The 115,343-nt window shown below is 70.2% G+C and carries 97 protein-coding genes and 3 pseudogenes (2 of these 100 running past the window's edge); 41 read left to right on the forward strand and 59 right to left on the reverse strand.

The window, feature by feature from the left end; translation table 11 throughout:
• The 3 genes in view from EIY87_RS35845 to EIY87_RS35855 are tightly spaced (each overlapping or abutting the next) and all read right to left on the reverse strand, a layout consistent with a single transcriptional unit that may run on beyond the window.
• A protein-coding gene (locus EIY87_RS35845) for a maleate cis-trans isomerase family protein (RefSeq protein ID WP_125314391.1) crosses the window boundary here: on the reverse strand, nucleotides 1–627 show its 5' portion. It extends 123 nt beyond the left edge of the window; only the first 627 of its 750 coding nucleotides appear in the window; it begins with the start codon at nucleotides 625–627; its stop codon lies off the left edge, out of view.
• On the reverse strand, nucleotides 624–2,276 hold the full coding sequence (locus EIY87_RS35850; RefSeq protein WP_125314392.1) for a (2,3-dihydroxybenzoyl)adenylate synthase: 1,653 nt from the start codon (nucleotides 2,274–2,276) through the stop codon (nucleotides 624–626). The genes EIY87_RS35845 and EIY87_RS35850 overlap by 4 nt, the downstream gene beginning before the upstream one ends.
• Nucleotides 2,273–3,748 (reverse strand): FAD-dependent monooxygenase, encoded by a 1,476-nt coding sequence (locus tag EIY87_RS35855; protein ID WP_125314393.1) that lies wholly within the window; start codon nucleotides 3,746–3,748, stop codon nucleotides 2,273–2,275. Before EIY87_RS35855 ends, EIY87_RS35850 begins: the two co-directional genes overlap by 4 nt.
• Nucleotides 3,749–3,898: 150 nt before the next feature.
• On the opposite strand from EIY87_RS35855, the gene EIY87_RS35860 reads away from it, so the two are divergent.
• The 3 genes from EIY87_RS35860 (at nucleotide 3,899) to EIY87_RS35870 (ending at nucleotide 9,092) form a co-directional block, all read left to right on the forward strand.
• Nucleotides 3,899–6,049, forward strand: a complete 2,151-nt coding sequence (locus EIY87_RS35860) for a hydantoinase/oxoprolinase family protein (RefSeq protein ID WP_125314394.1) — start codon at nucleotides 3,899–3,901, stop codon at nucleotides 6,047–6,049.
• Nucleotides 6,046–8,352 (forward strand): hydantoinase B/oxoprolinase family protein, encoded by a 2,307-nt coding sequence (locus tag EIY87_RS35865; RefSeq protein ID WP_125314395.1) that lies wholly within the window; start codon nucleotides 6,046–6,048, stop codon nucleotides 8,350–8,352. The genes EIY87_RS35860 and EIY87_RS35865 overlap by 4 nt, the downstream gene beginning before the upstream one ends.
• 329 nt (nucleotides 8,353–8,681) lie before the next feature.
• Nucleotides 8,682–9,092: a hypothetical protein gene (locus EIY87_RS35870; protein ID WP_125314396.1), complete on the forward strand. Its 411-nt coding sequence runs from the start codon at nucleotides 8,682–8,684 to the stop codon at nucleotides 9,090–9,092.
• A gap of 33 nt (nucleotides 9,093–9,125) precedes the next feature.
• Here EIY87_RS35870 and EIY87_RS35875 read toward each other — a convergent pair whose 3' ends face one another.
• Nucleotides 9,126–10,373, reverse strand: coding sequence for a helix-turn-helix domain-containing protein (locus tag EIY87_RS35875; protein WP_125314397.1), 1,248 nt, complete (start codon nucleotides 10,371–10,373; stop codon nucleotides 9,126–9,128).
• A gap of 5 nt (nucleotides 10,374–10,378) precedes the next feature.
• On the reverse strand, nucleotides 10,379–10,795 hold the full coding sequence (locus EIY87_RS35880; RefSeq protein ID WP_191984393.1) for an NUDIX hydrolase: 417 nt from the start codon (nucleotides 10,793–10,795) through the stop codon (nucleotides 10,379–10,381).
• A 162-nt stretch (nucleotides 10,796–10,957) separates the two neighbouring features.
• Between EIY87_RS35880 and EIY87_RS35885 the strand changes: the two genes are divergently transcribed.
• The 6 genes from EIY87_RS35885 to EIY87_RS35905 all read left to right on the forward strand — a co-directional run bounded on the left by EIY87_RS35885 (nucleotide 10,958) and on the right by EIY87_RS35905 (nucleotide 15,108).
• Entirely contained in the window at nucleotides 10,958–11,716 is a 759-nt protein-coding gene (locus EIY87_RS35885; RefSeq protein ID WP_125314400.1) for a TauD/TfdA family dioxygenase, read from the forward strand.
• Complete coding sequence (locus tag EIY87_RS35890) at nucleotides 11,713–12,015, forward strand: hypothetical protein (protein WP_125314402.1); 303 nt, start codon at nucleotides 11,713–11,715, stop codon at nucleotides 12,013–12,015. Before EIY87_RS35885 ends, EIY87_RS35890 begins: the two co-directional genes overlap by 4 nt.
• 10 nt (nucleotides 12,016–12,025) lie before the next feature.
• Nucleotides 12,026–13,129: a radical SAM protein gene (locus EIY87_RS35895; RefSeq protein WP_125314404.1), complete on the forward strand. Its 1,104-nt coding sequence runs from the start codon at nucleotides 12,026–12,028 to the stop codon at nucleotides 13,127–13,129.
• An 18-nt stretch (nucleotides 13,130–13,147) separates the two neighbouring features.
• Nucleotides 13,148–13,318, forward strand: a complete 171-nt coding sequence (locus EIY87_RS47870; protein ID WP_158641430.1) for a hypothetical protein — start codon at nucleotides 13,148–13,150, stop codon at nucleotides 13,316–13,318.
• A 78-nt stretch (nucleotides 13,319–13,396) separates the two neighbouring features.
• Nucleotides 13,397–14,266, forward strand: a complete 870-nt coding sequence (locus EIY87_RS35900; RefSeq protein WP_125314406.1) for a GNAT family N-acetyltransferase — start codon at nucleotides 13,397–13,399, stop codon at nucleotides 14,264–14,266.
• 44 nt (nucleotides 14,267–14,310) lie between these two features.
• Complete coding sequence (locus EIY87_RS35905; RefSeq protein ID WP_125314407.1) at nucleotides 14,311–15,108, forward strand: protein kinase family protein; 798 nt, start codon at nucleotides 14,311–14,313, stop codon at nucleotides 15,106–15,108.
• 484 nt (nucleotides 15,109–15,592) lie between these two features.
• Here EIY87_RS35905 and EIY87_RS35910 read toward each other — a convergent pair whose 3' ends face one another.
• From EIY87_RS35910 to EIY87_RS35925, 5 genes and pseudogenes are all read right to left on the reverse strand, one after another.
• Entirely contained in the window at nucleotides 15,593–18,040 is a 2,448-nt protein-coding gene (locus tag EIY87_RS35910; RefSeq protein WP_125314408.1) for a serine/threonine-protein kinase, read from the reverse strand.
• A gap of 194 nt (nucleotides 18,041–18,234) precedes the next feature.
• A complete protein-coding gene (locus EIY87_RS35915; protein ID WP_125314410.1) occupies nucleotides 18,235–18,597 on the reverse strand; it encodes a hypothetical protein in 363 nt (120 codons plus the stop codon).
• A gap of 105 nt (nucleotides 18,598–18,702) precedes the next feature.
• Nucleotides 18,703–18,883, reverse strand: a pseudogene (locus EIY87_RS49180) (DNA-binding response regulator); the annotation flags it as partial.
• Between the two features lie 280 nt (nucleotides 18,884–19,163).
• Complete coding sequence (locus EIY87_RS35920) at nucleotides 19,164–19,448, reverse strand: hypothetical protein (protein ID WP_125314411.1); 285 nt, start codon at nucleotides 19,446–19,448, stop codon at nucleotides 19,164–19,166.
• A 40-nt stretch (nucleotides 19,449–19,488) separates the two neighbouring features.
• Complete coding sequence (locus tag EIY87_RS35925) at nucleotides 19,489–20,349, reverse strand: N-6 DNA methylase (protein WP_125314413.1); 861 nt, start codon at nucleotides 20,347–20,349, stop codon at nucleotides 19,489–19,491.
• Nucleotides 20,350–20,442: 93 nt separating this feature from the next.
• Between EIY87_RS35925 and EIY87_RS35930 the strand changes: the two genes are divergently transcribed.
• Nucleotides 20,443–20,736 carry a hypothetical protein gene (locus EIY87_RS35930; protein WP_125314414.1) on the forward strand — a complete coding sequence of 98 codons (294 nt, stop codon included), beginning with the start codon at nucleotides 20,443–20,445 and terminating at the stop codon, nucleotides 20,734–20,736.
• Here EIY87_RS35930 and EIY87_RS35935 read toward each other — a convergent pair.
• The 11 genes from EIY87_RS35935 to EIY87_RS35985 are packed head-to-tail and all read right to left on the reverse strand — an operon-like array spanning nucleotide 20,707 to nucleotide 31,695.
• A complete protein-coding gene (locus tag EIY87_RS35935; RefSeq protein ID WP_125314416.1) occupies nucleotides 20,707–21,150 on the reverse strand; it encodes a hypothetical protein in 444 nt (147 codons plus the stop codon). The genes EIY87_RS35930 and EIY87_RS35935 overlap by 30 nt on opposite strands.
• On the reverse strand, nucleotides 21,147–21,380 hold the full coding sequence (locus EIY87_RS35940; protein WP_125314417.1) for a hypothetical protein: 234 nt from the start codon (nucleotides 21,378–21,380) through the stop codon (nucleotides 21,147–21,149). The genes EIY87_RS35935 and EIY87_RS35940 overlap by 4 nt, the downstream gene beginning before the upstream one ends.
• A gap of 55 nt (nucleotides 21,381–21,435) precedes the next feature.
• Complete coding sequence (locus EIY87_RS35945; RefSeq protein WP_125314418.1) at nucleotides 21,436–21,741, reverse strand: hypothetical protein; 306 nt, start codon at nucleotides 21,739–21,741, stop codon at nucleotides 21,436–21,438.
• 48 nt (nucleotides 21,742–21,789) lie between these two features.
• Nucleotides 21,790–22,236, reverse strand: coding sequence for a hypothetical protein (locus EIY87_RS35950; protein WP_125314420.1), 447 nt, complete (start codon nucleotides 22,234–22,236; stop codon nucleotides 21,790–21,792).
• Nucleotides 22,233–24,164 carry a hypothetical protein gene (locus EIY87_RS35955; RefSeq protein WP_125314421.1) on the reverse strand — a complete coding sequence of 644 codons (1,932 nt, stop codon included), beginning with the start codon at nucleotides 24,162–24,164 and terminating at the stop codon, nucleotides 22,233–22,235. Before EIY87_RS35955 ends, EIY87_RS35950 begins: the two co-directional genes overlap by 4 nt.
• Complete coding sequence (locus EIY87_RS35960; protein WP_191984394.1) at nucleotides 24,164–26,530, reverse strand: hypothetical protein; 2,367 nt, start codon at nucleotides 26,528–26,530, stop codon at nucleotides 24,164–24,166. The genes EIY87_RS35955 and EIY87_RS35960 overlap by 1 nt, the downstream gene beginning before the upstream one ends.
• Before the next feature lie 12 nt (nucleotides 26,531–26,542).
• Nucleotides 26,543–26,848, reverse strand: coding sequence for a hypothetical protein (locus tag EIY87_RS35965; RefSeq protein ID WP_225440254.1), 306 nt, complete (start codon nucleotides 26,846–26,848; stop codon nucleotides 26,543–26,545).
• Nucleotides 26,848–27,939: a DUF4417 domain-containing protein gene (locus EIY87_RS35970; protein ID WP_125314425.1), complete on the reverse strand. Its 1,092-nt coding sequence runs from the start codon at nucleotides 27,937–27,939 to the stop codon at nucleotides 26,848–26,850. Before EIY87_RS35970 ends, EIY87_RS35965 begins: the two co-directional genes overlap by 1 nt.
• Nucleotides 27,936–29,039 (reverse strand): ParB N-terminal domain-containing protein, encoded by a 1,104-nt coding sequence (locus EIY87_RS35975; RefSeq protein ID WP_125314426.1) that lies wholly within the window; start codon nucleotides 29,037–29,039, stop codon nucleotides 27,936–27,938. The genes EIY87_RS35970 and EIY87_RS35975 overlap by 4 nt, the downstream gene beginning before the upstream one ends.
• Nucleotides 29,036–29,890: a replication-relaxation family protein gene (locus tag EIY87_RS35980; protein WP_225440255.1), complete on the reverse strand. Its 855-nt coding sequence runs from the start codon at nucleotides 29,888–29,890 to the stop codon at nucleotides 29,036–29,038. Before EIY87_RS35980 ends, EIY87_RS35975 begins: the two co-directional genes overlap by 4 nt.
• A 5-nt stretch (nucleotides 29,891–29,895) precedes the next feature.
• Nucleotides 29,896–31,695, reverse strand: a complete 1,800-nt coding sequence (locus tag EIY87_RS35985; RefSeq protein ID WP_225440256.1) for a type IV secretory system conjugative DNA transfer family protein — start codon at nucleotides 31,693–31,695, stop codon at nucleotides 29,896–29,898.
• A gap of 532 nt (nucleotides 31,696–32,227) precedes the next feature.
• Between EIY87_RS35985 and EIY87_RS35990 the strand changes: the two genes are divergently transcribed.
• Complete coding sequence (locus EIY87_RS35990; RefSeq protein ID WP_125314985.1) at nucleotides 32,228–32,623, forward strand: histone-like nucleoid-structuring protein Lsr2; 396 nt, start codon at nucleotides 32,228–32,230, stop codon at nucleotides 32,621–32,623.
• Between the two features lie 838 nt (nucleotides 32,624–33,461).
• On the forward strand, nucleotides 33,462–33,860 hold the full coding sequence (locus EIY87_RS36000; protein ID WP_125314432.1) for a hypothetical protein: 399 nt from the start codon (nucleotides 33,462–33,464) through the stop codon (nucleotides 33,858–33,860).
• A 9-nt stretch (nucleotides 33,861–33,869) separates the two neighbouring features.
• Here EIY87_RS36000 and EIY87_RS36005 read toward each other — a convergent pair whose 3' ends face one another.
• The 7 genes from EIY87_RS36005 to EIY87_RS36035 form a co-directional block, all read right to left on the reverse strand.
• Nucleotides 33,870–34,883, reverse strand: a complete 1,014-nt coding sequence (locus EIY87_RS36005) for a C40 family peptidase (RefSeq protein ID WP_125314434.1) — start codon at nucleotides 34,881–34,883, stop codon at nucleotides 33,870–33,872.
• Complete coding sequence (locus tag EIY87_RS36010) at nucleotides 34,880–36,910, reverse strand: hypothetical protein (protein ID WP_125314436.1); 2,031 nt, start codon at nucleotides 36,908–36,910, stop codon at nucleotides 34,880–34,882. Before EIY87_RS36010 ends, EIY87_RS36005 begins: the two co-directional genes overlap by 4 nt.
• Before the next feature lie 51 nt (nucleotides 36,911–36,961).
• On the reverse strand, nucleotides 36,962–39,529 hold the full coding sequence (locus tag EIY87_RS36015) for an ATP-binding protein (protein ID WP_225440257.1): 2,568 nt from the start codon (nucleotides 39,527–39,529) through the stop codon (nucleotides 36,962–36,964).
• A gap of 11 nt (nucleotides 39,530–39,540) precedes the next feature.
• Nucleotides 39,541–39,996 carry a hypothetical protein gene (locus EIY87_RS36020; RefSeq protein ID WP_225440258.1) on the reverse strand — a complete coding sequence of 152 codons (456 nt, stop codon included), beginning with the start codon at nucleotides 39,994–39,996 and terminating at the stop codon, nucleotides 39,541–39,543.
• Nucleotides 39,993–40,232 (reverse strand): hypothetical protein, encoded by a 240-nt coding sequence (locus EIY87_RS36025; protein ID WP_086676642.1) that lies wholly within the window; start codon nucleotides 40,230–40,232, stop codon nucleotides 39,993–39,995. Before EIY87_RS36025 ends, EIY87_RS36020 begins: the two co-directional genes overlap by 4 nt.
• Nucleotides 40,233–40,247: 15 nt before the next feature.
• Nucleotides 40,248–41,138, reverse strand: a complete 891-nt coding sequence (locus EIY87_RS36030) for a conjugal transfer protein (RefSeq protein WP_125314439.1) — start codon at nucleotides 41,136–41,138, stop codon at nucleotides 40,248–40,250.
• Nucleotides 41,139–41,252: 114 nt separating this feature from the next.
• The gene (locus tag EIY87_RS36035) at nucleotides 41,253–42,116 is read right to left on the reverse strand and encodes a sigma-70 family RNA polymerase sigma factor (protein WP_125314441.1); all 864 of its coding nucleotides are present in this window, start codon (nucleotides 42,114–42,116) and stop codon (nucleotides 41,253–41,255) included.
• A 216-nt stretch (nucleotides 42,117–42,332) separates the two neighbouring features.
• Here EIY87_RS36035 and EIY87_RS36040 point away from each other — a divergent pair, with 216 nt between their 5' ends.
• Nucleotides 42,333–44,090, forward strand: a complete 1,758-nt coding sequence (locus tag EIY87_RS36040) for a DUF4209 domain-containing protein (RefSeq protein WP_158641431.1) — start codon at nucleotides 42,333–42,335, stop codon at nucleotides 44,088–44,090.
• A gap of 439 nt (nucleotides 44,091–44,529) precedes the next feature.
• On the opposite strand, the gene EIY87_RS36045 is transcribed toward EIY87_RS36040, so the two are convergent.
• Nucleotides 44,530–44,856 carry a hypothetical protein gene (locus EIY87_RS36045; RefSeq protein WP_125314445.1) on the reverse strand — a complete coding sequence of 109 codons (327 nt, stop codon included), beginning with the start codon at nucleotides 44,854–44,856 and terminating at the stop codon, nucleotides 44,530–44,532.
• Between EIY87_RS36045 and EIY87_RS36050 the strand changes: the two genes are divergently transcribed.
• Nucleotides 44,855–45,259 (forward strand): MarR family winged helix-turn-helix transcriptional regulator, encoded by a 405-nt coding sequence (locus EIY87_RS36050; protein ID WP_191984395.1) that lies wholly within the window; start codon nucleotides 44,855–44,857, stop codon nucleotides 45,257–45,259. The genes EIY87_RS36045 and EIY87_RS36050 overlap by 2 nt on opposite strands.
• On the opposite strand, the gene EIY87_RS36055 is transcribed toward EIY87_RS36050, so the two are convergent.
• Genes EIY87_RS36055 through EIY87_RS36070 form a run of 4 tightly spaced genes read right to left on the reverse strand, consistent with a single transcriptional unit; the run spans nucleotide 45,224 to nucleotide 49,073 of the window.
• The gene (locus tag EIY87_RS36055; RefSeq protein ID WP_225440259.1) at nucleotides 45,224–45,847 is read right to left on the reverse strand and encodes a M15 family peptidase; all 624 of its coding nucleotides are present in this window, start codon (nucleotides 45,845–45,847) and stop codon (nucleotides 45,224–45,226) included. The genes EIY87_RS36050 and EIY87_RS36055 overlap by 36 nt on opposite strands.
• A gap of 17 nt (nucleotides 45,848–45,864) precedes the next feature.
• On the reverse strand, nucleotides 45,865–48,105 hold the full coding sequence (locus tag EIY87_RS36060; protein WP_125314448.1) for a glycoside hydrolase domain-containing protein: 2,241 nt from the start codon (nucleotides 48,103–48,105) through the stop codon (nucleotides 45,865–45,867).
• A gap of 2 nt (nucleotides 48,106–48,107) precedes the next feature.
• Nucleotides 48,108–48,629, reverse strand: a complete 522-nt coding sequence (locus tag EIY87_RS36065) for a peptidase inhibitor family I36 protein (RefSeq protein WP_125314450.1) — start codon at nucleotides 48,627–48,629, stop codon at nucleotides 48,108–48,110.
• A gap of 51 nt (nucleotides 48,630–48,680) precedes the next feature.
• Entirely contained in the window at nucleotides 48,681–49,073 is a 393-nt protein-coding gene (locus tag EIY87_RS36070) for a hypothetical protein (RefSeq protein WP_125314452.1), read from the reverse strand.
• Between the two features lie 187 nt (nucleotides 49,074–49,260).
• Here EIY87_RS36070 and EIY87_RS36075 point away from each other — a divergent pair, with 187 nt between their 5' ends.
• Nucleotides 49,261–52,131, forward strand: a complete 2,871-nt coding sequence (locus EIY87_RS36075; RefSeq protein WP_125314454.1) for an AfsR/SARP family transcriptional regulator — start codon at nucleotides 49,261–49,263, stop codon at nucleotides 52,129–52,131.
• A gap of 498 nt (nucleotides 52,132–52,629) precedes the next feature.
• Here EIY87_RS36075 and EIY87_RS36080 read toward each other — a convergent pair whose 3' ends face one another.
• Both EIY87_RS36080 and EIY87_RS36085 read right to left on the reverse strand, forming a co-directional pair.
• On the reverse strand, nucleotides 52,630–53,103 hold the full coding sequence (locus tag EIY87_RS36080; protein ID WP_125314456.1) for a hypothetical protein: 474 nt from the start codon (nucleotides 53,101–53,103) through the stop codon (nucleotides 52,630–52,632).
• Between the two features lie 16 nt (nucleotides 53,104–53,119).
• A complete protein-coding gene (locus EIY87_RS36085; protein ID WP_125314458.1) occupies nucleotides 53,120–53,620 on the reverse strand; it encodes a hypothetical protein in 501 nt (166 codons plus the stop codon).
• A 128-nt stretch (nucleotides 53,621–53,748) separates the two neighbouring features.
• Between EIY87_RS36085 and EIY87_RS36090 the strand changes: the two genes are divergently transcribed.
• Nucleotides 53,749–56,673, forward strand: coding sequence for an AfsR/SARP family transcriptional regulator (locus EIY87_RS36090; RefSeq protein ID WP_125314459.1), 2,925 nt, complete (start codon nucleotides 53,749–53,751; stop codon nucleotides 56,671–56,673).
• 92 nt (nucleotides 56,674–56,765) lie between these two features.
• The gene (locus EIY87_RS36095) at nucleotides 56,766–57,119 is read left to right on the forward strand and encodes an STAS domain-containing protein (protein WP_225440260.1); all 354 of its coding nucleotides are present in this window, start codon (nucleotides 56,766–56,768) and stop codon (nucleotides 57,117–57,119) included.
• 11 nt (nucleotides 57,120–57,130) lie between these two features.
• Here EIY87_RS36095 and EIY87_RS36100 read toward each other — a convergent pair whose 3' ends face one another.
• Nucleotides 57,131–57,619 carry a hypothetical protein gene (locus EIY87_RS36100; protein ID WP_125314461.1) on the reverse strand — a complete coding sequence of 163 codons (489 nt, stop codon included), beginning with the start codon at nucleotides 57,617–57,619 and terminating at the stop codon, nucleotides 57,131–57,133.
• A 954-nt stretch (nucleotides 57,620–58,573) separates the two neighbouring features.
• Here EIY87_RS36100 and EIY87_RS36105 point away from each other — a divergent pair.
• Together EIY87_RS36105 and EIY87_RS36110 are read left to right on the forward strand one after the other, a co-directional pair.
• Nucleotides 58,574–60,346: a hypothetical protein gene (locus tag EIY87_RS36105; RefSeq protein WP_125314463.1), complete on the forward strand. Its 1,773-nt coding sequence runs from the start codon at nucleotides 58,574–58,576 to the stop codon at nucleotides 60,344–60,346.
• A 10-nt stretch (nucleotides 60,347–60,356) separates the two neighbouring features.
• Nucleotides 60,357–60,725, forward strand: a complete 369-nt coding sequence (locus EIY87_RS36110; protein WP_125314464.1) for a hypothetical protein — start codon at nucleotides 60,357–60,359, stop codon at nucleotides 60,723–60,725.
• A gap of 410 nt (nucleotides 60,726–61,135) precedes the next feature.
• Here EIY87_RS36110 and EIY87_RS36115 read toward each other — a convergent pair whose 3' ends face one another.
• Complete coding sequence (locus EIY87_RS36115) at nucleotides 61,136–61,681, reverse strand: STAS-like domain-containing protein (RefSeq protein WP_158641432.1); 546 nt, start codon at nucleotides 61,679–61,681, stop codon at nucleotides 61,136–61,138.
• A gap of 73 nt (nucleotides 61,682–61,754) precedes the next feature.
• Nucleotides 61,755–62,594 carry a hypothetical protein gene (locus tag EIY87_RS47875; RefSeq protein WP_158641433.1) on the reverse strand — a complete coding sequence of 280 codons (840 nt, stop codon included), beginning with the start codon at nucleotides 62,592–62,594 and terminating at the stop codon, nucleotides 61,755–61,757.
• 340 nt (nucleotides 62,595–62,934) lie between these two features.
• Here EIY87_RS47875 and EIY87_RS36120 point away from each other — a divergent pair, with 340 nt between their 5' ends.
• The 5 genes from EIY87_RS36120 to EIY87_RS48655 all read left to right on the forward strand — a co-directional run bounded on the left by EIY87_RS36120 (nucleotide 62,935) and on the right by EIY87_RS48655 (nucleotide 68,604).
• Entirely contained in the window at nucleotides 62,935–63,966 is a 1,032-nt protein-coding gene (locus tag EIY87_RS36120) for a nucleotidyltransferase domain-containing protein (RefSeq protein WP_125314466.1), read from the forward strand.
• Nucleotides 63,963–65,510, forward strand: coding sequence for a ThiF family adenylyltransferase (locus EIY87_RS36125; protein WP_125314467.1), 1,548 nt, complete (start codon nucleotides 63,963–63,965; stop codon nucleotides 65,508–65,510). The genes EIY87_RS36120 and EIY87_RS36125 overlap by 4 nt, the downstream gene beginning before the upstream one ends.
• Nucleotides 65,507–65,974: a Mov34/MPN/PAD-1 family protein gene (locus EIY87_RS36130; RefSeq protein ID WP_125314468.1), complete on the forward strand. Its 468-nt coding sequence runs from the start codon at nucleotides 65,507–65,509 to the stop codon at nucleotides 65,972–65,974. The genes EIY87_RS36125 and EIY87_RS36130 overlap by 4 nt, the downstream gene beginning before the upstream one ends.
• A gap of 192 nt (nucleotides 65,975–66,166) precedes the next feature.
• Nucleotides 66,167–67,396, forward strand: coding sequence for an SAVED domain-containing protein (locus tag EIY87_RS36135; RefSeq protein WP_125314469.1), 1,230 nt, complete (start codon nucleotides 66,167–66,169; stop codon nucleotides 67,394–67,396).
• Nucleotides 67,397–67,812: 416 nt separating this feature from the next.
• On the forward strand, nucleotides 67,813–68,604 hold the full coding sequence (locus EIY87_RS48655; protein WP_225440261.1) for a hypothetical protein: 792 nt from the start codon (nucleotides 67,813–67,815) through the stop codon (nucleotides 68,602–68,604).
• Between the two features lie 225 nt (nucleotides 68,605–68,829).
• Here EIY87_RS48655 and EIY87_RS36150 read toward each other — a convergent pair whose 3' ends face one another.
• The 12 genes and pseudogenes from EIY87_RS36150 to dnaK all read right to left on the reverse strand — a co-directional run bounded on the left by EIY87_RS36150 (nucleotide 68,830) and on the right by dnaK (nucleotide 82,868).
• The gene (locus tag EIY87_RS36150; RefSeq protein WP_158641434.1) at nucleotides 68,830–71,460 is read right to left on the reverse strand and encodes a DEAD/DEAH box helicase; all 2,631 of its coding nucleotides are present in this window, start codon (nucleotides 71,458–71,460) and stop codon (nucleotides 68,830–68,832) included.
• Nucleotides 71,461–71,907: 447 nt separating this feature from the next.
• A complete protein-coding gene (locus EIY87_RS48660) occupies nucleotides 71,908–72,189 on the reverse strand; it encodes a DUF2637 domain-containing protein (RefSeq protein WP_225440262.1) in 282 nt (93 codons plus the stop codon).
• Between the two features lie 238 nt (nucleotides 72,190–72,427).
• On the reverse strand, nucleotides 72,428–73,177 hold the full coding sequence (locus tag EIY87_RS36160) for a DUF2637 domain-containing protein (protein ID WP_225440263.1): 750 nt from the start codon (nucleotides 73,175–73,177) through the stop codon (nucleotides 72,428–72,430).
• Between the two features lie 329 nt (nucleotides 73,178–73,506).
• Entirely contained in the window at nucleotides 73,507–73,719 is a 213-nt protein-coding gene (locus EIY87_RS36165; RefSeq protein ID WP_125314472.1) for a hypothetical protein, read from the reverse strand.
• A 246-nt stretch (nucleotides 73,720–73,965) separates the two neighbouring features.
• A pseudogene (locus EIY87_RS49355) lies at nucleotides 73,966–75,123 on the reverse strand (glucose-6-phosphate dehydrogenase); the annotation flags it as partial.
• A gap of 13 nt (nucleotides 75,124–75,136) precedes the next feature.
• On the reverse strand, nucleotides 75,137–75,472 hold the full coding sequence (locus EIY87_RS36175; RefSeq protein ID WP_125314473.1) for a hypothetical protein: 336 nt from the start codon (nucleotides 75,470–75,472) through the stop codon (nucleotides 75,137–75,139).
• A 30-nt stretch (nucleotides 75,473–75,502) separates the two neighbouring features.
• Nucleotides 75,503–76,693, reverse strand: coding sequence for a PucR family transcriptional regulator (locus EIY87_RS36180; RefSeq protein WP_225440264.1), 1,191 nt, complete (start codon nucleotides 76,691–76,693; stop codon nucleotides 75,503–75,505).
• Entirely contained in the window at nucleotides 76,672–79,293 is a 2,622-nt protein-coding gene (gene clpB, locus EIY87_RS36185; protein ID WP_125314474.1) for an ATP-dependent chaperone ClpB, read from the reverse strand. Before clpB ends, EIY87_RS36180 begins: the two co-directional genes overlap by 22 nt.
• Before the next feature lie 2 nt (nucleotides 79,294–79,295).
• Nucleotides 79,296–79,610 carry a chaperone modulator CbpM gene (locus tag EIY87_RS36190; RefSeq protein WP_125314475.1) on the reverse strand — a complete coding sequence of 105 codons (315 nt, stop codon included), beginning with the start codon at nucleotides 79,608–79,610 and terminating at the stop codon, nucleotides 79,296–79,298.
• Nucleotides 79,607–80,527: a DnaJ C-terminal domain-containing protein gene (locus EIY87_RS36195; protein WP_125314476.1), complete on the reverse strand. Its 921-nt coding sequence runs from the start codon at nucleotides 80,525–80,527 to the stop codon at nucleotides 79,607–79,609. Before EIY87_RS36195 ends, EIY87_RS36190 begins: the two co-directional genes overlap by 4 nt.
• Entirely contained in the window at nucleotides 80,527–81,003 is a 477-nt protein-coding gene (locus EIY87_RS36200) for a nucleotide exchange factor GrpE (protein ID WP_125314477.1), read from the reverse strand. Before EIY87_RS36200 ends, EIY87_RS36195 begins: the two co-directional genes overlap by 1 nt.
• A complete protein-coding gene (gene dnaK, locus EIY87_RS36205; RefSeq protein ID WP_125314478.1) occupies nucleotides 81,000–82,868 on the reverse strand; it encodes a molecular chaperone DnaK in 1,869 nt (622 codons plus the stop codon). The genes EIY87_RS36200 and dnaK overlap by 4 nt, the downstream gene beginning before the upstream one ends.
• A 196-nt stretch (nucleotides 82,869–83,064) precedes the next feature.
• Here dnaK and EIY87_RS36210 point away from each other — a divergent pair, with 196 nt between their 5' ends.
• The gene (locus EIY87_RS36210) at nucleotides 83,065–85,326 is read left to right on the forward strand and encodes an FdhF/YdeP family oxidoreductase (RefSeq protein WP_225440265.1); all 2,262 of its coding nucleotides are present in this window, start codon (nucleotides 83,065–83,067) and stop codon (nucleotides 85,324–85,326) included.
• A 4-nt stretch (nucleotides 85,327–85,330) separates the two neighbouring features.
• Here EIY87_RS36210 and EIY87_RS36215 read toward each other — a convergent pair whose 3' ends face one another.
• Nucleotides 85,331–86,344, reverse strand: coding sequence for an FUSC family protein (locus EIY87_RS36215; RefSeq protein ID WP_125314479.1), 1,014 nt, complete (start codon nucleotides 86,342–86,344; stop codon nucleotides 85,331–85,333).
• 161 nt (nucleotides 86,345–86,505) lie between these two features.
• Here EIY87_RS36215 and EIY87_RS48665 point away from each other — a divergent pair.
• The 6 genes and pseudogenes from EIY87_RS48665 to EIY87_RS36245 all read left to right on the forward strand — a co-directional run.
• Nucleotides 86,506–87,264, forward strand: a pseudogene (locus tag EIY87_RS48665) (YhjD/YihY/BrkB family envelope integrity protein); the annotation flags it as partial.
• 126 nt (nucleotides 87,265–87,390) lie between these two features.
• Complete coding sequence (locus EIY87_RS48670; RefSeq protein WP_225440326.1) at nucleotides 87,391–87,939, forward strand: DUF1345 domain-containing protein; 549 nt, start codon at nucleotides 87,391–87,393, stop codon at nucleotides 87,937–87,939.
• 108 nt (nucleotides 87,940–88,047) lie between these two features.
• Nucleotides 88,048–89,061 carry a cation diffusion facilitator family transporter gene (locus EIY87_RS36230; RefSeq protein WP_125314482.1) on the forward strand — a complete coding sequence of 338 codons (1,014 nt, stop codon included), beginning with the start codon at nucleotides 88,048–88,050 and terminating at the stop codon, nucleotides 89,059–89,061.
• A gap of 53 nt (nucleotides 89,062–89,114) precedes the next feature.
• Entirely contained in the window at nucleotides 89,115–90,314 is a 1,200-nt protein-coding gene (locus EIY87_RS36235) for a PucR family transcriptional regulator (protein ID WP_191984396.1), read from the forward strand.
• 136 nt (nucleotides 90,315–90,450) lie between these two features.
• Nucleotides 90,451–91,449: a Dyp-type peroxidase gene (locus tag EIY87_RS36240; protein WP_225440266.1), complete on the forward strand. Its 999-nt coding sequence runs from the start codon at nucleotides 90,451–90,453 to the stop codon at nucleotides 91,447–91,449.
• Nucleotides 91,446–92,258, forward strand: a complete 813-nt coding sequence (locus tag EIY87_RS36245) for a family 1 encapsulin nanocompartment shell protein (protein ID WP_125314483.1) — start codon at nucleotides 91,446–91,448, stop codon at nucleotides 92,256–92,258. The genes EIY87_RS36240 and EIY87_RS36245 overlap by 4 nt, the downstream gene beginning before the upstream one ends.
• Here the strand turns inward: EIY87_RS36245 and EIY87_RS36250 are convergent.
• From EIY87_RS36250 to EIY87_RS36275, 6 genes are all read right to left on the reverse strand, one after another.
• On the reverse strand, nucleotides 92,251–92,949 hold the full coding sequence (locus tag EIY87_RS36250) for a type 1 glutamine amidotransferase domain-containing protein (RefSeq protein WP_125314484.1): 699 nt from the start codon (nucleotides 92,947–92,949) through the stop codon (nucleotides 92,251–92,253). The genes EIY87_RS36245 and EIY87_RS36250 overlap by 8 nt on opposite strands.
• 46 nt (nucleotides 92,950–92,995) lie before the next feature.
• Nucleotides 92,996–93,586, reverse strand: coding sequence for a TetR/AcrR family transcriptional regulator (locus EIY87_RS36255; protein ID WP_125314485.1), 591 nt, complete (start codon nucleotides 93,584–93,586; stop codon nucleotides 92,996–92,998).
• Between the two features lie 51 nt (nucleotides 93,587–93,637).
• Nucleotides 93,638–94,558, reverse strand: a complete 921-nt coding sequence (locus EIY87_RS36260) for an NAD-dependent epimerase/dehydratase family protein (RefSeq protein WP_125314486.1) — start codon at nucleotides 94,556–94,558, stop codon at nucleotides 93,638–93,640.
• An 8-nt stretch (nucleotides 94,559–94,566) separates the two neighbouring features.
• The gene (locus EIY87_RS36265; RefSeq protein ID WP_125314487.1) at nucleotides 94,567–95,484 is read right to left on the reverse strand and encodes an acetoacetate decarboxylase family protein; all 918 of its coding nucleotides are present in this window, start codon (nucleotides 95,482–95,484) and stop codon (nucleotides 94,567–94,569) included.
• Nucleotides 95,484–96,110: a class I SAM-dependent methyltransferase gene (locus tag EIY87_RS36270; protein ID WP_318531914.1), complete on the reverse strand. Its 627-nt coding sequence runs from the start codon at nucleotides 96,108–96,110 to the stop codon at nucleotides 95,484–95,486. The genes EIY87_RS36265 and EIY87_RS36270 overlap by 1 nt, the downstream gene beginning before the upstream one ends.
• A gap of 125 nt (nucleotides 96,111–96,235) precedes the next feature.
• Nucleotides 96,236–96,694 (reverse strand): nitroreductase family deazaflavin-dependent oxidoreductase, encoded by a 459-nt coding sequence (locus EIY87_RS36275; protein WP_225440267.1) that lies wholly within the window; start codon nucleotides 96,692–96,694, stop codon nucleotides 96,236–96,238.
• Between the two features lie 107 nt (nucleotides 96,695–96,801).
• Between EIY87_RS36275 and EIY87_RS36280 the strand changes: the two genes are divergently transcribed.
• A complete protein-coding gene (locus EIY87_RS36280; protein ID WP_125314488.1) occupies nucleotides 96,802–97,296 on the forward strand; it encodes a MarR family winged helix-turn-helix transcriptional regulator in 495 nt (164 codons plus the stop codon).
• Between the two features lie 117 nt (nucleotides 97,297–97,413).
• Here the strand turns inward: EIY87_RS36280 and EIY87_RS36285 are convergent, their stop codons facing one another.
• Nucleotides 97,414–101,292, reverse strand: coding sequence for a glycoside hydrolase family 2 TIM barrel-domain containing protein (locus EIY87_RS36285; RefSeq protein WP_125314489.1), 3,879 nt, complete (start codon nucleotides 101,290–101,292; stop codon nucleotides 97,414–97,416).
• A 300-nt stretch (nucleotides 101,293–101,592) separates the two neighbouring features.
• On the opposite strand from EIY87_RS36285, the gene EIY87_RS36290 reads away from it, so the two are divergent.
• Genes EIY87_RS36290 through EIY87_RS36325 form a run of 8 tightly spaced genes read left to right on the forward strand, consistent with a single transcriptional unit; the run spans nucleotide 101,593 to nucleotide 114,197 of the window.
• Nucleotides 101,593–102,066, forward strand: a complete 474-nt coding sequence (locus EIY87_RS36290; RefSeq protein ID WP_125314490.1) for a hypothetical protein — start codon at nucleotides 101,593–101,595, stop codon at nucleotides 102,064–102,066.
• 9 nt (nucleotides 102,067–102,075) lie between these two features.
• Nucleotides 102,076–103,965: an Hsp70 family protein gene (locus tag EIY87_RS36295; protein WP_125314491.1), complete on the forward strand. Its 1,890-nt coding sequence runs from the start codon at nucleotides 102,076–102,078 to the stop codon at nucleotides 103,963–103,965.
• Nucleotides 103,946–105,457, forward strand: coding sequence for a hypothetical protein (locus tag EIY87_RS36300; RefSeq protein WP_125314492.1), 1,512 nt, complete (start codon nucleotides 103,946–103,948; stop codon nucleotides 105,455–105,457). Before EIY87_RS36295 ends, EIY87_RS36300 begins: the two co-directional genes overlap by 20 nt.
• Nucleotides 105,454–107,058, forward strand: a complete 1,605-nt coding sequence (locus EIY87_RS36305) for a hypothetical protein (protein ID WP_125314493.1) — start codon at nucleotides 105,454–105,456, stop codon at nucleotides 107,056–107,058. The genes EIY87_RS36300 and EIY87_RS36305 overlap by 4 nt, the downstream gene beginning before the upstream one ends.
• Complete coding sequence (locus EIY87_RS36310; RefSeq protein ID WP_125314494.1) at nucleotides 107,033–107,278, forward strand: hypothetical protein; 246 nt, start codon at nucleotides 107,033–107,035, stop codon at nucleotides 107,276–107,278. The genes EIY87_RS36305 and EIY87_RS36310 overlap by 26 nt, the downstream gene beginning before the upstream one ends.
• Before the next feature lie 30 nt (nucleotides 107,279–107,308).
• Complete coding sequence (locus tag EIY87_RS36315) at nucleotides 107,309–108,955, forward strand: tetratricopeptide repeat protein (protein WP_125314495.1); 1,647 nt, start codon at nucleotides 107,309–107,311, stop codon at nucleotides 108,953–108,955.
• A gap of 11 nt (nucleotides 108,956–108,966) precedes the next feature.
• Nucleotides 108,967–110,685: a toll/interleukin-1 receptor domain-containing protein gene (locus EIY87_RS36320; protein WP_125314496.1), complete on the forward strand. Its 1,719-nt coding sequence runs from the start codon at nucleotides 108,967–108,969 to the stop codon at nucleotides 110,683–110,685.
• The gene (locus EIY87_RS36325) at nucleotides 110,682–114,197 is read left to right on the forward strand and encodes a hypothetical protein (RefSeq protein ID WP_125314497.1); all 3,516 of its coding nucleotides are present in this window, start codon (nucleotides 110,682–110,684) and stop codon (nucleotides 114,195–114,197) included. Before EIY87_RS36320 ends, EIY87_RS36325 begins: the two co-directional genes overlap by 4 nt.
• 51 nt (nucleotides 114,198–114,248) lie before the next feature.
• Here EIY87_RS36325 and EIY87_RS36330 read toward each other — a convergent pair whose 3' ends face one another.
• Nucleotides 114,249–115,106 carry a LysR family transcriptional regulator gene (locus EIY87_RS36330; RefSeq protein ID WP_125314498.1) on the reverse strand — a complete coding sequence of 286 codons (858 nt, stop codon included), beginning with the start codon at nucleotides 115,104–115,106 and terminating at the stop codon, nucleotides 114,249–114,251.
• 91 nt (nucleotides 115,107–115,197) lie between these two features.
• Between EIY87_RS36330 and EIY87_RS36335 the strand changes: the two genes are divergently transcribed.
• Nucleotides 115,198–115,343, forward strand: the 5' end (the start) of a protein-coding gene (locus EIY87_RS36335) for an SDR family oxidoreductase (protein WP_125314499.1). 598 nt of this gene lie beyond the right edge of the window; 146 of the gene's 744 nt are visible here — the first part of the coding sequence; its start codon is at nucleotides 115,198–115,200; its stop codon lies beyond the right edge, outside the window.

Consider the following 115,343-nt stretch of genomic DNA (forward strand, 5'->3'; position numbering starts at 1 on the left):
GAACTCGGTCTCGGCGGGCTCGATCAGGCTCAGCGACGGCATCTGCACGCAGGCGGAGATGACCAGGGCGTCGGCTTGGGAGAGGTCCAGGCCCCGGGCGGCGGCCAGTACGCGGTCGCCCGGGATGCAGCCGACCTCGGTGTTGTCCCCGACCTCCAGGGCGGCCCAGTCGACGACGTCAAACCCCTCCGCGCGCAGGTAGGCGACCACCTCTTCGGCCAGCGGCCGCAGGTAGGGCGTGACCAGGGCGATGCGCCGGGCGCCGAGCGCGCGCAACCCTTCGACGAGCGCCCCGGCGCTGGAGAGCACGGCCGGGTGCGCCGGGCGGGCGGCCAGCTGCCCGGTGATGGCCTTCTCGGTGCGTTCGTGTTCACCCGGGCCCTGCGCCATCACCGCGACGAGGCACGCGTAGAGCAGCGCGTCGACGCCGGCGTCGGCCAGTTCGTCGACACAGCGTTCGCGTTGCGCGTTCATCGCGCGCAGCTCCTCGGGTGACACGTTGTGCATGCGCATCCGGCTGGAGTGGAAGGAAAACGCTTCGGTGTGCCGCGCGAGCAGCGCGGGGATCTCCGTCTCCACGGTGACGTTCGAGCTGGGGACGACGAGGCCGATCCGGTGCGGGGTCACGGGGTTTCTCCTTGTTCGGTGGCGAGCTTCGCGGCGATCTCCGCCTGCAGGCGCTTCTTGTCCAGCTTCCCGACGAGAGTGCGGGGGATTTCGGCGACGACTTCGACGCGTTCGGGCCACTTGAACTTCGCCACCCCCAGCTCGGCGAAGTGCCGCCGGACCTCGGGCAGGTCGAGCGGACCACCGGTGACGAACGCGCAGGTGCGCTCGCCCAGCCGTGGGTCGGGCATGGCCACCACGGCCGCCCCGGTGACCCGCGGATGGCGCAGCAGGAGCAGTTCGACCTCTTCAGCGTTGACCTTCTCGCCGCCGCGGTTGATGACGTCCTTGATCCGGCCTTCGATGACCACGTACCGCCGGTCTTCGATGACTCGCACCGAAGCGAGGTCTCCGGTGCGGTAGAAGCCGTCGGTGGTGAACGCGCGCGCGTTGTGCTCGGCGGCGTCGAAGTAGCCGCGCAAGGTGTAGGGGCCGCGGCAGCACAGCTCCCCGACTTCGCCGTCCGGGACTTCTTCCTCGGTGCCCGGTTCCAGAACGCGGAATTCGTCCAGTTCGGACAGTGGCGTGCCGACGGTCGTGGCGCGTGCGAGCCGCGGCGCGCCGGGCCGGGTGGTGAGGAACAGGCCTTCGCCCATGCCGAACAGCTGCGCCGACCACAGCCCGCGCCGCTCGAGGTCGTCGAACAACGCGGGCGGCACCTTGGAGCCGGACAGCACGACCTGCGTCAGCGCGGCGGCCGCCGCGGCGAACCCGGGGTGACGGATGGCCTGGAAGTGGCCGTGGCCGAGCAGCACGTGCGTGGCCGCTTCGCGAGCGAGCAACGGCAGGGACTCGTCCAGGTCGGCGGTGCCGAGCACCAGGCACGCCCCGACGCTGTGGGCGCCGTGCAGCGCGCAGACGATCCCGGCGTTGTGCACGATCGGGATGAGGTGGGCGACCCGCGTCGCGGCGTCCCAGCCCCACGATTCCGCGTAGGCGAGGGCGTTGTACCAGTATTCGGCGTGCAGCCGCGGGATCACCTTCGGCGCGCCGGTGGTGCCACCGGAGAGCTGGAACACCGCGACGTCGTCCGGGTCGATCCCAGCCTGGATCTCCTCGACGGTCTTGCGCGCGGCGCCGGCGTCGAGGTCCTGGCCGAGAGCGTCGACAGAGATCCCGCGCGGGTCGTCACCGAGGACCAGCACGTGCCGCACCGTGGGGTGCTCGCGCGCCTCCTCGACGGCGAAGCCGACGAGGTCGAACCCGCGCAAGCCGGCCTCCACCAGGTGCACGGCGGCCCCGGTCCGGCGGCCCACCTCGCCGATCTCGTGCCCACGGTGCGCTGCGAGGGTGCAGACGGGTACCAGGCCCGCCTTCAGCACGCCGTACCAGGCAAGGACCGTGCCGAGCCGGTTGGTGACCTGGAAGAGCACGGGATCGCCGGGCGCGAGGCCGAGTCCGGCCAGCCCCGCGGCCAGCAGGTCGGTGCGCTCGTCGAGTTCGCGGAAGGTGAGCCGGCCGTCGAGCGCGACGACGGCGTCGCGGCCCGGATGGGCCAGGGCGATCTCGTGCAGCTGCTCGGCGATCGTGCGGGTGCCCCAGAGCCCGCCGTCCCGGTACGCGCGCACGACGTCGGCCGGATAGGCGACGACCTTGCCACCCCAGCTCATGCGGTCTCCTCGATCAGGTCGGCACGGGCGCTGACCAGGCCGGCGGCCAGGTCCTCCCGCAGGGCCGCGGGGCCCGCCACCAGGATGACTCCGCCAGCTTCGAGCCGGACGCGCTCGGCGAGGTCCAGCCGGGTGAGCACGGCGCCGCGGTCACCCGGCCCCGTGAACCTGAACCCGGGGGCGCCTTGCTCACGGGCCTCCCGAGCCCGGGCGACCACCGCGTCGCCGGTTTCGTCCCAGGGGTCGGTGACGACGTCGTCGATCGTGACGAGGTCTTCGGGTGGCGCGGCCGGCTGGTCGAGGACCCAGTCGACGAGCCCATCGGCGGGTGGCGGCGTCCCGGCGTACTGGGTGAGGGCGGCGCTGACCACGTCCGGGCTGGTGGCGGCGAACCGTTCCAGGGGGACGTTCCCGGCGCGGGTCATGTAGGCGACCATCAGCCGCTCGACCGGCAAGTGCATGCGAGACGGGAAGGATTCCCACCACAACCGGCTGCGGCGGGCCAGCTCCTGCAGCCGTTCGACGGCGGGACGGCGGGCCGCCTCGTAGGCGGCGAAGGCGCTCGGGCGGTCGCCGGTGGCCCGCAGCGCTTCGACCAGGCCGATCGCGTCTTCCATGGCCAGCTTCGTGCCGGAGCCGATGGAGAAGTGCGCGGTGTGCGCGGCGTCGCCGAGCAGCACCGTCTTCCCCGCCGACCACCGTTCACAGTGGACGGTCCGGAACCGCGACCAGCGCGTGCGGTTGCCGATCAGCCGGTGACCCCGCAGTTGCTCGGCGAACGCGTCCGCCAGGTACTGCAGGGACACTTCGTCCGAGTCCGTGTCGCCGGGTGTGACGTCGAAACCGGCGCGGCGCCAGGTGTCCTCGTCGGTCTCGATGAGGAAGGTGCTGTGCCCGGTGCCGTACGGGTAGGCATGTGTCACGAAGACACCGTGCTCCGTGCGCACCGGCGCGAACACGGCGTCGTCCAGCGCGAATTCGGCTCCGCACCAGAGGTACAGGCCCCGTCCTGGCTCGATCCGCGCTCCGAACGGGCCCTGCTCGCGGGTGGCGCTGCCGACGCCGTCGGCGGCGACGACGAGGTCGGCGTCGAGCTCGGCGGCCGACCGCCGGGCGCCGAAGTTCAGGATCACTCCGGCCTTCTCGGCGTGGCGCTGCAGGATCGCGAGCAGCTCGGTGCGGGCGACCCCGATCAGCCGGTCGTTGCGGACCCGGGCCACGTGCCCGCCGACCCGCAGGGTCATGTCGTGGCGGCGGCCCGCGGCGACCAGGTCCCGCAGGGTGTCGGGGTCGGCCGCCGCCAGCTTGCGCTGGGTTCCCGCGGCCAGCCCGACCCCGAACCCGAAGGTGGTGTTCGGCTCGCCCTGCTCGTGCACGGCGACCTCGCAGGACGGAAACGCGAGCTTGAACAGACGCGCGGCGTAGAGCCCTCCGGGCCCGCCGCCCAGTACCGCGACCCGGCGTGGCTGCATCCCGACCTCCCGTGTTAACGACATAGTCGAGTATTTGACGCCAACGACCACTCGTCGTCAACCCCGACCGATCCGGGTTGACTCTTGTCACATGCGTTGAATAGTCTACGGCACAGTTAGCAGTTCTTCCCGCGCAAAGGAGCGTGAGTCATGGCCTATGTCATCGGCGTGGACGTGGGTGGCACGTTCACCGACGCCGTTCTCGACGACGACGCCGGGACCGTGCTCGCCGCGAAGTCCCCGTCCACCCCGCCGGACTACTCCCAGGGCGTGCTCGACGTGCTCGAGCTGCTGGCCGAGCAGCTCGGGGTGTCACTGCCGGAGATGCTGGCCGACACCCACCACATCGCCCACGGAACGACGTCGTCGCTCAACGCGCTGGTGATGGGCAACGTGCCGCCGGTCGGCTTCCTGACCACCAAGGGCCACCGCGACTCGATCTTCATCATGAACGTCGAGGGCCGCTACCTCGGCCGGTCGCCCCACGAGCTGCAGAACGTGCTGGGACAGCGCAAGGACCACGGGCTGCTGCCCAAACGGCACGCGCTGGAGGTGACCGAGCGCATCGACCGCGACGGCACCGTCGTCGTCACCCTCGACGAGGACGAAGCCCGCGCCCGGATCCGGGAACTGCTGGCCGACGGGATCCGCGCGATCGCCGTGTCCCTGCTGTGGTCCTTCCGCAACCCGGTGCACGAACAGCGGATCCGCGAACTGATCGCCGAGGAGGACCCGGACGTCTTCGTGACGCTGTCGTCCGAAGTCAGCCCGCGCATCCGCGAGTTCGCCCGCAACGCCACCACGATCATGAGCACCCAGATCGGCCCGGGACTGCGCGACTACCTCACCACGCTCGAGGACACCCTGCGGGAGAACCGGCTTTCCGGGCCGCTGCTGGTGATGCAGAGCAACGGCGGCGCGGTCGCCGCGCGGGAGGCCCCGGCCGCGGCGATCAGCACCGTCGGGTCCGTGCTCACCGGCGGCGTCGTCGGCTCGGTCGCGCTGGGCCGCCAGCTCGGGCACCGCAACATCATCTCCACCGACGTCGGAGGCACCACGTTCCTGGCCGGACTGGTCGTCGACGGCGAACCGGTGCGCGACACCACCACCGTCATCAACCACCACCCGATCAACGTACCCACCCTACGGGTCGACGCGATCGGCTCCGGCGGCGGCGCGATCGCCTGGCTCGACGCCGGCGGCAACCTGCGCATCGGGCCACACAGCGCGCAAGCCGTCCCCGGTCCGGCGTGCTACGGCAACGGCGGCACCGAGCCGACCAACACCGACGCCAACCTGGTCCTCGGCATCCTGCCCGAGCGCGGCCTGCTCGGCGGCCGCAAGCCCCTGTCGCTCGAACTCGCCCGCGAGGCGATCGACACCCGCATCGCGAAGCCGCTGGGCCTGACGGTCGAGGAAGCCGCCGCGGCGATCTACACCGTGCAGAACGCCCAGACCGGCGACCTGCTGCGCAAGACCGTCGTCGAAGCGGGGCACGACCCGCGCGGGTTCGTGCTCTACGCGTTCGGCGGCGCCGGACCGGCGCATTGCGCGGGCTACGCCGCCGAAGTCGGGTGCACCGAAGTGGTCGTCCCGCTCGGGCCGGTCGCCTCGGCGTTCTCCGCCTTCGGTCTCGCATCCTCCGACATCGTCCTCGCCGCCGAACTCTCCGACCCGTTGCACGTGCCCTTCGACCCTCAGCGCGCCGAACGCAACTTCGCCCAGCTCGAACAGCAGGTCCGCGACGGCCTGGACCGACAGGGCGTCATGTTCGAAAAGGTCGAGCTGCACCGGGAAATCGACATGCGCTATTCGATGCAGCTCGCCGAAGTCACCACGCCGGTCGTTGCCGGCCCGCTCGACACGGCCGCAGTCGAAGAGGCCACGACCGGCTTCGAGGAGCGCTACGCGGCGCAGTACGGCAAGGACGCCGGGTTCCGCGAAGCAGGGATCCAGGCGATCACCTTCCGGGTCCGCGGAATCGGCATCCTGCCGTTCAGTCCGCAGCTGCCGCCCGTGCCCGCCGCGGACTCCCCCGACCCGTCGGCCGCGCGCACCGGCCGCCGCCCGGTGTGCCTCGACGCGGCGGCCGGCTACGTCGACACCCCCGTTTACGACTACCGCGAGCTGCGCAGCGGGCACGTGCTGACCGGCCCGGCGATCGTCGAGGTCCCGACCACCACGGTCGTGGTGCCCGCCGGCACAACCGGCACCGTGGACGACCTCGGCAACCTCCTCATCCGCGCGGGCGTGCCCGCCACCGAAGAATCCACCCTCGTCACCGCCGGGAGTGCGTCATGAGCATGCCGATCCCAGGCTCGGAGCAGTTCTCCAGCCGTCCCGTCGACCTCGGTGAGCTCCGGCGCTCGCTGCCGTCCTCCTTGGACGTGCACACCGTCGGCCAGGAGCAGATCGACGCACTCGACCCGCTGACCTACGAGGTCGTGCGGCACCGGCTGTGGTCGGTCACCGACGAGATGGGCGAGGCCCTCAAGCGCATGTCCGGCTCGCCGATCGTGACCGACGCCAACGACTTCGACTTCGCCATCTCCGACGAGCTCGGCCAAGAGGTCCAGGTCGGCCTCTACAACACGATGCTCGTCGGGGCGGTCGACCTCGCCATCTACTGGACGCTGCGCAACCGCGCCGCCAACCCGGGCATCGAACCCGGCGACATGTTCCTCTGCAACGACCCCTGGGTCGGCGGCGGCCTGCACCAGAACGACGTCATCGTCTACCAGCCGGTCTTCCACGAGGGGAAGCTGTTCGCCTGGACCAGCGCCATCGCCCACCAGCCCGACCTCGGCGGCGTCGGCCTCGGCTCCTTCTCGCCCGCCGCCGAGGACGTCTTCTCCGAATCCCTGCCCACCCCGCCGGTCAAGGTCGTCCGGGACGGGCAGCTGCAGCGCGACGTCGCCGACCTCTGGGTGCGCCGCTCCCGCGTCCCCATGCTCGTCGGGCTCGACCTGCGCGCGAAGATCGGCGCGAACAACGTCGGCGCCGAACGCCTGCACGCGCTGATCGACCAGTACGGTGCGGACACCGTCAAGGCCGTCATGAAGCGGATGATGTCCGACGCCGAAAGCCGGTTGCGGGACAAGCTTTCCGCCCTTCCCGACGGTACCTGGACGGCCACCGGCTACCAGGACCAGTCCCACGAAGGCGACCGCGGCCTGCACAAGATCACGGTCACCACCACCAAGACGGGCGATCACCTGACGTTCGACTTCACCGGCACGGACCCGCAGGCCGGCGTCATCAACTGCACGTACGCCGGCATGCGAGGCGGAGTCATGCTCGCGCTCCTGCCCATCCTCGCCGGCGACATCCCGTGGTCGGCCGGCGGGCTGATGCGCTGCTTCGACCTCGTCACCGAGGAAGGCACGCTCAACAACGCCACCTTCCCCGCCGCCGTCGGCCGCGGCCCGATCGGACCGGCGTGGCTGACCGGCAGCCTCGTCGCCGAGTGCCTCTCGCGGATGCTCGACCGCGACCTGGAACTCGGCAAGAACGTCCAGGCGACCTGCTGCGGCACCTGGGACACCGCGGTCATCGCCGGCCTCGACGAACGCGGCGAAGCCCCGGCACCGTTCCTCTCCATCATCATGGAGCCGATGGCCGGCGGCTACGGCGCTCGCCCGGACGCCGACGGCATCGACACCGGCGGGTTGTTCTGCATCCCGATGGGCCGCGTCCCCGACGTCGAGATGACGGAGTTCCTGTACCCGGTGCTGACGCTGTGGCGGCGTGAAGTCCCCGACTCCGGTGGCCCCGGACGCCACCGCGGCGGACTCGGTGCGTCGATCGCCATGACCCCGCACGGCACCAGCATCCCGATGGGGCTGGTGCTGGCGTCGGCCGGAAAGGCCGTGGCGCAGAACAGCGGGCTCGCCGGCGGGCACCCGGGCAACAGCGGCCTCGACGTCGTCGCGCGGCAGAGCCGGGTCGCCGCCCTGTTCGCCTCCGGTCGGATGCCCTCCACATTGGACGAAGTGAGCTCGGTGCTGGAACCCGGCCAGAACTACGCCTCCAGCTACCTCGCGCCGGGCGAGGTGTTCGCGATGACATGGCAGGGTGGCGGCGGCTACGGCGACCCGCTCGCCCGCGACCCGCAAGCGGTCGCCCGTGACCTGCGCGAGCACAAGATCACTCCGGCGGCAGCCACGTCGGTGTACGGCGTCGTACTGCGCGAGGGCGCCGTCGACCCGGCCGCAACGGTCGCCGAACGTGCCCGGCAGCGCGATGACCGCCGCTCGCGCTCACAAGAGCCTGGGGCAACTCTCGGCAAGACGGATCTGGCAGGCGCCCGCCGGGTGGACGACAATCTGGTCGAACCGGCCGACGGCGGTCTCGCCTGCGGCCACTGCGGCGAGCGGCTTCGAACGGCCGACGGCGAACCGGCCGTCGCGGTCCACGAAGGCCCGCCCACGGAGGCCGGACCGCAGATCCTTGCGACCGCCGCCGACTACGTGGACACTCCGGTGGTGTTCCGGCAGTACTGCTGCCCGTCCTGCTGGACCGCGCTGTACTCCGGCGTCGTCCCGGCCAGCCACCCGGACGCCCTGGCTGCATTCGGACACCGGACCGCCGCGCCAGTCAACTGACCCGAGCCTGCCGGGATGGGACGCACTCCCGCCCCGGCAGGCTGCGTCCCGCTCCCAACGCCGCCGTCAAGAATCAGGAGCGAACAACCCTTCAATCATTTTTCCCTCACTCCGCAGACCTTCGCGGACTGATGAGGCGCAGTGTGGTCCGGTGGACCGACATCGTAGCGGCGGCGAGACGCCAGCCGTTGCCCGCGGCGAGGTCAGGATTCAGGCGATGTGGCTCGAGTCGATGAAGCCGGCGCCGGTGCCGGCCACCATGGAGCCGGGGACGGCGAAGCCGGTGGAAGCGCCGAACTGACGGCCGATGAGCTGGATCTGGACACACGATGACTAATCCGGTGAAGGTACGCGGCACTGAAACGGTCGAACGCAGCGTTCAGGTCCGTGTCGCAGGCGACATGATCGACGGCGATCGAGGAAGTGACGACGACGCCAGCCGCGTCGAGGACTCCCGCAACCGCGTACACGATCGCCGCGTACCGGGCAGGGGCCACATCGCGTGGCAACCGCACCCGAAACTCACGCAATTCGTGCCCAAGCCGAAGATCGACAAGCGGTACGCGTCCTCAATGGGCGGCGACCAGGTCGTTCAGCTCGCGCCCGGCGTGTACGCCGAGGCCGTGCCCGGCGGCGAGCTCGGCACCCTCGACGACTACAGCGGGCTCACCGGGAATTGCGCCGCGATCAAGCGGTACACGGAGGCGCACCCGAAGGCTGGCGGTTCTACCTGCTGGTGACCGCCCAAGCGGCTTCGCCGAGGTAGCTGGCCGCTAGGCAGCGGGCGAGAGCAGGCCGCGAAGACGTTGTAGTGCAAACCGGCCGGCCTCGGCGATGGCAGGCAGCTGGCCGTGCTGGGCGGCGCGGACCGCTCGCTGCAGCTGGTGCGGCAGGCGGCGCTGCTCGGCTGTCGCGATCGCCGTAGTCAGGGCTTCCTCGGCGCCAGCCTGTTCGCCGGTCGCGGCGAGGACTTCTCCGGCGGTGACTCGCTCGATGACCTGCCACTGCGGTGCGGCGGGTTCTCCTGCAACCGAGTCGAGGACTCGAAATGCGTCGTGCGGCCGGTTCAGGGCAAGCAAGCCCCGGGCGTGGATTTCGCGCAGCGTGAAGGGGTTGAGCAGCAGTTCGGTCCCGGTCGCTGAATCCAGGCGTCGTCGGCAGCCGTCGATGGCGCCGGCGAACTGGTCCGGCAATCCAGCGTCACCGGCAGCTCGGGCGAGCAGCGCGAGCGCAGCACCGTGCCCCGCCGCGGTCGTGGACACGGCAGCAGCACGTTCCAGCCGAGCAACGGCGGCGTGGAGGCGACCTGCTTTGCGGAGCTCATTGCCGTGCATCCGCAACGTGTCCGCCAGGAATTCATCATCGTCGAGGTGGCGGGCCAGGACGAGGGCTTTGCCAGTCCAGGCCGCGGCGCTGGTGAGGCGCTCCTCGGGCAGTACCGTACCGAGGGAGACGCCGAGAGCCAGGCGCGCAGACGCGAGCAGGGACAAGGTGTCGCGTTCAAGGCGCCCTTCAGCAGCGCGGGCCTCGAGCCGAGCAGCCAGCGGCCACAGCTCGTTGACGGCTTCGACAGCCCGGCCGGACTGGCGGGCGATCTCGGCCAGCCGCACCACGCTGTCGCCGAACTGCACCAGCGCGGCGAAGTCGGCGTCGTCCGGGTCGGTGACCCCGAACAGGTGGAACGGCAGCCCGAGGGCACGGGCGATGTGCCGCCGCCCGGCTACGTCGCCGGGGGTGCGTTTGCGGGTTTCGATCAGCGCGACGTAGGACTTGTCGTAGCCGAGCAGCGCGGCAAGGGCCTCCTGGCTCAGCCCGCTCGCCGCCCGGTAAGCGCGCAGGATGGACGCGAGATCCCGCGAGCCGAGTGCCGCCGCGGCCGCGGGGTCGGACCACATCCAGACCGCGGGCGCCAGCCGGGGCGGCCGCAGGGACAGGCTGGTGGTCGCGGCGCGGCAGGCCGGGCAGACCGCGCCGCGGACGTAGCGGCCCAGGGCCGTCCCGCAGCGTTCGCAGCCGGCCATGGTCGCTACCGCGCGGCTTGCAGCGTGCGGAGCCGGTCGAACCAGGCGGCGATCGAGCGCTTGTACCCGTCCGGCATGCGCAGCCCGGACACCTCGTGCTCGGCGAACTCGGCGATCCGGCTGTGCTCGTGGCTGAGCACCGGCGCCGCGTCCGACGCGCAGGTACAGCCGTAGGTCACGATGAACACGTCCTTGCCGGCCACGGCGATGTGGTACACCCACGCGTCGAGGATCTCCGCGACGTCGACCGGCAGCCCGGACTCCTCGGAGATCTCCCGCGCAACGCACTGCTCGGGGGTCTCCCCCGGTTCGATCCGGCCCCCGGGCAGCTCCCATTCGTCGCGCTCGTTGTGGACCAGCAGCACCCGGTCGTCCCGGATCAGCACGCCCTTGATCGACACCGGGTATCGGGACTCCGCCACCGGCACCAGCCTCCTGCCCTCAGCACCACCGCTGTCACCGACCGTAGCAGCGCGCGGTCGTAGTCCACGCCGCCGCGGGGTTGACGATCTGTCAGTGGACGCCGAGCTGCCGGACCCGATGTGCTGGCCGAACCGACGAACCACCACCGAAGGGATGCCACCATGGCGATGACCGCGCTGACGGAGTGCCGCGTCGACATCGGCGCGGCAGGCGGCGTCGGTGAAGTGGCCGCCGTGCTGGCCCGGGACGGCATCGCCCTGTTCGACGGCGTGCACACCGAACAGCAGATGCTGCACCTGGCCGTCCGGCTCGGCCGGCTCGTGCCGCACCGGGACAGCACGCGCTCGGGCCTCACCGTGATCTCCGACCGCGGCGCGGTTCGTCCGCGTGCCGGGCAGGTCGGGTTCAGCAGCCACGCCTTGGCGGCGCACACCGACTGCTCGGACCTGCCTCGGCCCCCACTGCTCGTAGCGATGACCTGCGTCCGGCCCGCCGACCGCGGCGGCGACTGCGTCCTGGTCGACGGACGCGCCGTCCACGCCGAACTCGCAGCGACCGCGCCGGACGCTCTGGCCGACCTGACAACGCAGCGTGGCGCCTACTTCGGCGGCGCGGCCGGAATCGTCGGAAACGTCTTCGAACCCGGCCCCGGCGGGCTGGTCGGCGTCCGGCTCCGGCGCGACGGCCTGGCCCGGTTCGCGCCGCACACCCAGCGGTGGCTCGGCGTGCTCGCCCAGGTCGTCGACCGCCACTCGATCACCGTCCCGACCGCACCCGGCAGCGCCTACGTCGTCAACAACCGCCGCTGGCTGCACGGCCGCACCGCCTTCACCGGACCGCGGACGATGCACCGGGCTCTCATCGACCCGCACCCGGCTTGGCGCATCCCCGCCGGCTTCACCCCGGCGGTCACGCCATGACCAACGTCGCCGCGCCCTACTGGGTCTCCGAACTCCATGACCTCGTCGGCGAGCTGCGGCGCGGCAAGTGGGCGATCGCGCGCTGGGAGGACCTCGGCCCGGACGAAGATCTCGCACACTGGCAGGCCGTCGTGAGCGACGCCTGCGCCGACGACGTCGACCCGCTGTTCATCGACATCCGCCGCCGGAGCCTCACCGTCGTGCTCAACGGCGCCCTGCCCGCGCCGGACGCCGACCAGATCCACGCCTCGATCGCCGCCATCGAAGACAGCCGCTTCACCGGCCGCCCAATCCTCTGAAGGAGCCTCCGTGTACGACGTCATCGCGAGCCCGTTCCTCGACGAATACCTCGTGCTGCGTCCCGGAAGCGAGTCGGGCATCCGGCTGCCGGTGCGGCTGTGGCAAGAGCTGTCGTCCGCGGCCACCGCCGACGAGTGCCCGCGCTGGCTCGTCGATGCAATTCGCCAACGCTGGCCGGACCTGGATCCCACCGGCCGGCGGACCGGCGACGTCGTACTCGTCCGCGCTCAGTCAGATCACGCCTACGGCCGCGCCTCCTACGAGCTGAACCTGGGCTGCAACTACGACTGCGAGCACTGCTACCTCGGGTTGAAGCGGTTCGAGGGACTGTCCTGGCCGGACCGGGAACGGCTGCTGCAGTTGCTCGCCGACGCCGGGGTGCTGTGGCTGCAGCTGACCGGCGGCGAGCCGCTGATCGACAAGCTGTTCCCCGAGGTCTACCAGCGGGCGTTCGAGCTGGGGATGATGCTGTCGATCTCCTCGAACGGCTCCCGCCTGGCCCGGCCCGAAGTCCTCGACTTGTTGACGCGGTGCCGGCCGTACCGGCTCACGATCAGCGTCTACGGCGCCACCGCGCAGACCTACGACGGGCTGACCCGCCGCCGGGGCTCGTTCGCGAAGTTCTCCCGCGGCCTGGCCGCCGCGCACGAGGCCGGCCTGCCGCTCAACCTGAACCTGATCGTCACCCAGCACAACGCCCACGAGCTGGACGCGATGAAGGCGCTCGCCGAACGCTACGAACTACCGCACCACGTGTTTTCGAACATGTCGCCCACGATCTACGGCGGCGCCGAGAGCCTGCCCGCTCAGTCGCAGGAGTACCTGCGAAAACGGAAGCCGTTCACCGGCTGCCATGCCGGCCACACGTTCTTCCACGTCGACCCGCACGGCATGGCCAGCATCTGCAAAGTCGGCCGCGACCCCCAGGTGCCGCTGCTCGAGGAAGGACTGCCTGGGCTGGCGCGGCTGGGCGGCATCGCGGACCGGCTGCTGCTGCGCCAGGGCGGCTGCGCCGGCTGCGGGCTGCAGGGCAGCTGCGGCACCTGCATGCCGCTGGTGACCCTGTACCGGAAAGCGAAGGCGCCGCTGAGGACCTACTGCCAGCACCGATGAATCGAGAGGAGGAAAACCATGACCGCCGTCCTCGTCCCGCTCGAACGGCGCGACCCGAGCGGCACTACCGTCCCCGTGCCGCTCGTCGCACCGCAGGGACCGGCCGACATCGAGTTCGTCGAGCACCTGGACGAGCTCGTCGAGTCGTCGAAGTGCAGCTGCAACGCCGGTGACGACAACCCGTACTAGCACCCCGCTCGGTGACCTCCGGCGTGTTCCACGCCCGAGGTCACCGAGCAGCCCAACGCAGCCGGGTAGCGTGCCGGCATGCGATTCCGGCCAAGCTGGTTGCGGCGCGTGCTGCAGGCGCCCGTCGTCCCCACCCTGGGACCGGTGCACCCGGACACACTCGGCCCGGAGATCTTCGACGACGTCGTCGCGGTCGCGCACACCGGGGAGATACTGCCGTTCGACAAGGAGCGCCGCTGGTCGGCAGCCAAGTCCGAGAGCGTGCTCGTCGACGAGATCGTCCACCGCCCCGACCTCACGATCCTCCCCACGCTCTCGCACCGCGGAACCGGCATGATCAAAATCCACGTCTACAGCCCGGCCACACCCGACATCGCAGCCCTCCGCCAGGCGACTCGCCGCTGGTGCGCCGGCCACGGCGCGGCGTCCGGCCGCCTCCTCTGGTTCACCGCCGAACCTCCGCAGACGGACGCCGGCGTGACGCGGATACTGCTCAAGGACTTCGTCAGCGCCCCTCTCTCGATCCCTGCGGAAGCCGTCGAACTCGACGCCTGCCCGCCTCGAGTGCAGGACACCTTCGCGGACTTGGCCGAGCAGCTGCTGGACACCGGGTTCGGCTTCCTGCACCGCCGCTGGCGCACCGGCCGGGTGGACGGTCCGATCCTCGTCGCGGTCGACGACGATGTGATCGTCGGGGCGATCGGGCCGCTCACCGTGATGCCCGATCGTGCCGGGACGCTGACCTTGCTGCCGCAGTACTTCGGGGTCGCGCCTCGCCACCGAGGCCGGGGGCACGGCCGGGCGCTGTGGCGCTCGGGCTCGGCCTGGGGCGCGCGGCACGGCGCGCGCTACCAGCTGCTGCAGGCCGCAGTCAGGGGGCCGTCGGAGCGACTGTTCCGTTCCGAAGGGCTGACCACCCTGGGCTTCACCTGCGCGGTGTCCGCGTGACCCAGTCCGGCGTCGGGGCGTCCATGGGCACCCGCGGACGCGTCATGTTCGACGTCCTGCCGGCGGTGGCGCGTGCCGCGGTCGCCGCCGAGATCGGGACCATCCGTCGCATCGAACCGGTGGGCAGCGGGTTGAACTCCACGTTCGCCGCCGTGCTGCACACCGACCACACCGCGGTGTTCGTCAAGGCAACGCCGAGCGATCATCCCCGTATCCGTGGTCACCAGCGCGAGGCCGCGATCGCTCCGCACACCACCGGCATCGCGCCGCGGCTGCGCTGGCAGCTGGATGCCGGCGGCTGGAACCTGCTCGGCTTCGACCACCTCCCCGGCCGCACCGCCGACCTTGCTCCGGGCTCCCCCGACCTCGCCGCCCTGGCGAGCAGCCTCACGCGGCTGGGTGACCTCGTCCGACCGGAACTGCCGCTGCGCCGGATCGAGCAACGGTGGGCCGGACTCGCCGGGGACGCCGACCTCGCGCTGCTGGCCGGCGACCACCTGCTGCACACCGACCTCAACCCGAACAACATCCTCATCAGCGGCGGCCGTGCCTGGCTCGTCGACTGGGCTTGGCCCACGCTCGGCGCCGGGTGGATCGACCCGGCGTGCGCGGCCCTTTGGCTCATCGCCGAAGGCCACGCCCCGGCCGCCGCCGAAGCCTGGGCCCACGAGCTCCCCGTCTGGAGCCATGCGACGCAAGCCGGGCTCGACACCTTCGTTGCCGTGAACGTGCGCCTTTGGGCTCAGATTGCCGATGAGGACCCGCAGCCGTGGAAGCTCGCCCTGCGTGATGCCGCCACCCAATGGCAGACGTACCGGCAGTCTGCCAACGTCGGCTGGTGACGAACCCATCTCCCGCCGGACGTGCGCTTGCCCGCCGGCTCGGCCAGTGCGACGTCGAGCCCATCCCACCTTCGCGGACGTACTCGGCCGCCGGCTCGGCGAACAGCATGAGGCCCGTCGGGCCAGGAAATCTCGGGGTTGAATGTCCCACTTGTCCCGAAGATCGTCTTGCCAGCGGCCCCCTGAGAATGTTCCGTGTGTTCAAGACCGGCTCACCGATGAACACAACGGTCCCCGCCTGGCACGCACCGGGAGATGCCGTACGTCTTCGTAGGTTCCGGCCCGACGGCGGCCGGTGGTCTCGGCCTCGTCGCCAACCCCAGTCGTGCCAACCAGCCTGCCCGCAACATCGTGACCGAACCCATCGGAGCGGCGAAGCGGGCAAGTACGTCCGGGCCGGGGAAGTCCTTTCACCACGCCGGGCAAGGTTTCGGCCGACGACCCGAAGTGCACCATCGTACCGCCGCGTGAGCCGCTTGATTTTCTAGCTGGAAGCCAGTTCAGGTACGGCTTCCAGAGCGCTTTTGAGGTCGACGGCGTGCGCAAAACGCTTTTCGCGGTCACGATCGGTCGCTTGCTTGATCACCGCCCGGAACTCCGGTGAAACCGGGAGCTTGTCCACGTCGATGTCATCGTTGAGGATCCGGGCGAAGATGGTAACCATTCGATCACCCTCCCAAGGAACTCGGCCCGCCAACGAAAAGTACAGGAGCAGACCGAGGGAGTAGATGTCAGCTCTGACGTCGACCGGAAGATCGTTGAGCTGTTCCGGTGCCATGTAGATCGGGGTTCCCACGATGCCGCCGGTGAAGGTGAGCCGCGTGCCGGCGGTTTCGACTTCCCGGGCCAGTCCGAGGTCGATGATCACTGGCCCCCGATCCGGGTGCATCATGACGTTGGACGGTTTGAGGTCGATGCGGACGAGGCCCCGGTTCTCGAGGTAGTTCAGCGCACCCGCCAGGGCGAGACCCAGCTTCGCCGCGGCCACCGCTCCCAACGGCCCCTCGGCATCGACCTCTGCCCGCAACGTGCGCCCGGGCAGCAGCTCCATGACCAGCGCCAAGCCGTCGGGAGAGTCCGCGACGACGTCGTAGGTCTGCACGATCTGCGGGTACTTGATCGTGGACGCGATCGCCGACTCCCGGCGGAAGCGGGCCACCGCCTGCTCGTTCATGGCCATGGCAGGACGGAGAACCTTGATCGCGACCTCAAGCCCGGTGCCAAGATCACGCCCGCGGTACACCGTGCCCATACCGCCTTGACCGAGCAATGAACGCAGTTCGTAGCGCGAGCCGAGCGTCCGGATCCCCAGAACCGACTCTTCCGCAACGCTGACCTCCGAGACGTCCATGTGCCGGAACGTCAATCGCGAGCCTTCGAGGACAGCTCGCTCGCTCTCGTTGTGGATGGCGAATCCGAGCAGCGCCCGAGTTGCGTTGTCGGCGAGTTTGTAGACAGTCAGTTGAGCTTCCGCCACGTCGCCGATCACCACCGCACTGAAGTCCTGCGACCTGACGATTTCGACGACTTGATATTTCACCAGATGGCCGAGCAGCCGCTCCACCACGCGCTGCGACAGCTGGAGCAGGGGATCGAGCTCGGCATCCTCCCCCTCGCGTACCAAGTCCGTGGCCGTGAAGGGATCCCCAGCACTGCGGACTATCCAGTCCACCGTGTAGTACGCACCAAGACGGCGCCTGTCCTGGTCCAGCGAGGCAGGGAACAGTTGCTCATGGCGGTCGGACACGAAGTAGTCCGCGAGGATTTCCTCCAGTCGGGCGTAGAACTCGAGACGACGCCGCTCGGTTTCATCAACGCAAAGGAAAGGCTGGTTCCCGTCCCAGGTCATGAACGCGTTGAACTCCTGCAGCAGGCGCCGCGGCACACCACGCGCTTTGAACTTGAGATAATTCGCGAGGAGCGCGATTTCGCCGACCGGCTTCTCCTCCGCGGTTTCCGAGACAACCGCGTCCAGCAAGCGTTCAGGAGCCTCCCAGGTGCACGGCACGTAGGTCAGCCACGAGAACACGCTTTCGTAGACACTGTTGCCACGGCTGGCGTCCTTCATCGCGCGGTCGTGCAGGTCGGGGCCGGCGATCAGGAGGAAGTGCGCACCGACCATCGTCAGCACGTTCTTCAGGCCGCTGAGCAGTTCTTCGATCGCGGCCACACCTGATTCACCGGTGGTCAGCTTGTCGACTTCGTCGAGGACGATCACCAGGTGCAGCCGGGATGAGCGGTGCCGCCGTCGCGCCCATAGCCGGCGTAGCCAGGATCTGGACCCCCGACTGAGCGCGCTGTCCGCGTTGAGCAGCGAGATGATGCGCATGAGATCGTGTTCCACATCAGTCTCGGAGTACGCCAGGAAGGACGCTTCCGTCGCCAGCGAACGAGTCCGCTTGGCGGACAGGTTCACTTTCGGAACGGCTACGCTGGCGACCGATTTCCCGGCAGCGCCGCCGAGTTCGATCGAGCCGCCTTTCTCCGTCGCCTTGGTCTGGGTTTCCTTGAACGACAGTGAGGTGCGCATGTAAGCCAGCAGCAACGACTGCTGGGTTTTCGGCGAAAGGTGGCTGAAAACAGCTGAATCGTTCAGCGTCTCGAATATTCGGCGAACCAGTGCGAACAGCAGCCGGTCGGTCGTCGTCGACCGCGCGACACTCAACACGACCGGCAGGACCGCGGTGCCAGGATCCGACTCGCGCCGCATTTGCTCGAGCGCGCGCAACACCAACGTGGATTTTCCGACACCGCGAAAGCCAGCCACGAGGAACGCGCCACCGCGAGAATGGGCGATACGACTCCGGATTTCCTCGATGATCTCCGCGTTGCCGAGGAGAGCCAGCGCGTCCTCGTCGACGTGCAGCGGCTCGTTGATGTATCGGAAGGTCTCCCGGAGAGCGATCCTCACCATTTTCTCCACTCGATCCACGTGCGAACGCTTTTCCAGCCTTCATGAAAACTGTCGCAGGCCCCGCGCGAACGCTACGACCGACACCGGATCGTGATGCCGCCGAGCAGTCTCCCCGGAGACAGGGACCGGCGTCACCTGCCGAGGCCGAAGCGGACTTCGCTGACGGTTCCGCCCGGCTCTCCGCTCTCGGCACCCAGCACAACAGCACCACGTCATCCACCCACGCGATCCCGGTCAAATCCGGCGAACGCCATCGTTTCGGGCACGACCCGGCGCAGCAGCGCGAGGTCGCGCTCGCCGACCACGAAATTGACGGCGCCGACCACGTCCGACGTCGTGCCGGTCGCTGTCACGTGTGCGGTGGACACGCCCCGGAGGACGACCCGCGCGTAGATCTCGGTACTCCGGATCAAGTCGCGCGAGTGGCGTGCGCGCGTCACCGCCAGCAGAGGCGGCGCTCCGGGAACCACGGGCAAGTCGAATGGCTCGGCACCGGCTCGGTCGCGACCGGACGTTCCCCTGACCACGTACGTGGCGAACGCCGCGCAGAGGATACCGCCGACGGGGCGGCACATCCGTCACGAAATTACGACCTTCGGCGGATATGGTGCGGCCGCACCTTCCCCACGCGCACCTTCGCGCGTTGCCGATAGGTCAACGTGGCGCTGAGTGCGCCCAGCGAACCCGGCCGCACCCGGGCACATCGCGCGAATCAGGTAGCCAGGGCCGGCTGAACGTGGGGCAGATCAGGACGCGGCAGGCCAACATCGCGGGCCGCAACTCGGCGATGACCGCGAGCCGGTCGCGACCGGGCATCTGCACGTCGAGCAGCGCGACATCCGGACTCGCCCGCCGGGCCGCCGGCGCACCAGGTCAGAGCAGCCTGAGGAAGGCGAGCGCTTGGACCCGGGGCCAGGCTGTCGAGCTGCTTCAGGAACTTCGCTCGCCGACGCAGCGCTTCGTCAGGCCAATTCGGCCAGGACCACGCGGGGACCGAGACCCAGAGCAGGCCGTTGACCGCGGCGCAGGCAACGGCGAGTTCGTCGGTGTCCGCACCGAACCAAGGCACCTCGGTCGGATCGAATCCGCGGTTGCAGACCACCGCCGCAGCGGCGCGGAGAATCCCACCGCGCACCCGCCGTCAGGACGACTTGCGGGGTCGCCCGCCTCCGACTCCGGGCCCGGGGCGACCGGCCGCCCACGTCTCGATCTCGGGTCGGCGCTTCCTGGACCACCCGGGAGTGCGGCCGACGATGACGTCGGGTTCGGGGAAGGGGTGAGTGTCGGCGTAGCGGGTGCGCCAGTTGGCGACCGCCCGGTGGCTGATGCCGAACCAGCCGGCGATTTCGACCATGTCGACGTAGCGGTGCGTCGTATCCGGCTTCGCCGGAGGACCGTCGGTGATCTTGCGCTGGCCGTCGCCCACTGACCGAAGTTAGCAGGGATTCCTGCCACGACCTGCGCACCTAGATCGGCGTGTTCCCCAGCTCCAGTGCCGCCAGCACGCGGCGGAGAACGTCGACCTGCTCGTGGAACTGCGCCTTCTGCCGGTCGGCCGTCGCCGACCAGTCGGCGTCGGCCAGCGGGTCTCCGACGTAGAGGACGACGTTCGGGCCGAGCTGCCAGATCAGGCTGTTGACGGCGGCGGCCGCGACCGCCAATTCGTCGATGTCGGCGCCGTACCAGGTCATGGTCGCCGGGTTCAGGCCGCGGCCGCGGATCACCTGCGCCGCCGCGCGGAAGAGCCCGCCGGTGCCGACCGTGTCGTCGCAGAACACCTGGCCTGGCCGAAGGTCGCCCAGCATGACCGACGTCAGGGCGCACGCGACGTCGCCGGGCGTGTACATCTGGGCGTTGACCTGCGCCGCCGCCGGAGATCGCAGGGCGCCCAGCACGGGGCCGAGAAGGTCGGCGTCGAATCCGCGATCGCCGGTCGTCAGCTCGACCTGCCCGGCGGCGAGAGCGGCGTCGGCGGTGCGCTTGACGCGGTCGGCGAACTTCTCGTCCTCGTCGCCCAGCCAGCCGAGCATCGGCGCGGCCATGCGGACGACGTCCGGCTGCCGGAGCAGCACCCCTCGCCACACCAGCCGGGCCAGCGCAAAAAACTCGGCTGGCGACCGAGCCTGCACCCATTCGGCGAACCCGGCCGTCGGCTCTGCGTTCAGACTGGCCACGGCCAGGGTGGCGACCACTCCCAGCGGGACTTCCGGCCAGTCCGGGCCACCGCCCTTGTGCCAGGCCTCGGTCACCTTGACCGCGATCTTCAGGGCGTGGCACTCGGCGTTGATCGGGTCTCCTGCTCCTGCTTTGCCAGCGCGGTGCTGCATGACTGTACCCCCTAAACCTCGTTGACTTAGTTCTCACAGTTTGCCTACCGTAAACCAAGAGAACTAAGTACACAAGGTTGAGGAGGATCCGCAATGGACATCAAGGCGTTCTTCCGAAAGGCGTGTCCGGGCTGTGGCACCACTGTGGACAAGAAGCACGCTCGAACCTGCGACGTCGCCCGCTGCATGAAGACGGGCCTGCAGCGAAGCGGCTGCACTGCCGGGCATCGGTGCGGTCACGACCGTTGGGACGGTTACTGGCCGGGCTGGCAGGACTGCCTGATCCTCGACCTCACCACCGACACCGGCTTCCCGGACCTGAACCGGCTCTACACGGAAGCAACCTGGGATCCCTCATCACGGCGCTGGCGCATCCCCGAACGCTGACCGCCACGGCCCAGCGATGCGGAGATCCGCGCGCGCCGCGGCCACGAAACACTCGATCGCGTCCTGGAGCCGCCGCCGGGCCGCGTCATCGTCACCGCGGTGGTATTCCTCCACAGCACCCCCGAAACCGGGACGGCTGGCACCCTGGATCGTCCGCACAGTGTCCACAAAGGACCGTGCTGCGGCGAGCAAATCGTCGAGCCTGCCGTTGAGGAGTTCGTCACCGAAGAAGGTGGCCTGGACGACGGCGTCCTCAAGTGCGATGAACGCCGGTGTCGGGTCGACCGCGGCGCGGTCACGCCAGACCGCGAGCCGGTGCAGCCGGTAGGCGGCGAGCGTGATCGCAGGGAACAGCTGCCCTTTCCGTTGCAGGACCAGGTAGTCCTCGGCACCGTCGTCCAGGCCGGTGGTCATGGGAGGTCGTAGCCGAGGTTGGTCGCGACGTCCTCGACGAAGTCCGAACCGTCGATGCCGGGGTCGCGGTCCTGCACGTCCCAGGCGACGTCGTCGATCGCGTCGCCGCCGTCGCCGAGCGCGCCGGCGACCATGCCCACCATGTCGCGGGCCTGGTCCATGTCGATGTCGTAGCGCTGCGCCGCGCAGGTGGCGGCGTGGTCGAGGTCGTGCTCGTTGTATTCGTCCACGGTGTCTCCGAACTGTCGGTGTGACGAAGACAGGGCCACGCCGAGGTCCGTTGATTCAGCACCGGCTGGCGAGCACGAGGCGTACTTCGGCGCCACGCCAGGCACTGGGGTCGGTCGCCGCGGCCGGGTGGTAGTGCCAGGCGGGGTGGTTGGAGCTGGCCAGGGTCCGCCTGCACCGGCAGCGCTCGGTGCGCCACCAGCCCGGGTGGATCTTGAGCCGGACCCGCCCGCTCCCCAGCTCCGCGCGAGCGTGCCGGATGATCTCGTCGAGCGTGCTGCCTCGGACGAGCAGCTGGCCGTGGGCTTCGCCGTGGTTGGTGACCCATTCGACAGCCTTGAGCGTTGGCGTGGTTTCTCGCATGTGGCCTCACCGTCCGGTGAAGACACGCCGATGCCGCCGGGCCCGGATTCAGTCGTGGTCGAGCGCTTCGATCTCGGCGCGCTCGAGGGCGGACAGCGTGGCGGTCCAGGTGTCGAAGTCCTGCAGCACGGCGAGCTGCGGACCGCGGGCCGGCTGGACCACGGCCCGCTGTCCGGTCATCAGGCCGAGATCCAGCCCCTCCCCGTTGGCTGCTGCCGTCCTGACGTGCAGGGCTCGACGGCGAACCACGCCGATGTCGAACGCGGGCAGACCGTGTCGGCATCCGGCGGGGACAACGAGCGGGCGGACCCAGATCACCGCGGGATCGTCGTCATCGCGGCGGGCGTGCCGGGCGAGCGCGGCGCGGAACACCTCGACGCCTTCGTCGAACACAGCGAGTTCCGCGCCGGGCAGCTCATCGCCGTCGTCCTGCCCGCGGCCGGTGAGCAGGTCGTTGAGCGTGCCCCAGAGCTGGGCGGCGGAGAGCTGATTCATGCGATGACGACCTCCTCGATCGGCTTTCCGGCGATGGCGGTGACGCCCTTGGCCTGCAGCATGGCCCGGATCTCGTCGCGTTGCGTCGTGTTGCTGCAGAGGATGCGGCTGGGGCCCTCGGCGCCGAGCAGGTCGATGCCGTCGGCGAACATGACCTCGTTGCTGGAGCCGCCGAACTTGGCGATCTTGAACGGGTCCTTGGTCGACTTGGCGCCGTACTGGCTGATCTTGGCCGGGTTGACCACGCCGTAAGTGTCGCCGTTGGCGCCGTAGTAGTCCGCCCGCGAGAGCAGCCGTTCGGGCTGATCCCAGACCAGCTTCGGTCCCGAGGTCACCGAGGAGGTCTTCCGGACGCGCAGGAACACCGAGCTCGCGCCGCCGGTGAGCTTGTCCGCCGATTCGCTCATGCCGATGTTCTGGTGGGTACCCATGGTGGTGCGGCGTTCAGTGGACGCGAGCACGCCGGTGGCCAGCATCGCCTTGAGCCCGGCGAAGGAGGTCGCGTGCACCAGCGACCGGCTGGCGACCATGCTGCTGAGCTTGCCGAGGGAGTTGCCGACGTCGAACCGCGTCCAGGTCAGCCAGCCGGCCGACCGCCGCGGTGCCGGGTCGTAGCCGGGGCTCACGGCGAGCGCGGCGCCGTCGGCGAATCCCGTGGCCTTCGCGAGGGCGTCGCGCAGAACCTGCACCTTCGCGGGCAGCGCGCGGGTGTGGGCTTCGAGCTGGATGTTCTTGGCGAAGGCGACCAGTTGCGGTTCGGTCATGCCGACGGCTTCGTGGGCGCGTTCGTGGAAGATCTCCTGCCGGACCATCTCCTCCAGATGATCCCCTGTGACGCGCGCGCCGGCGACCTCGGCGTCGCCGCCCAGGCTTTGGGCCGTGACGTTGGCCGTGAGGTAGCTGTATTCGCCTTCGTCGCGGGTCATCGGGCGATTGGCCAGGTTCAGCCGGCCCAGCCGCTGGACGAGTTCGGGACCGTTGCCCTCGCCGGCGGGGGCGATGACCTCCAGCCGGCCGCGCAGGCTGTACTCGGTCGTCGTCGGGTCGTTGATCCCGTACGGGCGGTAGACGGCCTGGTAGCCGTCGCCGAGGTCGATGGCGTATTCCTTGCCCAGGACATTTGTCGCGCGGGCACCGTCCCAGCTGGCTTGCCCGGTGCTGGTGTCCAGCGTCGGCTTGATCCGGGTCGCGTCGCGCAGCACCGCCACCGCGCTCGCCCCGGCGGCCTCCGGCGGCAAGGCCGGCACCATGACGGTGACCAGCGCGGTGCCCTCGTGCAGGAACGGCGTGACGTGCTCGACCGGGGTTCCGGCGGCAACCGCGTGCTGGACGGCCTGCAACCGGGCGAGGTAGTGCTCGAGCATCGCCTGCTCGACCTGCGAGGCCCCGTCACCGAGATCCTTCTTCAGCGCGTCGAGGGCGGCTTTCGCGGCGTCGATCTTCTTCGCCGTCGTCGGCTGTGTCCCCTGGGTCCCGTTGACGAGGTGGTGGTTGACGCTCTTTGCCGCGGTGATGATCTTCTCGGCGACGTTGTGCGTCTCGTCGACCGGCAGCCGGCCGGTGACCTGCTGCTCGACCTGGGTCGGGACCATCTCGGGGCTGATGTTGAGCGCGTCCAGCAGCTTGGCCTCGGCGTCTTCCTCGACGCGGGCGTGCAGCACGCTACGAGGCCCGTTCGTGCCGTGGTAGCTGACCAGGGTGGCGGTCGAGGCGAGCAGGTCCGCGCCGCCCACCAGAACTGGCTCGCCGTAGGCGTGCCCGACGTCCGGTGTCAGTGGGATCGGCGTGACCGGCAACTGCCCCGGATCGAGGGTGACCGGCTCGTTGACGACCTCGGGTGGAGGTGGCTCGTCGATCGTGGGCAGTTCGCCGCCATTGGCGGGAGCGATCGCGTAAGGGGTGTGGGCGGTCTTGGCGTTGGTGCCCATCAGGTCTTGCCGAGGTACTGCAGCGCCGAGGCGGAGGCGATCTTCAGCTCGCCGGTGAAGAACTTCACGAAGTCGCGCCGCAGGTTCTGCTTGCGCTCCACCGCGTGGTCGAGGAATGCCTCAGCGACCTGGGTGTTCGTGACGGCGGACTCGGCGATGCCATGGGTCTTCGCCGCGCGGGCCCGCATCGGCGCGACCCAGGTCAGGTTCTGGCTTGCGCCGGCGTGGGCGACGGTGTGCAGCGTCGCCCGCCATTCGGCGTCCGGGACGGATTCGAGCCGGCGGATGACCGCGTGTGCCGCGGCCGGATTGACCTGCACGCCCTTGCCGAGTTGGCCGGCCAGGTGCGCGTCGTAGACCTGGTGGTAGACGGCCGTGGTGCTGGGCCGGTAGCCGAGCTTCAGCTTGTCGCTGCCGAAGTTCTTGAACGACTGGCCCTGGTCGATCGGCACGAGGCCGCCGGAGCCGGTGCGCAGGACGTTGTCGTGGTGGGCGTCGTGGTTGCCCAGTGCCCAGCTGGTGACGTGGAGCCGGACGATCTCGTCGACATCGGCCTGCGACCAGCTCGACGCGCTGCCCGAGATCGGCTTCGCGCCGGCCAGCAGCGGCTGGACGCTCACGGGGTGGCCGTCGACCTTGGTGGCGTAGACCGGCACGACGGGCAGCCCGGCCCGCGCGGCGAGCCGGGACGCCGCGGCCTCGGTCTGGGTGATCGCCCCGCCCTGCGCTTTGCTTTCCCGCTTGGCGATCCACGTAGTCCCGTCGGGTCCTGTGTGGAGGGTCTTGGGATGGGTGCCGCCGAGGTTCGCCGGGGTGCCCGATCCGAAGTCCCAGGCCGCGACCGCTGCCGCGTCCATCGGTTTGGGAACGGCGGAGTGGGCTGCCTGAGCCTGCTGAAGAGCAGCCACGAGCTGGGCGTGCTGCATCCCGAACCGGCTGCGCGGCTTGCCCTGCTGCGACGATCCTGCGGATTTCGCCGGCGTGACCGGGACCGCGTTCTTGACGGCGTTGAGGTGGCCGTGCAGCAGCGAGCTGAGCTTGGACTTGGTCGCCACCGCGGCGTCCAAAGAGGTCGCGATACCCGTGTCGGTGACAAGCTTGCGAAGGTCGCCGACCTTCTGCTTGTCAGCCCAAGCGAGGACTTCCGCCTGGCCGGCGTGCATCACAGCCTGGTTCAGCGGCGCCGCGACGAAGGTATCCCACGACGCAGCAGCGGCGTGAACCTCCGCGATCGCCCGCAGCTCCTGGATCAGCCCTCCGGCGGTCGAAAGGGAGATCGGGCCGACCTCGAGCGCGGCGGTGACGTGGGCAGCGCAGGTGGCGGAGTTGGCCAGCAGCGCCGTTCGTTCAGCGACCGTGTCGGCGATGTCCTGGCGTTCGACAGCCGGGGTGGAGGCGCGCATGAGCTGCAGGACCTGGTGGGTATCGAGTGTCTGCAGCTGCGCGTCGGTGATCTGTCCCTGGTCCTTCGCCGCCGCCACCGCGCTGGACAGCTGGGCCGGGGTGACGGCGCCGAGGAGTTCGTCGACGTGGTGGCGGGCCGCCGCGGTCGCGGTGCCGTAGTCGGTTCCCGATTCGACGTTCTGGGCGGTGACGATCCGGTTTTCCCAGTGCAGCAGGGACGCGATCTGCTCGGGTTGGGCGCCGGTGCCGTGCTGGGCGACCTGCGCGGCGGCCGCGTCGAAGTCCGATTGCGCTTCAGCGAGGTCGGCGTCGGTCGCCAGCCAGCTTTCGAACCCCTCCGGCAGCGCGAGCGACGCCGACGGGAGGTCCCACTGGCCGAGGTTCTTGCCGTTGATCTCCTGGCCGGCGCACAACGCGTCGTGCCGCGCCTGCGCAAGCGCCTGGATCTTCTTCTTGGCCGCGGCGTCAGCCGGGATGGACGGGTCGAGCCACACCGCGAGGGGATGCGGCGCCTGCCCGCTGAACCCGACCAGCGAGGGGTGCTCGAACCCGGACGCCGCAGCGACCGTCTCAAGCTCCTCCGGCGCGAGGTCGCCCAGGTACTCGGCGGTGAGCGCCTGCAGCTGCTGGTGGTACGGGCCCGCGACGGTGTCGGAGAGCTGGCTTTCTGCGGCGAGCGCGCCGGCGACGGCGGCGGAGAACACGCCGTAGCCCTCGACGGGGTCGTCCGGCAGGTCGATCGCGGGCGGGCTGTGCGGATCGGCGGGGTCGACGCCGCCGGCCACGATGCCGGCGACGAACTTGAGATCTTCCTCCGCGGCGTTCGCGGGCTCTTCGGTGAGGGCGCAGACGGCGGCGAAGTGCTGCAAGAGCGCGTCACCGTTCGGCGCGGCCGCGGTCCCGGACGCGCCGGTGGGTGCGACGGCGTAGGCGGCGTGGCCGGCCTTGGCGTTCGTTCCCATGCCCGCCGCCGGTCAGCGTGCCGATCCGAGAACGTCGTCGACCTGCGCCCGGACGACATCCGCGAGCTCGCCATCCAGGAGCGGTTCAACGCGAGCAGCCGACGCGACCGCGGTCTCGGCCCACCCGGTGATCCGCTCGACGACCTCAGCCGGGCCTGCGCCGGCCAGCCTTTCGCGCCAGATCCGGCTCGCGGTGTGCTCGCGCGGGACCCATTCGACGAAGACCTCGGGCTCGTCGATGCCCAGGACGCCGACCGGCGTGCTCGCCACCCCGTGGATCGGTGACCAGCCGAGCAGGACCCAGATCTGCCGCGGCATCAGGCACCTCCCCCGGCGGTGACGGTGCCGTGCGGCAGCAGGGAGGCCATGAACCGGACGGAGCGGGCGAAGGCGTCGGGGATGCGAGCGTGGACGTCCTGGCGGCCCTCCGGGGTCATCACCGCCCCGTGCAGCGCGTACTGCGCTGGGTTCTGGCTGATCACCACCAACCGGTCGCCGAACAGCCCGAGAGCGGTCTCGATGCGGTCCCGCCGGGACAGGCCGTTGAGGATGACGACGAGGTCGGGCGGGATGTTCTCGGCCAGCCAGGACAAGCCAGGCAGCGCCCAGGTCTGCCAGTTCGCGTTCTCCCGCACGGTCTGAACGTTGATCGCAACCGCGGCCGGCTCGGTCTCGATGGCCCAGTCGGCCAGGCGACGCAGGTCTTCGAGGCGGTACCAGTACAGGTTGGGCACGGTTGGGACGCCGGCCGCGGCGAACTCGGCGGCGGCGATCAGCGAGCGGCGCATGTTGATCAGGTGCTCGGCGCGGGGCCAGTTGCCGTAGATCGAGTAGTTCGGCGCCAGCACCAGCCCGAACCGCAGGGCCGCGATCCGCGTGATCAGGTCGTCGCGGTGCCGGGCGGTCCAGAACGCTTCGACGAGCGGGTCTTCGCCGTATCCACTGAGGACGGTCAAGGTGGTGTCCGGCACTTCAAGGATTTCGGCGGCGGTCCGGCCGTTGCTCCAGCGCGGGTAGAGGGTGTGGGTGCGGGGAGAAAACACCCGCCGCAGCCCGACCGCGTAGGCCGGCCACCGCACGACCGCGTCGAGCTCGGCGACGCTGGAGCCGTCGACCTGCGGGATGAACGCCGGCAGCGCGGACGGCAGTGGCGTGCCGACGGTGAGGTCGTCGAACTCGAGGGTGCCGCCGACGTCGCGCATCCAGGCGTCGATGTCGGTGCGGGAGCCGCAGCGGATCGGGCACGACGTGCACGAGGAACGGGCGCAACCGCAGTAGGCGCAGTCGGAATTGCAGCCCGAGCACAGCGGCGCGATCGCGACCGCAGGCTCGGCGCCGACGAACCAGGGACAGCGGCCGCAGTCGCACCGCGCTGCCGGCGCGCTGGGCATGCCGAGGAACGTGCTCATGCAGCTGCTCCTTTGTGGATGACGTCGCCGAGCTGGTCCAGCAGCAGCGCGACCGAACCGCGGTCCTGCTCGCCCAGCTCCGCGCCCTGAACGAGGGCGAGAAGCAGCTGGCGCAGGGCGGCGAGAGCGCGCTCGACGAGCCGCGCATCGACGGCGGCCACCTGCGCCTGAGGTTTCGCGCGGAGCTTGTCGGCGCGCGCGGCGTCGGCATGCTCTTGGACGCGCTCGGCTTCCTCCAGAGCTTGCTCCGCGCTCAGCTCGCCGTCGGCTGACGCGGCCGCGAGCGCGGTAGGAAGGAGGCGGGTGCGTCCGGTGTGCTTGACCGCGGCCCAGATGTCGGCGGCGGCTTGCTCCCGGCCGCGGCGCAGCTCGACGAAGCGGATGCGAGTGTGCAGGGACACCTTGGCCTCGTCCATTTCCTCGGCGACCTCGCGCGGCATCTCGGCGAACGCGCGCACCAGCTCGCGGGCCTTGCGCGGGCTCAGCTGCAGTCCGAGCCGGCTGAGGACCTCCGCCCACGGCGCGGCGCACGTCTTGTCGCTGCCGCGGATCCGTTCCATCGCGGCGAACCGGGCGATCGGGTCGTCGATCGCGTACACCTCGGCCGGCACCGCGTGCCCGCCCGCCAGGAGCTTCCCCAGCAGGACAGCGCACCGGTCGAGGACCAGCGCGGCGGCCAGCTCGCCGGGCCGCAGGCTCTCCCGGGCGAGGTTCTCGACCAGCTGCCAGATCCGCCGTTCCTCATCCGACAACGGCCCCGGGCACACCACCGCGGGCAGCGCGGCGAAGTGCGGGTTGTCCGGCCGGTGGACCGCGCCCCAGCGGCACGCGCGCAGCCGCCGCTCCCCCGCGGCCAGCTTCATCGCCGGATGCGACCCGTCACCGCGGTCGATCTCCTCGACGAGCACCGGCTGCAGCACACCCACGCTGGCGATCGAGGAAATCAGGTCCGCCAGGTCCGCCGGCGTGGTGGCGTCGCCGGGCAGCCGGCCCTGCAGATCGGTGAACGGCGAGCCCTCGCCACGCAGCGGCAGCAGCGCGAACCGGCGCTGCCGCAGCCGCGGGGACAGCCCGAACTGCGCCACGACCTCGCCAGTCACGTCAGCCTGCCGAACACCGGTACCCAGCGCGGATCGCCCAGCAGCGGCATCGCCACCCGCTCCAGCGGACCGGCGGCTCGCAGCCGCGGCAGCGTCGTCGCGACCATGTCGACCCGCCCCGCCGCGGTGCTCACCACCGGCATCGCCTGGGCGTGCGCGCGCAGGTCCACCAGCCGCCGGTCGAGAAGATGCTGCTCGGCGCCGGACAGGACGATCAGCACGCGTGGGAACCGCGGATACCGCTCCCGCCACGGCGGTCGCCGACCCGCGCCGGCCGGAGCGTGGTCGTGGTAGCGGACGTAGCCGGCCAGCTTGCGGGCCAGCCGGGCCACGGGCATCGTCGCCCGGTCCAGCTCGACGAACAGGGTCCGCTGCGAACGCCGGCCGGCCTCGTCGAGCACGTAGTGCAGGACCGCGTCCGCGATCACGACACCGCGGCGGTCACCGGCGCGATCGCGGAACCGGTGCGCGACCTCCGGGGTCCATGACAGCGGCCCGCACTCGTCGCCGCGGGCTCGGGCGGCGTCGACGAACGTGAGACCGGTCTCGACGACGTCGAGGGTGTGCTCCTGCAGCAGATGTGCCACCGCTGTACCCGGCAGCCGGTAGGCGCGGGCGTCGACCGTCCCGGCCGACTCCACAACCTCGGCGCCGGCCGGGGTGACGTGCCAGGTGCGGGGCCGGTGCTCGCGGATGATCCGGTCGGCCAGCCCGGCTCTCCGCAGGCCAGCGAGCTTCGCGCGGACGGTCACCGGTGACAACCTCGGAGCCACCAGCCGCCGGACCTGCTCGGTGGTCACCAGCCGATGCCAGTACACGACGGTCAGGGCTTCGCGTTGGAAGGCGTCCATGGCGATCACTCCACGCTCGAGGTCAGATCGACGCCGGCGCCACTGCCCCGCGTCGGCGGACGTCCGCGCCGCGGCTGCGGGGCCGGCTGTTCGGCCCGCAGGGCGTCGAGGATCCGGTCGTCCAGGTCCTCGAGCTCGTCGAGGACATCGCCGATCGGGCGGCGGGCGAGGTTGGCGTCGAGGGCCTGGTCGACTTCGTCGTTCCACTCGGGGTGGAAGTGCTCGGCGAACTCGTCGTCGACGTGCAGGCCACGGATCTTGAACGGTGTCGTGCGCTGGCCGCCGAGGGTGACGGTGACGACGTGGTGGAACTGCTCCAGCTCGGTCACCGTCGCCGGCTGCACCAGCCCGCCGAACTCCCGCGCCACCGTGCGGGCGCCGTCAATCGCCGCGGCGGAGGTCATCAGCAGCGACTGGTTCTGCAGCAGCGCCCTGCGCGTCTCTGCGGCGAGGCGGTCGGGCATCTGGTTCATCGCGTGCAGCGCGACCCGGTACTTGCGCAGCTGTTCGAGAATCGCCGCGAGATAGCCGCGGGAGGCGCCGTCGACCGCGGCTAGCTCGTCGACGAACGCGTCGCACCTGCGCCGCTTCTCCACCGGGGTGTCCGCGCGGGAGCGGCCGGCCCGGAACAGGTCGTAGATCATGAACGACGTGATCAGCTTGTTCGTCTCGCCCGTGCCGCTGGTGCAGACGAACACGATCCGCCCGGTGTCCATCGCCTTGCGGACGTCGTAGGTCGTCACCGACGAGCCGAGAAACGCCGACAGCGTCGGGCTGGTCCGCAGGCGGTTGATGATGTTGGTGACGACGGTCGTCGCGTCCGGGGCCAGCTTCGGGAACGAGTCCGTCCAATAGCGACGGACGCTCGGCTTCAGCACGGGCAGGATCGTCTCGCGCCAGGTCTCGTCGTCCAGGAGCGTGGGGATCTGGAAGATAGTCGGCGCGCAGTCCGCCGGCAGCCGCATCGCGAGGTAGCAAAGCGCCTCGCAGGCCTTGGTAAGGATCGACTTCGCCCGCGGCGCGGCATCACCCCACCCGAGCGCCGCGGCGAACGAGGTCACGACCGCGTCGACGCGGTCCTCGATATCGGACTCGGTGAACCCCTGCATGCTCAACGGATTCCAACCGGGCAACCGCTTGCCCCGCCCGCGGACGTCGAGGTTCACCTCCCACAACCGCGCTCGCAACCCCGGGTCGGAAAGGTAGGGCTTCGCGCGTTTCCAGCCGTCGGCGTGCGGGTCGAGGAACCACACACCGCCGCCCAGCCGGGCGATCTCGATCGCCTGCACCAGGGCTTCCTCGGTCTTCCCGAAGCCGGCCTTGCCGAAGCGGGCCGAGAACAGCAGCTCGTGCAGGGGCACGCCGACCAGCCGCTCGTCGCCGTTGACGTCGGTGACGTACCCGAGCCGCACCAGCCCCGTCCCCGGCCGGTAGGTCGGCACCTCTCGCGGCGCCGGAAGCACCCAGCCGCGGCTGCGGGCGATCGCCGGCGACTGACAGCGTCCGGACGGCGGCTTCAGCAGACCGGCGATCTCGCTGGTCGTCACGAATGAGCCCGCCCGCGGCTTCGCCAGCCCGGTCCGGAAACGCCGGTCGAACCGCCGGCGCACCAGCACGGTGTCCGCGCCGAAGTGCCAGCCGAGAACCCGCGGCCCGCGAACGCGCCAGTAGTTCTCGCCGCGGAAGATGTCGAACGCCCCGATGACGCTGCGCAGGTGCGCCTGCACCCGGCCGGGAATCTCCGAGACACAGCGGATCAGCACCTGGATCGCGAACACCGGTTCGTCGGTCACGAACTTGTTCACCACTCGTTGCGGGGAAGGTGTCGCATTCCGAGAACGGGCACCGGCCGATGTACGCGCGATCGGCAAAAACTCGCCAAGTAGTTCCACTGCGGCGTCAGCGACTACGCCGAATGGCCGCACATCGTTTCCTCGGGAATGCGACGCGGCACGGCGAGCCAGGTGCCGGATACGTGCCGGTGTGAGCGGGATGAGATCGAGGCAGACCTGCACCGCCTCACCGAGATCCACACGGACATCACCGAGCGCGTTCGCCAGTGTCTGCAGTGGATCGTCCGGGCGGATCGGCAACGCACGCAACGGAAGGTGACTCGGACGCGCCAGAACGAGCTCGGCCCGTGCCACGTGCAGGTCCGATGAGGAATGCTTACCGTGCACGGCGGGTTCTCCTCCCACGAACGCGAACGTCCGACGTTCGCACCCTCAGTCACGGCAATGAGGAGCCAGTTTTATGCGCCAATGATGGGGGTGAATGTTCCTTTGTGCGCAACCTGTGGATACACTCAGCCGAAGCACCCCATTCCGAGGAGCATCAATGGCCCAGAAAGTGCTAGTCGAGATCCTCGACGACCTCGACGGCAGCACCGCAGCCCAAACTGTCCAGTTCGGCCTCGACGGCGTGACCTACGAGATCGACCTCTCCGACGAGAACGCGTCCGTCCTGCGCGAGACGCTGGCCCGATTCATCGGTGCCGGACGCCGCATCGGCGGCCGCAAGGTCCGCGCCGCGACCGGCCAGCCGACCGCCCCCACCGCGGCCGACCGCGAACGCAACCGGCAGATCCGCGCCTGGGCCAACGCGAACGGCTACGAGGTCTCCGACCGGGGACGGCTGTCCACCGAAGTGGTCTCCGGCTACGAGCAGGCCCAAACCGCGGCGTCCGAAGCACCAGCACCGCGAAGGCGCTCTCCACGCAAGAAGGCCGCCTGAGAGATCACCGCGTTCCTGCCGTCGGTGGGAGGTGACATCACCCTCGCCGCCGACGGAGGAGGTTTCGCCCTCGGACGTCACCCGCCGGATTTCAACGTCGGGGTAGCTGAGCTTGTTGAGCACGCCGGTCACGGACTCGCGCCCCTCCACGCTCATCACCATCTTCCCGAACTCCGGGTCCGTGCCGAACCGGATCCGCACCCCGACCACCGATCGCGGCACCCACCCGTGCACCGGCCGCACGCGCCCCAGCTGGTGCGCGAACGCCAGCACCGCCTGCGGCGACGGGTCGAAGGTGGTCGTCGGCAAGAGGTCGAACCGGACACGGGAGCGGAGGTGGTGGGAACGAAGGTGTCGGTGGAGGACGAAGACCGCGATCAGGATCGCGACCGCGGCGGTGGTCACCCACCAGAACGCGCCGCTCGTGAGCACGTCGCCCAGACGGAGCGCCTTCGGCGCACTGTTTCCCAGCATGGCCTGACGGCCATGCGTGCCGGGGAACATGTCGGCATTAGGAGCCATGCTGAAAACCGAGCGCTGACCTCGCGAAAGTTGGTCCCGCGCGGCGCGAGCCAACGCGCTGCCAACGTCGATGCCGATGATTGTTCCGATCGTCATGGCTCCCCGCCTCCCGCACTGGCTCCTGCTGCGAGACGAGACACGGAGGCCGTCCACACCTGACGATGCAGAGGCTGGCTCGCGATGACGGTTCGTGGTCGGGCACGATGGTCGGGTGCGTACGGAGCCTGGCTGCAAGAGCTCGCGCGATCACTTGCTCGAATCGCTGCGCTTGTTCGCACACATCTACCCTGCGCTACCAGGTCGCCGGTTCCGCAGCGTGGAGGATCTCGTTCTCACCTACGGCCGCTGGTTCACGCCGAGCCGCCTGCCGATCGACCGCCCCACGGGCTCCCTGCAACGATGCTTCGCTAACGCGGCCAGGCACAGCTGCGAGTACGACCTGTTCTACGTCGAGGGCTACGCGACAGCGAACTCGGCCGCACCATTCCCGCACGCCTGGTGCTCCCGCCCGGACGGAACCGTCGAAGACCCCACCTGGAACGGCGACGGCACCAACTACTTCGGCATACCGTTCACCGCGGATTTCATCCGAAGTCGTGACCTGCGGCGCGAGAACGGGCCCCTGCTCTTCGACCAGCACCTAACCGGTTGGCAGCTACTCCACGGCGGCATCCCGGACGGCGCGATCGCCGCGGTCGGTCAGCCCCACAGCTAGGTTCCCGCGTCACGCGGAACTTGCGGGCCGCGTCGCGCCCACAGGGCGGCCGATGGCGTCGACGCGGACCGGCTTGCCGAAGTCCGGCGCGTTGATCATCATGCCGGGCGAAAGGACGAGCCCGACGTGGGTGATGTGGTTGCTGCTCGTGCCGAAGAAGACGAGATCCCCGGGTTGCAGCTGATCGAGGGCGACCCGAGGGCCGGCGCCGTACTGGGTTTGCGCGGTTCGGGGCAGATCGATTCCAGCTGCTCCGTAGGCCGCCTTGACGAGACCGGAACAGTCGAATCCCCGGTCGCCGTTCGCCGGGCCGTCGCCGCCCCAGACGTACGGCAGGCCGAGTTGCTCGCAGGCGAACTCGATCGCGGTCCTGACGGCCTTGCTCGACGTTCGGATCGACGTGCAGTCGCTCCCGCGAGCCGCGCGACGGTATGTGTCCGCTTGGTCAAGGACCTTCTTCACGTACCACTCGGCGTGGTTGTAAGCGAAGATCGCGGCGCGGAAGTCGCGGCCATCGCGGGCGCCGGAGTCGCAGAGGTAGGCCGCCGCCGCGTAGATCGCGTCATGCGGGTTGTACCGAGACGGCGGGTGCGCGCCGCCGGGCGGGATCGGGTGACGAGCGACGACACCGTCGAAGGTCGACTGGAGGAACTGCATCGGACCGCCGGCCTTGGCGCTGTTCACCCCGCTGTGAACGCCGGGCAGCGGGGAACGACCGTGGTCGGTTTCGACCTTGCCGATGGCGGCGAGGATCGACCAGTCGAGGCCGGGACAGGTCTGCGCGGCCTGGCGGTAGAGAGCGAGGTACTCAGCCGGGATGTCCGCCACAGCTCCGGCAGGGGCAGCCGCCGAACTGGTGTCGCTGGTCCCGGTCAGCGCGGTGAGAAGGAAGACGACGATGAGCACGCAGATGGCGGGCGGACCAAGGAGCAGCAGCGCAGCGACGCAGCCCCACCGGCCAGGGTGCTCACGGAGGTGTTCTCGCGCGCACTCGGCGGCGCGCAGCGCGAGTAGCGGGTTCATCGCCGGTCCGCGGAGTTGCCGAGACGGTCACGCAGTCGCTGAGCCCACGGAGTCGCTGGCGGGAGCATCGCCGGTGGCAACGGTGGCTCGCCCGACGGCTTCGGGAGGAATCCACGGCCGCGAGCCGCGGTACCGAGGTTGGTGCCGGTGAACTCCGGCTTTCGTCCGGCGACCGGCGGCGTCACCCTGCCGAGCTCACCGGCGAGGTACGTCGACGGCTCCTGCTTCTGCCGGCCTGAGCGGTCACCGAGCGAGCCGAGCACCATGGTCGCGGCATGCCAGGCCGGTACGACACCCGTCGCCGCGCCGAGGTTGCCGGCGTACGCGGCCGTATAGGTCTTCGCGGTTTCGGCACGACGAGCCAGCGCAGCCTTGGCGACACCGGCTTTCGCGGTGAGCGCGGTCTGCGCCCGATGCGCGGCTTGCGGCCAGGAGACCGGCGCCCCGACGGTGTACTTGAGCACCTTCCCGCCGGCCTGCCCGCCGACGCGGCTGGCGGCGACGAGGCGGTCCTTCAGCTGGCCGACCGGGGCGAGCGTCTCCGCGAACGCCGACGTCCCGGCCCTGACCGTGCGGGCGAGCCGATCCGGGCCGGCGGGGACGACCGGCGCCGGCAACGCCTTCGAGGCGCGGCGTGGCCTGCCGAGCCGCTGCAGCCGGGAGTTGAGCTGGCCGCGGACGCGCTGGAGGTTCGCGGCCAGGCGTTTGCGGAACAGGAAACCGGAGAACACGACCAGGTCGATGACCGCGAACCGGACCAGCTGCGGGCCGAGGTCGGCCACCATGAGCGTGCGCAGCAGCACGGTCATCACAGCGAGGAAAATCATGCCGGCCAGGAGCCGGGCGATGGTCGCGGCGATCGAACTGATCCGGTAGGCGAGCTGGTGCTGCAGCGACGGCACCAACGCGGCGACCAGGGCGAGTGCGAGCAGGAGGCCCTCGAACAGCAGCAGGTACGGGGCGAGGACCTGGACGGCGTTGAGGCAGATCACCAGAATCGCGAACAGGAGCATCGCGATCGCGTACAGCCAGGCGCCGAGGGCACGGTCGCCGTCGGCGACCTCGTTGTACCTGCCGTAATCCCCAGGGCAGCCATCAAGTTCGCGGGCCTGGGTGCTGTCGTCCTTGCCGGACCATGGCCCTTCGTCGAGCACCCTTTTGACCGAGTACTGGCACGCACCGCCGACGCCCTTGACGCGGCTGATCGGCGTGCCGTAGTTGAGCGTCTCCCACGGGGTGATCAGCAGGCTGTCGATGAACGCTTGGCCGATCGGCGCGGCCGGATTCCCCGTGCCGCCCGGGTCTTGGCCCATGATGACGCTGGAGACGTCGGCGCCCAGGTCGCGAGACAGCGACAGCACGCCGTCGTCGCCGATGAGGAAGTCGACGGGATGGGTGAGAATCGCGATGGCGAGGACGTTGACCGCGATGGTGGACGCGGTTTCCCGCCACGCTCTCGAGGTCAGGCCACGGGCGAACAGCAGGCCGAGATAGCAGGTCGCGACGAGCAGCGCGATCTCACGCAGCTTCAGCTCGCCGATGACGGAGGTCTGCCAGATGCCTTCGAGGCTGCGAGCCGGCGCCTTGATCCAGTCGAAGACCTGGGTGGAGGCGGCCCATTCGGTGAACCAGACCGAGAACCCGACCGCGTACTTGCCGACGGCGAAGCCGATGTTGCCCAGCCACAGCCAGATCGCCGGCATCGGATTGTCCAACAGGCCGGGCAGGTTCGCGAAGAGGTCGTAGTTGTGGAGATCGCGGCCGTAGCCGTCATCGATGCTGAATATCCCGCCGAGGTGAACGTGGTGCCCGGGATCGTCCTGCAACGGCAGCGGCGGCGCTTCCGGGTCCGGCTTCGGTGGTGGCGTCTGGTTTCCGGGAATCCACAAGCAGGTCGGGTACGGTTCACACGGGTTCCGCGGCAGCGGAACTGTTTGGCCATCTGCTTCCCGGGGCGCGAGAAGTCCAATAAGGACGACGACCCCAGCGATAGCGAGCGCACGAGTTCCGCCGGTGCTCAGCCTCATCCGCCCTCCTCGGCCCGGTCTCTCCTGAGACAGGGCACGCGAGGCCGGTCTTCAATGCGCCCGGTGGCCTCGGGACACGTCGGGGGTCGTCAGAACGGCGTCCGGCAGCGTGCGGTACGGCTGGATGAGGACCTTGACCTTGCCGATCCGTCCACTGTGGTCACGGGCCAGAAACTCCCCCGCACGAGCGCGTCGCTCGTCCTCGCCGCCGGCCGGGTTGAGCGGCGAGAGGTCTTTGGTTACGACTTCGTGGTAGCGGGCGTCCGCGGGATCGACGCCGAGCCACGCCAGGCCGCTGCGAGCGAGACCGTCGTCGCGGTGGCGGCCGAGGAACCGCACCGCGATCAGGCCGCGCAGGACCTCGTCGCCGAGGTCTTTCGGTGCGTGGGAGCCGAACGCGGCGTCGGCGCCGTGCTTGCGGCCGTCGCGGACGAACTCCAGGGCGATCTGCTGGCCTTCGGGGGTGCCGGTGACGTTGTAAGCCTCGTCGCAGATGAACTCGCCCCACCGGCCCGGGGTGAAGCAGATCTCCTTGGCGATCGCGGCGATCAGCAGGTGGAAAGCGCGACCGAAGAGCTTGCGCGGCGAGATCCGCGCGGCCATCCGCTCGTTGCTCATCTCCAGCGCACTCGGCAACGGGATCTCGTTGGTGCAGAACACGACCATGTCAGCGCCGAACAGGTCGACCGGCGTGAGGTCGGGGTCGAAGATCGGGCGGGTGATCGGATCACGCCGCAGCCGCTCGAGCCGGTCGGCCAGCGCCCGGGCGGCCGGGTCGCGGGCGCCGTGCTCGCGGAGGGTGTCGACAAGTCGGTTGCTGGAGGCGTCCGGGTGGCCGCTGACGTCGTCGAGGCCGCGGCCGAGCGCGTCCCGCTCCGGGGAGTTGGACTCCAGGTCCAGCCACGAGGCGAAGAACGTCTCGGCGATCCCGGTGCTGGACTTGCCGGGGGTGCGGAAGACGCGCAGCGGGTCGCAGGAGTGCCGCAGCTCGGCCGCGGCGGGCCGGTCGTCGAGGCTGGGGTCGATGATGTCGACGATCTGGGCGTTTCCCGGCAGCGCGGCGGCAACCGGTGCCCATTCGCGGCTGCGGGTCCGGTCGATGACGATCACCCGCCCGTCGATCATCAGCCGCACGACCGCGGCAACGTTCTTCAAGATCACCGACTTGCCCGCGCCGAGCTCGCCGATGACCGCGATCCCGCCGGACGAGTCGTGCGTCGGGCCGTAGGTCGGGTCGAGGAGGAACGGGGTGGTGGCGCCGCCGTCGACGGTCAGCCCGAACAGCGCGCCGGTGGGGTCGCCGAAGTCGGTCGCCGAGACCGGTAGCAGCATGGCGGCGTCGGTGGCGAGGAGGTTCTGGCTGCACTCGCGCAGCACCATCGGTGTCCGGCTGCCCGGCAACATCGCCTGATACAGCTGCCGCTGCCCACCCAGCGGGCGTTCCCATCGGTACTCACCGCCGAGGAACGCCTGCCGCAGCGCTTTGGCGCGGGCGTCGGCGTCGCGGGCGGTCGAACCCCAGACGCAGGCCACGATGCCGACCTCGAGGTCGATCTCGGTGGAACTGGCGCCGAGGCGGGCGTTCTTGTGCTGGATCTCCTCCTGCGCCGAGATGACGTCCGCCGGGACGCCGGCGGTGTCGCCGGCGTGCTCCTCGTCCTGGCTCATCAGGTCCCGGGTCCGGCGCCGGTTGACGGCGCGGGCGTCCTCGTTCGAACGGGCGGTGATCCGCAGCGCGTAGTCGACGCCGAACCCGATGTCGGCCAGCCGGGCCAGGATCTCGTGGCCGGGGAAGGTGAATGCCCGCGGCATCTCGGCCAGCACGAGGAAGCCCTGGTAGCTGGCGGCCGCGCCGTCGTCGTGCGGGGTCACGCACTTGAGGAACCGGCGGTTCAGCAACCCGAGCGGTCCCCAGCCCTGCCGATCCTCGGGCGCGTCCGTCCGACCACCTTCGTCGAACACGCAGCTACGCAACATCGTCAGCCGAGCGCGCCCACTCCCCCGCCGCACGGCGATGCCGGTGTTGTGGACGGCACCGGTCCGCTCGAGCTGCGGCTCGTCCAACCCACGGACCGCGGCGCGGGTGAGCCACCACAAGAGCTCCGCCTCCGTCGCCGACCGGAACGGCACCGCTCCACCGAGCTCTTGGGCCGCCACCCGCGCCCGCTCCCGCCCGGCCGCCACCGCGCTGGCGGAGGCTGGCCGAGCGGGCAGGCCGAGCAGCTCGCCGACCGCGGCGGCCATCGCGCGGGTCGTCGCGCCGGCGGCGTCTTTCCAGCCGTGGCCGGTGAGGGGTTTGGCGAGCCAGAAGCTGCGGCCGAGGACGTCAAGGTCGTCGAGTTGGTCCCAGGCGTTGTGGACGGTCTCGGCCCAGTGCGGGTTCGCGTCCAGATCGATCCCGTCGAGACAGCGCCGCACAATCGCGTGCGGCTGGACCTGCTCGCACAGCGATGCGATCATCACCTCGCCGCGCAGCGACTTCATCAGCGTCACCGTGCGGTCGTACAGCTCCCGCAGCTGCCGCCCGGTGGACCGGGCACTCTCGTGCGGCAGCACCCGCCACACCGCCCACACCGAGCCGTCGACGCAAAACAGCAGGTTGCCCGCCACGTCGGTCACCGGAGACTCCATCACCGCTCCCGAGCGTGGGCCAGCACCTGTTGCAACGACGACACCGGCTCCTCGCCCACGTCGCCGAGGTGCACGTACAGCCAGCCACGGTGGCGCTCCGGCCGCGAGGGCCGGTACGGGCGGCGGCCGAGCATGCCAGCCGGCGGCGCGAGCACGTGCGCGGAGAACCCGGCGAGCCAGCCCAGCGTGGTGCGGGACTCGATGCGAGCGCGACGGAGGAACACCGCCGACAACGGCAGCCCCCAGCGGGCCGGCCCGAGCCAGTCCAGCAACGGCAGCTTCCACACGACGACCAGCAAGATCAGGAACAGGGTCCCCTGGGTGACGGTGTAGGGGCCACCGGGCAGGTAGCCACCGTCGCGACCGGGCATCCGCCCGAACATCCGCGGGAACCGGCGCGACCGGGTGTAGGAGCGGCCGACCAGCACGTCGCCGCGGCTCTTCGGCGCGCTCAATGGGTGAACCAGGCGCCGAACATGCCGGCGACCCCGTCGAGGTTGAGCAGGATGCCGAGGAAGATCGCCGCGATCACCCCGTACTTGATCGCCCGGGTGAAGTTCCCGCGGGTGCCGATCAGCAGCCCGATCCCGCCAACGATCGCGGCGAGCAGGATCAGCCGGCGGACGGACTGGTCACCCCAGGCCAGGTTGGTGTCGATCCAGGACTTCACGTCCGCGGCCAGCACGATCATCGGACTTCCCCTCGCCTACCGGCCCGCGATCAGCGGCGCCGGTTCGATGCGGTTGATCTCCCACCGGCCGGCCCGCGCGACGAGCGTCAGCGCGTAGTCGACGGGTGTGTTCTGCCCGGTGGCGTCCCAGCCCCAGGCGCGGGTGAAGCTGTGGACAACCGTCCCGTCGACCGGCCTCGCCGCCTGGCCCGGCTCGAACTTCTCGTGCGTGCGCACCTCGGCGACCTGCACCGCCGTGTACGGCGCCGGCCGCGGCAGGGCAAGGCTTGCCCCGGGGCTGACGAACCGGTCGAGCTGCCCTTGCCCCGCCAGGTAGGCGGCCAGAAACCCGGTGACCGACTGCCCGAGCGGGCCGCCCGGATCGGCGAGCTCGTCGTAAGCCAGCTCGACGGCGCCGCCGATGCCCGGACAAGCCACCGGAGTGGGCAAGGCCGCGGCGACATAGGCGGCCTCCGTACCGGTCATCGCTACCTGGGCGCACAGCAGCGTCGCCGCGCGCTTGCCGTCCGGCTGCAGCACCAGCACGTCGGCGACCACCACGATCGACCACACCGCCGGCGCCGGCGAGACCGCCGAGACCACCGCGGTGTCGACCGGAACCTGCGTCCCCACGGCCCGCTGCGACTTCATCCCGGGCGGATAGAAGGTCTCGAGATCCGCCGGGTCGTCCCGGGTCGCCGAGAGCCAGGACCGCACGTACATCTCCGCCCAACCCTCCGGCGAGGAAGAGGGCGCGGGTGCACCGCCGTCCCGCATCGACGGCGCACCCGCTGGCTGGAGAACGATCAGACCGGCGATCATCAGAAGCGGGGCGGCCAGCACGGCCAACCACGCCACCCACCGGCCGACACGGCGGGTCGCACCCCGCAGCGCAGGCTCGAGCTCCGCGTCGGGCAGCAGCTTCACCAGCGGGCTGCTGCCCGCGCCGCTGCGGTCGTGACGACGGAACACGACTCGACCTCCTGTGCGTTTCCTGCGGGCTGTTGCTCAGAGGCACGCAGGTCGGACCGCTGGTGTGATTCAGCCAGCCCAGGGCAGGTGATGGCCGCGAAACTCTGTCGCGGCCTCGGCCAGCTGCTCGAACGCCCGGCGGCGGTGCCGGGTGATCGTGGGCTGGCTCAGCCCGATCAGCGCGCCGATCTGCCGGTCCGTGGCGACGCCGTCCCGACCGAGCGGGCCATCGAAGTAACGGGTGGTCAGGATGGCGGCGGAGTGCTCGTCGAGCCGCTCTTCCTCCACCGCCCACGCCAGCAGCTCGAGCAGTTCTTCCGACGCATCGGGCTCGGCAGGGACGGCCCCCAAAGGCCGGTAGACCTGGTCGTCGTCCATGCTGACCACGTCCGCGGCGGCCTGGCCGTGGTCGACGCCGAAGTCCCGCTGCGCGGCCCGCTGGGTCTCGCGCACCAGGTTCGCCGCGACGTGATGCCGCCGCCGAAGCGGGTAGCACCGGGTCTGCTCCCAGAGGTGCCCGATCACCGACGCCTGGATGTCACGGCTGTCTTCCGAGGCCGAGACGCCACCACCGGTTACGCCACGGCGTACGCCGACCACGCCGGCGGCTGCACGAGTTGCCCGGACAACCCTGCCGACGATGCCCGGGACAGCCGGCAGCAGCGCGTTCACGACGATCTCGGTGGCGACGACACCCGAGTTTGCCGGTTCCGCAGCCCGGACCAAGAGTGCGTGAAGCACTTCATCGTGGCGGCCGTAGTCTCGGGTGGCCAGGATGGCAACGAGGTCTCCGTGGGATGGAGCGTCCGAAAGCGCGGTGTCCTCGGCGGCCCAGCCACGGAGAACCTGATCGAATCGCGCCACGCCCCGGGGATCGCTGAACTCCTTCTGCAACATGGTCAACGGACTGTTCTCAGTGGACCGGCTGTTCATAGCGCCAGCTCCCTCGCTCGGATGACAAGAACCGAGTCAGCGTCCGAACCGGTGCTCGCGCCATTCCTGGCCCGCGACCTTGCCCTACCGCGGGGCAAGCCAACACCACCCGAATGGGTAACTACACCTCGCTTCGGATTCAGCTCGTGTAGCAGTGACCCGTGGTCAGCGAAAACTCCGCGACGTTCGAGGAAGGCCCCCGGTACCGTGTCGGCCGTGTCCAGTACTGCACAAGAAGGCCTGCAGTTCGACCTCTCCTCCAAGCGGATCGGCGAACTCATCACGCTGGCGGACAGCGCCGCTGCCGCGGCCAGCACCGGGTGGCACGAGGTGTCGACCTCATTGCAGCCCTGCCGGGACGCCGCTGACATCGACGCCATCGCGGTCGCCTTCGACTATCGGATGACGGAGGCCGGGGAAGCCGACGAGTCGGTGTTCGCTTCGGCGTGGACGCTGGGCGGGAAGACGTATCCGGCGCCGCTTGGCACGCTGCCGACGTCGGTCGCCGACCTCTGGGCGGCGGTCGCAGATTCCTCCTCGACTTCCCCGGTACGCGCGCGCCTGAACGATCTCCTCTTCTCCCTCGGTCGGCAGCCCCGGCACATCCACGCGGAACGAGCCTGCCTCGCATATTTGGAACTGAGCGTCGGAAACTGGATCCCGCTCTACCGAGCCCTCGCCTTGGTCCGTGCGCTCGACATCGCCCGCCAAATGAAGCGCGACGACTTGGCCCAGCGCACGATGGCACAGATGATCACCGACGCCCGCGAGTACGTCGAGGACGCCGAGTGGCATCCGGGAGTCCCGTTCCGGCTGCTCAAGCGGCTGGTCGCCGAGAAGAACCCGCCCGAAGCAGTCGACGACCTCCTTGCCACAGCGCGCACCCGCTACGCCGACGATCCGCACATCGAGGCGGACGTGGCCGCTCTGCAACGGCGTCGTGCGAAGGGCAACAAGGACGAACTCGATCGGATCGACCGCGAAATCGCCACGATCTGGATTGCGGCCGCCGAGACGACGTGGGGCCTGCGGAAGATGAACCACCTCATCAAGGCCATCGAATACTCCCGCAACCACGGGCACAACGACCTCGTCGCCCAGGCCACCAAGGCCCTGCAGGAAATCGACAACGACGAAATGGGGCTGCAAAGTATCAGACGATCCGTCGAGATCCCCGGCGAGCAGATCCGCCGATGGGTGGACCACATCGCCGCCGACGACGACTGGCGCGTTTGCCTGCAGCGGTTCACTCACGGAGGCATCGGCGTCCCGCCCAGCGGGCTCACTGACGAAAACCGTGCGCGGGTGGAAGTCCTCAAGCAGCAAGCACCGCTATTTTCGATGACTCCCCGGGTGATGCTCGGCGGCGACGGGCTCCCCCGCTGGCGGCCGCAGGACGACGACGAGCGGGAACTGCAGAAGCTCGCCTTTGTCGAGTCCACTACCATGGATTTCACTGCCCCGATCTTCGCCCAGGCACTCGTCGAGATCGGGACCAATCACAGCCCCAGCCGTGAAGAGCTCCAGGACTTCTTCGTCGCCCAGAATCCCTCCATCTCCGCAGAGATCGCGCGTGTGCTGGCCGACTGCTTGTTGCGCTACTGGTCGGGGGACGACGAAGCCTGCGTCTACCTGCTGGCGCCGAAGATCGAGACGATGTTGCGCAACCTCGCCCGGAGCTTGGACGAGCCGGTCTACCAGACCCAGCGCAACACCACGCCCGGAAAGTACGTCGGCGTCGGCGTTCTCTTGCAGTTCCTCGGGAAGCGCGGACTTGACGAGTCCTGGGGACGGTACCTCGCGATACTGCTATCCAGCCCGATGGGGTGGAACGCCCGGAACGAGCTCGCCCACGGCTTCTTCGAAGGCGTACCCGGCCCCCTGGCCGCCCTGCTCCTCCAAGCTGCCCTGTACATCGCGACACTCCAGCCAAGCTCGGACGAGCCCAGCGAAGATGGCGACGGCTCGTCGTAGGCGAGCCAGAGACGTCTCACCCCCCGTCGGCCGCCGGAGACCGTTACGAACTCAGTGGTTACTTCGTCGATTCAGTGCCGCTCGCGCACCGTGCCGTCCGCCGAGGTCCGGCGGACGTCTTCGATCGTGGAGTCATGCCCACCTTTTCGGAGGCCCAGCACGCCGCGACGGCGGCCTTACTGGTCCAGCCCGGAGGGCGTCGACGAAGGGACGCGGCCAGCCAGCCACAGTCGTTCGAGCCAGGAAAGGGCGTCCATGGCTCGAGCCGATCACCAAACAGCGTGAATCCCGGCAATCTCTCCCGAATGTCCTGGATGGCGCGTCGCACACGAATACTTGGCGACCGTTCACGCGCTTTTCGCGTTCCACGAGCCGCTTTGGCTTCCAGGTGCGTTTTGGTGAGCTTGACACGGCGGTCGCCGACGGCGGTCATCGCCTCCTAGGCACAGCCGGCCGCCGTTTCGTGGTCGAGGTGCCCGAGGGTGTGCGTCGCCGGTGAGAAGCGCAGCGGTTCCGGGCCACCGCGGCCGCCCGCCGCCACGACGAGGCTCACGAACTGCGCAAGCAGGGACGCCGTGACTGAGGGCGCCAGTAGGGAGACGTTCTCGCGGGCCGGTGCGTCGAGGCCTGCGTTCTTGATGTAATCGTCGTCCGCGAACAGCCCTTCGCGGTCACGGGCGACCTGTGCTCCGTCGATCTGCCCAACGCACTGCAGGCATGGCCTGCCGAGTGCAGCGACGTGCGTCCGCCAGGTGGCGTTGCGCATGCCGCATGCCGTGGTCGGTGAACGGGACGATGGCCAGGCCGCCGCGACCGTGCTGGGCTACGTAGACCGCGACGGTCCGCAAACCACCGCCGACCTGGTGACCGCCGAACGCCACCCCGACGACGGCCGCAAGATGCTCCTGCACATCACCGACGCCGGCGGGGCACGCCTGCGCCAGGAACGCGAGCGCCGCACCACCTCCTTGGACAACGCCATCCGTGACACGCTCGCCGCCGGCGAGCAGGAGCAACTGCGGAACTGCGTGCCGCTGCTGGCCCGACTCACCGCGCACCTGACCGGCCGGTGGGCGGCCACCCGGATCTGGTTCCGCGTCAGGCAACCGACTCGGGACGGGTGTCGGCGGCCGTCACAACGGACGGACCCGGAGCGCGGTCCGCGGTAACGCGCGGTCATCCGGCCCGACGTCGATGGAGAACAACGCCTCGTCCACGCGTTTGTCGTCCCCGCCCCAGCGGACGACGCCGCCCAGGTCCGCGATGATCGCGCGGATCGCGACGACCTGCGGTGGGTAGAAGCCGCCGCGCGACCCGGCGGGGTAGTGCCCCGGGCGGATCTTGACCGCGGTCCCCGAAGCCCGGTTCGACTCGGCCAGTGCCGGCGTGACCGTCGCCGGAGGGCGCCAGCCGACCACGTCACCATCGCGCAGTTCGTCCACATCGCAATGAAACCGGTGAATGACGTACGCGAGCACTGCGTCCACCACACCGACGCGCAGTTGCACCCCGGACAATGGCGTGCCCGGCACGGGGCGCGTGTGGATGTTTCCGCGGCCGTCGGCGACCGCTTCCATCTCCCAGCCGTTGTGCGACGGCGCTCCGGTCAACACACCGTTTTGGTTCGGCTCCCGGCGCTTGAGCGCCCCGTCCCACAGGTTCGTTTCGGCGCCCGCGGGTGTGGTAGGCGGCAGCACGACCGTCGCTCCGGTCACCGCCGCGGCTATGAGGAACGTCCGGCGTCGCAGGGTTGTCACCTCTGCTCCTCCCCTTCTCACAGGTGCCGCGAGATGCCGTTGTACTTCTCGAGGATGTGGTACAGGGCCATGCGCTGCCCCGCGTGCTCCTCCGCCTCCGGGCCCCAGCCCTGGTAACGGCGCAGCACCTCGAAGATCTCCCGCTCGGTGTAGTTCAACGCGATGGGCCTCAGCACCGTCTCTCCTTCCGGCGGGTTCTGGCCGCCCGGCTTGCCGTCCGCGTCCCAGATGTGGATCATCGCCACGGTCCGGAGTGCGTACTCCTCGTCGTTCTTGAGCTGTTTCCAGGTCGCGTAGATGTCCTCGTCCACGGCGGTGTCCCGGATCCTGCCGGTCGCCACCCCCTTGGCGATGCAGTGGTTCCACGCCAGGATCGCGGTCGCCCCGAAGATCTGGGCGATACCCGTCGACGAGTCCCGGGGCACGTTCGGCGGCGGGGGCACCCCCGGCGGACGGTTGTGGTAGCCCTCGACCAACGCGTCGACGCTGTCGTCGATCGCGTCCCAGTGCCGCATCTCCCAGTACGCCGAAGCCTGGATCAGCGCCTTGCGCATCGTGTACCGGTTCGACAGCTCGGTGATGACGTCGTCGTGATCCCACACCGTGGTCTGCAAGCACTTCCAGTGCGCGAAGTTCCGCGTACCGCCGTTGTTCGGGAACCCGATGGATTCCATGTACTTGCCGACGTCGAGTTCCAGCGCCGGGTACACCTCCACCGCCAGCCGGGTGTCCGGCACGACCTTGCGCGGCGGGTCGAACGAACCCTGTCCGGAGTCACGGCCCGAAACGATGTCGACGTCGATCTCGATCCGGCCGTCGCCGGACCCGATCGTGCGCGTCGCGATCTGGTCGTACGCCCAGTCTTCGGGCAACGGGTAACCCAGGTTGCCGGAGAACCCCGAGGACATGTCCGACACGAAACTCGCCGTCGAGTGTCCGGCGGCCGCGACCCGCGAACACACGTTGCGCGGCCCGTAGATTCCCACCAGATAGGGGTTTCCGGCGTCCGCCAAGGAGTCCACGATGCCCTTGAAGTGCGGCAGGACGTTCGAGGTCACCTCCCCGTCGAGCGCGTCGAAGTCAACCGCGAAGAAGATCCGGGTGCCGTTCTTGAACCCGTGGTCCTGCGCTGCGTTCATCGCGGCGTAGCCCGCGGCCCTGCCGGCCGCGTAGGTGAAGCTCGCCGCATCCCGCCCGAACGTCTGGTAGATCGGGAAGCACCGCAGGCCGCTGGCCGCGATGGTCTGCAGCTCTCCTTCTTGGATCGGCTTCTCCGGCAAGGAGGTCGAGCTCAACGCGGTGAGGTACCGGCCGACGTAACCGATGCCCTGCGCCTTCAGCGTCGCCGCGCGAGAAGCGGTGATCCGGGTGACGCCGTCACACGCCTCACCGTTGCGAGTCTGGTCCCCGTAGGAGACCAGTAGCGACGCCCAGGTGGGGAAGTCGCCGTTACCGGACACCGCGAGCTTCGCGAACGACTGGAACTCCCGGACGGCGCTGCCCAGCGAGGAATCGAACGTGCCGGTGAAGTCGACCGGTCGCTTGTTCAGCGCCAGCACCGCCGAGAACAGCCACACCCAGATCCCCGTGTTGCCGAGAGAGACCGTGTGCTGCTTCAGGCCCGCCTGCGTGGCGGGCCCGAACACGCCGTTGGCCGACCCGTCGGCCATGCCCAGCTCGTACTGGATCGCGAACAAGACGGACTTGGCCACGTCGCGCGAATGGTGGCCGTCGCAGGGGATGACGAAGAAGTCGCGGCGGCCGATGTAACGTCCGTTCAGCCACTGCTGGATCTCGCGGACCGTCGGCGAACCGGAGTTGACGTCGACGTAGGCGTCCATGGTCAACAGTCCCTTGAACACCTTCGGCGTCAAGTCACTGCCGGGGAACACCGTCTCGACTCCCATGTCCTCCTTGAGTTTCGTCACCGCGGCTTGGACGCGTGGACCGTACGCGCCGTTGATCCCGTCGCCGTCGTAGCCTTTGCAGTACAGGGCCGACTGGATGATGCGGCAGAAGTCCGCCGAAGGCATGGTGCCGAAGTTCAGCTTCGGATATCTCGACGTGAGCGTGGACAGCGTCGTCGGCCCGAAGCTGTTCGACACGGGCGAGATCCCCAGCTCCGACTGAAGGGCGCGAGTGAGGGCGTACATCACCTCCCACTTGGTTCGGCCGTCCTCCTCGACCGTCATCCCGGTGCGGCTGCTGTAGACGTCGTTGACGAACCGCTGCGCCCGTCTGACCATCTCGTCGGCCATCGTCACCCGACCTGGATTTCGTCGGCCTTGTCGTTCCAGCCGAAGATGCGGAAGTCGGGGTAGATGCGGTTCGCAGCCAGGTACGCGTGCTGATCCGGGAGGGCGGTGACGTAGTTGACCAGCGTGGCGCCGCTCTGCGGCCGGTGCAGCGCGGCGCTGCTGGCCTTGTCGCGGAAACCCCAGTCGGCCAGCTTCTTCGTGCCTGACGCGTTCCACTGCAGGCGCCTGCCGGTGTGGTCGATGTCCTCCCAGAGGCACACCCAGGTGTACTTGCAGTCCTCGGCCGCGGCGATGCCGAACTCGCCCGTGGCGGCCGCGAAGTCCTGCGGGGTGCGGAAGCAACGCACGTCGCCCACCGCGAACTCGGCGCAGACCTGGGCGTCCTTCCAGCCTTTGCCGAGATCGATGGTCGTGCCGCCGTAGGAAGCCGGTATCCCCACCGTGGCCGCGCTCGCGGGCGCCTCGGAGCTCAAGAAGGTGCCGATCATCGTCGCGGCCAGGACCGCTGCTTTCAGACTGCGCATGGGTTCCCCTCGGTGTTTGTATGGTCGGACCCGGGATGGCCAACACGGTGGTCAGGGGTGGGCGTACCCCTCGCGGGCCAGGTGGGCGGTGTCGGTTTCGTCCTTGAAGCAGAGTTCGACGTAGATGGGGCCGCCGGCGATGTCGACGGGCACGTTGATGGTGTCGGTGGTCACGTCGTTGCAGTGCAGACTGGTGCTCCTCGGCGGCCACCGCCTCCAGTTGGCGTCGTAGGCGTAGAGCCGGCGGCAGTTGCTGGCCTTGAACGAGTAGTCGACGTCGACGGATCGCTGGTGCCAGCGCAGCGTGCCGAGGGCGTAGGTCGCGCCGTAGCGGAGGATCGGGTCGATCGGGTTGGACGGGTCGGCGGACAGCGTGGCTGGTGCGGCGGTGGCGACCGGCGCGCCCACCAGGGCGGCTCCTGCGACGACCGCGGCCATCGTCATTCGGCGGAGTGAACCTCTGGTGGTTGCTCGATCCTGGCGCCGGGCGGCGGTGCTGTCATCATGAACTCCCTGCCGTTGTTGCGATTCGCCGTGGCCCAGAGCGTGGCAGCGTTCACTGCAGTCGCGCTGCAGTCTTACGGAACGTGGCCGTTCGGAGGTACCATCGAGCCGGGGAGGGGGCGTTTGCATGCCCGATGTTCGTTTTGGCGTGCTCGGGCCGGTCGCGGCCTGGCGCGGCACGGTCCCGGTCAAGGTCGGCTCCGGCAAGTGTCTCCAAGTGCTCGGTGTGCTGCTGTTGAACGCGAACCAGCGCGTGGATCGGGAGCAGATCATCGAGGGTGCCTGGCGTGGGAGACCACCGAGGAGCGCGGTCAACCTGGTCCAGAAGTACGTCGGCGATGTGCGCAGATCACTGGGTCTCGACGACGTCTCGCTGCAGACGGTCGGCACCGGGTACCTGCTGCGGGTGGCCCCTGACCAGCTCGACAGCGCCCAGTTCGCGGCCCGGCTCGCCCGGGCCAGGGAGACCAGGAGCGACGGCGACCTGACCGCTGCCCGGCGCCACCTCGCCGACGCGATGACGCTGTGGCGCGGATCCGCCTTCAGCGGTATCGACACCTCCGCGGCCGCCACGGAACGCGCCCGGCTCGACGAATACCGCTTGGGGGCGCTGGAAGACCTCGTCGAACTCGACCTGCTGCACGGGGACCACGTCGCGGCCATCCCCGAGCTGACCCGGCTCACCGACGAGCACCCGTACCGCGAACGCGCGCGGGAGCTGCTGATGGTCGCGCTCTACCGCAGCGGCCGCCAAGGGGAGGCGCTCGCCGTCTTCCACGACGTCCAGCGGCTGCTCGCCAACGAACTCGGGGCCAACCCCGGAAACGGACTGCAACGCGTACACGCCCAGATCCTGCGCGCGGATCCCGACCTCGACCTGGTCACCGCGACCGGCCCGCCGCGGCCGATCGCCCAGCTCCCCGCGGACATCCCCGACTTCACCGGCCGGGCCGAGCCCCTCCGCGAGCTGCTCGATCTGCTGGCCGATCACCGGGTGACGGTGGTCTCCGGCGCACCGGGGACCGGAAAGTCCGCGCTCGCCGTGCGAGCGCTTCACCACGCACGAGACGCGTACCCGGACGGGCAGCTCTACCTCGACCTCGCCGGCACCTCGGAGTCACCCCGAGACCCGGCGATGATGCTGGCCGAACTGCTGCGCGCGCTCGGCGTCACGGACGCGGTCATGCCTCCCGGTCTGCACGAGCGAGCCGCCCTCTACCGGTCACGACTGGCCGAACGGCGCATGCTGGTGCTGCTCGACGACGCGGCCGACGTTCAGCAGGTGCGGCCGCTGCTGCCCCCATCCGGCGGCTGCGCGGTGGTCGTCACCAGCAGGCGCCGGCTGGCCGACCTGGCCGGCGCCGAACACGTCGAGCTGGACGTGCTCTCCGCGGAAGACGCACGCGGCCTCCTCGCCCGCATCGCCGGAGCGGAGCGCGTCGAGCGGGAACCGGAGTCGGCCGCCGCGATCGTCCGGCTGTGCGGGCAGCTTCCGCTGGCCATCCGGATCACCGGGGCCAAGCTCGCCGGCAGGCGAGCGTGGACCCTGCACGTGCTGCGCACCAGGCTCGAGGACGAATCCCGCCGGCTGCGGGAGTTGCGAGTCGGCGATCTCGACGTCCGGGCCAACTTCGACCTGAGCCTGCGCCTTCTTCCGGACGAAGCCGTCCAGGCCTTCCGGCTGCTGGGGTTGCTCGGCGCGGAGGCGCTCCCGGCGTGGGTGATCGGCCCGCTCCTGGACCGGCCCGACCCGGACGACGTACTGGACGCCCTGGTCGACGCCTACCTCGTGCGGCTGGTCACCACCGACCGCGCCGGGCAGCCGCGGTACCGCTTGCACGATCTGCTGCGCGCCTACGCAGCGGAAGGGGCGCAGGAGTGCTACTCCACCGAAGAACGCCGGGCGGCAGTGGAACGAGTGCTCGCCGCCTGGCTCGCCCTCGCCGAGCAAGCTCGTGCCCTGCTCTACCCCAGCCTTTTCCGGCCGACTCCGGGGCAGTCCCCGCGCTGGATCCCGGACTACGCGATCGTCGACCCGATCGTGTGGTTCGACGCCGAACGCGGGACCTTGCTGCGCGCGATGGAACTCGCGGCCGATTGGGGCCTGGACGAGCTGGCCTGGGAGCTGGCGACCGCCGCGGTGCCCTACTACGACCACCGCAGCCTCTACCAGGACTGGAACCGCAGTCACCAAGTGGCGTTGAAAGCCGTCGGCGCAGCCGGCAACACCCACGGTGAAGCGGCGTTGCTGCAGGGACTCGGTCAGGTGCACATCTACCTGGACGAAATGGATGAGGCACGACAGCACCTGCGCCGTTGCGTGCAGCTGTACCGGACCACAGGCGATCGACGCGGTGAAGGACTCGCGCTCGCGAGCTTGGGCACTGTGCACCGCGTTCGCGGCGAACTCGACGCAGCGCTGGCCGTCGACAAGGAAGGCCTCACTCATCTGGTGGCCGCCGGGCACCAGCAGGCGGAAGCACAGATCCGGACCGCGATCGGCATCATCGGCTTCGAACAGGGCGCCGAAGACGCGGGTTCGTGGATCGAAGACGGCCTCGAGATCGCCCGGAAGCTCGGCGACCGTCATCGGCAGGCGGTGATCCTCCGCACGCTCAGCCGGTACCACCAGGGAATCGGCGACACGCCGGCCGCGCTGCGCGACCTGACCGAGGCTTTGACGATCTTCAACGAGATCACCGACGAGCGCTGCGGTGCCTACACCGAGCAACGGCTTGGCGGGATCTACGCGGAGCTCGGTGACCGTCCCCGGGCCGGTTTGGCCCTTCAGCGCGCGGCGCACGTGTTCCGGCTCAACGGCGACCGCAGCAACGAAGCCGCCTGCTGGCAACAGCTGGGCGAACTCGAACTGGAACTCGGCGACGCGGTCGCGGCTCGGCGCTGGCTGGGCTTGGCGGCCGAGTTGTGGCGAGCCGTCGGCCTGCCCGAGCGCGCCGACGACATCCGGATCGCTCTCGACGCGGCGGCAGCCCGGTGAAGTCCGAGCTGGAGCGAGCGTTCGCCCACGTCACCTGTCGGCGTGCGAGAACGGCCCGACTCCGACCTGGTTGACACAGAGCGTCAAATTCACGACCCGGTACACCGTCCCGGCTGTCCGGGTGTGGTGGGCGATGACGGTGATTCGGCTGACTGGCACGCCGTACGGGCATCGACGGCTTCAAGTCGGAGGATCCGACACGCTGAGCGCCACATTCGCCGGTTTCGCTGCGAAAGTGACGCTCATCAGGGCCGTCACCACACTGATGGCGAATCTGCTGCGGAGGATCAAGTCATGCCCCCTCTTCTGGGCCCGGGTGCTCGTGGACGGCTCTCAGAACGGCACCGAACGCTCGCCCCGAGCCGGCACGCTGCATTCGAGGTCGACGGCGGCGGTCACAAGCAAGCTGTCCGCGCGGATCAGGCTGTGCCCGGTCTCGTCGCTGCTGCCGCTGCCCGGCCTCCCTGAGTGTTCCGGGCAGCGGCACGCAGGCCCGGCTCAGCGACCGGGGAGCCCGGTGTCGCCGGAGGCGAGCAGATCACCCGTGTGGCTGCTGAACTTGGATGCCGACGCGACGAAGGTGTACCGGACGGCGTCTCCGTTGAGGTTCGGCGTCCAGCAACGGCGCTGGCCCGGCAGCACCCTTCCGTTCCCGCCCGAGCTGTCGCAGCTGACGGTGCCGACCCGCTGCCCCTGGTCGTACCGGTCGAGGCGGGCCTGCGCGTACTGGCTGGCCGTCATGGCCTGGTCGAACAGCACGAACCCGAAGTACAGGCTGCCCTGCCGGCACAGCTGGACTTCCCCGACGACGACGTTGTTGGTGGCGATCACCGCGGCCCGCTTCACGACGGTCTGGTAGCCGGCGCCGTTCTGGCAATCCTGGCTGGAGCTGACGTCCGCGGAAGCCGGCAGCGCGAGCCCCAGCAGGCCCGCACTGGCCGCCGCGAGCACTGCCATCGCCTTCTTGATCATGGATTCCTCCCCTGGCTCACGAGTGGCAGACGGATTGGTCTTTGGGGCAGGCGACCGATTCCCTGTTCTTGTGGTCCACATCGGTCAGACTGATGTTGACCTGCAGGATTCCGCCCGGGACGTCGGTCGGCAAGGGAAAGTCGGCGATGGGCGTGCTCGTGCACCGATCCGTGAGTTGCCAGATCTGGGTCACTCGCGTGTTCCCCTGGTAGCCGGCGTAGGCGACGTCCACGCACTCGCCGGTCTTGACGGCCAAGGTCTGGTTCGAGAAGGTCACCGTCCTGCCGGACGTCGACCAGGTCAGGTTGCCCGTGATGTGGCCGACGATGGTGCCTGAGCTGTGTCGGAGGATCACCTCGAAGTTCCTCGGTGCCAGTGCGGGCGCTGCGGAGGCGAGCGGCGCTCCGGTGAGTAGAGCCGCCGCGGCCGTTGCGACCACGCCGGCCGCCTTCGCTCGGCGGCTCGGATTGCTCGTCCGCGAGCCCTCGGAGCGGCGCACCTTTGTGCTGATTTCCATGTCGACTCCCCTCTTGCCAGCACGTCGTCGCTGGTGAAGGCAGCGTCGCAGCGTTCACTGAAGTCGCACTGCAGTCTTACGGAAAGTCACTGGTCAGAGGTACCATCGGCCCGGGGAGGGGACGTCTCATGCCCGAAGTTCGGTTCGGTGTGCTCGGGCCGGTCGCGGCCTGGCGTGGTGCTCGCGCGATCGAAGTGCGCCCCGGCAAGTGCCTCAAGGTGCTCGGCGTGCTGCTATTGCACGCCAATCAGCAGGTCGACCGCGAGAAGATCATCCAGGGCACCTGGGCCGGGAACCCGCCGAGGAGCGCGGTGAACCTCGTCCAGAAGTACGTCGGTGACGTGCGCAGGTCGCTGGAGCTCGACGATGGGTCACTGCAGACGGTCGGCACCGGGTACGTGCTGCGGGTAGCGCCCGGCCGGCTCGACAGCGTCCAGTTCGCCTCCGGGCTCGCGCGGGCGCGGGCGTACAAGAGCGACGGCGACCTGCGCGCGGCCGGCCAGCACCTGGCCGAGGCGATGGCGCTGTGGCGCGGCCCCGCCTTCAGCGGCATCGACACGGCCGAGGCAGCCATCGAACGGGCCAGGCTGGATGAATACCGCTGCGGCGCGCTGGAGGACCTCGCCGAGCTGGATCTGCTGCGCGGCGAGCACGCGTCGGCGATTCCCGAGCTGTCCGGCCTCGCGGCCGAGCACCCGTACCGCGAGCGCGTGCGCGAGCTGCTGATGGTCGCGCTCTACCGCAGCGGCCGCCAAGGCGACGCACTCGCCGTGTTCGACGAGATCCGGCGGCTGCTGGCCGAGGAGCTCGGTGCCAGTCCCGGGCACGGCTTGCAGCGCGTGCACGCGCAGATCCTGCACGGAGATCCCGCGGTCGACTGGGTCAGCGAGGTGCCCGCGGCGCACCGCAACTGCCTTCCCCGAGATCTCCCCTACTTCGCGGGGCGGCACGACGAGCTCGCGCGGCTGGCGATGTCGGCGGAGGATCGGGCCGCTCTGTACACAGTGGACGGAATGGCCGGGGTCGGCAAGACCGCGTTCGCCGTCCGCGCTGCTCATCTGCTGGCCGACCGGTTCCCCGACGGTGCGCTTTTCGTCGACCTACAGGGGCACAGCGCGGGGAAAATGCCGCTGACCGTCGAAGAGATCCTGCACATCCTGCTCGGACAGCTCGGGACCGCGCCGGGCGGGGACGCCATGGCGCAGTGGCGGGCGACGACCGCGGCGCTGCGACTGCTGGTCGTCTTCGACAACGCAGTCGACCACACGCAGGTGGCGCCGCTGCTGCCCACCGGACAGAGTCTGGTGATCGTCACGAGCCGCGCGAGATTGCCGGACTTGGCCGGCGCGCGGCCGTTGTCGCTCACCGTCCTGGCGGAGGAGGAGGCCGAAGCCTTCCTCGCCCACCTGGTGGGCGAGGATCGGGCTGGTGCCGAACCCGAGGCGGTGGCGCAGATCGTCCGGCTGTGCGCGGGCTTGCCACTCGCGCTTCGGCTGTCGGGAGCGCGGCTGGCGCACCGCACGACCTGGCCGATCGCGCACTTGTCCGCGCAACTGGCCGATGCGCGCCAGCAATTGCCGCGGCTGTTCGCCGACCGCGAGGTGGCACTGGCGTTCCGCATGTCGCACGAGCAGCTGTCCCCGGTCGACCAGCAGCTGTTCTCCGCGCTGGGCCGGCATCCCGGCGCCGACGCGGACACCGCCGTCCTGGCAGCGATGACCGGCCTGCCGGCCAACCGGGCCGACGAAGCCCTGCAGCGGCTGGTCGACGTCCATCTGGCCGAGGAGCCGGCGCCGGGCCGGTACCGGCAGCACGACCTGCTGCGGCAGTACGCCCGGGGCATGTCGGACGACCCGCGCATGACCGAGCGAATGCTCAAGCACTACCTGACCGCCATCACGGAGGCAGCCGCCCGCATCGAGGACAACGGCCCGGGGGCGGAGGCCGCGCGGGCGTGGCTGACGGCCGAGCGCGCCAACGTCCTGGCGGCGACCCGCTGCGCCGCGGCCGAAGGCCAGGGCGGCTACGCGTGGCAGCTGGCGATCTCCCTGTGGCACGTCCTGTGCCGCAACTTCGCCGGTGACGCGATCGCACTGCTCGAGCAAGGCCTGACGGCCGCGCGGGCCACAGCCGAAGGCGGCGAGGACCTTCTGCGCACGCTGCTGGCGCTGGCCCACTGGTCCGCAGGCCACACCGCACGCGCTCACGACCTGCTGACCACATCGGCCGAGCACCGCGAGAACACCGAATCCCACGCGCACACCCTCGCCCTGCTGGCGTTGATGCACTTGCAACGCGGCGCTCACGCTCAAGCCGCGGAGCACGCGCAGACCGCCTTCGACGAGCTCGCCGAGCTTCCCGCGTTGTCCCCGCTGGGCATCGACGCCACGATCATCACGCACTGGACCCGAGGCGTCGTCCGGTGGCTGGACGGCTCGCACGAGGCAGCGCTGGCCCACCTGCGGACGGCTTGTTCCCTCTGCGACGACCTGGGCCAGCTGAGTCCCAACGATCACGTGCACACGGCATTGGCGCGATGCCTCATCGAGCTGAGTGCCGCCGACGAAGCCCTCGTACACCTCCGGCAGGCTCGCGAGCTACGACAGCGGATCGGGGACCGGGCCGGCGAGGCGGAAGCGTTGACCCTCATCGGAACTGCACACCGCGCACTGGGACATCCCGCCGAGGCGCTGAAATCACACCGCGTCGCGGTCACACTGCTCGACGACGACACCCGGCTAGAGGCCCACGCCCGGATCGAACTCGGCCGCACCCTCGCCGCGCTCGGGAACCCGGCCGAAGCCGCCCGGCAGCACGAACTCGCCCTCGCAATCGCAGTTCGCGGTGACCACCTCCAGGAGCAGGCGCAAGCGCATGACGAACTCGCCCGCACGCATGGTGGCGACGATTCTCGAGAGGCCGACCCGCAGGCCGGGTCGACGTGCCTGAAAACACTCCTCACCTCCGTCCTGCAGGGTGGTGACCCCCGCTCATCCAGCGACCACGCATCGTTTCCCGAGAGCCGGCACAGCCATGGCCGGCCGAACCGTTGAGGGCGCGATGCACGTGCTTGTCGCGCTGACCAGCGGGTACGGACCGCGGGTGCCCCCAGCAGACGGGTCGGCACTGCGAAACCGGAGGCCTCATGCCAACACACGCCGACAGCGGCGCCGGAGGGACGGCGGCGCGGGTGCACGTGACCGGCCCGGTCGGCGCGACGATGACCTTGGCCGCGTCCGGGCCCCTCGACGCGGCGGCCGCCGGGCGGCTCGAGGCCGCGAGCGACGCGGTCGTGCGGCACGCGGCCGAGGGCGTCGGCGCTGTCGTCGTCGACTTGACCGCAGTCACCCACTTGACACTTGAGGCGCTGAAGCCTCTGGTCAGCCTGGCTCGCGCCTGTCGCACCGCCGGCCTGGAGGTGCACGTCGTCCCGTCTCCCACCGCCCGGAAGAAGATCGAGCTCACCGGCCTCGCCGAAGTCCTGCAGCAGACTTCTTGACGGCGAGCCGGTCACGTCAGCGGAGGCTGCGCCCGGTGGTGGCGGCGAAGCGGAACTCCACGCTCACCGGGAGGGTCTCGAGGTCGAGGGCCTGCTGCAGCCGGGGCAAGCTTTCCGCCGCGAGGTGCTCCCGGATCCTGGGGATGGCCGTCGTCGGTCAGGGTGATCACCAAAGCCAGCGACGGGGCTTCGCGAGTTCCCGCCAGCGTCGCGCGCGCCTGGTGCACGTCGGGGTGGGCGCGCAGTTCTTCGGTGAACGGGGTGACGGCGGTGTCAGTGGCCAGCTCGGTGCGCCCGCGGTCCGGGTCGGCCTCGAACCGCCAGGTCCGCACCGGTGGGCGGCGGGTCAGCTGGGTGAGGGTCCAGCGCAGCGTCAGCAACCCGAGCAGCACCGCGGCCGCCGCGGTGACGTACCAGACCCAGGTCGGCGGGGCGGCTGTGCCGGGCACCAGCGTGGCCGCCGGGTCCTGCGCGGTCGAGGCCGGCGCCTCCGAGGTCACGCCGATCGGCGCCTTCGCCGTCCAGGCGCTGGACCACGACGCGCCACCTGCCGAACACCACCCCCGCGGCTGGGCCCTGGATCCCGGTGACACGACGTCGCCAACCCTCTGCAGAGCCGCGAGTTCGGACTGGTGATCGTCGTGCACCCGTTGTCCAGATGCCGCGCCGCCACCGCGGTCCACCCGAAGGCCAGGCCGGCTGCGCTGACCTCCCAACACCGGCAGTCTGGGTCCGTAGCCTGTGAACGATTCACCGGTTTCTTGGACAGCCAATCGTCGACCAGCACTGTCCACATCTCGGTGCAGCCGCGGACCTGGACGGCTGGGTAGCCGCCCAGCGAGAGGAGAGCCAGACCTAGTGTCCGCGCGTAGCAGTGCGCGAACGCCGAGCGGCCGTCGCGTGGACACGGCCGTGTCGTCGGTAGACAGCCTGGCCCTCTGCCTGCCGCGGTCGGTGACCAGCTGCGCCTCTGCGTCGGTCACCTGCCTGCGTCGCAATCCGCCAGACCAGCGGCGCTCGAAGGTCGTCGCCGCATTCCGTGCGCAGCCGTCAACGATGACGACGCCCACAATCGACCAACGTCACGGTCAGCAAGCGAAAGAGTTGTACTCGCGACTCGGTTCCCGCATCCTCGACAGGTGAAGCAGCTTGTCGTCGCCCCGATGCGAAAGGATCGCCATGACCGGCGATCTGCTTCACGGTGCCTCTCCAGCAGCCGCCACGCCCTGCCGGTGCTGCGGACTGATCGCTCTATGAAGTCGACCGACGTGCGTCTCATTACTCCGTACGAGTGTCGTCCGTCACCGACCGTAACACCGAGTCGACAGCCGTCGACCCAGTTCAAGTTCGGTGACGAAGTGTGGTGCGAGTGCCCTACAGACCCCCTCCGCGGCTGGGCATCCAGCCGCGGCCATGGAGTCGGGGTACCACTCGGGAAGCTGGAGGGGACGACGATGGCTGCAGACGCCGAGAGCGACGACGGCGACTCGCCAAGCGGTAAGGGGCTACGATTCAGGGCGGCTCGTCTGGCCATTGTCATCGCGTTGGCGATCGTTTTCTTGCTCATGGTCTTCGCCATCGGCGAACGTTCCGCTGACTACATCGCCGGGCTGCTGGCGATCGGCCTGGCGCTGGTCGCGCTTCACGTCTGGATTTTCGTCTACCGCCCTACGCGAGTCGGCGAGAGGAGGCGAAAACGGCGCGCACGCGACGTGCGCGCCTCCAACGGTCACGTCGACGTCGACGAGCTGCTCACCAAAGCCGTCGAGTACGTCAAGGACGACATCGGTGCGACGCAGGCAAAACGGTACATCGAAGCGATCGTCGATCCGTCGAGACTCCGCGGCCGCGTCGTCGAGACCGTTCGCCCGTTGAATCGGACGGTCCGGCAGAAGGTGGCGATCACCTTGGAAGTCCCGAAGGGCGATCAAGACGATCTCTACTTTCCGCTGATGCTGCCGCTCAAGGGTGAGCTCCAAGATGACTTGCAGATCAGTCTGGACGGCAGCGATGTCGCCACCCTGAACCACGCTGAGTACCTCTTGCTGACAGTGGGCGGATTCTTCTCGCAGATCCTCGATGGCTTGGCCGGCATCCAGAATCACCCGGTACTCGACTCCCCCGCAAAGGCGCAACACGCTCGTGAGCTGCGCAAGCTGGCTGAGAAGGGGATGAACCTCATCGCGGTCAGGGCCCGGCTGTCGGTCATCGGCAAGACACGCTTGGATCAGTGCGTTGCCGGTATCGAGTCGACGGCAAGGCTCTTCGAGAACGGATCCGAGCCGGCGGACGCCCTTCTCCGCGCTGCCGGATTGGTGAAGATCCTGGCAGGTCACTACGCGATCGTCGCGGTCGTCCCCGGCACACCGCGGCGGAAATCGCGTCGCATCATCACGTACGAGCGATACCAGATCCCCAGTCTGAAACGTTCGCCGATGTGGAACGTGCCTGCCTGGCTCAAGGACCGTCTAGCGGCCCTCATCGGTAGCAGACCGATCTACCTACGCCTGGAACTGCATAACGCGGCAACCGCGAAGAGCTACCACCTCTTGGTCGAAGGACCGGAAGGTACCTATGCCGCGGTGCAGCAGATGCCCGATCACGCTGATGCGTTCACGGTGACCGAAGACGCCTCGGGGGAAGCTGTCGCGCACCCGTATCGTCGGCTCCAGCGCCGCAGAGGGCAACGCTACCTGCATGTCTACATGAGATCGGTGTCGACCGAGCTGGCCGACAACCTCTGGCTCAGTGCGAAGTTCTACGAGGTGCCACCGGGATCGATCGCGATCTCCGCTGCTGCCGCGTCCTCGGCATTCCTGCTCATATACTTGATCGCGGCGATCGCCGACAAGGGCCAGTTGGGCCTCGGTGCCAATTTTCCGGCGATCGTCCTCGCCTTTCCGGCGGCTGCCGGCGCTTTCGCCGGGTTCGAGGCGCGCAGCACTGGCCTGGTCGGTGGCACGCTCGTCTCTCGCGTCTCGTCACTGCTCACGGTAACCCTTGTCCTGTCCGCTGCGGGCTTGTTCGAGGCACAGGTCACGAAGGCCCTTGCGCTGACCGTGCATCCGCAGATACTCGGAGTTCACGACACGAGGTGGCAGGTGCTCACGATCGTGTCGCTCTTCAACGCGGTTTGGGCGCTCTACGCCTGGTTTTCTAGAACGACGTTCTTCTACTTGCTCGCAGATCGACCCAACGATCAACCCGGCAACATCACTTGGGAGTGAAGGGGACAGAATGACGACGGAAGACGCGGATGTCAGCACCGGCAAGCAAGACCAGCCGGACGAGGAACCGGCCGGCGCTCAGAGGCGGCTGGAGACGTTCAAGCGTCGCGTCGAAGCCATCCTGACCAAAGTGGCCGAACCGCGTCCCGGCGAGTCCGGGTGGTACATCGACAGCGGCGAAGGCCGAGCGTACAGCGCCGGGGCCGAAGTGCTGAAAGGCGCCGACGTTTCGATAGGGCCCAACAACCGTCGTTTCGCCTTGGCGATCGAGGCGATCAAGCAGCTGGAAGTGCCTCCGGGAAGCACCGCCGAGCAAATAATGGAAACGGCAACGAAAAAGTACCTTTCCCTGATGGCTGCAGAAAAGACCGGGACCTGAACACCGGCACTCGGAGGCGGCAGCGCGATTGCTGAAGCGGTACGCCAGGCCACGAGCTTCGTCACCAACGTCCGGGCGACATCAGGTCGGAGGTCAGCCCCGCGGCCTGTGTTACCGCGTCGATCTGCTCGCGCGGCGGGACGAACTCGGCCGCATGCGCGGGGCCGCCGGGATGCACCTGGATCAGGATGTGCAGCTCGGCGAGTTCTACGGAGCTCAGCTGGCAGCACTCGAGTACGTCCAGGGCCAGAGGCAGTAGCCACTCGAAGACGTCGCGTCACATTTGGACAGCGAAGCGATTTCCGCCAGCCGGCCGCCGCAGTCATCCGAGACGGATGGGTGGTCAACGTGTTCGGCGCCGGCCCGCAGACGCCTACTCACCGTAGCGTTTCCCGGCGGATCATCGGCACTTATGCGCCCCCTCCGCACCACGACGCCGGGATCGTATACACGAACTCCTTGCCACCCCTGTTGGACGGAATGCTCTTCTCCCGCTTGAGAGTCCCGCTCGAGACCAAACGCTTGAGACGGTTGTTCACGTTCTGCAGCGTAACTCCCAGCCGCTCGGATAGCTCGGCGGCACGAAATCGCCGTAGCGCGACGGCCTGACGATACGTCTGGTCGAGATATTCAGGCGCCGCCAGGAGCTGCAGCTGCCCACCGTCCACAGTGGCCGCCATCAATTCGCGCCGTTCCAGGCAAATCTGCATTGTCTCAAGGGTTTCCTCGTTCAGCCCCTGCAGCAGCACAACTGACACGGCAACATCACCCGTCGCGACGGAGGCATAGAATTTCCCGAGGAATTCATCGGCGAAACTGATGGTCATGGCGGCGACACCGGAGAAGTCGATGATGACCTCACCACCCCGCGCACCGGCAGCCGCTTCGTGCTCCAACGACTCCCTCGCGAGCTTGGCCACGCTCCGGGTGGCGAGGTAGGAACCGTGCTCGTTCACGCGGTACAGATGTGGCGGAACCATGACAAGCCTCCCGGTTTCAATGAAACCATTGAAGCACACGCTGCTTGAACTAGTAAGGACGAACTCGGAGCCAAGCCCAAGTCCCCGCGACGTCGCCCCCTGCAGGAACGCACATCGGACGCCGTACGCCGCCATGGTCGACGACACTGGCGAGACCTTCGCCACTGCGAAGCAGGAGGCGAGCGAATCCGGCATCCGGAGCAGCCCGCCACAAGTCGTTCAGACCGTGACCTCGGGTCTCCTCCGTGCCGGTAACGCCGGGGCGGAGGGCTTTCTTCAATGCCGTCACGTCGTCCGCAAGATGGTGATTGGCCGGGTTACGGCGAAGGTGAGCACGGATTCCCACGCCCGTGTCACACACCGCGAACTCGATACCTCGCCGGCCACTGGTCGCTCCGGTGTAGACCTGCGCCGCGACGAAAGCGCCGAGCTCGCTGACGCCGTGACTCACCGCGTTGTCGATGAGCTCACCGACCCCCTGAAAGTATCGAAGGCCGAGGCGGCCGTAGTGCCGGGCGAACATCCGGCCCATCCGTTCAACGAGCCGGGTCGCGTGTTCCGCGGTCAGGTGCCCAACTTCCAGCAGACTGTCGGCCAGGTCGGCGCGAGGCCCTCCGCCGAGATCACCTACCACTTCCGCATCCGGCGGCAGGTTGCTGATGACGTCGAGCCGTTCGAGGTACGACGCGACGTTGTGATCACGGGGCGCGATCAGCTTCACCCGATCGCCCCGCGCCGCCGCAGAGCGGGCGAGCGCCACGATCGCCGCGAGGTCGAGCGGCGAGGCGAACGTGAGCCGACGTGCGTCCAGGACCATCGAGCCTGCCTCCGGCTCGATCGACCAGAGCCGGCGTAGCAGCGGCGACCGGCCGGCGAGCTCGATGCGCACGCGGCCAGTCTCCCAGATCGACACGCCCGACAAGGGGGCATGTGCACGGGATCCGGTTTCACGTGATTCAATGAAACCGCTGCGATGGACGCCGCGCCTTCCGGATCACTCCGGCAGCCGACCGGCGGACAGCCGCCTCAGTAGGGAGGGGCTCGGGCATGGCCGATGAGGAGTACTCAGACCGAGCCCCGGCGCGACGCACCGAGCAGCACATCGGCGGTCCTTAGGTGCGGGGCCGGCTGCTCGCGGAGTGCGTGGCGATGTCCTTGACACGATCGCCCGGCCGTGGTTTCCGCCGGATTCGGGAAACGCCCATCCAGTTACGAAAGGAGAAGCACCCATGGCGACTCTCGCCACGCAGTTCAAGGCGGCACTGACCAGCATCGAGCCACAAGCCGACGCGCAGAACGCCGCCAAGGCTCATGACCAGGTAACTGCAGCGTTGGAGGCTGACGACCGGCTGGCGAAACTGGGCATCTCCCCGGTACTCATCGGTTCCTACGGCCGAGATGTATCGATCAAGCGCGTCAAGGACGTCGACGTGTTCGCCCGGCTGACGAAGGCCACATCGACACTACGGCCGGGCAAGATCCTGGACCACGTGACCGAGGTCCTCGAAGAGGCCTTCCCAGGCAGGGTCGAGCGGCAGCACCGCTCCGTCAAGGTCGAGTTCCCGGACTTCGACCTGTCGGTGGACGTCGTCATCGCCCGTCCGTGCGTGGACCACCCCGATGAGCACTGGCAGATCCCGCAGAAGATCGAGGACGACGGCCGCGCCAGCTGGGTGGAAACCAACCCGGTCGAGATGGGCGAGCTCGCGACCGCGGCGAACAAGACGTTCCTGCTCTCGTCGGATAACCCCAAATCGGGCGTCTACGTGCATATGGTCAAGCTGATCCGGCAGATCCGGCGCACCTGGGTCGACGAACAACCGGGCGGCTACTACTTCGAGGTCCTCACTTATCACGCCTTCCAGAACCTCAAACCGAACGAGAACACCATCGCGGACTACCTGTGCGTGATCCTGCGAGAGATCGCCGACCGGCTGCCCGATTACGTCGACGAAGGCCCCGCCGACCCGACGCTCGACGACCGCACCATCACGACCAAGGCGACCGAGGACCAGACCGAGGCCGCCGCCGAGCGGATCGCGGAGGCAGCCGAGTTGGCGGAGTCGGCACGAGACGAGGAGGATATCTGCGCAAGCGCCGCGAAGTGGCGAGAACTACTGGGTGAGACGCAGGAAACCACCGAACCTGAGGACGTCTTTCCGCTCCCCGACTCCTGCAACGCCGACGGATCGACCAAATCTGCCCGCGGCGTGGTCAAGGGCGCTTCGGCGGTGCCGGCCGGCCGTGGCCGGTACGCATGACCTGGTCCCTCGGAGATCTCGAGCGCTGGCGTGAGCAGTTCCCGCCACTCGGTTTCGCCGACGACGGCGAGCGGCTCTGGGGCCCAGTGAGGTGGAGCAAACCCGCCAGCGAAGGGCAACAGTCCGCCGAATTCGCAGCCCGCGTCGTGATCACCCCGAGCAGGACGTTCCCGTTCGCCCCGCCCCAGGTGATCATCCTCGACCCAGGCTTTCCACTCGAGGTCACGTTCCACATCAACGCCGACGGCTCGCTGTGCCTTTGGGAGGACGAGTGGCCCGTCGACGAAGCCCCCTGGTGGGACGCGCGAATACTCGTGGACCGGATCTCCGACTGGCTGCAGAAGACGGCATCAGGTTGGCCGGACGACGATTCATGCGACCTGGAACGCTACCTAGGCCAGGAACAGGACGACGACCGGATGGTGCTCTATGACGCGACGCGACTCGTCTCCGGCCAAGCTGTGCAAACCAGTGGTGACCGGAGCACCGTCGTCATCACCGATCGGGTACGGCCAACCCGAGGCATCGTCAGCGGCCGGCGGCGAAACCGCAAAGACCGCCGTCTCGCCTGGGTCGCCACGATCGGCAATGTCGAACGGCCGCTGCGGAACTGGGATGACGTCGCGACGGCTCTCGGCGACCAGGCCACCGAGGTCCGCCGCCTGATCGGATTGGGCGTGGTGACCGTCCTCCTGCTCCAGTACAGCCACGGTGGCACGGACGCCGCCCTGGCCTTGCGTGCCCGTCCTGACGTCACGGGAATCCGGATCACGGCGTGCGAAAGCGCGGATACGAGCACGTGGACGCGCATGATGCGCGCCGGGCCGGTGAGCTCGGCCCTCTCCGGCATCCCCGTGGCGATCGTGGGCTGCGGGGCGATCGGGTCGTTCACCGCCGACCTGCTGTTCAGATCGGGATTCCGCAAGCTCACCCTGCTCGACGCCGAGCGCCTGCGACCGGGCAACGTCGTCCGCCATCTCGCCGGTGCCCGGCACGTAGGGCTGCTCAAAGCGGACGCGGTTCGGGACTGCTTGGCCACGGTCGACCCCGATGTCACGGCTGTGCAGAGCGAGTACGTGCGGCTGACCGACCTGGACATGGCGCTCAGCCTGGTCCGCCACCACCGGATCGTGGTGGACGCGACCGGCAGCGGGCTGGCAAGCGGCCTGCTGGCGACCGCGGCCGCCCTGATCGACTCCCAGGCGGACCACGCCGTCGTGTCCGTGTGCGTGCAACGCGACGGCGACGTCTTGCGCGTCGACCGCATGCCCTTACGCCCCGGGGAGGACCACCTGCCATCGCTCGCCCTGCTCGACCGGTCGTCGGAGCTGCGGGAACGCGGCTGCGGCAGCCCGGTTTCACCCACCCCGCCGGGCGCCGTGGTGGCGGCTGCCGAACTCGCACTTCAAGCCGTGATCGACCAGGCCACCGGCGACCAGACGCTCCCCGCCACTCTGGCCGACGTCCGCCGGCCGCAGGACCAGCCTCCCTTCGACCGAGTCGGCCTGGTCGCCTCCGAGATCCCGCACCGGCTCGCGTCATGACGCCGTTGGCAAAGGTGCTCGAGGTGGCCCCGGATGTGCTCGCGACGATCGGCGAAGCGGCAGGCGCCGCTCACCCGTGCGAAACCGGCGGGCTGTTGCTCGGCTGGTGGGACGACGGGCAAGTCGTCGTACGCCACGCCATCGAGGTGCAGGACCCCGAAGCCACGCACACGTCCTGGGTGCGTGTCGAGAGCACCGCGCAGGCCGCGCTCGAAAAGGCCCTCGACCGGCTCCCGCACCCCTGGCTCGGCTACGTCGGGGACTGGCACAGCCACCCCGCGGCCTGCGGGGCCAGCAGCCAGGACATCACGTCGATCCAACACGCGTCCGACCAGTACGAGCAGCCACTGGTGCTCCTCGTCCACAGGGCCGACGACCTCGTCGAGGCAGTTGTCACCGAGTCTGCGAAGCACGCGCTCATGCACGGACTGCTTTCCGAGACCCTTGAGAAGGAATCGTCATGACCGCACCCGGCCTGCCTCCGACGCTCGGCCCAGCAATCTCGCTCGACCCCGCTCCGCGACAGACGCTTCCCCACCATCGCCGTCGAACTCGCCCCGAGCGCCGGTTCTCGCCGAGCGGAGCCAGAACGTCCGCGCGGACCCCGCCCGCTGCCGGTCTCTGAATCTGTCCCAGCCATGTACACGAGGTTGTAGATGCCCCAGATAAATGACCTGGACCCGATCTTCATCAGCTACCGCCACTCGGACGGAGATGCTCTGGCCGACCGCGCCGCATGGGTGTTTCGCGCTCACGGCGTCCCCGTGTGGCATGACCAGACGCACCTGCCGCCGGGCCGCTTTCAGCGGCGGTTGCAAGAAGCCCTCGATTCGGGGCTGTCCGGGGCCGTCCTCCTCGTCACGGACGACATGGTGCATTCGAGCTACGTCCGGGAGCTGGAACTACCGGCCCTTCTTCGTCTGGAAGGCGACTCGGCTTTCACCTTCGCCATCGGCAACACCATCACCGGCTCGGACGGCCGGCTGGACTACGGCGCCCCTGACCGCCTGCTCCCACAGGAAATCGCAACGCTGAGCGACTTCGACCAATTCGCGGTGCTCGATCATGCCGGGCTCGCTCGGCTGGCCGGCGCGATGGCGATCCGCCGCGTCCGCCGCGCGGCCGTCGATGACCAGCTGCATCTCGACATCCAAACGCGGACCCCCGCCTTGGGTACCCGGAAGGTACCGCTCGCGCTCCGGACTCGCCCGCCCCTGCACAGCACCAGCGTGCCGCCAGCTGAAGCTTGGGAAGACTTCGCGCCGTTCCTCGGCGACCTGCCCCGCATCGTGCAGTCGGCTGGCGCCCAGCACCTGCACATCACCGGCGGCGCACACCTGAGCATGGCCTTCGCACTCGGGGCCGCGTTACCGACCACGACCGGGCTCGCCGTCACGGTCACCGACCAGGACGGAAACGAGTGGACGGGAGCCGAAACCCAGACTGTGCCCCTTGTGCAGAGCGCAATTCCCCTCGACGGTCCAGCCGATAGCCCCGTCGCCGTGTACCTCGATCTCGTACCCGCACCACCCAACAAGGGCTTCCGCCGCTACGCCGAAAGCCACCCCTACGCCCACGCAGTCGAGATCGCAGTGGCGAAACGCGAACCCATCCCCGCCGACGCCGGCCCCGCACTAGTCACGGAACTGCGCCAGCGCATCGGCGAGGTCGCAGGAAGCCGGCCCGTGCACTTGTTCATGCGCGTCCCTTTCCCTGTCGCCGTGATGCTGGGACGCGCGTGCAACACGCTGAGAGTCACCCTCTACGAATGGGAGCGTGAAGTCGAACCGCCAACGTACCTCGAGATGGCCACCGTGTCGGCAGGCCGCAGCGGTGGGCCCGTTGTGTCATGGACGACCGACCGGACTGCGGGCAAGCCAGAGTAGACAGTCCCAAACGCCGCGTCACGACGCGCCGACCGCCGCCGCGACCGAAGGCGCCGCCCCGCCGGATCCCGCTCACCGTCCCGTCCGGCATCGCGGTCCTCGCGATGGCGGCCTGCCACGCCAGCTGCACGCCCCCGGACGCAGCCGGGACATGCAGCTCATCGTCGTAGACGGCCTACTCCACCTGGGACGTCCAGATGTAGGCCAGCCCGGTCAGTGCTGCGACTAGCAGGAACGGGCCGCGACCGCGAGCCCGGAACTCAAGGCCTTGGCGCCGCGGCTGCTGGCCGAGTCGCAGGAGTAACCCTGCCTGATCTCCTGACACTCACAAGGACGAATTACAACGCGGGGCGTAAGCACACCAGTCCGGTCCAGACCGGAACAGCCGAGGGACCACCGACGATCTCCTGCCTAGCGTGGAACGGGTGGCGGCTCACCGAGAACTTCCCCGCGACCAGTATCACTGCTCGACGTGTGGAGGTGCCCACCGCTACGGATCCCAGCGTGGACAGCGTTGCGGGCAAACTTCGAGCCGCCCCAAGTACCAACGCCGCACCGTTCCGCGAGCCCAGGCCCACAGGCCGGACTGGACCACTCCACCGACGTCGCAGTACACGTCACCGCGGCCTCGGACGACCTTTCCGCCCACACATACGCCGACGCCGCCACGCGAAGCCAAGCCGACACCCGACCGGAAAGCCGAACGCCGTCAACGCGCCAAGGAATCGCTGACCCGAGATCCCTCGAACATCGCCGGCGACGTCGTCACCTATGTCTTCGACGAGAACGGCTTCTACACCCGGCTGGCCAATCGAGCGATCGACAAGGTCCCGTGGTTCCACCCGGTCCGCTACCGATCACACGGTCTCTGCGTGTGCTTGAACAACGTCGCGAAGGGCCTAGACCCGGCCACGTACGCCAAATGGGCTCAGTTGCCGCTCCGCGCCGGGCTGATCCGTGTCGGCTGCCCGACCTTCCTCGCCGAGGTCCTCAGCGCGGCGTCCGCGTTCGGCGTCAAACAGATCCTCGGCACCCTCCCGCATGCCCAGTTGTACAAGACCATGCGAGTCATGATTCCGCTGGTGTGCCCCGACTTGGGCATCTGCCCGGCACGGACGGACGTCGTGAAGACCTACGCCTCACCCGCACTCGGTCAAGAACTGAAAGCGTTCGCCGCCGACCTTCGGAGAGCAGGCGCGACCGGATAAGTCGATCGCAGCTCCCAAGCTCATCAGCACGACGATCCGCGACGGGCACCTTCCGGTGGCCGCCGCGCCGATATCAGTTTGAGTCGCAGCGCTTACCGCAGGGCGGCAAGCGCTGCGAGCTCGACGGCCCGGCGCGAAGCGATCAGGAAGGTGCCCCAGTTCTGCGTCAGGTCGACGAAGCCTCTTAGATCTCACGACTTCCGCTAGGCCGGTAGGCCGAAAGCCTCAGCTGCCGCGGATCGGGTCGCGAGTCAGCCGCTCCCGCACCTGCGTCGGCAATACTCCGTTGTCCCAGAGCACACTGGCGAACTCTTCACGCGGCAACTCGCCCGCGATCCCCTTCGCCATGCCACGTAGTTCCTTCCATGCTCGCACCGCGTCATGCGCAACGTCCAACATCCGCTTCGGCAATACCAGATGGACGTGAGCGGCCGCGATCGGCACGGCATCCGGGTCGACCACGCCACGCGGCGTCACGATGATCGAGACGCTGCCGCTGGGCGGGGCTTCCACACCTTGGTCTGCGGCCAACGACGCAAGCTGGGTGTTGGTCTGCCGCACGTAATCCATGCTCAGCATCCCCGCAGGCTCCTGCTCGCTCTTGGCCTCGACGGTCATCCAGAGCGTGCGCCACATCCAAGCCGCGTCGGCCCGACCCTTTTCCGCTGGCTTGAACGACTCCGCCCCCAGGAGTTCGCCGAGCGCCACTAGGCCTCGCTCGTACCTGGACGCCTCTCGCTGGCTCAGGTTCGCCAACATGTTCGAGAAGAAGCTCTCAAACTTCACAGGTGACGCCAACTTGCCGTTGAGCAATGAAACGACGGCTGTCACACCCGCTTCGTCGGCGGGATCCGAGTCGTAGGTCGCGCTCGGGAGCCGGTGGACCTCCTTGAGCCACGTGGTCCCGACGGCGGCCGCATACGCCTTCCGGAGGAAGTCGGCACTGCGCAGGGCCGCCGGCGACGTGTCGCCCGTCGACGCCAGATCGGACCAGGCGCTGGCGAGGTAGGCCCATAGCGCGCGGTACGGCCGAAGTGTGGAAGCTGTCAGGTTCTCGAACACTTCACCGGCTGTCCGCGCCGCCGACTCCCAGTCCTGCTGCCAGGCGTAGGTCCAAGCTCTCACTTCACGCACAGTGCTCGCGGCGAGCTGAGCCGCGTGAGGCGCCGCGACGCGGGTGGCCTCGCGACGAAGTTTTGCCAGTTCCGGTTCAGCGTCTTCCTGCCAGATCCGGTCCTGTTCGAGGGCACTCTCCGCGAGCAGGATCAGGTCGTCAGCCGGGACCTGGCTCTGATCAAGCCCGAAGGTGATCTCCGCCTGCAGCTCGGCCGGCAGCGATTCCCTGATCTCCCTGCGCGAGAGGAACCGCAAGATGTCCGCACCCGTCACCACGACGACGGCCCAGTCCTTCGGCCCCCGAGTACATCGGCCGGCTCCCTGGACGATTCTGGTGCGGACGCGCTCGTCGAGTACCTCCGAAGCACGCAACTTGGTGTCCAGGAACCGGTCCTGCAGGTGCGACGCCGCCGGGAGGCCCGACATCACCATCATGCGGCAGACGTCAGCGGCGAGGTCCATGCCGTCGTAGCGGCTGGGCGCCAGCAGTATCCCGGCTTCGGCGTCGACGAACGGCTGGATGCCGGTGTCGGAGTCCTTCGCGGTGAATCGCTCTGCAGCAGGCACGCCCAGCCGGTTGGCGATCTGCGTGGCCGAGTCCTCGTCCGGCGTCAGCACGAGCCGCTTCCGGGACAGGGCCAGCAAGCTGTCGACCAGGCCTGCGACCGGCTCCTGGCTGTTCTCCTCGTCATCATCAATGAGGCTGCCGTCGACCGGAACGTCCGCCAGCTCGGGAAACACGAAGAACCGACGCCCGCTGCCGGTTCTGTCCCACGCCGTCGGCACGGGGACGCGTTTGATGTCCGTACGACCAAAAGCGCGTTCCAGCTCACCGGCACCACCGAGAGTAGCCGACAGATACAGCCGCTGACCTGGATCGGTGAACGGCTCGTGCTGGAACGTCGGTGGAATCATCGGCCGGATGTAGAACTCACGACGAGAAACGTAGAACAGGCACGAGCCGAGGTTGGCGCGCACCATCCGGAACCGGTAGGCGGAGTCGCCGGTAAGCGCGCTGAGCACGCGATCGATATCCTCGGTGTGGCGCGCGACCGCGCCGACGGGAAGGAGTCGCACCTCACGGGTATCTACAGCGGGTGAGACCGGACCGACCATTCGTGTGACGAGCGCCGGCTCGACTGATTCCCCCAGCGCGTCGAAGAGCTGCTCGTACTGATCGGTATCCCGGCCGACGCTCAGCGCCCACGCCTCGGCGACAAAGCCTTCCGCAGCGTGCGCGTCATCGAAAACCAGTGTCTGGGCGTCGGCCAGGTGCGAGTTGAGATTGAAGATGGCGCTGTAGGTCGTCACGGCGATGGCATCGGCCCGGGTGTACCGCGCGAGCTTGGCCTGAGCCCAGTCCCTGTGCGACCCGATCAGCATGACGGCCGGGATGCCCTGATCGGTCGCCTTCTGCAGTACTTGGCGGGCGAGTTGCCTGGTCGGGCAAGCATAGACGACCCGCTGCCCCAGCGTACGACGCCGCCATTCGGAGATCAGGAGGCCGACGAGGGTCTTACCGGACCCGGTGGGGAGCTCAAGCGCTACGTCCGGGGTGTCGCGGTGATTGTCGGCGTAGGTCCGCAGCTGGTCGGCTTGGTGAGACCACAGAGCGCCCACTCCGCCCGGGGTGCGCGGGAGTTCGCCGAACAGAGCTTCCGGGTCAGTCGCACCAGCCACCGGCTCAGCCCGGCGCCGGAAGCGCGGCCGCAGGCGGCTGGGGTCCTCGTTCGTCGTCACAGCCGTAGTCTCTCGCACCGCACAACCGCAACCGAAGGGACGGATGCTGCTGAGCTTGCCTCGGCAGGGGGTGTGAGGCCCCGTCAGACCCTGGGCAGGGAAGATGGCTCAGCATTCATCAGTTCGAATACGAGCGTGCGGCCGCATGCACGCTCGGCCGACGTAGTACTCCCACTTCGCTCCTCGGCCGTTCGTGGCTCTCCATGTCCCGTCGCGAGACCGTCGCCGGATTGGGCGGCTCGACGGTCTCGTCGCTCGGTTCCATCTCGGGAGACGGTCCGTGAATCTCGCTGCCGGGGTCGAGGTCTCGGAGCCAGTCTCGCGATACCGCTGCTTCAACGCGACGGTCAACAGCTCGACCGCCAGCAGCATCACGAGCGACGGACACGCCGCCACTGTCACCTGCAGCACGCCCAGATCCGGCGATGAGCAGATGTTCGCCACCCACTACAGGCAGATACCGAACACGAGCGCCAGCTGCGCTACCCACCGGCTCGACGGGCGCCCGCTACGGCGGGTCTTCCACAGCTCGACGGTCGCGATCGTCACCAAGCCGTCCACCAGCAGCGGCCAGATCGAGGCGGTCACGCCATCCGAGCCGAAACGGAATGCGAACTCACGTCCGTGATGGTAGGAGGCATACGCCGCGCCGAGTGCGACCAGACCGGTGCAGATGCACTGGATGGAAGGAGCAAGATCCTGAGCAAGCCACTCCGTGCGCCGCCCCACGGCCGCACTGCCGCATCAAACCTGCTCTAACAGCCGTCTCGCCCCGGCGAACGGGGCTGCTGTAGACGGCCTGGACCAGGCGACACCGCCTGACAGTTGCGAGCCCGAGGGGAGCCCGAGAGCGCACGGACGCGACGGTAGACCGCGTCACGGGCCGGCACCGCTGCCACGCTGCGACCGAGGAAACGACCTTGCCCGGCATCACTCGACACGATCCGAACCCTCAAGATCACCACTCTTAACCAGCGGATTCCAGCACCGTCACTATTCCCCGCGCTCTCGCTTTGTCAGCCAGAGCCAGCTGGCTCGCTGCCGCCACAGCCGCCGACGCTGGACATCCGTCAGGTCCGCGACCGGTCGTACGCCAGCGTCGGAGAACCCGACGTCCGTAGTTGTTCGTACCCGCGACACGATCCAGGTCTGCGCCGGTCGGCGTTCGCCCCGCCGCCCGCTCTTCCAGGTAAAACGCCCACATCCGTTCCTCGGCCGACTCGCCCGCCACCGCCCGTTCGAAGACTGCGGAACCCACGATCGGTCCTGATGGCTCGACGACGTCGATGTCGCTCCGGCCAGGTTCGTAACCCGGGTGTGCATCGTCCTGCTGCTCGCTGCTCCTATGCCGCTTCAGCGCCCTGTTCAGCAGTTCCACCGCCAACAGCAGCGCAAGCGGCGGGCAAGCCGCCACCACGACCGAAAACACCGTCAGCCGCGGCGCCGAACCGATGTTCGCGCACAACGACAGCGAGATGCCAAAGCCGAACGCCATCCACGCGGCCCAACGCCGGCCGTCACTCTTCTTCCATAGCTCGACCGTCGCCGTCGTCAGCAGACCATCCACGATCAACGGCCAGATCGCAGCCGTCTTTTCGTCCGCACCGAACCGCAAGGCGAACTCACGACCGTGTCGGTACGACGCGTAAGCCGCGCCGAGCGCCACCAAGGTCGTGCACACGCATTGCACCCACAGTGATGCCTTCTCACTGTCCATCCTCAGTGCCATCATGAAGCACCGCCGCGACGACGTCGCTCAATCACGACCGAACCACAAACCTGCAGCTCACGACCCCTTTGGACCCGTGAGGTTGCTGCGTGAATCGCGCCGGGGGCACCCTCGCTGACCAGTACGAACCGACCCCACGACCAGGTAAAACAGGTGCGGGGCCGGTCCGATGTTGTCCGGCTGAATCCGTTGATCAACGGGTGTTCACCCCCGTTGCGCCCCCGCGCTACTGCTCGCCGTGGGCGTCAATCCCGATGGTCAGCTGGGTGACCTCGCGGACTGCGCTTAAGCCGGCCGCTCTGGTGGCGCGGGACGGTTCACCCCTCGCCGTTCCAGTCCGCGTCGGCGCGGTCGGCCGCCGCGGTGCGTTCATGGGCGATTTCCCGGGCGCGGCGCGCGGTTTCCTCGTCGGGGTACGGGCCGAGGAGGTCCAGGGCGCGCGAGTGACGGCCGTGTTCGACCTCGCCTGTGCTCGTGTTGAAGTACCAGCCCGCTTCCGGGCCGGGGTTGGTCTGTTCGATCCAGGTCATCGTCGTCTCCCGTGTGTTAGCCAAGGTGACTGCCAGGCAGGATGTCCGGCGACGAGGTCGTCGGCGGCGGCCGGGCCCCACGTGCCGGGCGGGTAGGGCTTCACCGGCGGCGGGTACGCCAGCAGCGGCCGCAGGATTCGCCAGCTCTCCTCCACCGCGTCCTGCCAGGCGAACAGCCGGTCGTCCCCGGCCAAGGCGTCGGCCAGCAGGCGTTCGTACGGGTGACTGCGGCGTGCCGAGGTCCCGCTCGAACGTCGTGTCGAGCCGGACCGGGCGCCATCGGCCCGCACCGTCCAAACCGGACAATCGCAGCCGCAGGGCGGGCTCCGGCGAAATGCGCAGCACGAGCTGGTTCGCTTCGACCTGCGCGGCGTCCGGCAGGAAGCGCAGCCGGGGTGTGTGGCGCAGGATCAGCCGCACCTCGGTGGCGTTCACCGGCAGGCATTTCCCGGCACGCAGGAAAACCGGCACGCCGGCCCAGCGCCAGCTGTCGATCGCCAGCTCGAGGGCGACGTAGGTTTCGGTGTCCGAATCGGCCGCCACCCCGGGCACCGACCGGTAGCCTTCGTACTGCCCGCGCACGCAGTCGCGCACCTCCACGGCCGGGATCGCCTTGAACACCTCCAGCTTCTTCGCCCGCAGGTCCGCCACGCCGGAGTCGACGGGCGCGTCCATCGCGACCAGCGCGACCAGCTGCAGCAAGTGGTTCTGCACGACGTCGCGCACCGTCCCGACCGAGTCGTAGAACCGGCCGCGCCCGGCGACGTCCAGCTTCTCCGCCGTGGTGATCTGCACCGCCGCGACGCTGTCGCGATCCCACAGCTGCGCCATGACGTGGTTGGCGAAGCGCAGGTATTCGATCTCGATGACCGGTTCCTTGCCGAGGTAGTGGTCCACGAGCAGGAGCTGCCGCTCGTCGAGCACCTGGCGGAGGCGGGCACGCAGCTCCCGCGCGGACTCGAGGTCGGTGCCGAAGGGTTTCTCCAGCGCGACCCGCGCGTCGGCCAGCAAGCCGGCCGCCGAAAGCCGCTCCACGACCGGCGCGAACAACGACGGCGGCAATGCGAGGTAGTGCAGCGGCCGCCGGATCCCGGCCAGCTCCGCCGCCAGCGCCTCGTACAGCCGCGGGTCGTTCGCGTCGCCGCCCACGTAGCTCAGCCGGCGGGCCAGCCGCGCGAACACCGCTTCGTCGAACGGCACGTCGGACTTCTCGATCGCCCGCCGGGCCAGCTCCGTCAGGTCCGCTTCCGGCAGGTCGCCGGAAGCGACCCCGACGACCCGGCAGCGCAGTGCGCCGCGCCGTTCCAGCCGGTACAGCGCGGGCAACGTCATCTTCGTGGCGAGGTCGCCGGTGATCCCGAAGATCACCAGCGCGCCCGCGGTCCAGTCCGGCACGCGCCTCACCCCCGGCCCGCGGTCACAGGAGACCCCGGTCGTCCGGCGTCACGTCGCAGGTGCGCTCGGCGCCCGGCGGGGCGTCGACCCGGACCACCGAGGCGGTCCCGCAGCCGCGCCAGGCGACCGTGATCCCCTGCGGTTCGTCGTGCGGCGCGCCGATCGGCCCGCGGGCCTCGGTCTCGGCCGGGCCGACGTGGTAGGTCCGGATGTCCTCCGCCGCTCCGTCGACCGTCGTCACCTCGTAGGCGAAGAGCGCGACGCGCTGGCCGGCGGCCGGGAACCCGGGCGGCCACGGGTTGTCGAACAGGCCGCCCTGCGGCGTGCCGATGGTCTTGGCCGTGATGGTCTCGTTCATGGGACTTCCCCGGTGTCGGTGGACGGGTTTTCAGTGGCGGCGCGCGGAACTCAGCTCCAGCGCCTGCAGCGCGGTCACCAGCTCGGCCAGGTCCCGCGGGTCTGCAGGCGACCGGCCGGTCAGTTCCCGGATGCGGCGCAACCGGTTCCGGATGGTGTTGGCGTGGCAGTGCATGACCTGGGCCACCTGCTCGGACGCCCCACCGGCGGCGAAGTACTCCCGCAGCGTCTCCAGCAGCACGCCGCGTTCCTCGGCGAGCAGGTCGAGCACCGGTCCGAAGACCTCGTTCGCCAGCCGCCGTCCCTCGTCGGGATCGCGGGCGACGAACGCGGCGAGCGGACTGGCGCTGAACGCCCGTACCTCGCGCCGTCCCGGCGTGATGCCGGCCAGCGCCGTACGCGCCAGGTGCAGGGCGCGCGGGGTGTCGGTCAGGGAGCGGTAGACCGGGCTGACGCCGGTGCGGGCCAGCGCGACTTCCCGCACCAGCGCCAGCATCGCGTCGTACTGTTCTTCGCGCAGCGAGACCACGCCGGCCTGCACGGACGGCGTGAGCTGCCACGCGGAGACGACGCCCAGCCGCGCCAGCCGCCCTTCGATGCCGGCCAGGCTCTCCTCGGCCGGCCCGCGCGTCTCGCCGGCGACGACGACCAGCACCCCGTCGAGCGACAGGCCGAGCAGCCGCCCGGCCTCCCACGGCCCGGCGTCACCCATCCGTTCGCCGCTGAGCAGGGCGCCGGCCAGCGCGGAGCGCCGCCGCTGCCGGGCGGCGAGCAGTTCCGCGCTCGCGGCCCGGTAGGCCTCGGTGACCTGGATCGCGTGGTTGTCGGTGATCTGCCACAGCAGGCTCGCGACGTCGACCAGCGCTTCGGTGGTGCCCTCCGGGGCGGCCGTGCGGGCGTGCCGCACCAGCAGGTCCCACAGCATCGCGCAGGCGATCCGGTACACCTGCAGCACCTCGGGCAGCGGCGCGCCCTGGTGGGCCCGGCGGCTGCCGGTCTCCTGCGGCGCGCCCCGACCGGGACTCGGGGTCCCGGCCAGCGCGTCGACCAGGTACCGCAGGTTCACCGCGATCGACCGGTGCAGATCGGCCCGCGGCACGACCTTCTCGTCCCGGTACAGCTCGATGCGCTCGCACACGGCCGCGTACACCTCGTCGATGAGCCTGGTCAGCTGCGTCTCGGCCCACGCGGCGAGCGCGGTCACGGCGGCGGGTTCCGGCACGTCACGGTGAGCTTGCCGGCGGTCAGCCCGACCTCGACGGCCGCGCCGTCGTGCGCCTCGCCGGCCAGCAGGGCCCGGCCGATCCGCGTCTCGACCTCGCGGGCGAGGAACCGGCGCAGCGGCCGCGCGCCGTAGACCGGGTCGAACCCCTGCCGCGCGACGTACCGGAGGGCCCCCGGGGACACCTCCAGGGTCATCTGCTGCTCGGCCAGCCGGGTACGCAGGTCACCGAGCATCAGCTCGACGATCCGCTCGATCTCGGCTTCGGTGAGCGGCTTGAACAGCACGATCTCGTCGATCCGGTTGAGGAACTCCGGCCGGAAGTGCCCGCGCAACGCGCCGAACACCGCTTCGCGCGCGTCGGGCTTGATTTCGCCGTCGGACGTCACGCCCTCGAGCAGGAAGTGCGCGCCGATGTTGGAGGTCATGATGATCACCGTGTTGCGGAAGTCGACCGTGCGGCCCTGCGCGTCGGTCAGCCGCCCGTCGTCGAGCACCTGCAGCAGGGTGTTGAACACGTCCCCGTGCGCCTTCTCGATCTCGTCGAACAGCACCACCGAGTACGGCTTGCGCCGCACGGCCTCGGTGAGCTGACCGCCCGCGTCGTAGCCGATGTAGCCGGGTGGGGCGCCGACGAGCCGCGAGACGGTGTGCCGCTCCTGGTACTCGCTCATGTCGATGCGGACGATGTTGTCCTCGGTGTCGAACAGGTCCGCGGCCAGTGCCTTCGCCAGCTCCGTCTTGCCGACGCCGGTCGGGCCGAGGAACAGGAACGACCCGATCGGGCGACGCGGGTCCTTGATCCCCGAGCGAGCCCGGATGACCGCGTCGGCCACCGCCTGCACCGCTTCGTCCTGGCCGATCACCCGTTCGTGCAGCACCTCGTCCAGGCGCAGCAGCTTCTCCCGCTCCCCCTCCTGCAACCGGCTGACCGGGATGCCGGTCCACCGCGACACGACCGCGGCGATCTCCGCCTCGGTCACCACCTCGCGCAGCAGCGCCGAAGCACCGCCGCGCCGCGCCGCCAGCAGCTCCTCCTCGCCTTCGAGGCGGCGTTCCAGCTCGGGCAGCTTGCCGTGCCGCAGCCGGGCGGCGAGGTTCAGGTCGTAGTCGCGCTCGGCGGCCTCGGCGTCGTTGCGGACCTGTTCGATTTCGCCGCGCAACGCCTGGACCTTGTGCAGGGCGGCGCGCTCGGCTTCCCACCGGGTCCGCATCCCACCCGCCTCGGCACGCAGGTCGGCCAGTTCCCGGCGCAGCTCCTGGAGGCGCTTCTCGCTGGCGGCGTCGGTTTCCTTCGCCAGCGCGGCTTCCTCGATCTCGGTCCGGGTCAGCCGCCGGGACAGCTCGTCGAGGTCGGCGGGCATCGAGTCGATTTCGGTGCGCAGCATCGCGCAGGCTTCGTCGACCAGGTCGATCGCCTTGTCCGGCAGGAACCGGTCGGAGATGTAGCGGTGGGACAGCACGACGGCGGCCACCAGCGCGCCGTCCTGGATCTTCACGCCGTGGAACACTTCGAGCCGCTCGCGCAGGCCGCGCAGGATCGAGATCGCGTCCTCGACCGACGGCTCGTCGACCACGACCGGCTGGAAGCGGCGTTCGAGCGCCGCGTCCTTCTCGATGTGCTTGCGGTATTCGTCGAGCGTGGTCGCGCCGATCAGGTGCAGCTCGCCCCGGGCGAGCATCGGCTTGAGCAGGTTGCCCGCGTCCATGGCGCCTTCGGTGGCGCCCGCGCCGACGACGGTGTGCAGCTCGTCCACGAACAGCAGGATCCGCCCCTCGGCGGCGTGGACCTCGTTGAGCACCGCCTTGAGCCGTTCCTCGAACTCGCCGCGGTACTTCGCGCCGGCGACCAGGGCTCCCATGTCGAGGGAGAAGACCGTCTTGTCCTTGAGCCCCTCGGGCACGTCACCGTGGCTGATGCGCAGGGCCAGCCCTTCGACGATGGCGGTCTTGCCGACGCCCGGGTCGCCGATGAGCACGGGGTTGTTCTTCCGCTTGCGGGACAGGATCTGGACGACCCGGCGGATCTCGGTGTCGCGGCCGATCACCGGGTCGAGCCGGCCGGCCCGGGCGTCGGCCACCAGGTCCCGGCCGTACTTCTCCAGTGCTTCGTAGGCGGCCTCGGGCGTCGCGGACGTGACGCGCTGGTTGCCGCGCACGGTCCTCAGCACCTCGAGGAACTTGTCGCGGGTCAGCCCACCCGCCCGCAGCAGCCGCCCGGCCGCGGTCGCGCTGCCTTCCTCGATCAGGGCCGCGACGAGGTGCTCGACCGACACGTAGTCGTCCTTGAGCCGCCTGGCCTCGCGGTCGGCGGCGTCGAGCACGCGGGCCAGCCGCGCGGTCACCCGCGTCTCGCCGGGCGCGGCGCCCGGGCCGCTGACCTTGGGCCGGCGGGCGAGCTCGGCCTCGACCTCGCCGCGGAGCCGGGCCGGGTCCGCGCCCGCTTCGGTGAGCAACCGGGAGGCGAGCCCGTCGGGCTGGTCCAGCAAGGCCAGCAGCAGGTGTTCGCCGTCGACCTCGGGCTGGCCGTGGCGCAGGGCCGCCGCCTGGGCGTCGTGCAGCGCTTCCTGGGACTTGTGGGTGAGCCGGTTCGGATCCATGGTCAGTCTCCGCTGCGTCGGGATCGGACACGAAGGGCCGCCTCGAGGTCCGCGATGCGGTCGAGCAGGTCGGCGACGACGCCGACCGCGGCGTAGTTGAGCGAGAACCCGGCCCGCAGGCGCTGGACGCGCGCCACGACGGCGATCTGGGCCGCCGGGAACCACAGCTCGCCGCGCGCGTCCACGACCGGGTCGAGCAGGCCGAGCGCGGCCAGCCGGCGGACCAGGTCCGGGTGCAGGCCGACCGCGTGGGCGAACGTGGCCAGGTCCAGGTGGGCCGCGCCGGGGTGGCGGCGCACGAGCGCGTAGGACGTCATCGGCCGGACCCCCTCGGGTCGAAGGTGGACACCGCGGCCAGCTGCTCGAACAGCTGGCGCTCTTCGTCGGTCGGCTTCGCGGGCACGAGGACGCGGGCTTCGGCGTAGAGGTCGCCCGCCGTGCCACGCGGGTTCGGCAGGCCTTTGCCGCGCAGCCGGAGGCGGCGCCCGGTCGACGTGCCGGGCGGGACCTTCAGCTTCGCCTCGCCGCCGGGGATCGGGAGCGTGACGGTGGTGCCCAGCGCCGCTTCCCACGGCGTCAGCGGCAGGTCGAGCGCCAGGTCGCGCCCGTCGACGCGGTAACGCGGGTGCGGTGCCAGGTGCACGAGCAGGTACAGGTCCCCCGGCGGCGCGCCGTCCGTGCCGCGGCCGCCCTGCCCGGCCAGCCGGATCCGCCTGCCGTCGGTGACGCCCGCCGGGATGGTGACCTCGATCGTGCGCGGACCGGGCAGCGTCAGGGTGCGCCGGCCACCGGCGTGCGCCTCCTCGACGGTCAGTTCCAGCTCGGCTTCCTGGTCGGCGCCCGGCATCGGGCCGCGGCGGCGGGCCCGGCCGCCGAAGATCCCGCCCAGCAGGTCTTCGATGTCGACGTCGCCGGTGTCGAAGGAGCCGGTGTCGAACCGGCTGCCGCCGAACGGGGATTCCCGCGCGGCTTTGGCCCGTGCCCACGTCTCGGCGTCCACGTCCGGCGGCACCTGCCGGAAGTCGGCGCCGAACGTGTCGTAACGGCGCCGGGTCTCCGGCTCGGACAGCACGTCGTAGGCCTCGGAGATCTCCTTGAAGCGGTCTTCCGCGTCCGGGTCCTTGTTGATGTCCGGGTGGTACTTGCGGGCCAGTTTCCGGTACGCCCGCTGGATTTCCGTCTGGTCGGCCGAGCGGTCGACGCCCAGGATCCCGTAGAAGTCGGTGCCGGCCATCAGCTCTGCCTCGCCACCACGACCGCGGCCGGGCGCAGCGGGCGCTCGGCGGTGCCGTACCCGGGCCGCACGACCGCCACGATCGTGCCCGGCTCGCCCGGCGCGGTGCTCACCGCGTCGTGCACGGCCGGGTCGAACGGGGTGCCCGGCTCGTCCTCCCGCCGCGGGAAACCGAGCCGCGCCATCACCCCGCCGGCCTGCTCGCGCACCGCGCGCAGGCCTTCGACGATCGACGCGGGATCGGCGTCCGCGTGCGCCAGCGCCATGTCGAGGTTGTCGAGCACCGGCAGCCACTGGCCCGCCGCCCGGGCCCGTTCGTGCTCGCCGAGCTGCTCGGCGTCGCGCGCGGTGCGCTTGCGGAAGTTGTCGAAGTCGGCCGCGGTGGTGCGCCACCGGTTCTCCAGCTCCGTGACCCGGGACTTCAGGTCCGCGACGTCGTCCTGCGGCCGCTCTTCGGCCGCTTCCGGCTCGGTCATGAGGTGGTGAACTCGGCGTCGATCACGTCGCCGTCGTCGTCGCCCTTGCCGGTGCCGGCGGGCGGTTCGGACGTCGCCGCGGACAGGCCGTGGTAGAGCTGCTGCAGCTCGGCGGTCAGCGACCGCAGCCGGTCCAGCGCCGGTTCTTCGCCCTTCAGCAGCTCACGGGCGTCGCCGACGAGCATGTCCGCGCGGGCCTTGTCGTGCACGGCCACCGTCTCGCCGAGCTCGGTCAGCCGCCGCTCGACCTGGTAGGCCGCGGTGTCCAGGGTGTTGCGGGCGTCCACCAGCTCGCGCAGCCGCGCGTCCTCGGCGCGGTGCTGCTCGGCGTCGGCGACCATCCGGTCGACCTCGGCACTGTCCAGGTTGGAGCTTTCGCTGATGGTGATCCGCTGCTCGGCCCCGGTTTCCTTGTCCTGGGCGGACACGTTGAGGATGCCGTTGGCGTCGATGTCGTAGACGACCTCGATCTGCGGCACGCCCCGCGCGGCCGGCCGGATGTTCTCCAGCCGGAAGCGGCCGAGCACCCGGTTGTCGGCGGCCTGCTCGCGTTCGCCCTGCAGCACCACGATGTCCACGGCGGACTGCTCGTCCTCGGCCGTGCTGAAGGTTTCCTTGCGCCGTGCGGGAATCGTGGTGTTGCGCTCGATCACCTTGGTCATCACGCCGCCGAGCGTCTCGATGCCCAGCGACAGCGGCGTGACGTCGAGCAGCAGGACGTCCTTGGCCTCGCCCTTGATGATCGCGGCCTGGACCGCCGCGCCCAGCGCGACGACCTCGTCCGGGTTGACCGTCATGTTCGGGTCCTTGCCGCCCGCGAGCCGGCGGACCAGCTCCTGCACGGCCGGGATGCGGGTGGACCCGCCGACCAGGATGACCTCGTCGATGTCGTTCGGGGTGAGCTTCGCGTCGGCGATGGCCCGCTCCACCGGTCCCTTGCAGCGCTGGACGAGATCCTCGGTGATCTGGTCGAACGTCGAGCGCATCAGCGTCGTGTTGAGGTGCTTCGGGCCGGACCCGTCCGCGGTGATGAACGGCAGGTTGATCGTGGTCCTGGTGACCGAGGACAGTTCCTCCTTGGCCTTCACCGCCGCTTCGAACAACCGCTGCAGCGCCTGGGGATCCGCGCGCAGGTCAATCCCGTTCTCCCGCTCGAACTCGCCCGCGAGGTGGTCGACGACGCGCCGGTCGAAGTCGTCCCCGCCCAGGTGGGTGTCGCCGGCGGTGGACCGGACCTCGACCACGCCGTCGCCGATGTCGAGGACGCTGACGTCGAACGTGCCCCCACCGAGGTCGAACACCAGCACGGTTTCGCTCTGCTTCTTGTCCAGTCCGTAGGCCAGCGCCGCCGCGGTCGGCTCGTTGATGATCCGCAGCACCTCCAGCCCCGCGATCCGCCCGGCGTCCTTCGTCGCCTGGCGCTGGGCGTCGTTGAAGTACGCGGGAACCGTGATGACGGCCTCGGTCACCTTTTCCCCGAGGTACTTCGACGCGTCCTCGACGAGCTTGCGCAGCACGAGCGCCGAGACCTCTTCCGGCGCGTACAGCTTGCCGTGGACGTCGAAGCGCACGGCGTCGTCCGGGCCCGCGACGACGTCGTAGGTCACCGCGTCCAGTTCGCTGGAGACCTCGTCGTACCGGCGCCCGATGAACCGCTTGGCGGAGGAGATCGTGCCCTTCGGGTTGAGGATCGCCTGGCGGCGCGCCAGCTGGCCGACCAGCCGCTCGCCCGAGTCGGTGTAGGCGACCACCGACGGCGTCGTGCGCGCGCCGTCGGCGTTGGCGACCACCGTGGGCTGCCCGCCTTCCATGACCGCGATCACCGAATTCGTCGTACCGAGATCAATACCGACCGCTTTCGCCACGGCGTGCTCCCTCCATTCCGGAATGCGGCCCGGTCTACTGAAAGGGGCGGTGGGGCGTCAAGGCGACCCGATCTTCACCGGACCGGCGACCTGCTGGTTCACCGCGCCGCTGTGGGGCGCCACAGAAAAGTTTGTGGCGCCCACAAGACCCCGCGCGTACCGCCCCGCGGGACTGCGTTCGTGCTTGAATCGGCACGTGGACGAGCGTGAACCGGAATTCAAGCCCTACCACCACCCGGCGGCGGGCTGGGGAGCGGCCAAGAGCGTGACGAAGTTCCTGATCCGGGAACGGGAACTGGTCGACGGGCCGCGCGCGATCCTGAAGATGAACCACGAGAACGGCGGGTTCGACTGCCCGGGCTGCGCGTGGCCGGACGACACCAAGGGCCTGCACCTCGACATCTGCGAAAACGGCATCAAGCACGTCACGTGGGAGATGACCGGGAAACGCGTCGGTCCCGAATTCTTCGCCGCGCACCCGGTGTCCGAGCTCCGGAAATGGAGCGACACCGACCTCGAAGCGCAGGGCAGGCTCACCGAGCCGATGCGCTACGACGCCGAAACCGACCGGTACGTCCCGATTTCGTGGCCGGCTGCGTTCGAACTCGTCGGCCGCACGCTGCGCGACCTGGATTCCCCCGACCGGGCGGCGTTCTACACGTCCGGCCGGCTCGGCAACGAGGCCACCTTCCTGTACCAGCTGTGGGCGCGGGAGTACGGCACGAACAACCTCCCGGACTGTTCGAACATGTGCCACGAGGCCAGCGGGCGGGCGCTGCAGTGGGCGATCGGGACGGGCAAGGGCACCGTCGACATCCACGATTGGGAGGAAGCCGACGCGCTGTTCATCCTCGGGGTGAACGCCGCGTCGAACGCGCCGCGGATGCTCACCGCGCTCGCCGAGGCCTACCGGCGGGGCGCGCAGGTCGTGCACGTCAACCCGCTCGTGGAGGCCGGCGCGACGCGCACGATCATCCCGCACGACTTCGCGCGCATGGCCACCTTCCGCGCCACCCCGACCTCGACGCTGGACCTGCAGCCGCGGATCGGCGGCGACCTGGCGCTGCTGCGCGGGATGGCGAAAGCCCTGCTGGAAATGGCCGAAACCGATCCGGACGCGCTCGACACCGAATTCCTCGAGGCGCACACGGCCGGGTTCGAGGAGTACCGCGTCCTCTGTGGAGAGACGAAGTGGGACGAGCTGGAGCGGCAGTCGGGCCTGCCCGAGTCGCGGATCCGCGCCGCGGCGGAGGTCTACCGCGCCGCCGAACGGTCGATCATCAGCTGGTGCCTCGGTGTGACGCAACACGAACACGGCGTCGACACGGTGCGCGAGATCGTGAACCTGTTGCTCCTGCGGGGAAACATCGGCCGGCCGGGTGCCGGTCCGTCGCCGGTGCGGGGACACAGCAACGTGCAGGGCAACCGGACGTGCGGCATCGACCACCGGCCGGCCGCGAAGTTCCTGGACAAGCTCGCGGACGTCTGCGGGATCACGCCGCCCCGGCACCACGGTCTCGACACCGTGAACACCATCGAAGCCATGCACCGCGGCGAGGTCACGGTGTTCGTCGGGATGGGCGGCAACTTCGTGCTCGCCGCGCCGGACACCCCCTACACCGCCGCCGGCCTGCGCGGCTGCGAGCTGACGGTGCAGGTCAGCACCAAGCTCAACCGCAGCCACCTCGAACACGGCGAGCAGGCGCTGATCCTGCCGTGCCTCGGCCGCACCGAAAAGGACTTCCAGGCCGCGGGCCTGCAGGCCACGTCGGTCGAAGACGCGATGAGCATGGTGCACCTGTCGGTCGGGATGAAGCGCCCGGCGTCCCCGCACCTGCTGTCCGAGCCGGCGATCATCGCCGGGATGGCCAGGGCGACGCTGCCGGAGAGCGCCACGCCGTGGGAGGACTACACCGGCGACTACGACCGGATCCGCGACACGATGGCACAGGTGCTCGACGGGTTCGAAGACTTCAACGAGCGCGTGCGCGAACCGCTCGGCTTCCGCATCCACCAGCCGGCGCGGGAGCGGGTGTTCCTGACGCCGTCGGGCCGCGCGGAGTTCTCCACCGCGCCGCTGCCGGACGTCGTCCCGGCCGAGGGCACGCTCGCCCTCGGCACCATGCGCTCGCACGACCAGTGGAACACCACCATCTACTCCGACGACGACCGCTACCGCGGCATCAAGAACCTCCGCACGCTGATCTTCATGAACCCCGGCGACATGCGCGAGCGCGGCCTGGCCGAGTTCGACGAGGTCGACATCACCAGCACTGCCAAGGACGGCACGACGCGTTCGCTGCGGCGCTACCGCGCGGTGCCCTACGACATCCCGCCCGGGTGCGCCGCCGGCTACATGCCGGAGATGAACGTGCTGTGCGCGATCGGGGACTACAGCACGCAGAGCGATCAGCCGCTGATGAAGCACCTGAAGGTGACGGTCGAACGCGCCGGGTGACGGCTCAGGCCCGGCACCGCCCGCGGATGACGGCGGCCGCGGCGATGCCCGCGGCGACGCCGACGACGGTGTCGGCGACGCGCGCGGTGAGCAGGGTGAGCGGGTCCGCGGGTGCGGCCAGCTCCGTCATCAGCAGGATGAGCGGGGTGAAGAAGCCGAGCGCCACCCCGTAGTGGCGGGACATGAACAGCTCGGTCGGGAACAGCAACGCGATCACCGCCAGCGCGAGCGGCGTGGGCCCGGGATCCGGCAGCAGCAGCACCGCGGTCACGCCCAGTCCGGCGAGGGTGCCGACCACCCGGTGCAGGCTGCGGTCGAGGACGTGCGCCAGCCCCGGGTGCAGCCGGCCGCGCGCGCCGGTCGCCGCCAGCGGCACCGCCGCCGACGCCATGGCCCAGTTCGCGTGGTCCACACCCAGCAGCAGCCCCGCGCCGCCGGCGGCGCTGATCGCGGCGGCGTACCGGGTGGCGTGGATCAGCAGGCACGCCCGAGCGCATTCCACCCGGACCGGCACGGCGGCGGACGGGCGGTCCGGTCCGGTGAGTCCGATGAGGACACACCCGGCGATCGCCGCGGCACACAAGGAAACTCCGGCCAGTGGCGCGACCCGTCCGGCGGGAACCAGCGCGATCGCGCCGAGCGCGAAGATCCCGAAGAACGGCCCGCGGGGGGTGAGGTCGAGCCGGTTCGTGACGAGCGCGCACGCGAAGGAGAACGCCGTTTCCGTGGCCACCAGCAGCCAGGGACGCGCGTGGCAGGCGGACAACAGCGCCCCCACCGCGACTCCGCTCAGCAGTACGGCGCCGGCCTGGACCTGGTGGCGGAACCGGAGTGCGCGGGTTTCGGCCCGGCCGTACATCCCGGTGAAGGAGCCGAACGCGACGAAGATGATCAGATCCGGGCGGCCGGCGGCGAGCAGCGCCAGACCGGGCACGAGCAGTCCGGCCCCGACCCGGGCGGCGTGCCACCACTCCTCGCCCGCGAACCGGCGAACGGCGGCACTTCTCTTCGTCCTCAAGCCGCCGCTTCTCCTCCACCCCCGCGTTCCGTTCTCCGGATGCTACCCGGCGGAACCCCCTGCCACGCCGGGCAAAGCTTCACCGGCGGCCGAGTTTGTCCTTCCCCACAACGATCTTTGTCGCAGGCTCCACCGAACGACGGATCGGCTAGATTCCCGTGATGGTCCCCGGCACCCGCTGGACCGCCCGCCTGGTGCGTGCGGCCCGGTCGTTCAGCGAGCACGACGGCACTGCCTACGCGGCGGCGATCACGTACTTCACCGTGCTGTCCGTCGTGCCGGTGGCGATGGTGGCGTGCGCCGCGGCCGGGGTGGTCCTCGCCGGAGACCACGAACTGGCCCGCGAGGTCCACGCACTGATCCTCGCCCAGCTGCCACCGGCGTGGCACGAGCGTGCGGCCGGTTTGGTCGACGACGTGGTCGACGCGCGCGCCGCCTTCGGGCTCGCCGGACTGGCCACCGGCCTCTACTCCGGCATCGGGTAGGTGCGCCACCTGCGCGAGGCCCTGACCGCGCAGTGGGGCGAGGTCCCGGCACACGGCGGCGTGCTTCGCACCGCCGGCCGGGACCTGGTGGCGCTCGCCGCGATGACCGCGGCGCTGGCCGTTTCCTTCGCCGTCACCGCGGGCGCGGCCCAGGCCCGCGCCGTTCCGGCCGTGCTGCTGTCCGGTCTCGCGATCGTCGTGAACTGGGCCATTTTCCTGGTCGCGCTGGCGAAGCTGCCGCGCCGTCCGGTGCCGCTGCGCCGGGTCCGCGCCGGAGCCGCCCTCGCCGCCGTCGGGTTCGAAGTTCTCAAGCAGTGCGCGGGACTCGTGCTGTCCCACGTCGCGCATTCGGCCACCGGGGCGGTGTTCGGCCCGGTGATCGGCTTCCTGGTCTTCGCCGACGTCGGTGTCCGGCTGATCCTGCTGGCCGCGGCCTGGGCCGCGACCGGGCCGGATTCCCGTTACCCTCTGGGCGTGAACGTCTGGGCGAGCATGCCGGCTGCGGTGCGACTGGCCGGCGCCGCGGTCCTCGGCGCGTTGATCGGCGTGGGTGTGGGCGCGATGGCCGGCCCGTCCTTGGGTGTCCTGTCGGGAATCGCCGCGACGGCGGCGATCTTCGTCGCCGCCGGGTGGGCGGCGCTGTGGCCGATGGACGCCGCCGCGACCGGGCGCAACGCCCGCCGGGAAGACCTGCGGCCGGCCACCGACGAACTCGTCGTCATCGCGGCCGCACTGGGCGGGCTGGCGGGAATCGGCGTGCTGCTCGGTCTCGGCAGCTCGGGCACGGGCTACGCCGCGGCCGCGACCGCGCTGGCCGGGGTGTTCCTGGCCTGGGCGGCCCTGCACCTGATGTACGCCACGCGGTACGCGCACCTCTACTACACCGCACCCGTGGGCGGGATCGACTTCAACTCGGACGATCCGCCTGCCTACCGGGACTTCTTCTACTTCAGCTACAACCTCGGCATGACCTACCAGGTGTCCGACACCGGCGTCTCGAGCGCCGCGATCCGCGCGGTCGTGCTGCGGCACACGTTGCTGTCCTACGGCTTCGGCACGGTGATCCTGGCCGCCACCATCAACCTCGTCGCCGGCATCGTCAGCGGGTGACGACGGACAACGATCCTTGTGGGGCACCACAATGGACAGCGCGATCGATCGGGTCGTCCGTATCCTGACCGCCATGCGCTACTCCGCGGCACCCGCCGTGACCGTGCCATGACCACACCGGAGAACGACGCCGCGTCGCCCGGCGGCGAGAGCCTGCTGACCGTGGTCGTCGCGTTCGGCGTCAACCTGGTCATCGCGGCCGCGAAGACGTTCGTCGCGGTGCTCACCGGCTCCGCGGCCATGCTGGCGGAGGCCGCCCATTCCTGGGCGGACACCGGCAACGAGGTCTTCCTCCTGATCGGCGAGCGCCAGGCCGGACGCCCCGCCGATCCGGCTCACCCGCTGGGCTACGGCCGGGTGGGGTACGTCTGGTCGATGTTCGCGGCCTTCGGGCTGTTCACCATCGGCGCGGTCGTCTCCGTCTGGCACGGCATCCAGTCGCTCGGCGGCGGGGACGACGGCTCGTCCTACTTCTGGGCCTACGCCGTGCTCGCCGGTTCGTTCGTGCTCGAGGGCGTCTCGTTCCTGCAGGCCTTGCGGCAGACGAGAGCGGGCGCGCGGCAACGCCGGCTACGACCGCTTCGCTACGTGCGGATCACGTCGAACCCGGTGCTCCGTGCCGTGTTCGCCGAAGACCTCTCGGCGCTGGCCGGCATCATCGTCGCGACGCTCGGTGTCCTCCTGCACCAAGTCACCGGCGACCGGGCCTGGGACGCGGTCGCGTCCATCGTGGTCGGTCTGCTGCTCGGTGCGGTGGCCGTCTTCCTCATCGTGCGCAACATGGACTTCCTGACCGGGGAAAAGGTGACCCCGCTCGCGCGCGACCGCGCACTGCGGGCCCTGCTCGGCCACGACGAGATCGAACGGGTCAGCTTCCTGCACATGGAGTGGGTCGGCGCGGACAAGATCTTCCTCGTCGCCGCCGTCGACGTCGTCGGGGACGCGCCGGAATCCGAGGTCGCGACGCGGCTGAACGACGTCGAGGACGCGCTGAACGCGAGACCGGAGATCCAGCGAGCGGTGCTGACGCTGACCCGGCCCGGCGACCCGACGGACCTGCGGCCGGGCCGGCTGCCGGCGTGGTACGTCGACGCGACGCTCCCCCGGTCCCCTTCGGCCTGAGCCGCGAACCCCAAAGCTGCGTGGCGAGCGATGTCTCGCGTAGCATCCCCGTGGTGACCAGCACCGCGCCCGCCGGGCTCATCACCTGGCTGGAGACGCAACTGCCCCGGCTGATCGACGACGTCCACTCGGCCACCCGCGACCGCATCGGGCTCTACCGCGACGAGAAGATCGTCCCGCGCGACGACCTGCACCGCTCCATCGCCGTGAACCTGCGGTTCATGGTCGCGGCGCTGGCCGGCGGCGACGTCGACGCCGGGCTGGCCGCGCCGGAAGAGACCGGCAGCCGCCGGGCGCACCAGGGTGCGCCGCTGCCGGAGGTGCTGCAGGTCTACCGGATCGGCTGCGCGATGCTGTGGGACGTCCTGGTCGACCGGGCCCGCAACCACGGCGGCCCGGGTGCGACGGACGCGCTCGTCGACCTCGCCAGCCGGCTCTGGCAGGTCACCGACGACCACGCGGTGCGGCTGACCGAGGCGTACCGGGCCACGAGTGCCGAACTGCTCGTTTCGCAGCAACGACGGCGATCGGCGCTGGCCGAGGCGCTGTTCACCGGCCAGCGGGTGTTCAATTCCGGGCCGTGGGAAGCCGGGAAGCTGCTCGGCCTGTCCCTGGACGGCAAGCTGGCGGTGGTGGCGGCGGAGACCCGCGGCCTGGCCGAGGAAAGCCTGATCGGTGTCGAGCGGCGCCTCGCGCGGCTCGGCATCGTCTCGGCCTGGCAGCTCACCCCCACGCTGCAGGCCGGCGTGGTGTCGCTGCGCGACGACCAGCGCGACCCCATGCTGACCGTGCTCCAGGACGTCGCGGTCGCCCGCGCCGGCGTGAGCCCCCTGTACCGGTCGCTGGTCGAAACCCCGCGAGCGCTGCACCTGGCCCGGACCGCGCTCGCCGGGCTCCCCCCTGGCAAGCCGGAGGTCCGGGCGTTCGGCCCCAGCCCGCTCGCGGCCTTTCTGGCCTACGACCCGGACGAGGGACAGCGGCTGGCCGTGGACGTCCTGGGCGCGGTCCTCGACCAGCCCGCGGAGGAACGCGACATCCTGCTCGAAACCCTGCACGCCTACATCGGCTGCGGCGGGTCCTCCGACCAGGCCGCGCAGGCGCTGCACTGCCACGCCAACACCGTCCGGTACCGGCTTCGCCGGATCAAGGAGCTCACCGGCCGGTCGCTGACCGACCCCCGCGCGGTCGCCGAGCTGGTGACCGCCGCCCAGGCGGTCCGCCTGGCGCCCGGGCGCCGCGATCCCGGCACCTGACCCGGCCGGCCGTTGTCACCCACCACAACATCTCCTGTCGGTGCCACCAGAACTCGCCCGGGCACGGGGGTGATCACGTGCACGGCACAGGCCGGCGTGCCAGGCTGGCCCCCGGGCCCAGGGAGAAGGTGGTGCGGTGCAACGGCAGACGCAGCCGCAGCGAGTGGTGGCGCCGCCGGCCATGGCGGCGATCTTCCTGGTGGTCACCGTGCGGGCGGGCGCGGAAAACGCGGTGCGCGACGTGCTCGCCGACGTCGCGAGCCTGACGCGCGCGGTCGGGTTCCGCGCGCCCGAGGGCGACCTGAGCTGTGTCGCCGGGATCGGCGCGAAGCTGTGGGACCGGCTGTACGACTCGCCGCGCCCGGCCGGGCTCCACCCGTTCCGGGAACTGGCCGGTGCGACGCACAAGGCGGTGTCGACGCCCGGCGATCTGCTGTTCCACCTGCGTGCGAAGCGCCTCGATCTGTGTTTCGAGCTGGCCGGCCAGCTCATGACCGCACTCGACGGCCGCGCCGAGGTCGCCGACGAGGTGCACGGGTTCCGGTACTTCGACGAACGAGACCTGCTGGGTTTCGTCGACGGGACGGAGAGCCCGTCCGGCGCGGCGGCCGAGGCCGCGGTGCGGATCGGCGACGAGGACCCGGGCTTCGCCGGGGGCAGCTACGTCGTCGTGCAGAAGTACCTGCACGACCTCGACGCGTGGACGGCGCTGCCGGTCGAAGAGCAGGAACGGGTGATCGGCAGGCACAAGCTCAGCGACATCGAGCTGCCCGACGCGGCCAAGCCGTCGAATTCGCACCTGGCGGCGAACACGATCACCGACGAGAACGGCACCCAGCTCCAGATCGTGCGGGACAACATGCCCTTCGGCACGATCGGCACCCGGGAGTTCGGCACCTACTTCATCGGCTACACCAGCCACCCGGACATCATCGAGCGGATGCTGCGGAACATGTTCCTCGGCGACCCGCCGGGAAACCACGACCGGATCCTCGACTTCTCCACGGCGGTCACCGGCGGGCTGTTCTTCGTGCCCACCGCGGACTTCCTCGAGAACCCGCCGGCCACCGAGCCGCGTTCGCCGACCGACGGCTCCTTGGGCATCGGCAGCTTGCGAAGGAGCACAACACCATGAACAACCTGCACCGCGACCTCGCCCCGATCTCGGCGGCCGCCTGGGCCGGCATCGAGGCGGAAGCGCGCCGCACGTTCACCCGCTACATCGCGGGCAGGCGGGTGACGGATCTCGTCGGCCCGGCCGGTCCGGCGCTGTCGGCCGTGGGCACCGGCCACGTCCGCGAGCTCGCCCCCACGGCCGACGGCGTGCAGGTCCGCCAACGCCAGGTCCAGCAGGTCGTCGAGCTGCGCGCCCCGTTCTCGGTCACGCGGCAAGCCGTCGACGACGTCGAGCGCGGAGCCAAGGACTCGGATTGGCAACCGGTCAAGGACGCCGTCCGGAAGATCGCTTTCGCGGAGGACCGGACGATCTTCCACGGGTCCGAGGCCGCCGGCATCACCGGCATCGGACCCAGCAGCTCCAACGCACCGCTGCGGCTACCCGCCGACGTCCGGCGCACGCCCGACACCGTCGCGCAGGCGCTGAGCGCGCTTCGCCTGGCCGGCGTCGACGGACCGTACAGCCTCCTGCTGTCCGCGGACCTCTACACCGAGGTCGCCGAAGGCACGGACCAGGGCTACCCGATCCGCGACCACATCGCCCGGCTCCTGCACGACGGCGAAATCATCTGGGCGCCCGCCCTCGACGGCGCCCTCCTGGTCTCCACCCGCGGCGGCGACTACGAGATCCACCTGGGCCAGGACCTTTCGATCGGTTACCTGTCGCACGACTCCGAGCACATCGAGCTGTACCTGGAAGAGTCGTTCACCTTCCTGGCCATCACCGCCGAATCGAGCGTCGTGCTCCACGCGGACCAGCTCAGGTGACGTCGGCGATGATGCGGCGGGCGAGCGCGGCCGAGGAGCCCGGGTTCTGTCCCGTGTAGAGGTTGCGGTCGACGACCACTTTGGACTTCAGGGGCAGACCGGACGTGTAGTCCGCACCGGCTTCCTTGAGGCGGTCTTCCAGCAGCCACTTGGCTTTCCACGCGAACGGGTTGAGCCGTTCCTCCGCATTGGACAGACCGGTCATCCGGTATCCGGCGAACGGCCAGCTGCCGTCCGGGTTCGCCGCGGCCAGCGCCGCCGCCGGTGCGTGGCACAGCAGCGCCACCGGGCGGCCCGACGCCAGCCGCTTGGTCAGCAGCGCCCCGGAGGTCGCGTCGACCGCGAGGTCCTCCATCGGGCCGTGGCCACCGGAGTAGAAGACGACGTCGAAGTCGTCGGGATCCATCTCGGACAGGTCCGCCGGCTTCTCGAGCACCGGAGCCAGCCGGTGGAGCTCGGCCTTGAGCTTCTTGGCCGTGCGGGGCAGGACGCCGCCTTTGACGCCGAGGCTGAGCTGGTCGACGACCGGCTCCTTGCCGCCCGGGGTGGCGAGCGTGACGTCCCAGCCGGCCTCGGTGAACAGCGTGTAGGGAACGACGAACTCCTCGGCCCAGAACCCGGTCGGGTGCTCGGTGCCGTCCTTGAGCGTCCAGACCCGCGCGGCGGAGAGAACCTGCAGAACCCTGATCATCGTGCCTCCTCGCCAGTGCGGTGCCACACGGCTATGTTTGCAGCGCTTACATTACTCCGTGGGGGCGGGCGGCGAAAATCGCGGCGAAGGAACCGCGCACCTGGTTCGCGACGTCCTCGGCCGACGTGCTGGTCAGCTTGCCGTCGAGGTGCAGGCAGGCCAGGCCGTGCACCAGGCCCCAGCCCGCGGTGGCCAGGGCGGCCGGGTCGACGTCGGGGAAGACGCCGGAGACGGCGGCGCCCAGCAGTTCGTGCACCTCGGCCGCCGCGCGGACACGAACGTCGTTGGCGTCGTCGCAAGGGTTGCCGAACATGAGCCGGAACAGCGCCGGGCGGCGCAGGGCGAAGTCGACGTAGGCGACACCCAGCTCGGCCAGGTCGGCCACCGTGGCGGGCGGCCCGCCGCCACCCTGGAGCAAATCGGCTTTGAGGTCGCGCAGCCCTTCGGCGGCCAGCGCGGACTCCAGCGCGTCCCGGTCGGCGAAGTGCCGGTAGGGCGCGGTCGGCGAGACGCCGGCTTCCCGGGCGATACCCCGCAGGGAGAACGGCTCCCCCTCCTCCAGCATGCGCATCGCGATCTTCATCAGCGTCGCCCGCAGGTCCCCGTGGTGGTAGCTGCCCTTGGCGGATGTCGGCACCGGTTACCCCTCCCATGTGAGCACCGCAAACATACCGCACCGCCACGATGGCTATCCCCCGAGGATCTCGGTGATCCCTTGGCGGTAGGTCGTGACCCTGAAGCCGGGGAAGCGCGCGGCGAACTTGGACGAGTCGAAGATGTTGTCGACGCGGTAGCGCGGCAGCAGTTCGGAGACTTCCCTCACCGGCTGGTTGACCAGGGCACCGAGCTTGAAGGCGGCGGCCGGGACGGTCGTGTAGCGGATGTCTTCGCCGATCACCTGGCCGGCCACCGCGATCATCTCGGCGTAGGTGAGCCGCTCCGGGTCGACGGGCAGGTGCCAGGTCTGGCCGTAGGCGTCGGGCGTGTTGCCGATCAGCCCCATGCCGCGGCTGGCATCGGGCGTCCAGATCAAGGTGCGCTCGGTGTGGGCGTCGAGCGGGATCAGGGGCCGCTTGCCGCGCTTGATCCGGTCGAAGACGGCGGAGTTGGTGAGGCTCTTGGTCTTGCCGGGTCCGTAGAACTCGGGGGCGCGGCAGATGACGGCGTCGATGGTGCCCGCGTCCATCTCCCGCTGCAGCATGTCCGCGATCCGCGCCCGCACCGCCGCCTTGCGCCCGGCCGGTTCGAACGGGGTGTCCTCGACCTGGCGGGCAGCGGTTCGCGGGTACATGTAGGTGTTGTCGAAGAAGACCAGCTTGGTGTCGTGCTCACGGCAGGCCGCGATGGTGTTGGCCATCATCACGGGGAACCGCTGTTCCCACAGGGCGGAGTCGATGGGGAGGCCGACGGTGAGGTAGGCGATATCGCTGCCCGCGACGGCGGCGGCGGTCGCCTCGGCGTCCATCAGGTCGGCCTTGACCAGCTGGTCGGTCTCGTGCACCTTGCCGGGGTTCCTGCTGACCAGGCGGATGTCGTGGGTGACGTGGTCGTGGAGGTAGCGGGTGAGCTCTTCGGCGATCTGGCCGTTCGCTCCCAGTACGGTCTGCATTCGTTTCCTCACCGAGCCGGGACCGAGACGGGGACCGGGATGTGCAGCGCGTTCTGGCACTCGCTGGCCACGTCGAGCCGCAGCGGCTTGATCGGCTCGAGGGAACGGACGTCGTCGGCCAGGCGCCCCGAGCCCAGTTCGAGGGTCACGTCCCGCGGGAGCAGCTTGCCGCCGGCGGCGAGGGTGTTGGTCTGGCTCAGCGTCGCGTTCCAGCCGCCACCGAGCCGCGTGTACGAGGTCAGCGTGGACACGCGCGTGCCGCTGGGCACCCGCTTCTGCTTCGGCGTGGCCACGTCGAGCGCGATGTCGGTACCGCCATCGCCGTTGGCCACCCGCGCGACCGTCCGGCGGTCGTCGATCTCGACGTCGATCTCGGTGACCCACTTGGGGAAGCCGTAGCCGTCATGCCCGCGGACCTGCGCGATCTCGGTGTTCACCGGCAGCGACAGGACGTAGGCGTGCATCGAGTCGTTGGACAGCCCCGAGAGGAAGTCGGCGGCGCCCAGGCCACCGTGCCGCGCGGGCCGCACCGCGATGCCGACGGTGGCCTCGGTGTAGAAGTCGATGTCGCAGACGTCGTAGCGGAAGAAGACCACCGAGAACAGCCCGAGTCCCGGGGCGATCCGCAAGGGGTCGAGTTCACCGGGGAGCCGGGATCGCAGCGCCTTCACCGGGGCGAGGTAGGTGATCTGCGCCTTCGACATCGAGTAGTAGAAGTTCGGGGTCCGGGTCGGCCCGATCGCCGACCGCACCTCGGTCTTCGGCAACGCCCGGAAGAAGTCGACGGTGCGCACGCGCGGGTCCTCGGCGACCTCGTCCAGGTCGGTGTCCATGCGGTACCGGTCGTACAACCCACCCTTCGGCACGGTGACCGTACGGCCTCCGAGCTCGACCTCGACCCTCTCCCCGGCCTTCGACGTTCCCATCAGAACCCCTTCCCAATGTATGCAGTGCTTACATCAAGGTAGCGCGCAATGTAAGCAGAGTCAACATTGGTCAACCCGGCGACTTCGCCGGGTTCGAGCCCGAACCGGCGGAGCCGCCACTTGACGACGAAGTCGTCGTAGGCGGACCGGACGCCGTAGAACTCCTTGCCGTCGAGGAAGTCCTTGCGGACATGGGTGAACGCCAGCCGGCTGCCCGGTGCGAGGTCGCCCAGCTGGGCGAGGGTGCGGCGCACGGCGGGTTCGGTGAGGTACTGGGTCACCGCCTCCCACACGACAAAGGTCCGGAAATCCTGGGCCTCCCAGTCCACCGGAACCAGCGTGACGCCGTCGGGAACCCGGCCGAAACGCTTGCGCAGCGCGGCTTCCTTGCGGGCGCTGTTGGCCGGCAGGTCCACCTCGAAGACCGGGACCCCGCGCAGCTGCGGCAGCCGGCAGGGGCGGGTGTCGAACTCGGCACCGAGGCCGCGGCCTCGAGCAGCCGGTCGTCGAGGTAGCGCTTGCAGCACAGCATGCTCGCCCACAGGCCCGGCATCTTCTTCTCGGTCGCCGACACCACGCGCGGCGCAGCGGCGGCCACCGCGTGAGCGCGACCGCGAACCTCCCACCCGCGGTCAGCAGTTCGGCGGCCAGCGGGTCGTCGATCAGCGGCGCGGGCTCGTACTGCTCGACGGCGACGATGACCATCGGCGGTGCCGAGAACGGCGGCGGGGGTCTGGTGCTCGCGATCGGACTACGGCCTCGGCCGCAAGGCGACCAGGGGCAGCTGTCGCGCCAGCCGGCGGCGAGCGAGGTCGCTGCCGTCGTAGCGCCACCCGAGCAGCTTCCCCAGCGCGAACCGCACCACCGGCCCGGCCAGGCGGTTGCGGTGTTCGTAGCCGGCGATGACCGCGACGGCCTCATCTTCGCCGAGAACCCGGTGCTCGGCCGGGAAGCGGCGCCGTCCGACGATCACCTCGACCGGTGGCCGGGCCTGGATGTTGCGGAACCAGTCCGCTCCCGCGCCGAGCCCGGCGACCACGACGTAGTCGTCACCGTTCACGCCGACGACTTCGAGCACCGTCCGGTACACCCGCCCGGATTTCCGGCCGAGGTGGGTCAGGCACAGGAAGCGGCGGCCGAGCAGCCACCCGAAACCCTTGTCGTACAACCGGACCGGTGCGCGGAACACGAACCTGACGACCCGGTTCACCGCGCACCGCGGCGGGTGATCCCGGCCCCGCACACCACAGCTTTCACCGCTCTTCCTCCCGTTCGGACGAGCCCTCGGCCGCGTGCCCATCGGGCACACTGGGGAGTATGCCTCGCAGCTCCCCCGCCCTCGACGCGACGGACGTCGACGCTGTCACCGACGCCGTGTTGACCGCTTCCCGCCTGCTGGTGGCCGTGTCGGCCCGGTCCATCGCCGCCGCCGGTGACACGATCACGCTGCCGCAGTTCCGGCTGCTGGTCGTCCTGCAGACGCGCGGTCCGCTGAAGCACGCCGATCTCGCGGAGCACCTGCAGGTCACGCCGTCGACGGCGAGCCGGATGGTCGACCGCCTGGTCACGGTCGGCATGGTCGACCGGCAGCACAGCACCGTCTCGCGCCGGGAGATCGTGCTGGCCCTGACCCGCGAAGGCACGAAGGTGGTCCGCCAGGTGACCGCGCGCCGCCGCAAGGAGATCGCGAAGATCGTCGCCCGGATGCCGGACGGGGCCCGGCACGGCCTGGTCGACGGCCTCACCGCCTTCGCCGAGGCCGGCGGCGAACCCCCGGCCTCGACCGTCGCCCCCGAAGCCGTCTGGACCTGATCGCGGCGGGCCGGTCGTGATGCTGAACCTCCTGCGTTTCCGCGACGGCGGCCGCGGCTCGACGCCGTGCTGCTCGTGCGGTACCCGAGCCGCGCGGCGCCACCGGGGCCTGACCGTTCACGACGGTGCGGTCGGCCGCCGGAACAGCGCCATCGCCTGGTCCCGCCTCGGGAGCGGGCGCAGCCGGTAGGCGTAGTGGTAGTCGCGGTCGGCGAACAGCTTGTACTCGTCGTGCGTCTGCGCGCCCCAGCTGTCGTCCCCGCCGACTCCCATCTGCCGGTGGTTCAGCCGGAGCACGACGTCCCCGCGCGGCGTGAGCTGGTAGTCGTGCAAGGCGCCGCTCGACAGGTCTTCCGGCGTGTAGTGCGACGCGTTCACTTCGAGCAGCGGTTCGCCGGTGACCAGGAGCCCGGCGCCGTGCTCGCCGGTCAGGGCGACCCACCGCACGTCGGTCTTGTTGCCGTTCTCCTGCGGGCGGATGTACCCGGTCCACTGCCCGGCCACGGTCGAGGAGTACACGCCCACGTCGGAGCCGGTGTTGCGGTCCCAGTGGTTCTCCTCGGGCCCGCGGCCGTAGTAGTCCAGCGTGTCGAACTCGCCCGGGACGAACAGGATGGTCCCCACTTCGGGAAGGTACGGCAGGCCGGGCGAGCCGGGGTGCACGTCGTGGCCCACGAGGATCTCGCCGTTGCCGAAGACCGTGTACGTGGTGGAGTAACTGGAGGCGACCGAGGTCGGCAGCGTGCCGCGCACGGTCACGACCACGGCCCGGCCCGCCTGCACCGAGACCTCCGTGACCGTCCGGTCGGCGCCCGCGTAGCGCCAGGTCGCGGTGCGGCTCGGCTGGCCGTTGCCGATGTCGTTGTCGGTCGGCGCGCGCCAGAAGTTCGGCACCGGACCGGACTCGATCAGCCGCGTGCCGTGCGCTTCGTAGGACGTGATGAGCCCGGTGTCCTTGGCGATCGACACGCTGAAGCCGGCGCCGGTGATCTCGACGTTCTGGCCGGTCTCCCGCGCCGTCGCCGGCGGCACCTGCGCGAGCGGCACGGGTGTGACGGCGGGGCTGCCGAAATCGACCGGCAGCTGCTGCTTCGCCACCTCGAACCCGCGGTCGGCCCACACCGTGGGTTCCCTGGTGGTGAAGGAAAAGCGGAGGAAGTACTCGCCCGACGGACGGGCCGGCCGGCGCACCGGCAGGGTGATCGTCCGGCTCGACCGGGGCGGCACGTCGAGCTGCGCGCCGGTCAGCCTGCCGCGCTGCACGACCTGGCCGTCGTTCACCAGCTCCCACGCGCCGTCGTACGCGTTGACGTTGGTGAACAGGTTCTCGTTGGTGATCGTGTACCGGCCGGCGTCGCCCGAGACGTTGACGGCCTGGTAGACCTGCTTGACCTCCACGGCCTTCCCACCGAGCCGGCGGTCGGCCGTGATGATGCCGTTGGCGCAGAAGTTGCCGTCGTTGGGGTTGTCGCCCCAGTCCCCGCCGTAGGAGAGGTAGGTCCGTTCGGCGGGTTGTTTCTCGTCGTAACCCGCGGTGGCGGCGTCGAACCAGAGGCGGACGGCGGGGTCCTGCGGGGCCCGGTCGGCCGCGAGTTCGGCCGCGGTGAGCGCCCGTGCGTAGACCCGGGCGGCCCGGATGCGCCCGCTGAAGAGCCGTTCGGGGTTCTCGGCGTCCGTCCCGAGCGCGAGCTGGGCGGTGGAGCCGTCCGGGACGCGGTCGGTGTCCTGGTACGCCACGGCCTTGCCGTCGAGGTAGAGCGTCAGCGTCTTGGCGTCGTGGTCGAACACGCCCGCGACGTGGTGCTCCCGCCCCACCCAGTCCGCGGGCAGCGGGGCGCCGGCGGCGATCCACGTGCCGGAGTACAGGAAGAACTCGAGGGTGCTGTCGGTCTGCTTGAGCGAGAACTGGTGGTCGCCCTTGGCGACGATCGGCTGGTGCCCGCCGACCGCGGCGGCGGTGACCCACGCTTCCAGCGTGAGGGATCCGGTCAGGTCGAGGCTCCGCGCGGGCGGGAAGACCGCGGCGCCGGCCAGGCCGAGGCCGGCGTCGAACGTCGCGGCGGGCGCGAGTTCCGCCGTGAGGGCGGCGGGGCCGGTTTCGGTGAGCAGCTTGCGCTTCGGGGTCGGCCAGTGCAGCGCCTGGTCGACGAAGTCCCAGATGAACCCGCCCTGCAGCACCGGATGCGCGCGGATGACGTCCCAGAACTCCTTGAGGTTGCCGGTGGAGTTCCCCATCGAGTGCGCGTACTCGATCATGATGTAGGGCCGCCGGTCGGCCGGGTCGAGCGCGCGTTGCTCGAGCGCGGCCGGGGTCGGGTACATCTGCGACCGGACGTCACTGGTCCCCGGCCGGTCGTCGCCCTCGTACTGGATCACCCTCGTCCGGTCGTACGAGCGGATCCAGTCGTACATCGCCGTGAAGTTGCTGCCGGACCCGGCCTCGTTGCCGAGCGACCAGATGACGACGCTCGGGTGGTTCTTGTCGCGGTGCACCATCGCCTCGGCGCGCGCGAGGACCGCGCCGGTCCAGTCCGGGTTCGAGCCGGGGAAGCGGTCGCGGACGCCGTGCGTCTCCAGGTTCGCCTCGTCCACGAGGTACAGCCCGTACTCGTCGGCCAGCTCGTACCAGAGCGGATCGTTGGGGTAGTGCGACGTGCGGACGGCGTTGATGTTGATCCGCTTGATCAGCCGGATGTCCTCGACGAGGTCGGCGCGGGTGAGCGCGCCGCCCCGGGCCGGGTGCTCCTCGTGCCGGTTGGTGCCGCGCAGGCTGACCGGCTGCCCGTTGATCCGCATCAGCCCGTCGGTCAGCGCGAACTCCCGGAAGCCGACGCGGGCGGACAGCGTCTCGATGGGCCGGCCGGCCGGATCGCGCAGCACGAGCACCGCGGTGTAGAGGTTCGGCTGTTCCGCCGACCAGAGCTTCGGGCCGCGCACGCCTTGGGCCGCCTGCACGGTCACGTCCTGACCGGCCGGCGCCGAGCCGAGCGCGACCGCCTGCCGCAGCGGCTGCGCCCACACCGGTCGCCGGTTCCCGTCGTACAGCTGGGTTTCCACGGTGTAGGTGCGGGTGTCGGCGGCACCGTAGTCGCGCACGCTCGCGGTGACGGCGAGGTCGGCGTTCGCGTAGCCGTCGCGTAGCCGCGGCTCGAGCCGGAAGTCGCGCAGGTGCACGACCGGGGTCGAGAACAAGTGGACGGACCGGAAGATGCCCGACAGCCGGATCATGTCCTGGTCTTCCAGCCAGTCGCCGTCCGGGAAGCGGTACACCTCCACGGCGAGCTGGTTGGTGCCGGGCCGGAGGTGGTCGGTGATGTCGAACTCGCCGGGCGTGCGCGAGTCCTCCCGGTAGCCGAGCAGGGTTCCGTTGACCCACACGTAGAACGCCGACTTCACGCCGGCGAAGTGCAGGAACGTCCGCCGCCCGGACCACGCGGCCGGGACCTGGAAGGTCCGCCGGTACTGACCGACCGGGTTGAACTTCGTCGGGGCGAACGGCGGCTGGGCGTTCTCGTTCTGCCCGTTGGCACCCCACCAGGGGTAGGTGATGTTGACGTAGATCGGGAAGTCGTAGCCGTGCAGCTGCCAGTTCGACGGAACCGGGATCGTGGCCCACGAGCTGTCGTCGTGGTTCTCGCGGTGGAACTCCGGCTCCCGCGCGTCGGGCCGGTCGGCGTGCCGGAACTTCCAGTCGCCGTCCAGGCTCTGCCGGTAGGGCGAGCGCGTGCGGTCGCCGTCCAGCGCCTGGCCGAGGTCGCCGTAGGGCATCAGGGTGGCGTGCGGCGGCTCGCTGCCGACGTCGAACACGCCGATGTTGTTGTTCCACTCGGGAAACCCGTTCGGCGGCGCGGCCCACTCGCGCGTGGCGGCCGCGGCCGGGCAGGCCAGCGACGAGAGCGTCGACGGCAGGGCGAGCGTGCTCAGCAGCGCGGCACCGCCGCTGAGGAAAGTACGACGGCTGAGGGCACCCCGGTGCTCGGCAGGCTTGTGCGACATCGTGAACCACCCCGTTCCTCGACGTCCGAAGTGTTACCTTCCCACCACACCGAGTCAACAGTTCCGATCAAAGTCGAACGGACAAAACGTTGACTTCTGTTCGACAATGGCTGATCACCGAAGCGATCCCGCGGCTCCCGGCCGGCCGGTAGTAACCCCAAGCGACTGCAGGTATGATATAAGTCACGAGCGGGGCTGGGAGGGCCCCTCGGAATGGGACTGGGAGGGGGTCCCAGATGACGCCGCTGTCGTCCTGCGGTCGGTTGCCGACCGTTGTCGGAAGTAGCCGGGTCTGAATCCATGCGCGACGTTTCTTCGGCTGGGAACCAGCCTGTCACCTCGCTCTTCGCCCTGCCGCCCGTGGTGCCGCGCGGAAGCCGCTACGCGCAGCTCGGCATCGCGCCGGAAGCGACGGCCGCCGAGGTCCGGGCGGCGACCGACCGGTACGTCGCCCGGCTGAAGGCGGCCGGTGCGGGTGACGACGCGATCGCCGAGGCGAACGCGCTCGGCCTGGAGAAGCCCGGCGCCAGGGCCGCGTACGACGCGGAACACCCGCCGCTGGCGTTGCTGCGGCTGGAACCCGCCTGGGACCGGGTTTTCGACGATCGGGCGACCAGCCTCGCCGCACTGCGCCGCGAGCTCGAACGCTTCCTGCTCGACGCCGGGGAGGTGGTCCACCACCCGGACGACACGACCCGGACGGACTTCACCGCGGACTTCCGGCCGACCCCGCTGCTCGACGGCGAGCGGCCGGGCGACCGCGCCCACGAATGACCGGAGACCATGAACGAGAACCTGCACCGAGTCGTCGGCATCGACCTCGGCACGACGTACTCCGCCGTCGCGATGTTCGACATCGACGAGGACACCGCGACGATCGTTCCCGACCGCACGCTCAGCCCGGAAGCCGACACCACCCCGTCGGTGGTCGGCTTCGACCCGCAGGAAGGCCGGGTGGTCGTCGGTGCCGAGGCGAAGCGGGCGATGTCGCTGCCGGGGCGCGGCCGGAACACGATCATCGAGATCAAGCGCGAGATGGGTGTGGTCTTCACCGAAGAGACGCTCAAGCGCTTCGGTGCCGACGGCACGTCGTTCCGCGAGGGCGACCCGTTGCGCGTGCGGCTGCACGGCGAGTGGCTCCGGCCGCAGGAGGTCAGCGCCCTGGTGCTGATGCGGATGAAGGAGATCGCCGAACGCGAGCTCGGCGGCGGCGTGCACGACGCGGTGATCACCGTGCCCGCTTACTTCACCGAACGGCAGAAGAAAGCCACCGAGGAAGCGGCGCTGCTGGCGGGCCTGCACCCGCGCCAGCTGATCCCGGAGCCCACCGCCGCGGCGATCGCGTACGGGGTGGACAGCGCCGAGGAGCGACCGCGGATCTACCTCGTCTTCGACCTCGGCGGCGGCACGTTCGACGTGTCGATCATCGAGACCAGGGACCGGAAGATCTCCGTGCTGGCCACCGCGGGCGACGCCCGGCTGGGCGGCGGGGACTTCGACGCGGCCGTCGCGGACTGGCTGGGTGAACAGACCGGCCGCACGTCCCCGAGCGCCGACGAGCGCATGCAGCTGCTGGCCGCCGCGGAGCAAGCCAAGCGCGAGCTGTCCGTGCGCGAGACGACCACGATCGACCTCGGCGACGGCACCCCGGCCGTCGAACTCGACCGCGCCCGGTTCAACGCCTTGATCAAGGAACCGCTCGACCGGTCCCTCAAGAAGGTGATCGAGGCGCGGGAAATGACGAGGCCCAGCCCGGCGGAACCACCGGTGGACCCGGACGCGGTCCTGCTGGTCGGCGGCTCGACCCGCATCCGGCTCGTGCGGGACATGCTGGCGGAGCACTTCGGGAAGGGCGACGACTTCGTCCGCGCCGACGGCGACCCCGACACCCTGGTCGCCAGGGGTGCCGCGATGCTCGCCCGCCGCTTCGCGCCGTCGGACTCCTTCGACCTCGACCGCCGTCCGGCGGGTCTGCGCGAGTCCGACGGGGACGAGCTGGACATCAGGCTCATCACCGAGCACACCCTGGGCGTCGGCGTCCAGGACGGCAAGTGCGAGCCGATGATCAAGCGCGGCGCGAAGATCCCGAACCACGGGCAGAAGCGCTTCACCAACCAGAAGGACTCCGAGAACGTCGAGGTGCCCATCTACCAGGGCGAGTCGGACCTCGTGTTCGACAACACCCGGGTCGGCACGATCGTCCTCGACAAGATCGAGCCGCGCGAAGCCGGGTACCACCAGTTCGACATCACGTTCAAGCTCGACGTCAACGGGTTGCTCGAAGTGAAGGTGTTCCACGCCAACGCGGGCCGCGAGTACGAGGCGACGTTCCGGCAGGGCACCAGCATCGGCAAGATCGACATGCTGGCCGAAAGCAGGAGCCGGCTGCTGCGGCTGCGCCGGCCGCGCACCGAGGCCGAGCCGAGCCGGACCGACCCGGCGGCGGAGCCGTCCACCTTCGCCCTTCCCCTGCCCGTGGAGCTGGCACCCGACGCCGTGCCCGCCGAGTTCCGGCGGCTGTTCCGCAAGGTCACCGCGTGGACCTCGGACCACGAGGCGCCGGAGGACCTCACCGCCGCGCTGCGCGAGTTCACGGAGGCGGTGCGCACGGGTGCCCGGCTGGACGACCTCGCCGACCGCCTCGAGGACGTCTATGACCGCGCCCGGCGATGAGCCCGTCCAGCTGATCGCCCAGGAGCTCGACGCCGAGTACGTCGGCGTCGGCAGGCGCGGCACGCTGTACCGCGCGCCGGCCCGGCGGCGCTGGTATCGGCTGATCCCGCGCGCCGAGCTGAGCGCGGACCACCGCGACGAGCTCAAACGCTGGCAGCACCGGCCGGCCGGCGCCGGTCTCGCCCCCGTCGTGCCCGCCGACCCGGCGGGCGACCAGCAACGGCTCGGCGGCCGCTGGTACCAGGTGGTCTGCTACGAGTCCGGGGCGCGGCGCGGGCTCGCCGACGCCATCGCCGATCCGGACCCGGCCCGGCGCGTCGACGCGGTCGTCGCCGCGCTGCGCGCGCTGCCCGGCTGGTGGGAGTCGCTCGGGCCGGGGCTGGTGCCGATGCCCGCCGACATCGCGGTCACCGACGACGGGCCGGAGCTCCTGCCGCTGCCGCTCTGGGGCGCGCCGTCGTTCACGGAGCTGTTGAGCGGCCCGGAACGGGTGCTGCACCTGGCCCCGGACGTGGCGCGCGGCCAGACCGCGGTCGGCCGGGAGGACGACCTGTTCGCGCTGGCGGTGGCCGCGTTGCGCAGCTTCGGCACCAGTCCCGACGCCGACGCCGAACGGCTGCTGCACCGCGCGGCCTGCGCGGTGCCGCCGTCCGGGGAACGGCTCGACGGCAGGCTGCCGGTCTGGATGCGCCGCGTCGGCCCGATCCGGGCGGTGCTCGACGACCTGTGCGAGCTGACCACCGCGCCCCGGCGCGGCGACGTCGACGTCACGTGGCTCGCCGACCGGTTGCAGCGCGCCAGGGACGCCATGGACCCGCTGGCCGCGGTCCGGGCGCTGCGGAACGCGGGCGAGCCGGACCAGGCGCTGGCGCTGGCGCGCGCGGTGCTGGTCGACGATCCGCAGTACGACGTGCTGGTGCTCGCCGCCACGATCGCCTACCAGGACAACGCGGCACCGCTGGAGGCGCTGACCCTGCTCGACCGCGCGGTGGAAGCCGACCCGGAGCGGGTCGAGGCGTACGCCGAGCAGATGTCGGTCATCGCCTTCGGCGAGCTGTGGACGATGGTGCTGTCACTGCTGTCCGACGCCATCGACGACTCGTTCACGCGCCGGCTCGACACCACCGTGCAGACCGCGTTCCACCGGCTGCCGCACGCGTTGCGCAGCAAGCACTCCCCCGCGATGGCCAGCCACCTCATCCGCCAGGGCAAGGTGCGCGAGGCGAACGCGTTCGTGCACAAGTGGCTCCACGACGGCGGAACGCTGACGTGGTGGCGGTTCGACCTGATGCTGGCCTACGCCTCCACGTTCTGGCTGCTGGACCGCCGCCGCGAGGCCATCGAGGTCGGCGAAGTGCTGCGGCAGGGCCTGAAACGCGTGCGGGACAACGGTTCCGTGGAGACGGCCGCGATCGACCTGTACGAGCTGCTGCTCATGCAGCTCGAGGAGGAGATGAGGCAGGCGGACGAGTTCGGGGAGGAACAACGGTGAACGCGGCGCTGATCGTGGTGTGCGCCCTCCTGCTCGCGGTGTGCCTGGTGGGCGCCTGGTACTTCCTCGTCGCCGTACCGAGCCGCTGGCGGGTGCCGCTGCACGAGGCGCTGGCGATCCTCGGGCGCGACCGGCACGAGCGGGTGGACCTGGAGACCGCCGACCGGCTGCTCGACCAGGCGATGAACGCCGGGCCGCGCGGCCGCGACCTCGCCGACACGCGGTTCGCGCACGCGTTCGTCCGCGCGATGCTCGGCACCTTCCAGTCCGACCGGTACTGGGCCGCCGCCACCGCGGTCGACAGCCTGGCCACCGCTTCCGGGCACGACCCCGCCGGCGCGCACCTCGCGGTGTGGTTGCAGCACAAGCTGGAACGCCACGAACGCGCGGTCGAGCTCTACCGCGAGCACGAGGCCGTGCTCGCCGGACGGCCGGGCGCCCGCACCGCCGCCGCGGCGTCGCACCTGCACCTGGCGGGCGCGCACTGGCGGCGGCGGGAGACCGACGAGGCCATGCACCACTTCGACCGCGTCCGCGACCTGGGTGTGCTGACCGGCGAGATCCCGAAGGCCGCCGGGAACCTCCACGTCCTCAAGGGCATCCAGCTGTTCTTCGACCACCGGCACGCCGACGCCCGCGCGGCGTTCGAAGCCGCCCGTGACCGCGCCACCGAACGCGAGCAGAGCACCGTCGAGGCGGAACTCGGCCTGCTCGCGTGCGAGTGGGAGACGGCTGCCCCGCAGGAGCTCGACGGGCAGCTGACGCGGATCGCCGAAAACCTGGACGCGGACCGGGACGCGGACGAGGAGTACCGCGAGCAGCTGGGTACCGCGCTGATGCTGCTCCGGCTGACGACGCTGCTGCGGCGCTGGGCCGGACGGCCCGCCGAATCCGGCGCCCCGGGCTCCGACGACCGCCAGGAGCTGGCGGACCGGGTCAACGACCTGATCGAGGCCGACGAGGAGCTGGGTGACCCGTTCCTGGTCGAAGGACTGATCTGGTACTACTTCGCGGCCAACGAGGGCGAGCGCGACACGGCACTCGCGATTCTCGAGCGGGGCATGGGCCTGCAGGGCGCCAAGGCGATCGCCGTGCCCGAGGTGCTGGAGCTGGTGGAGAAGGAACGCGCGCTCGGCGGGCAGGGCGACGCGCTGTCGCGGTTCCTGCGGCTGGTGCACGAGTTCCTCGCCGACCCCGCCGTACCCACCCGGCACCGCGACGAGCTCCGCTCGCTGCGTGACCAGTTCGCCCGCTACGCCGACGACCTCGGCGAGGACCTGGCGCTGCCGCAGCGCCCCGACTCGCCCGAGGAGCTGCGGCAGCGGATCGACGCGATGCGCCGCCGCATCGAGCTGATCATCTACCCCCGCCTGCGCGACCTGCCCGACGACGCCCCCGCCCGGGTCGTGCTGCGGGAGCGGCTGACGGAGCTGGACGAGGTCGCCGAACTGTTCGCCGCGCAGGCCGAGGCACTGCACCAGAGCGAGCACCAGCTCGTGATCACGACCGGAGAGTTCCTGCTGCCGCAGGAGGAATGGGGCCACGGCCATGGGGCTGCCGACAGCGTGGGTGCGGATGTGGAATCGGTCCGGGAAGCGTGACGGGCGACCGGGACTCGACCGCGAACGGCTCGTGGCGCTGCTGCCCGAGGTGGAGTACCGCAGGGCGCCGGACGAGCAGCAGCTGTTCGACGAAGCCTCCCTGCCCGCCTCGCTGCCGCTGATGCTGAAGCTCGACCAGGAGACCGAGTACCTGCTCTGCCGCGAGGTCGCCGAACGCGCGCTCGGTTCCGTGCCGGAGCCCGACTCGCTGCCCGGCTGACGCCCACCACGCCCGCCGGGAAGGACGACGATGACCGACGACCGGGCCCAGCGCGACACGCCCGCACTGCCGCACCAGCCGCTGCGGCTGCCCGACCTTTCGGCGCCTGCCTTCGGCGGCACCGACCTCGGCGAGCACTTCCGCCGGCTGGAGGAGATCACGCGGCGGCGCGCCGACCGGGGCGCGGCGCCGTCGACCCTCTTCCTGCCCGACTTCGTCACCCTGGCCGCCGAGGACTCGCTCGACCTCGGCGACCTCGGGGAGGACCTGCTCGAAGACGCCCGCGCCAACATCGCGCGCGGCGAGTACGCCCTCGCGCTGGAGCAGCTCGCGGAGTTCCTGGCGCTCTCCCCCGGCCGGGCCGAGGCACGCTACCTGCAGGCGTACTGCCACTACCGGCTCGGCGACCTGATGACGGCGCTGGAGATCACGCTGCCGATGCGGCGTGAGCGGCTGGACGATCCCGCTGTGCGCCAGGGTGTGCTCGACCTGCGGGCCACGCTGTGCGACGCGCTGACGCCCGTGGAGGTCGGCACCTTCCTCGACACGCGCCACCGCGATCCGCGCGCCGCCGACGAGCGGCTCCGGCGGTTCATCGACGTCGCGCCGGAGCAGACCGAGCCGCCGTACCTGCTCGCGCTGCTGCAGGCGGTGGACGGCGACTACGTGTCGGCGTTCCACACCGCGCGCGACGCCGCCGGCCGAGCCGACGGCGACGTGGCGCACCTGCGGGCGCTCGCCGACGCGCTGGCCCTGCTGGCCGTGCGGCCGCTGACGAAGGACGTCGTGCGCGCGCTGTACGACGGCGCCTACCCACGCGCCCGCAAGGCGCTGGCGCGGCTGGACCGCCAGTGGCGTGAGCTGGAGACGCTGCGTGACCTCGACGGGTTCCTCGCCCAGCTGACCCGTTCCGCCCGCTCGGCGGCGAAACCGTTGCCCGCGCCCACCATCCCGGCCGAGCGCGCCACGCGGCTCTACGCGCTGATCGCCGATCTGCACCGGGAGGAAGCGCTCGATCTGGTCGACGCCCGACGCTGGGCGGAGGCGGAGCGGGTGCTGGCCGAGATCCTGCGCGTGGTGCCCGCCTACCCGCCGCCGAACCTCCTCTACGCGTTCTGCCTGCTGTCCCAGGGCAAGGAGCCGGAGCGGGCCATCGCCGCCGCCGAGGTCGCCGCCCGCGACCCGGAGCTGCCGGAGGCGGCGGCGCTGCTGCGCACGGCCAAGCAGCTGCGGGAGGTGCTGGCCATCAACGCGGCGTTCGAAGAGCACAACAACGCCGTGCGGCGGGTCGGCTCGCCGCCGACCCGCGAGCAGCTGACCACCCTGCGCCGCACCATGGAACAGCTCCGGGGGCGCCTCCCCAAGCTGGAGGCGATGGCCACGACCAACGACAGCACGAGGCGCGTGCGCGAGCTGAGGCAGGCCGTGACGAGGCAGGTGCGGGAGATCGACCTGGCACTGGCCGACCTGGAGGTCTCCGAGCTGGTCGGCCGGTTCAACGAGTGGGCGCAGCAGCTGACGCTCGGCCGGCCGATCGGCCTAGCCGGCCATTCGCACCAGGTGGAGGGCGAGCTGATCGCCGCGGAGGCGGAGCGGCTGAAGGCCACGCACCCGCACGCCCGGCAGCTCCTGCAGCAAATGATCAACGGCGTCGACCGCGCCTGGCGCTTCCGGTGAGGGGGCAGCAGATGACCGAGCCCGACAGCCACGACGGGTGGGACGTCTTCATCAGCTACGCGCGTGAGGACTACCAGAAAGCCAGAGACCTCGCGGACAGCCTGCACAAGTGCATCACGTCCCGGGGCGTGCCGCCCCGAATCTTCATCGACGTCGACCGGGAGGGCCTGCCGCCGGGCGTGGACTGGGAGCAGTACATCGAGGCGGCGCTGCCCCGCTCCCGGTTCTTCGTCGCCCTCTACTCGCTGCGCTACTTCGCCAAGAACGTCTGCCTGTTCGAGCTGCAGCGCGCGGTCGACCTCACCAAAGCGGGCACGGTCGGGTTCATCCCGGTGCTGATGGAAGAGGCGGCCAAGGACAAGATCTGGTTCACCGCCAGCAAGTACAACTGGGTCGCGGTCACCCACCCGAACTGGTTCGAGACCCTGCGGGACGCGCTGGGCCTGCGTCCCTCGCCGAGCAGCAGGCAGCTGCGGTTCGAAGCACCCGTGCCCGACGCCGTGGTCAACCACACCCTCCCCACGGTCCGGGTGTCGGTCGGCGGCGCGCACGGGGCCGCGGTGCCGGCGAGCGGCGAGCCGATCTCGCTCACCACCGTGCCGCCCGGCTCCGGCCTCAACGGCACGCTGGTCGTCCCGACCGTGCACGGCACGGCGACGTTCGCCGACCTGTCGTTCCGCCGCGCGGTCGAGTCCGTCCGGCTGCGGGCGGAGGCACCCGGCTGCGAACCCGTCGAGACCGCGCCGATCCAGGTGAGCCCGCCCGCGCCGCAACCGAGCGGCCCGGACCGCGTGCACCCGCGGCTGCCCGCGAGCGGCCGCCAGGCGTTCTTCCCCGGCGGGCGGCACGTCGCCGTGCTCGACGGCGCGGACCTGTCCGTCCACGCCCTCGGCGAACCGGACCGCGTCCTGGGCACCGCGCGCCTCGCCGCGCGTCCCCGGCTGTGGGCACGCGGCAGCAGCCACCTCGCCGTCGCCGACTGGACCGGCCGGGTCGTGGTGGCCGCACCCGACGGGCGCACCCGCACGGTGGACCTCGCCCGCTCGCCCGGTCTCGCCGTGCCGGGGGCGCTGGCGTTCGACGGGGACACGCCGCTCGTCGGCATGTGGAACGGCACCGTCTGGTCGCTCGCGGACGAGGAACCCGAGACCGTGCTGGAGCACCGCGCGGGCGTGCAGCTGCTGGCGGTCGACAGCGGCGGACGGCTGCTGGCCGGGGATCTCGACGGCGTGCTGACGGTGTACGCCGAGAACCGCGCCCGCGCCGAGTACCCGCTGGAACGGCTGCTGCTGGGCATCCACCACGGGCCGGGCTGCACGTTGATCGTGGGCGAGCACCACATCTACCGCCTCGACAGCGGAGCCGGCCGGCCCCTGGTCGTCGACCTGCCCGTGCAGCAGGTCTCCGACGCGTGGGTCGGCCAGGACCTGTCGATCGTGCTCAACGACGAAGGCCTCGGGGTCTGCTTCGACGCCGAACTGGGTGTGCACCTGGGTTTCCGCACCGTGCCCGGTGCCCGGGTCGGGTCCGCTTCCCAGGACGGCAGGCTGGTCGTGTTCGAGTACCCGGACGGCTCGCACGTGCTGATGCAGGACGGCCGCATCGAGGTCACCTCGGCGTACCCGCTCGCGATCTCGCCGGACGGGCGGCTGGCGGCGACGTCGGACGGACGGGGCACGCTGATCCTGCCGGTGGACGAGCTGCGGACCGGCGCGGAGAAATCGGCATGACGAACGTCGCCGTCCTGGAGAACCGGCCCGAGGTCTTGCGCCGCCTCGCGGACCGGCTGTGGGCCCGCCACGAGCAGGGCGCCGGGTTGAGCGCGGACGAGCTGGAGGCGTTGGCGGAAGCGTGCTTCCGGCTGGCCGTCCACCCCGGAACCGCATCAGGTGCGGCGCTGGACCTGCTGGCCCGAGCCCACCGGGTGGACCCGGTCAACCCCAAGCACCCCTACCACGCCGGCTTGATCCACCTCCGCCACGGACGGCTGGAAGCGGCCTTGCGGTGGCTGACCGCGGCCGCCGGGTCGGCGCCCACCAACCACCGGGTGTGGGCGCACCTGTCCATCGTGCACCAGGGACTGCACGAGCAGCGGGCCGGCGACCCCACCTACGACGGCGAGGACCAGCGACGGCGCGGCGAGATCGCCTCGGCGATCCGCGAGGGCCGGGACGACCTCGCCGCGACCGAGGACGTGCCGGTCCCGTTGCTGCGCCCCGGGGACTGCCGCTGGTCGGGGATCCACGACGTCAGCGCCGAACTGGTGCTGCGAAGGCCCGCCAGCTCACGCGGCCGGGACACGATCGCCGACGACCTGCGGAGGATCGCCGAGCTGGCCGGCCACCGTCCCGGTGGCGTCGCCGCGTTCGCCGTGCTGGCCGTCCAGTGGCTCGTGCACGGGTACCCGCCGGCGACGATCCGGCGGCTCGCGCACGCGTTGCCGCCGGGAGACGGGCCGGCCCGGCGCGTGCTCGACGTGGCGTGCGAGTTGTTCGAAGTGGACGAACCGGCGCTGCCGGCCCGCCTGGCCACTTGCCTTGCCCAGCAGGAGCTTCCCGACCTGCTCGTCGCGCTCGTCCACCAGCGGCGGCTGCTGTGGCGGCCGCTGGACGTGCCCGATCTGAGCGCGTTCACGGCGGCGCGGGCGTACGCCGGCGGTGCCGGCTGGGGCGCCCCGGCGGATCACCTCGACGCGATGGCCTCGGCCTTGCGGGACATCACCACGGCCGCCCCGCCGAAGACGCCGGCCGACGTCGCCCCCGGGGGCATCGGCGAGCCGGCCGCCGATGAGCTGCTGACGAGGCTCGAGCGGGACGCCGGGTCGATCGCGCGGCTCAAGAAGAGCGCGGGCGTCTTCGCCAAGGAACTCCGCCGCGCCGACCTGGCCGACGCCGCCCGGCGCGCGCAGGCCCACGCTGATCACGCCGTGCTGGCGGACATCGCGAACCGCCTCGAGCAGGCCCGCGTCGAGCGCTTGGGCGCGTTGCAGGAGTTCAAGGCGAAGCCGGTCGCCGCGCAGTTCGACGCGCACCTCGAACGCTGCGAAAAGGCGCTGCAGCAACCCATCGGGCTGAACGCGCACCTGAGCACCGTCCGGCGAAAGCTGCGTGCGCACGGCGGACCGCCCGCCACACCGGTGCCCCCGTCCGCCGGTGTCGCGGAGATCGATGCGGAACTCGGGTCCGTCGCGCCGAGCACGGCGCAGGTCGCTCCGCCGCCACGCCGTGAGCCGGTCCCGGAGGATCCCCGAGCCCAGGTCGCGATCGCCGTGGCGGAGGTGGAAAACGCGTTGGCGGACAACGCCGGCCGCGCCTGGCAGTCACTCGACGCCTACCCGTCCGGCCTGCGGGGCCGGGCCGCGCTCGTCCTGCTGCGGTCCTACGTCAACGGCCGGCTCGCCGAGTCCTGGCACCGGATGGGCGCGCACACGGCGGCACGCAGGCACTGGCAGGCGATGCTCGCCGAGAACCCGATGTCCACCGCGGTGCTGCACAACCTCGCGGTCGCGCACACGGCAGCCGGCGACGTGGCCGCGGCGACCCAGACGTGGAGCCGCTACCTCGAAGCGCTCTACGCGGAGGCGCTGCTGGCGGGCACGCCGTCGCGAGGCGCGGCCGAGCGGGCCGAAATCCACCGCGTGCTGGCCGGCTCGTTCGGCACCGCGGCGTTGTGCGGCCGGCCCGCCGACGACGGGCCCAACCCACCGCCGCGCGGCATCCCCGCCGCGCTGACCAGCCCCGCGCGCGTCGCACTGGCCATCGCCCACCTGCGCCTCGAGGAACTCAACCGCGCGCTTTCCTACCGCGGCGCGGTGCTGCGCCTCGGCGTAACGCGCTCGGTGCGGCGGTCTCAGCTCGACGAGGCGTTCGACGCCCGCCTGGACCTCGTTGCGACGGCCTGCGCCCCGTTGCCGAAACGGGTGCGCGCGCCGTTCGCGGACCTGTGCCGCACCGCGTTCCAGGCGGCCCACGAAGCCGCGTGCGACCCCGGGGGCCGGACCCGCGAGGCGAGCGACCCCGGCGAGGAGGAAGCCCACGTCGCCTGGACGCACGAACGCGTGCGGTGGAAGGCGCGCATCGCCCGTGAGCTCGTCGACGCGGACGACTGGCCGGTCACCGAAAGCTCCGGCGAGATCCTCGCCTGCCTGCGCCTGATCGACGAGCTGCGGCTCGACCCGGCGGACGAGACGGTGCGCAAGGCCGTGCTGCGGCTCGGCGCGCCCACGACGTACCTCAGGCAGCTCAACGACCTGTCCGGCCTCGCGGCCCGGTTCGCCGTCGAGCGGATCTTCCGCGCCGCCGAGAACCGGCTCGACGCCTCCGCCGACTTTCCCCGGCGCTACCAGCGCATCTGCCTGTCCTGGCAACGCAACGGCGCACCGGAGCACTACCTCGACCTGCTGGACGACCCGCAGGCCGTCTACCTCCCGTCGGTGGAGCACGCGCTCGAGCTGCTGCACGACGACGCTCCCGACCACGAGATCCGTCCCGTGGTGCTGGCGGCGCTGCCCGCCATGGAGCACTGGATCACGCGGCTGCGTGGTGCACCGGGCCCGCCCGCGATGCTCGGCGAACTGCTGCACGCGGTGGGCGAGCACAGCAGGGCGAGTTCCCTGCTCGAGGAAGCCCGCGCCGCCGCCAACCCCCGCGACTCGCTGACCCGCGTACGCCTGTCCATCGAGTGCGGCGCCTTCAAGGACGCCCTCGCCTGCCTGACCAGGCTCGAAGAGCGCGGGACGGCCCCGGCCGAGGTGCGCCGGCTGCGGATCACGACCTACCGCCGCTGGCTGGGCTCGGACGGCGTGCTGCCCACCGTGGACGAGATCACCGGGGACCTGGCCGAGCCGTACCCCGAGACCACGGACGCCCGGCGCCGCCTCGTGGTCGAGGTGACGATCGCCAAACACCTGCGCCGGCCGGGCGAAGTGGACCCGGACTCACTGGGCGGTGACCTCCGCCGGCTGCTGCGGGACGACGCGTGGAACTCCCACGCCCGCTACCACCTCGCCCAGCTGCTCTACCAGCACGCGGTCAGCGTCCGCACCCGCATGCGCGCGACCTTCGGTTCGCAACGCGAGGTCCTGCGGGACGAGCTGACCCGCCTCTGCTCGGAATGCTCGACCCACGCCACCCGGTTGCTGACCGATGCGGAGAGCGGCGACCCCTACCACGTGCTGGCGGACGACGCCCGGCTCGAAGAGGTGAAGACCATGGCCGCGAAGGTCCGCAGCTACCACCGATGACGGCTCGGCCAGGCGCCGGTCGCGCGGTGTCCACTCCGGACCGGGGGCAGCTCAGCCGTCGCTTCCGGCCGAGGGCACCAGCAGCCGCGCGGCCTCGCGGAACGGGGCCAGCAGCGGGTTCGGGTCCTGCGTCCGGGTCGCCACCACGACCCGGCACGGCCCGAAGCCCACGACCGGAACCGCCGCCACGTCCTCGCGCAGGCGGGGCCGGTGGTCGCCGGCGGGCAGGACCGCCACCGCGCTGCCCGAAGCCACCAGCTCCAGCTTGTCCTCGAAGCTGTCCTCCGGGGCCGGGCGTGGGGACCCGTCCTTCGGGGTGCCCCAGAGCGTCGGCGTCACCGCGCACGCCACCAGGCCCTCGTCACCCAGGTCGTCCGCCGAGACGGCTTCCTTGCCCGCCAAGCGATGCGTGACGGGGACCAGCAGCACGCGCGGCTCCTCGTACAGCGGCGTCACCGTCGCGGGGAACGGCAGCGGTTCGCGGGTGACCAGTGCGTCGACCCGGCCGTCGGGCAACGCGCGGGTGTCGTGCCAGCGCAGGTGCCGCGTCCGGACGCGGGCGTCCGGGTGGCGGTGGCGCAGCGCCCGCACGGCGGGGGTGACGATCAGGCCCTCGACGTAGCCGATGGTGATTTCCCGCGGCGGGTCGGCGGCGCGGGCGACCCCCACGGCGTCGGCGGCGGCTTCGAGGACGGCGTGGGCGCGCGGCAGGAACGCCGCACCGGCCGAGGTGAGGCTGGTGCCCTGCGGGGTGCGCGCGAACAGCCGCACGCCGAGGTCGTGTTCCAGCCGCTGGATCTGGCGGCTCAGCGACGGCTGGGCGAGGTGCAGCGCCGCGGCGGCACGCCCGAAGTTGCCGTGCTCCGCCACGACCGTGAAGTACCGGACCAGCCGTAGATCGAGATCCACGCTTCGAGCCTACGCCGCCATGCGCCGCACGCATGGCGGCATGCGGAACGGGTCTTGGACGCCCCGGCGGACCCGGCGGTTGACTCGGGACATGAACGCTTACGAGGGAAAGAACGTCGTGATCACCGGCGGCAGCAGCGGGCTCGGCCTCGCGACCGCCGAGCTGCTGGTGGCCCGCGGCGCACGGGTGCTGATCACGGGACGGGACAAGGAGAAGCTCGAGACCGCGCGCCGCCG

It is taken from the genome of Amycolatopsis eburnea, assembly GCF_003937945.1.
GTDB lineage: Bacteria > Actinomycetota > Actinomycetes > Mycobacteriales > Pseudonocardiaceae > Amycolatopsis > Amycolatopsis eburnea.

Coding starts and splice junctions, on each gene's coding strand:
- EIY87_RS35865 (WP_125314395.1), top strand. CDS start 6,046: ATGAGCATGCCGATCCCAGGCTCGGAGCAGTTCTCCAGCCGTCCCGTC.
- EIY87_RS36125 (WP_125314467.1), top strand. CDS start 63,963: ATGACCTGGTCCCTCGGAGATCTCGAGCGCTGGCGTGAGCAGTTCCCG.
- EIY87_RS36295 (WP_125314491.1), top strand. CDS start 102,076: ATGAACGAGAACCTGCACCGAGTCGTCGGCATCGACCTCGGCACGACG.
- EIY87_RS35980 (WP_225440255.1), bottom strand. CDS start 29,890: ATGGACGCCTTCCAACGCGAAGCCCTGACCGTCGTGTACTGGCATCGG.
- EIY87_RS36035 (WP_125314441.1), bottom strand. CDS start 42,116: ATGAACAGCCGGTCCACTGAGAACAGTCCGTTGACCATGTTGCAGAAG.
- EIY87_RS36085 (WP_125314458.1), bottom strand. CDS start 53,620: ATGGAAATCAGCACAAAGGTGCGCCGCTCCGAGGGCTCGCGGACGAGC.
- EIY87_RS35855 (WP_125314393.1), bottom strand. CDS start 3,748: ATGCAGCCACGCCGGGTCGCGGTACTGGGCGGCGGGCCCGGAGGGCTC.
- EIY87_RS35925 (WP_125314413.1), bottom strand. CDS start 20,349: ATGCAGCACCGCGCTGGCAAAGCAGGAGCAGGAGACCCGATCAACGCC.
- EIY87_RS36290 (WP_125314490.1), top strand. CDS start 101,593: ATGCGCGACGTTTCTTCGGCTGGGAACCAGCCTGTCACCTCGCTCTTC.
- EIY87_RS36200 (WP_125314477.1), bottom strand. CDS start 81,003: ATGACCGAGCCGGAAGCGGCCGAAGAGCGGCCGCAGGACGACGTCGCG.
- EIY87_RS35875 (WP_125314397.1), bottom strand. CDS start 10,373: ATGGCCGGCTGCGAACGCTGCGGGACGGCCCTGGGCCGCTACGTCCGC.
- EIY87_RS35905 (WP_125314407.1), top strand. CDS start 14,311: ATGTTCGACGTCCTGCCGGCGGTGGCGCGTGCCGCGGTCGCCGCCGAG.
- clpB (WP_125314474.1), bottom strand. CDS start 79,293: ATGGATCCGAACCGGCTCACCCACAAGTCCCAGGAAGCGCTGCACGAC.
- EIY87_RS36320 (WP_125314496.1), top strand. CDS start 108,967: ATGACCGAGCCCGACAGCCACGACGGGTGGGACGTCTTCATCAGCTAC.
- EIY87_RS35915 (WP_125314410.1), bottom strand. CDS start 18,597: ATGTGCCGCCCCGTCGGCGGTATCCTCTGCGCGGCGTTCGCCACGTAC.
- EIY87_RS35870 (WP_125314396.1), top strand. CDS start 8,682: ATGACTAATCCGGTGAAGGTACGCGGCACTGAAACGGTCGAACGCAGC.
- EIY87_RS35935 (WP_125314416.1), bottom strand. CDS start 21,150: ATGACCACCGGCCTGGACGACGGTGCCGAGGACTACCTGGTCCTGCAA.
- EIY87_RS36130 (WP_125314468.1), top strand. CDS start 65,507: ATGACGCCGTTGGCAAAGGTGCTCGAGGTGGCCCCGGATGTGCTCGCG.
- EIY87_RS35900 (WP_125314406.1), top strand. CDS start 13,397: ATGCGATTCCGGCCAAGCTGGTTGCGGCGCGTGCTGCAGGCGCCCGTC.
- EIY87_RS35970 (WP_125314425.1), bottom strand. CDS start 27,939: ATGAGCACGTTCCTCGGCATGCCCAGCGCGCCGGCAGCGCGGTGCGAC.
- EIY87_RS36300 (WP_125314492.1), top strand. CDS start 103,946: ATGACCGCGCCCGGCGATGAGCCCGTCCAGCTGATCGCCCAGGAGCTC.
- EIY87_RS35890 (WP_125314402.1), top strand. CDS start 11,713: ATGACCAACGTCGCCGCGCCCTACTGGGTCTCCGAACTCCATGACCTC.
- EIY87_RS36090 (WP_125314459.1), top strand. CDS start 53,749: ATGCCCGAAGTTCGGTTCGGTGTGCTCGGGCCGGTCGCGGCCTGGCGT.
- EIY87_RS36165 (WP_125314472.1), bottom strand. CDS start 73,719: ATGACCTGGATCGAACAGACCAACCCCGGCCCGGAAGCGGGCTGGTAC.
- EIY87_RS35885 (WP_125314400.1), top strand. CDS start 10,958: ATGGCGATGACCGCGCTGACGGAGTGCCGCGTCGACATCGGCGCGGCA.
- EIY87_RS36315 (WP_125314495.1), top strand. CDS start 107,309: ATGACCGACGACCGGGCCCAGCGCGACACGCCCGCACTGCCGCACCAG.
- EIY87_RS35930 (WP_125314414.1), top strand. CDS start 20,443: ATGGACATCAAGGCGTTCTTCCGAAAGGCGTGTCCGGGCTGTGGCACC.
- EIY87_RS47870 (WP_158641430.1), top strand. CDS start 13,148: ATGACCGCCGTCCTCGTCCCGCTCGAACGGCGCGACCCGAGCGGCACT.
- EIY87_RS36005 (WP_125314434.1), bottom strand. CDS start 34,883: ATGAACCCGCTACTCGCGCTGCGCGCCGCCGAGTGCGCGCGAGAACAC.
- EIY87_RS35990 (WP_125314985.1), top strand. CDS start 32,228: ATGGCCCAGAAAGTGCTAGTCGAGATCCTCGACGACCTCGACGGCAGC.
- EIY87_RS36110 (WP_125314464.1), top strand. CDS start 60,357: ATGACGACGGAAGACGCGGATGTCAGCACCGGCAAGCAAGACCAGCCG.
- EIY87_RS35945 (WP_125314418.1), bottom strand. CDS start 21,741: ATGCGAGAAACCACGCCAACGCTCAAGGCTGTCGAATGGGTCACCAAC.
- EIY87_RS36065 (WP_125314450.1), bottom strand. CDS start 48,629: ATGCGCAGTCTGAAAGCAGCGGTCCTGGCCGCGACGATGATCGGCACC.
- EIY87_RS36075 (WP_125314454.1), top strand. CDS start 49,261: ATGCCCGATGTTCGTTTTGGCGTGCTCGGGCCGGTCGCGGCCTGGCGC.
- EIY87_RS36195 (WP_125314476.1), bottom strand. CDS start 80,527: ATGGCCGGCACCGACTTCTACGGGATCCTGGGCGTCGACCGCTCGGCC.
- EIY87_RS36160 (WP_225440263.1), bottom strand. CDS start 73,177: ATGGACAGTGAGAAGGCATCACTGTGGGTGCAATGCGTGTGCACGACC.
- EIY87_RS36120 (WP_125314466.1), top strand. CDS start 62,935: ATGGCGACTCTCGCCACGCAGTTCAAGGCGGCACTGACCAGCATCGAG.
- EIY87_RS36245 (WP_125314483.1), top strand. CDS start 91,446: ATGAACAACCTGCACCGCGACCTCGCCCCGATCTCGGCGGCCGCCTGG.
- EIY87_RS36060 (WP_125314448.1), bottom strand. CDS start 48,105: ATGGCCGACGAGATGGTCAGACGGGCGCAGCGGTTCGTCAACGACGTC.
- EIY87_RS36175 (WP_125314473.1), bottom strand. CDS start 75,472: ATGAACGAGACCATCACGGCCAAGACCATCGGCACGCCGCAGGGCGGC.
- EIY87_RS35960 (WP_191984394.1), bottom strand. CDS start 26,530: ATGGGAACGAACGCCAAGGCCGGCCACGCCGCCTACGCCGTCGCACCC.
- EIY87_RS36050 (WP_191984395.1), top strand. CDS start 44,855: ATGCCGCATGCCGTGGTCGGTGAACGGGACGATGGCCAGGCCGCCGCG.
- EIY87_RS36045 (WP_125314445.1), bottom strand. CDS start 44,856: ATGCGCAACGCCACCTGGCGGACGCACGTCGCTGCACTCGGCAGGCCA.
- EIY87_RS36230 (WP_125314482.1), top strand. CDS start 88,048: ATGACCACACCGGAGAACGACGCCGCGTCGCCCGGCGGCGAGAGCCTG.
- EIY87_RS36135 (WP_125314469.1), top strand. CDS start 66,167: ATGCCCCAGATAAATGACCTGGACCCGATCTTCATCAGCTACCGCCAC.
- EIY87_RS35850 (WP_125314392.1), bottom strand. CDS start 2,276: ATGAGCTGGGGTGGCAAGGTCGTCGCCTATCCGGCCGACGTCGTGCGC.
- EIY87_RS35965 (WP_225440254.1), bottom strand. CDS start 26,848: ATGCCGCGGCAGATCTGGGTCCTGCTCGGCTGGTCACCGATCCACGGG.
- EIY87_RS36105 (WP_125314463.1), top strand. CDS start 58,574: ATGGCTGCAGACGCCGAGAGCGACGACGGCGACTCGCCAAGCGGTAAG.
- EIY87_RS36070 (WP_125314452.1), bottom strand. CDS start 49,073: ATGACGATGGCCGCGGTCGTCGCAGGAGCCGCCCTGGTGGGCGCGCCG.
- EIY87_RS35950 (WP_125314420.1), bottom strand. CDS start 22,236: ATGAATCAGCTCTCCGCCGCCCAGCTCTGGGGCACGCTCAACGACCTG.
- EIY87_RS36250 (WP_125314484.1), bottom strand. CDS start 92,949: ATGATCAGGGTTCTGCAGGTTCTCTCCGCCGCGCGGGTCTGGACGCTC.
- EIY87_RS36025 (WP_086676642.1), bottom strand. CDS start 40,232: ATGATCGTGCTGGCCGCGGACGTGAAGTCCTGGATCGACACCAACCTG.
- EIY87_RS36265 (WP_125314487.1), bottom strand. CDS start 95,484: ATGGGAACGTCGAAGGCCGGGGAGAGGGTCGAGGTCGAGCTCGGAGGC.
- EIY87_RS36080 (WP_125314456.1), bottom strand. CDS start 53,103: ATGATCAAGAAGGCGATGGCAGTGCTCGCGGCGGCCAGTGCGGGCCTG.
- EIY87_RS48670 (WP_225440326.1), top strand. CDS start 87,391: ATGGCCGGCCCGTCCTTGGGTGTCCTGTCGGGAATCGCCGCGACGGCG.
- EIY87_RS35860 (WP_125314394.1), top strand. CDS start 3,899: ATGGCCTATGTCATCGGCGTGGACGTGGGTGGCACGTTCACCGACGCC.
- EIY87_RS36190 (WP_125314475.1), bottom strand. CDS start 79,610: ATGACGTCCTACGCGCTCGTGCGCCGCCACCCCGGCGCGGCCCACCTG.
- EIY87_RS36010 (WP_125314436.1), bottom strand. CDS start 36,910: ATGAGGCTGAGCACCGGCGGAACTCGTGCGCTCGCTATCGCTGGGGTC.
- EIY87_RS36260 (WP_125314486.1), bottom strand. CDS start 94,558: ATGCAGACCGTACTGGGAGCGAACGGCCAGATCGCCGAAGAGCTCACC.
- EIY87_RS36280 (WP_125314488.1), top strand. CDS start 96,802: ATGCCTCGCAGCTCCCCCGCCCTCGACGCGACGGACGTCGACGCTGTC.
- EIY87_RS36325 (WP_125314497.1), top strand. CDS start 110,682: ATGACGAACGTCGCCGTCCTGGAGAACCGGCCCGAGGTCTTGCGCCGC.
- EIY87_RS36285 (WP_125314489.1), bottom strand. CDS start 101,292: ATGTCGCACAAGCCTGCCGAGCACCGGGGTGCCCTCAGCCGTCGTACT.
- EIY87_RS36095 (WP_225440260.1), top strand. CDS start 56,766: ATGCCAACACACGCCGACAGCGGCGCCGGAGGGACGGCGGCGCGGGTG.
- EIY87_RS35955 (WP_125314421.1), bottom strand. CDS start 24,164: ATGGGCACCAACGCCAAGACCGCCCACACCCCTTACGCGATCGCTCCC.
- EIY87_RS36310 (WP_125314494.1), top strand. CDS start 107,033: ATGTGGAATCGGTCCGGGAAGCGTGACGGGCGACCGGGACTCGACCGC.